Annotated in this window: 96 protein-coding genes, 1 tRNA gene and 1 pseudogene (2 of these 98 running past the window's edge); 57 read left to right on the top strand and 41 right to left on the bottom strand. The window is 72.0% G+C overall.

The window, feature by feature from the left end:
- Together C1N81_RS12300 and C1N81_RS12295 are read right to left on the bottom strand one after the other, a co-directional pair.
- Positions 1–42, bottom strand: the 5' portion of a protein-coding gene (locus C1N81_RS12300; RefSeq protein WP_394437894.1) for a class I adenylate-forming enzyme family protein. 1,443 nt of this gene lie to the left of the window's left edge; the window shows 42 of its 1,485 coding nt (coding positions 1–42); it begins with the start codon at positions 40–42; its stop codon lies off the left edge, out of view.
- A complete protein-coding gene (locus C1N81_RS12295) occupies positions 42–296 on the bottom strand; it encodes an acyl carrier protein (RefSeq protein ID WP_394428827.1) in 255 nt (84 codons plus the stop codon). Before C1N81_RS12295 ends, C1N81_RS12300 begins: the two co-directional genes overlap by 1 nt.
- Before the next feature lie 370 nt (positions 297–666).
- Between C1N81_RS12295 and paaA the strand changes: the two genes are divergently transcribed.
- From paaA to kynU, 9 genes are all read left to right on the top strand, one after another.
- A complete protein-coding gene (gene paaA, locus C1N81_RS12290; protein ID WP_394428826.1) occupies positions 667–1,743 on the top strand; it encodes a 1,2-phenylacetyl-CoA epoxidase subunit PaaA in 1,077 nt (358 codons plus the stop codon).
- A gap of 47 nt (positions 1,744–1,790) precedes the next feature.
- Positions 1,791–2,129 (top strand): 1,2-phenylacetyl-CoA epoxidase subunit PaaB, encoded by a 339-nt coding sequence (gene paaB, locus C1N81_RS12285; protein WP_394437892.1) that lies wholly within the window; start codon positions 1,791–1,793, stop codon positions 2,127–2,129.
- A complete protein-coding gene (gene paaC, locus C1N81_RS12280) occupies positions 2,113–2,916 on the top strand; it encodes a 1,2-phenylacetyl-CoA epoxidase subunit PaaC (RefSeq protein WP_394428825.1) in 804 nt (267 codons plus the stop codon). Before paaB ends, paaC begins: the two co-directional genes overlap by 17 nt.
- Positions 2,913–3,437, top strand: coding sequence for a 1,2-phenylacetyl-CoA epoxidase subunit PaaD (gene paaD / locus C1N81_RS12275; RefSeq protein WP_394428824.1), 525 nt, complete (start codon positions 2,913–2,915; stop codon positions 3,435–3,437). The genes paaC and paaD overlap by 4 nt, the downstream gene beginning before the upstream one ends.
- Before the next feature lie 128 nt (positions 3,438–3,565).
- The gene (locus C1N81_RS12270) at positions 3,566–4,618 is read left to right on the top strand and encodes a 2Fe-2S iron-sulfur cluster-binding protein (RefSeq protein ID WP_394428823.1); all 1,053 of its coding nucleotides are present in this window, start codon (positions 3,566–3,568) and stop codon (positions 4,616–4,618) included.
- Between the two features lie 56 nt (positions 4,619–4,674).
- Complete coding sequence (locus C1N81_RS12265; RefSeq protein ID WP_394437890.1) at positions 4,675–5,463, top strand: SDR family oxidoreductase; 789 nt, start codon at positions 4,675–4,677, stop codon at positions 5,461–5,463.
- A gap of 104 nt (positions 5,464–5,567) precedes the next feature.
- Positions 5,568–6,413 (top strand): tryptophan 2,3-dioxygenase, encoded by an 846-nt coding sequence (locus tag C1N81_RS12260; protein WP_394428822.1) that lies wholly within the window; start codon positions 5,568–5,570, stop codon positions 6,411–6,413.
- Positions 6,414–6,495: 82 nt separating this feature from the next.
- A complete protein-coding gene (locus C1N81_RS12255; RefSeq protein WP_394437889.1) occupies positions 6,496–7,305 on the top strand; it encodes an alpha/beta hydrolase family protein in 810 nt (269 codons plus the stop codon).
- A gap of 77 nt (positions 7,306–7,382) precedes the next feature.
- The gene (kynU, locus tag C1N81_RS12250) at positions 7,383–8,612 is read left to right on the top strand and encodes a kynureninase (RefSeq protein WP_394437887.1); all 1,230 of its coding nucleotides are present in this window, start codon (positions 7,383–7,385) and stop codon (positions 8,610–8,612) included.
- A 5-nt stretch (positions 8,613–8,617) separates the two neighbouring features.
- Here the strand turns inward: kynU and C1N81_RS12245 are convergent, their stop codons facing one another.
- Positions 8,618–9,763, bottom strand: a complete 1,146-nt coding sequence (locus C1N81_RS12245; RefSeq protein WP_394428821.1) for a LacI family DNA-binding transcriptional regulator — start codon at positions 9,761–9,763, stop codon at positions 8,618–8,620.
- Between the two features lie 430 nt (positions 9,764–10,193).
- On the opposite strand from C1N81_RS12245, the gene C1N81_RS12240 reads away from it, so the two are divergent.
- The 6 genes from C1N81_RS12240 (at position 10,194) to C1N81_RS12215 (ending at position 16,530) form a co-directional block, all read left to right on the top strand.
- Positions 10,194–11,462: an ABC transporter substrate-binding protein gene (locus tag C1N81_RS12240; RefSeq protein WP_394437885.1), complete on the top strand. Its 1,269-nt coding sequence runs from the start codon at positions 10,194–10,196 to the stop codon at positions 11,460–11,462.
- A 165-nt stretch (positions 11,463–11,627) separates the two neighbouring features.
- Positions 11,628–12,629: a carbohydrate ABC transporter permease gene (locus C1N81_RS12235; RefSeq protein WP_394428820.1), complete on the top strand. Its 1,002-nt coding sequence runs from the start codon at positions 11,628–11,630 to the stop codon at positions 12,627–12,629.
- Between the two features lie 15 nt (positions 12,630–12,644).
- The gene (locus C1N81_RS12230; RefSeq protein ID WP_394428819.1) at positions 12,645–13,565 is read left to right on the top strand and encodes a carbohydrate ABC transporter permease; all 921 of its coding nucleotides are present in this window, start codon (positions 12,645–12,647) and stop codon (positions 13,563–13,565) included.
- Positions 13,566–13,623: 58 nt separating this feature from the next.
- On the top strand, positions 13,624–15,021 hold the full coding sequence (locus C1N81_RS12225; RefSeq protein WP_394428818.1) for a GH1 family beta-glucosidase: 1,398 nt from the start codon (positions 13,624–13,626) through the stop codon (positions 15,019–15,021).
- A gap of 122 nt (positions 15,022–15,143) precedes the next feature.
- Positions 15,144–15,884 (top strand): esterase/lipase family protein, encoded by a 741-nt coding sequence (locus C1N81_RS12220; RefSeq protein ID WP_394428817.1) that lies wholly within the window; start codon positions 15,144–15,146, stop codon positions 15,882–15,884.
- Between the two features lie 34 nt (positions 15,885–15,918).
- Positions 15,919–16,530, top strand: a complete 612-nt coding sequence (locus tag C1N81_RS12215; protein ID WP_394428816.1) for a class I SAM-dependent methyltransferase — start codon at positions 15,919–15,921, stop codon at positions 16,528–16,530.
- A gap of 113 nt (positions 16,531–16,643) precedes the next feature.
- Here the strand turns inward: C1N81_RS12215 and C1N81_RS12210 are convergent, their stop codons facing one another.
- Entirely contained in the window at positions 16,644–17,345 is a 702-nt protein-coding gene (locus C1N81_RS12210; RefSeq protein ID WP_394428815.1) for a hypothetical protein, read from the bottom strand.
- Positions 17,346–17,596: 251 nt separating this feature from the next.
- Between C1N81_RS12210 and C1N81_RS12205 the strand changes: the two genes are divergently transcribed.
- Complete coding sequence (locus C1N81_RS12205; protein ID WP_394428814.1) at positions 17,597–18,160, top strand: hypothetical protein; 564 nt, start codon at positions 17,597–17,599, stop codon at positions 18,158–18,160.
- 196 nt (positions 18,161–18,356) lie between these two features.
- On the top strand, positions 18,357–18,962 hold the full coding sequence (locus C1N81_RS12200; protein WP_394428813.1) for a chorismate mutase: 606 nt from the start codon (positions 18,357–18,359) through the stop codon (positions 18,960–18,962).
- A gap of 30 nt (positions 18,963–18,992) precedes the next feature.
- On the opposite strand, the gene C1N81_RS12195 is transcribed toward C1N81_RS12200, so the two are convergent.
- The gene (locus C1N81_RS12195; RefSeq protein WP_394428812.1) at positions 18,993–19,580 is read right to left on the bottom strand and encodes a TetR/AcrR family transcriptional regulator; all 588 of its coding nucleotides are present in this window, start codon (positions 19,578–19,580) and stop codon (positions 18,993–18,995) included.
- A gap of 150 nt (positions 19,581–19,730) precedes the next feature.
- Entirely contained in the window at positions 19,731–20,618 is an 888-nt protein-coding gene (locus C1N81_RS12190) for a sigma-70 family RNA polymerase sigma factor (protein WP_394428811.1), read from the bottom strand.
- 84 nt (positions 20,619–20,702) lie between these two features.
- On the opposite strand from C1N81_RS12190, the gene C1N81_RS12185 reads away from it, so the two are divergent.
- Complete coding sequence (locus C1N81_RS12185; RefSeq protein ID WP_394428810.1) at positions 20,703–21,473, top strand: SDR family oxidoreductase; 771 nt, start codon at positions 20,703–20,705, stop codon at positions 21,471–21,473.
- An 84-nt stretch (positions 21,474–21,557) separates the two neighbouring features.
- On the opposite strand, the gene C1N81_RS12180 is transcribed toward C1N81_RS12185, so the two are convergent.
- The gene (locus C1N81_RS12180; protein ID WP_394428809.1) at positions 21,558–22,115 is read right to left on the bottom strand and encodes an SUKH-4 family immunity protein; all 558 of its coding nucleotides are present in this window, start codon (positions 22,113–22,115) and stop codon (positions 21,558–21,560) included.
- A gap of 52 nt (positions 22,116–22,167) precedes the next feature.
- On the bottom strand, positions 22,168–23,763 hold the full coding sequence (locus C1N81_RS12175; protein ID WP_394428808.1) for a nucleic acid/nucleotide deaminase domain-containing protein: 1,596 nt from the start codon (positions 23,761–23,763) through the stop codon (positions 22,168–22,170).
- Positions 23,764–24,020: 257 nt separating this feature from the next.
- Here C1N81_RS12175 and C1N81_RS12170 point away from each other — a divergent pair, with 257 nt between their 5' ends.
- From C1N81_RS12170 to C1N81_RS12145, 6 genes are all read left to right on the top strand, one after another.
- The gene (locus C1N81_RS12170) at positions 24,021–24,896 is read left to right on the top strand and encodes a helix-turn-helix domain-containing protein (RefSeq protein WP_394428807.1); all 876 of its coding nucleotides are present in this window, start codon (positions 24,021–24,023) and stop codon (positions 24,894–24,896) included.
- Positions 24,897–24,997: 101 nt separating this feature from the next.
- A complete protein-coding gene (locus C1N81_RS12165) occupies positions 24,998–25,822 on the top strand; it encodes an ABC transporter ATP-binding protein (protein WP_394428806.1) in 825 nt (274 codons plus the stop codon).
- Between the two features lie 51 nt (positions 25,823–25,873).
- Positions 25,874–26,962, top strand: coding sequence for an iron-siderophore ABC transporter substrate-binding protein (locus C1N81_RS12160; protein WP_394428805.1), 1,089 nt, complete (start codon positions 25,874–25,876; stop codon positions 26,960–26,962).
- Between the two features lie 80 nt (positions 26,963–27,042).
- Entirely contained in the window at positions 27,043–29,157 is a 2,115-nt protein-coding gene (locus C1N81_RS12155; protein WP_394428804.1) for an iron ABC transporter permease, read from the top strand.
- Positions 29,154–30,209 (top strand): peptidase C39 family protein, encoded by a 1,056-nt coding sequence (locus C1N81_RS12150; RefSeq protein WP_394428803.1) that lies wholly within the window; start codon positions 29,154–29,156, stop codon positions 30,207–30,209. Before C1N81_RS12155 ends, C1N81_RS12150 begins: the two co-directional genes overlap by 4 nt.
- 165 nt (positions 30,210–30,374) lie before the next feature.
- On the top strand, positions 30,375–31,592 hold the full coding sequence (locus C1N81_RS12145) for a GNAT family N-acetyltransferase (RefSeq protein WP_394428802.1): 1,218 nt from the start codon (positions 30,375–30,377) through the stop codon (positions 31,590–31,592).
- A gap of 57 nt (positions 31,593–31,649) precedes the next feature.
- Here C1N81_RS12145 and C1N81_RS12140 read toward each other — a convergent pair whose 3' ends face one another.
- From C1N81_RS12140 to C1N81_RS12115, 6 genes are all read right to left on the bottom strand, one after another.
- Positions 31,650–33,722 (bottom strand): GxGYxYP domain-containing protein, encoded by a 2,073-nt coding sequence (locus C1N81_RS12140; RefSeq protein WP_394428801.1) that lies wholly within the window; start codon positions 33,720–33,722, stop codon positions 31,650–31,652.
- Between the two features lie 204 nt (positions 33,723–33,926).
- Positions 33,927–34,577 (bottom strand): mycothiol-dependent nitroreductase Rv2466c family protein, encoded by a 651-nt coding sequence (locus C1N81_RS12135; RefSeq protein ID WP_394437883.1) that lies wholly within the window; start codon positions 34,575–34,577, stop codon positions 33,927–33,929.
- Positions 34,578–34,629: 52 nt separating this feature from the next.
- Positions 34,630–35,397, bottom strand: coding sequence for an ABC transporter ATP-binding protein (locus tag C1N81_RS12130; protein ID WP_394428800.1), 768 nt, complete (start codon positions 35,395–35,397; stop codon positions 34,630–34,632).
- Positions 35,398–35,406: 9 nt separating this feature from the next.
- Entirely contained in the window at positions 35,407–37,050 is a 1,644-nt protein-coding gene (gene mdlC, locus C1N81_RS12125; protein WP_394428799.1) for a benzoylformate decarboxylase, read from the bottom strand.
- Positions 37,047–39,029, bottom strand: coding sequence for an ABC transporter permease (locus C1N81_RS12120; protein ID WP_394428798.1), 1,983 nt, complete (start codon positions 39,027–39,029; stop codon positions 37,047–37,049). The genes mdlC and C1N81_RS12120 overlap by 4 nt, the downstream gene beginning before the upstream one ends.
- A gap of 19 nt (positions 39,030–39,048) precedes the next feature.
- Positions 39,049–40,023: an ABC transporter substrate-binding protein gene (locus C1N81_RS12115; RefSeq protein WP_394428797.1), complete on the bottom strand. Its 975-nt coding sequence runs from the start codon at positions 40,021–40,023 to the stop codon at positions 39,049–39,051.
- A gap of 123 nt (positions 40,024–40,146) precedes the next feature.
- Between C1N81_RS12115 and C1N81_RS12110 the strand changes: the two genes are divergently transcribed.
- The 3 genes from C1N81_RS12110 (at position 40,147) to C1N81_RS12100 (ending at position 49,644) form a co-directional block, all read left to right on the top strand.
- The gene (locus C1N81_RS12110; RefSeq protein ID WP_394428796.1) at positions 40,147–40,989 is read left to right on the top strand and encodes a cyclase family protein; all 843 of its coding nucleotides are present in this window, start codon (positions 40,147–40,149) and stop codon (positions 40,987–40,989) included.
- A 2-nt stretch (positions 40,990–40,991) separates the two neighbouring features.
- Entirely contained in the window at positions 40,992–42,641 is a 1,650-nt protein-coding gene (locus C1N81_RS12105; protein ID WP_394428795.1) for a thiamine pyrophosphate-binding protein, read from the top strand.
- A gap of 247 nt (positions 42,642–42,888) precedes the next feature.
- Positions 42,889–49,644 carry a glycoside hydrolase domain-containing protein gene (locus C1N81_RS12100; RefSeq protein ID WP_394428794.1) on the top strand — a complete coding sequence of 2,252 codons (6,756 nt, stop codon included), beginning with the start codon at positions 42,889–42,891 and terminating at the stop codon, positions 49,642–49,644.
- 20 nt (positions 49,645–49,664) lie between these two features.
- Here the strand turns inward: C1N81_RS12100 and C1N81_RS12095 are convergent, their stop codons facing one another.
- Positions 49,665–49,871 (bottom strand): DUF397 domain-containing protein, encoded by a 207-nt coding sequence (locus tag C1N81_RS12095; RefSeq protein WP_394428793.1) that lies wholly within the window; start codon positions 49,869–49,871, stop codon positions 49,665–49,667.
- Positions 49,868–50,713 carry a helix-turn-helix domain-containing protein gene (locus tag C1N81_RS12090; RefSeq protein WP_394428792.1) on the bottom strand — a complete coding sequence of 282 codons (846 nt, stop codon included), beginning with the start codon at positions 50,711–50,713 and terminating at the stop codon, positions 49,868–49,870. Before C1N81_RS12090 ends, C1N81_RS12095 begins: the two co-directional genes overlap by 4 nt.
- 181 nt (positions 50,714–50,894) lie before the next feature.
- Between C1N81_RS12090 and C1N81_RS12085 the strand changes: the two genes are divergently transcribed.
- Entirely contained in the window at positions 50,895–51,338 is a 444-nt protein-coding gene (locus C1N81_RS12085; RefSeq protein WP_394428791.1) for an ATP-binding protein, read from the top strand.
- Here the strand turns inward: C1N81_RS12085 and C1N81_RS12080 are convergent.
- Together C1N81_RS12080 and otnK are read right to left on the bottom strand one after the other, a co-directional pair.
- On the bottom strand, positions 51,335–51,967 hold the full coding sequence (locus C1N81_RS12080) for a class II aldolase/adducin family protein (RefSeq protein ID WP_394437880.1): 633 nt from the start codon (positions 51,965–51,967) through the stop codon (positions 51,335–51,337). The genes C1N81_RS12085 and C1N81_RS12080 overlap by 4 nt on opposite strands.
- A 5-nt stretch (positions 51,968–51,972) precedes the next feature.
- On the bottom strand, positions 51,973–53,259 hold the full coding sequence (gene otnK, locus C1N81_RS12075) for a 3-oxo-tetronate kinase (protein WP_394428790.1): 1,287 nt from the start codon (positions 53,257–53,259) through the stop codon (positions 51,973–51,975).
- Positions 53,260–53,404: 145 nt separating this feature from the next.
- Here otnK and C1N81_RS12070 point away from each other — a divergent pair, with 145 nt between their 5' ends.
- From C1N81_RS12070 to C1N81_RS12060, 3 genes are all read left to right on the top strand, one after another.
- Complete coding sequence (locus C1N81_RS12070; protein ID WP_394428789.1) at positions 53,405–54,796, top strand: homoserine dehydrogenase; 1,392 nt, start codon at positions 53,405–53,407, stop codon at positions 54,794–54,796.
- On the top strand, positions 54,793–56,151 hold the full coding sequence (locus C1N81_RS12065) for a GntT/GntP/DsdX family permease (protein WP_394428788.1): 1,359 nt from the start codon (positions 54,793–54,795) through the stop codon (positions 56,149–56,151). Before C1N81_RS12070 ends, C1N81_RS12065 begins: the two co-directional genes overlap by 4 nt.
- Before the next feature lie 103 nt (positions 56,152–56,254).
- A complete protein-coding gene (locus C1N81_RS12060; RefSeq protein ID WP_394428787.1) occupies positions 56,255–57,046 on the top strand; it encodes a DeoR/GlpR family DNA-binding transcription regulator in 792 nt (263 codons plus the stop codon).
- A gap of 16 nt (positions 57,047–57,062) precedes the next feature.
- Here C1N81_RS12060 and C1N81_RS12055 read toward each other — a convergent pair.
- A pseudogene (locus tag C1N81_RS12055) lies at positions 57,063–58,178 on the bottom strand (polysaccharide lyase family 1 protein); the annotation flags it as partial.
- Positions 58,179–58,274: 96 nt separating this feature from the next.
- Positions 58,275–58,766, bottom strand: a complete 492-nt coding sequence (locus C1N81_RS12050; RefSeq protein WP_394428786.1) for an FBP domain-containing protein — start codon at positions 58,764–58,766, stop codon at positions 58,275–58,277.
- 90 nt (positions 58,767–58,856) lie between these two features.
- On the opposite strand from C1N81_RS12050, the gene C1N81_RS12045 reads away from it, so the two are divergent.
- From C1N81_RS12045 to C1N81_RS12030, 4 genes are all read left to right on the top strand, one after another.
- Entirely contained in the window at positions 58,857–59,432 is a 576-nt protein-coding gene (locus tag C1N81_RS12045) for a TetR/AcrR family transcriptional regulator (protein WP_394428785.1), read from the top strand.
- 54 nt (positions 59,433–59,486) lie between these two features.
- Positions 59,487–60,680, top strand: coding sequence for a GDSL-type esterase/lipase family protein (locus C1N81_RS12040; RefSeq protein WP_394428784.1), 1,194 nt, complete (start codon positions 59,487–59,489; stop codon positions 60,678–60,680).
- 47 nt (positions 60,681–60,727) lie between these two features.
- Positions 60,728–62,188, top strand: a complete 1,461-nt coding sequence (locus C1N81_RS12035; RefSeq protein ID WP_394428783.1) for a glyceraldehyde-3-phosphate dehydrogenase — start codon at positions 60,728–60,730, stop codon at positions 62,186–62,188.
- A gap of 309 nt (positions 62,189–62,497) precedes the next feature.
- Positions 62,498–63,448 carry a TauD/TfdA dioxygenase family protein gene (locus C1N81_RS12030; RefSeq protein WP_394428782.1) on the top strand — a complete coding sequence of 317 codons (951 nt, stop codon included), beginning with the start codon at positions 62,498–62,500 and terminating at the stop codon, positions 63,446–63,448.
- Between the two features lie 120 nt (positions 63,449–63,568).
- On the opposite strand, the gene C1N81_RS12025 is transcribed toward C1N81_RS12030, so the two are convergent.
- From C1N81_RS12025 to C1N81_RS12010, 4 genes are all read right to left on the bottom strand, one after another.
- The gene (locus tag C1N81_RS12025; RefSeq protein WP_394428781.1) at positions 63,569–64,042 is read right to left on the bottom strand and encodes a thioesterase family protein; all 474 of its coding nucleotides are present in this window, start codon (positions 64,040–64,042) and stop codon (positions 63,569–63,571) included.
- On the bottom strand, positions 64,039–65,001 hold the full coding sequence (locus tag C1N81_RS12020; RefSeq protein ID WP_394428780.1) for a 3-hydroxyacyl-CoA dehydrogenase NAD-binding domain-containing protein: 963 nt from the start codon (positions 64,999–65,001) through the stop codon (positions 64,039–64,041). Before C1N81_RS12020 ends, C1N81_RS12025 begins: the two co-directional genes overlap by 4 nt.
- Positions 65,001–65,903, bottom strand: coding sequence for a BKACE family enzyme (locus C1N81_RS12015; protein ID WP_394428779.1), 903 nt, complete (start codon positions 65,901–65,903; stop codon positions 65,001–65,003). The genes C1N81_RS12020 and C1N81_RS12015 overlap by 1 nt, the downstream gene beginning before the upstream one ends.
- A gap of 94 nt (positions 65,904–65,997) precedes the next feature.
- Positions 65,998–66,828, bottom strand: coding sequence for a TetR family transcriptional regulator C-terminal domain-containing protein (locus C1N81_RS12010; protein WP_394428778.1), 831 nt, complete (start codon positions 66,826–66,828; stop codon positions 65,998–66,000).
- Between the two features lie 213 nt (positions 66,829–67,041).
- On the opposite strand from C1N81_RS12010, the gene C1N81_RS12005 reads away from it, so the two are divergent.
- Genes C1N81_RS12005 through C1N81_RS11990 form a run of 4 tightly spaced genes read left to right on the top strand, consistent with a single transcriptional unit; the run spans position 67,042 to position 70,388 of the window.
- The gene (locus C1N81_RS12005) at positions 67,042–68,028 is read left to right on the top strand and encodes an ABC transporter substrate-binding protein (RefSeq protein WP_394428777.1); all 987 of its coding nucleotides are present in this window, start codon (positions 67,042–67,044) and stop codon (positions 68,026–68,028) included.
- Positions 68,028–68,783, top strand: a complete 756-nt coding sequence (locus C1N81_RS12000; RefSeq protein WP_394437877.1) for an ABC transporter permease — start codon at positions 68,028–68,030, stop codon at positions 68,781–68,783. Before C1N81_RS12005 ends, C1N81_RS12000 begins: the two co-directional genes overlap by 1 nt.
- On the top strand, positions 68,780–69,574 hold the full coding sequence (locus C1N81_RS11995; protein WP_394428776.1) for an ABC transporter permease: 795 nt from the start codon (positions 68,780–68,782) through the stop codon (positions 69,572–69,574). Before C1N81_RS12000 ends, C1N81_RS11995 begins: the two co-directional genes overlap by 4 nt.
- Positions 69,567–70,388: an ABC transporter ATP-binding protein gene (locus C1N81_RS11990; protein WP_394428775.1), complete on the top strand. Its 822-nt coding sequence runs from the start codon at positions 69,567–69,569 to the stop codon at positions 70,386–70,388. The genes C1N81_RS11995 and C1N81_RS11990 overlap by 8 nt, the downstream gene beginning before the upstream one ends.
- Here the strand turns inward: C1N81_RS11990 and C1N81_RS11985 are convergent.
- Positions 70,348–73,302, bottom strand: coding sequence for an NACHT domain-containing protein (locus tag C1N81_RS11985; RefSeq protein WP_394437875.1), 2,955 nt, complete (start codon positions 73,300–73,302; stop codon positions 70,348–70,350). The two genes, C1N81_RS11990 and C1N81_RS11985, sit on opposite strands and share 41 nt — an antisense overlap.
- Before the next feature lie 141 nt (positions 73,303–73,443).
- Here C1N81_RS11985 and C1N81_RS11980 point away from each other — a divergent pair, with 141 nt between their 5' ends.
- The 5 genes from C1N81_RS11980 (at position 73,444) to C1N81_RS11960 (ending at position 79,808) form a co-directional block, all read left to right on the top strand.
- Positions 73,444–75,198, top strand: a complete 1,755-nt coding sequence (locus tag C1N81_RS11980; RefSeq protein WP_394428774.1) for a sensor histidine kinase — start codon at positions 73,444–73,446, stop codon at positions 75,196–75,198.
- Positions 75,195–75,833, top strand: coding sequence for a LuxR C-terminal-related transcriptional regulator (locus C1N81_RS11975; RefSeq protein ID WP_394437873.1), 639 nt, complete (start codon positions 75,195–75,197; stop codon positions 75,831–75,833). The genes C1N81_RS11980 and C1N81_RS11975 overlap by 4 nt, the downstream gene beginning before the upstream one ends.
- A 360-nt stretch (positions 75,834–76,193) precedes the next feature.
- Positions 76,194–77,381 carry a thiolase family protein gene (locus C1N81_RS11970; RefSeq protein ID WP_394428773.1) on the top strand — a complete coding sequence of 396 codons (1,188 nt, stop codon included), beginning with the start codon at positions 76,194–76,196 and terminating at the stop codon, positions 77,379–77,381.
- Positions 77,382–77,470: 89 nt separating this feature from the next.
- Positions 77,471–78,988 carry a long-chain-fatty-acid--CoA ligase gene (locus C1N81_RS11965; protein ID WP_394428772.1) on the top strand — a complete coding sequence of 506 codons (1,518 nt, stop codon included), beginning with the start codon at positions 77,471–77,473 and terminating at the stop codon, positions 78,986–78,988.
- 46 nt (positions 78,989–79,034) lie between these two features.
- Entirely contained in the window at positions 79,035–79,808 is a 774-nt protein-coding gene (locus C1N81_RS11960; RefSeq protein WP_394428771.1) for a sulfite exporter TauE/SafE family protein, read from the top strand.
- Positions 79,809–79,833: 25 nt separating this feature from the next.
- On the opposite strand, the gene C1N81_RS11955 is transcribed toward C1N81_RS11960, so the two are convergent.
- Positions 79,834–81,900 (bottom strand): MDR family MFS transporter, encoded by a 2,067-nt coding sequence (locus tag C1N81_RS11955; RefSeq protein WP_394428770.1) that lies wholly within the window; start codon positions 81,898–81,900, stop codon positions 79,834–79,836.
- A gap of 135 nt (positions 81,901–82,035) precedes the next feature.
- The gene (locus C1N81_RS11950) at positions 82,036–82,530 is read right to left on the bottom strand and encodes a DUF309 domain-containing protein (protein ID WP_394428769.1); all 495 of its coding nucleotides are present in this window, start codon (positions 82,528–82,530) and stop codon (positions 82,036–82,038) included.
- Positions 82,531–82,650: 120 nt separating this feature from the next.
- On the opposite strand from C1N81_RS11950, the gene C1N81_RS11945 reads away from it, so the two are divergent.
- Positions 82,651–82,724, top strand: a tRNA-Pro gene (locus C1N81_RS11945).
- A gap of 223 nt (positions 82,725–82,947) precedes the next feature.
- Here the strand turns inward: C1N81_RS11945 and C1N81_RS11940 are convergent.
- From C1N81_RS11940 to C1N81_RS11910, 7 genes are all read right to left on the bottom strand, one after another.
- On the bottom strand, positions 82,948–84,030 hold the full coding sequence (locus tag C1N81_RS11940; protein ID WP_394428768.1) for a mechanosensitive ion channel family protein: 1,083 nt from the start codon (positions 84,028–84,030) through the stop codon (positions 82,948–82,950).
- Between the two features lie 237 nt (positions 84,031–84,267).
- Positions 84,268–85,296 (bottom strand): Gfo/Idh/MocA family protein, encoded by a 1,029-nt coding sequence (locus C1N81_RS11935; RefSeq protein ID WP_394428767.1) that lies wholly within the window; start codon positions 85,294–85,296, stop codon positions 84,268–84,270.
- Positions 85,293–86,309: a Gfo/Idh/MocA family protein gene (locus C1N81_RS11930; protein ID WP_394428766.1), complete on the bottom strand. Its 1,017-nt coding sequence runs from the start codon at positions 86,307–86,309 to the stop codon at positions 85,293–85,295. The genes C1N81_RS11935 and C1N81_RS11930 overlap by 4 nt, the downstream gene beginning before the upstream one ends.
- Before the next feature lie 35 nt (positions 86,310–86,344).
- Positions 86,345–87,181: a carbohydrate ABC transporter permease gene (locus C1N81_RS11925; protein ID WP_394428765.1), complete on the bottom strand. Its 837-nt coding sequence runs from the start codon at positions 87,179–87,181 to the stop codon at positions 86,345–86,347.
- Positions 87,174–88,142 (bottom strand): carbohydrate ABC transporter permease, encoded by a 969-nt coding sequence (locus C1N81_RS11920; RefSeq protein WP_394428764.1) that lies wholly within the window; start codon positions 88,140–88,142, stop codon positions 87,174–87,176. Before C1N81_RS11920 ends, C1N81_RS11925 begins: the two co-directional genes overlap by 8 nt.
- The gene (locus C1N81_RS11915; RefSeq protein ID WP_394428763.1) at positions 88,142–89,407 is read right to left on the bottom strand and encodes a sugar ABC transporter substrate-binding protein; all 1,266 of its coding nucleotides are present in this window, start codon (positions 89,405–89,407) and stop codon (positions 88,142–88,144) included. Before C1N81_RS11915 ends, C1N81_RS11920 begins: the two co-directional genes overlap by 1 nt.
- A 105-nt stretch (positions 89,408–89,512) precedes the next feature.
- On the bottom strand, positions 89,513–90,679 hold the full coding sequence (locus C1N81_RS11910) for an ROK family transcriptional regulator (protein ID WP_394428762.1): 1,167 nt from the start codon (positions 90,677–90,679) through the stop codon (positions 89,513–89,515).
- A gap of 323 nt (positions 90,680–91,002) precedes the next feature.
- Here C1N81_RS11910 and C1N81_RS11905 point away from each other — a divergent pair, with 323 nt between their 5' ends.
- A complete protein-coding gene (locus tag C1N81_RS11905; protein ID WP_394428761.1) occupies positions 91,003–91,914 on the top strand; it encodes a YceI family protein in 912 nt (303 codons plus the stop codon).
- A gap of 77 nt (positions 91,915–91,991) precedes the next feature.
- Positions 91,992–92,696 carry a VWA domain-containing protein gene (locus tag C1N81_RS11900; RefSeq protein ID WP_394428760.1) on the top strand — a complete coding sequence of 235 codons (705 nt, stop codon included), beginning with the start codon at positions 91,992–91,994 and terminating at the stop codon, positions 92,694–92,696.
- A 221-nt stretch (positions 92,697–92,917) separates the two neighbouring features.
- On the opposite strand, the gene C1N81_RS11895 is transcribed toward C1N81_RS11900, so the two are convergent.
- The 3 genes from C1N81_RS11895 to C1N81_RS11885 all read right to left on the bottom strand — a co-directional run bounded on the left by C1N81_RS11895 (position 92,918) and on the right by C1N81_RS11885 (position 95,069).
- Positions 92,918–93,094: a hypothetical protein gene (locus tag C1N81_RS11895; RefSeq protein WP_394428759.1), complete on the bottom strand. Its 177-nt coding sequence runs from the start codon at positions 93,092–93,094 to the stop codon at positions 92,918–92,920.
- 115 nt (positions 93,095–93,209) lie between these two features.
- Positions 93,210–94,019, bottom strand: coding sequence for an SAM-dependent methyltransferase (locus C1N81_RS11890; RefSeq protein ID WP_394428758.1), 810 nt, complete (start codon positions 94,017–94,019; stop codon positions 93,210–93,212).
- 222 nt (positions 94,020–94,241) lie between these two features.
- Positions 94,242–95,069, bottom strand: a complete 828-nt coding sequence (locus C1N81_RS11885; RefSeq protein WP_394428757.1) for a crotonase/enoyl-CoA hydratase family protein — start codon at positions 95,067–95,069, stop codon at positions 94,242–94,244.
- Between the two features lie 98 nt (positions 95,070–95,167).
- Here C1N81_RS11885 and C1N81_RS11880 point away from each other — a divergent pair, with 98 nt between their 5' ends.
- The 5 genes from C1N81_RS11880 (at position 95,168) to C1N81_RS11860 (ending at position 101,904) form a co-directional block, all read left to right on the top strand.
- Entirely contained in the window at positions 95,168–97,060 is a 1,893-nt protein-coding gene (locus C1N81_RS11880) for an ABC transporter ATP-binding protein (protein ID WP_394428756.1), read from the top strand.
- A 65-nt stretch (positions 97,061–97,125) separates the two neighbouring features.
- Positions 97,126–99,879, top strand: coding sequence for an AAA family ATPase (locus C1N81_RS11875; protein ID WP_394428755.1), 2,754 nt, complete (start codon positions 97,126–97,128; stop codon positions 99,877–99,879).
- Between the two features lie 349 nt (positions 99,880–100,228).
- The gene (locus C1N81_RS11870) at positions 100,229–100,654 is read left to right on the top strand and encodes an STAS domain-containing protein (protein WP_394428754.1); all 426 of its coding nucleotides are present in this window, start codon (positions 100,229–100,231) and stop codon (positions 100,652–100,654) included.
- Positions 100,638–101,309 (top strand): hypothetical protein, encoded by a 672-nt coding sequence (locus C1N81_RS11865; protein WP_394428753.1) that lies wholly within the window; start codon positions 100,638–100,640, stop codon positions 101,307–101,309. Before C1N81_RS11870 ends, C1N81_RS11865 begins: the two co-directional genes overlap by 17 nt.
- Before the next feature lie 127 nt (positions 101,310–101,436).
- On the top strand, positions 101,437–101,904 hold the full coding sequence (locus tag C1N81_RS11860) for an RDD family protein (RefSeq protein WP_394428752.1): 468 nt from the start codon (positions 101,437–101,439) through the stop codon (positions 101,902–101,904).
- Here the strand turns inward: C1N81_RS11860 and C1N81_RS11855 are convergent.
- Entirely contained in the window at positions 101,889–103,307 is a 1,419-nt protein-coding gene (locus C1N81_RS11855; protein ID WP_394437871.1) for an MFS transporter, read from the bottom strand. The genes C1N81_RS11860 and C1N81_RS11855 overlap by 16 nt on opposite strands.
- A gap of 162 nt (positions 103,308–103,469) precedes the next feature.
- Between C1N81_RS11855 and C1N81_RS11850 the strand changes: the two genes are divergently transcribed.
- The 4 genes from C1N81_RS11850 to C1N81_RS11835 are packed head-to-tail and all read left to right on the top strand — an operon-like array spanning position 103,470 to position 109,264.
- Positions 103,470–103,889, top strand: a complete 420-nt coding sequence (locus C1N81_RS11850; RefSeq protein ID WP_394428751.1) for a DUF7144 family membrane protein — start codon at positions 103,470–103,472, stop codon at positions 103,887–103,889.
- 58 nt (positions 103,890–103,947) lie between these two features.
- Entirely contained in the window at positions 103,948–104,874 is a 927-nt protein-coding gene (locus tag C1N81_RS11845; protein ID WP_394428750.1) for a polyphosphate kinase 2 family protein, read from the top strand.
- Positions 104,871–107,564: a cation-translocating P-type ATPase gene (locus tag C1N81_RS11840; protein WP_394428749.1), complete on the top strand. Its 2,694-nt coding sequence runs from the start codon at positions 104,871–104,873 to the stop codon at positions 107,562–107,564. Before C1N81_RS11845 ends, C1N81_RS11840 begins: the two co-directional genes overlap by 4 nt.
- Positions 107,565–107,569: 5 nt before the next feature.
- Positions 107,570–109,264 carry a SulP family inorganic anion transporter gene (locus C1N81_RS11835; RefSeq protein WP_394428748.1) on the top strand — a complete coding sequence of 565 codons (1,695 nt, stop codon included), beginning with the start codon at positions 107,570–107,572 and terminating at the stop codon, positions 109,262–109,264.
- On the opposite strand, the gene C1N81_RS11830 is transcribed toward C1N81_RS11835, so the two are convergent.
- From C1N81_RS11830 to C1N81_RS11820, 3 genes are read right to left on the bottom strand one after another with little or no spacing between them, the layout of a single operon-like run.
- Complete coding sequence (locus tag C1N81_RS11830; RefSeq protein ID WP_394428747.1) at positions 109,261–110,748, bottom strand: alpha-amylase family protein; 1,488 nt, start codon at positions 110,746–110,748, stop codon at positions 109,261–109,263. The genes C1N81_RS11835 and C1N81_RS11830 overlap by 4 nt on opposite strands.
- Complete coding sequence (locus tag C1N81_RS11825; protein ID WP_394428746.1) at positions 110,745–113,444, bottom strand: MGH1-like glycoside hydrolase domain-containing protein; 2,700 nt, start codon at positions 113,442–113,444, stop codon at positions 110,745–110,747. The genes C1N81_RS11830 and C1N81_RS11825 overlap by 4 nt, the downstream gene beginning before the upstream one ends.
- 20 nt (positions 113,445–113,464) lie before the next feature.
- Entirely contained in the window at positions 113,465–114,925 is a 1,461-nt protein-coding gene (locus tag C1N81_RS11820) for a hypothetical protein (protein WP_394428745.1), read from the bottom strand.
- Positions 114,926–115,060: 135 nt separating this feature from the next.
- Between C1N81_RS11820 and C1N81_RS11815 the strand changes: the two genes are divergently transcribed.
- Positions 115,061–115,343 carry the 5' portion of a DUF1269 domain-containing protein gene (locus C1N81_RS11815; protein ID WP_394428744.1) on the top strand. Its footprint extends 272 nt past the window's final position, so the window shows 283 of its 555 coding nt (coding positions 1–283); the start codon lies at positions 115,061–115,063; the stop codon falls past the right edge of the window.

The following is a 115,343-nucleotide window of genomic DNA, read 5'->3' as shown; positions in this document are numbered from 1 at the left end:
GAAGCACTGGCGGTTGCGTTCGAGCAGCTGGGTCAGCCACATCACGCACCGCCGGTGGCACCGGCGACGGACCGCCCGGCCACGAACCGCTCGTAGTCGGCGATCGAACGCAGCTCCTCCATGTCCTCGGCGCTGATCTCGACCCCGAGCCGCTGCTCGACGAGCAGGACGAGACGCACCAGGTCACCGGAGTCGATACCGCTCGCGGCGAGGTCGACGTCGTCACCGATGGCGCCGGGGTCGGCGTACTCGGCGGTACCGGTGAGTTCGACCAGCAACTCCCTGATGGTGCTCATGAGATCCCCTTTCGCTGCGGCACGCCTGCCGCCCTGCGGGCCTGATGTGTCACCCGAAGCAGAGGGGCGCGGGGCGCGTCACATTCCCTCGGGTGGGGCGTGACCTTTGTCACGCGGCCGTTGTGCGCGGGTGGGGATAGCGGGGCCCGCCCCCGTCCTCTTTCCGGACGGAGGTTCCGCCACGCGGCTCGCTCGTGGTCCGTGGCGGCGTGGCCGCCCGTGCGGGCGGCGTCGACGCCGAGGCTGAGGGAGTGATGCGAGTGCCCAGGCAGTGCGTACGGGGTCCGGCCGGCCGGTGGCCCGGGCCGGCCGCGGGGGTTGTGGGCGGCCCGGGTGCCATGGGCGGCCACGGTCTCGCAAGTGGTGCGGCATGAGCGCGCCGGAGACCTCGACGGTCGTCGCACCGCCGCGCGCTGCCCAGCGGGACGAGCCCACCGCCCGCCAGGACGGGTCATCCGCCTCCCAGGACGAGTTGCTCGCCCACTTCGACGCCCTCATCGCCGCCGGTGAGACGATCGAGCCGCGTGACTGGACGCCCGACGGCTACCGCCGGATGCTGCTCCGCCAGATCGCCCAGCACGCGCACTCCGAGATCATCGGCATGCAGCCGGAGGGCGCCTGGCTGACCCGGGCGCCGTCCCTGCACCGCAAGTCGGTGCTGATCGCCAAGGTGCAGGACGAGGCGGGCCACGGCCTGTACCTGTACTCCGCGGCCGAGACCCTCGGCGTGGACCGCGCCGAACTCCTCGACGCCCTCCACCGGGGCCAGCAGCGTTTCGCGGCGACCTTCAACCACCCCGCCCTGACCTGGGCGGACACCGGTGCCATCGCCTGGCTGACGGACGGCGCCGCCGTCATCAACCAGGCCCCGCTGTGCCGCACTTCCTACGGCCCGTACGCCCGCGCGATGCGCCGCGTCTGCCAGGAGGAGGCCTTCCACGTACGGCAGGGCTACGACCTGATGCGCGCGCTGTGCGAGGGGACACCGGAGCAGAAGCGGATGGCGCAGGACGCGGTGGACCGCTGGTGGCTGCCGGCCGTGGCGCTGATGTTCGGCCCGCCGGACACCGAGGCCGGCGGCGCCGACGCCCGCACCGCCGCGCTCGGCGCCGCCGTCTCCCGCCGCGCCATCGCCTGGGGCATCAAGCGCCACACCAACGACGAGCTGCGCGGACGCTTCGTCGACAGCGTCGTCCCGCAGGCCGAACGGCTCGGACTGACCCTGCCGGACCCGGCGATCCGCTGGAACGAGGAGCGCGGCCACTACGACTTCACCCCGGTCGACTGGGAGACCTACCGCGACGCGCTCGGCGACGACACGCACTGGGCCCGGCAGCGGATCACGCACCGGCGCGCCGCGCACGAGGACGGCGCGTGGGTGCGGGAGGCGTCGGCCGCGTACGCCGCCCGGGAGGACGCCGACGGCTGCACGGAGGAGCCCGCATGAGCAGCACACGTAGAGGCACAGGTACGAGTACCGGCACGACCACGGGCATGACTACGGGCACGAGTACGGGCGCGGAGCGAGAGGGCGCGCCCGCGTCCTGGGAGGTCTTCCTGCGGCCCCGCCGGGGCCTGTCGCACCAGCACATGGGATCGGTCCGGGCCGACGACGCGGACATGGCGCTCGGCCGCGCCCGCGACCTCTACGTCCGCCGGGGCGACCCGCTGTCCCTGTGGGTGGTCCGCTCGGACGCCGTGCACGCGGTGTCCCCGGACGAGCGCGACCCCTACTTCGGCAACGCCCGCCACAAGCCGTACCGGTACCCGGAGCAGTACGCCCCGCTGACCGGACCGAACGAGAAGGGGCCCGACGGTGACCACGACCAGTGACACGGCGACGGCCGCGGAGACCGTCCGCACCGGCCCGGACCCCGACCTCGCGGCGCATCTGCTGCGCCTCGGCGACGACGCGCTCGTCCTCGGCCAGCGGCTGTGCCAGTGGATCACGCGGGCGCCGACGATCGAGGAGGATCTGGCGCTGTCCAACATCGCCCTCGACCTGGTCGGCCACGCCCGGACCCTGTACACCCGGGCCGGCGGGCTCGACGGGACCGGCCGCACCGAGGACGACTACGCCTTCACCCGCGCGGACCGCGAGTTCACCAACGCCCTTCTGACGGAGCTGCCGAACGGGGACTTCGCGGCGACCGTCGCCCGTCAGCTCGCCTACACGCACTACGCGGTCCTGCACTACGAGGCGCTGGCCGCCTGCGCGGACCCCGACCTCGCCGGGTTCGGCGCGCGGGCGGCGAAGGAGGTCGCCTTCCACCGCCGGCACGCCGACGACTGGACGCGGCGCCTCGGCCTCGGCACCCCGGAGAGCGCCCGGCGCATGCAGGCGGGCCTGGACCGGGTATGGCCCTACACCGCCGAACTGTTCGACGAGGACGACCTGGTGCGCCGCCTCGTCACGGCCGGAACGGTGCCCTCGCCGGCCCCGTCGCGCCCGGTGTGGGAGCGACGGGTCGGCGAGGTCGTCGCCCGCGCCGGACTCACCGTCCCGGCGCCCCGCTGGGAGGCCCGCGGCGGGCGCACCGGCCTGCACACCGAGGAGTTCGGCCCGCTCGTCGCCGAACTGCAGTCGGTACGGCGCCAGTTTCCGGGAGGTACGTGGTGAGCGCCCGTCGCCGCTCCACCGAGGAGGTCCGGGCGCGGGTCGAGGCCCTGCCCGACCCGGAGCTGCCGATGATCGGCCTCGGCGACCTCGGCGTCGTCCACTCCGTGGCGCCGGACGCCGACGGAGTGCTGGAGGTGCAGATCACCCCGACGTTCCTGGGCTGCCCCGCCCTGCCCGCCATCACCTCCGCCGTCGAGGACGCCCTCGCCGCCTGCGGCCACCCCGACGGGCGCGTACGGCAGGTGCTGTCACCGCCGTGGACGACGGAGCGCATCACCCCGGCCGGGCGGGAGAAGCTGGCGGCGCACGGCATCGCACCGCCCGTCTCGGCCCCCGCCCGCGCCGATGCCGACGCCACCGGGCCGGGCGGTCCCGTCCTGGTCGAACTCGGCGGCGTGCCGTGCCCGCACTGCGGATCGCGGGCCACCCGACCGCACAGCCCCTTCGGCGCGACCCGCTGCCAGTCGGTGCTGCGCTGCACGGCGTGCCGGGAGACGTTCCCGCACATGAGCACGGTGTGAGGCCCCCCATGGACACCTTGGACACCTTTGCCACTTCGGATGCCACGCCGGACACAGGCGCGAGTGCTTCCGAAGCCGGGACACTCCGGGTCCGGCGCACGGGCTGGCACCGGCTGACCGTCACCGACGTGCGCCGGCTGACCGAGGAGGCGGTCGCGGTGACTCTGCACGTCCCTGACGACCTGCGGGACATCTTCGCCCACCGGCCCGGCGACCATGTCGTGGTCCGGCACCGCCGCGCCGGGCACGAACTGCGCCGCAGCTACTCGGTGTGCCCGCCGCCCGGCGACCCGGACGCCTTCCGCCTGGTCATCAAACGGGGCACCGCCGACGGTTACGGCGCCTACGCCACGACCACCCTGGCACCCGGCGACACCCTCGAACTCGCCCCGCCGGGCGGCACGTTCGCCCTGCCGGACCTGCCCGGCGCGCACCACGTGCTCGTCGCGGGCGGCTCCGGCATCACCCCGCTGATCACGATGGCGGCGGCCGTGCTGCGCGAGGACCCCGCCTGCCGGGTCTCCCTGGTCCACGCGGTGCCCACGACCGCGACCGCCCTGCTGGCGGACGAACTCGCCGAGCTGAAGGACGCGTTCGTCGACCGGTTCACCGCGCTGCACGTCCTCACCCGCGAGGACCGCGGCAGCGAACTGGTCAGCGGGCGCGTCGACACCGCGAAACTGCCACGGCTGCTCGCCGCGCTGGACGCCCGTCCCGGCCCCGGCACGACGTTCGCGCTGTGCGGTCCGGACGGGCTGGTCACCGAGGTGCGGCAGGCGCTGATCGCGTGGGGCGCCGACCCGGCGGCGGTCCGCTCGGAGACGTTCACCACCGCTCCCGGGACTCGGCAGGACACGGAGCGGGAGACGCCCCCCGGCACCCCGCCGCCCGGCGCGCAGCCCACCCGCATCACCGCCCTGTTCGGTGGACGCCGCGCCGCCGTCACCGCGGAGCCGCGCGAGGACGTGCTCCTCGACGCGCTGCTGCGGGCGCACCCCGACGTGCCGTACGCCTGCCGCGAGGGCGTGTGCGGCACATGTCGCGCCAAAGTCCTGACCGGTGAAGTGGCCCTCGACGGCGGGCAGTACGCCCTCGACGCCGAGGAGCTGGCGGCGGGCTACACGCTCGTCTGCCGCGCCAGGCCACGCACCGCCGAGGTCACGCTCGACTTCGACGCGTGACCGTCCCCCGTAGCCACACCCCCGAACCCGACATCCGTACTCACTAGGAGATGAAGTTGACCACCGACATGCGGCACGAGGGCAAGACCGCGCTGGTCACCGGCGGCAGCCGCGGCATCGGCCGGGCCATCAGCCGGCGCCTGGCCCGCGAGGGCGCCTTGGTCGCGGTCCACTACGGACACGATCAGGCGGCGGCCGAGCGGACGGTCAAGGAGATCGACGCCGAGGGCGGCCGCGCGTTCGCCGTCCGGGCCGAGCTGGGCGTGGACGGCGACGCCGCCACCCTGTGGGAGGCCTTCGACCGGGCCCTGGCCGCGCAGGACCCCGGACCCGGCCTGGAGACCGGTCTGGACATCCTCGTCAACAACGCGGGGATCACGGTCCCGCGCACCATCGCGCACGTGACCGAGGAGGACTACGACCGGGTCTTCGCGATCAACACGAAGGCGCCCTTCTTCATCGTCCAGCGCGGTCTCGACCGGCTGCGCGACGGCGGCCGGATCGTGAACATCTCCTCGGTGGCCACCCGGGTCGGCTTCCCCGCGATCGTCGCCTACACCATGACCAAGGCCGCCCTGGACTACCTCACCCTCAGCCTCGCCACCGAGCTGGGCCCGCGCGGCATCACGGTGAACAGCGTCGCGCCCGGCTTCACCGAGACGGAGATCAACCCCACCCTCAGCATCCCGGAGATCCGGCAGCGCTACTCGGACGCCTCCGTCTTCGGCCGCCTCGGCCAGCCCGCGGACATCGCCGACGTCGTGTCGTTCGTGGCGAGCGACGACGCCCGCTGGGTGACCGGCCAGTGGATGGACGCCTCGGGCGGCGTCCACATCGGCGTCTGAGAACGCGGTCCGCACACCGGAACACCGGAACACCGGAACACCGGAACACCGGAACACCGCACCCACGCACCGCCGTTCCGCCGCTCCGCCGCACAAGGAGAGCCATGACCGACAGCACGTCCGCCCTCGCCGAGCCGGCCGCGGACTCGACCTTGACCCGGCCCTTCCAGGGCCCGAGCCCCTACGACGAATACGTGCACGCGTCCGTGCTGAACTCGCTCCAGCAGCCGCTGACCGAGGCGGCGGACGAGATGGGTTTCCTCGTCACCACGCAGGTGATGGAGTTGTGGTTCACGCTCGTCGTGCACGAGTGGCAGGCGGCCCGGGAGGCGTTCGCCAAGGACGACCTCGACGCCGCGACGGACGCGCTCATCCGCAGCGGCCGCGCCCTGACCGCGCTCAACGCCTCCTGGAAGCCCATCGCCGCGCTGACCCCCGCGCAGTTCAACGGATTCCGGGAGGCGTTCGGCAGGGCGTCGGGCTTCCAGTCGGCCATGTACCGGCACATGGAGTTCCTCCTCGGCCAGAAGAACGCCGGGCTCCTGCACGGCCACCGCGGCGACTCCTCGGTCCACGAGGCGCTGGCCGAGACCTATCGCGCGACCTCCCTCTACGACGAGGTGCTGCGCTTCCTGCACCGGCGGGGACTGCCCGTCCCGGAGCACGTCGTGGAGCGGGACGTGACCGCCCCGTACGCGTCGGACCCCGGGGTCGTCGAGGCGTGGCGCGAGATCTACGCCGCACCCCGCCACGAGCTGCTGGCCCTGGGCGAGCACCTCACCGACATCGCCGAACTGGTGGCGCGCTGGCGCTTCGACCACGTCATGGTCGTACGCCGTGCCATGGGCGCCAAGCCCGGCAGCGCCGGCTCCTCCGGCCTGGCCTGGCTGGAGCGGCGCGCCTCCCGCCCGGTCTTCCCCGAGCTGTGGGAGGTGCGCAGTGAGCTCTGAGACGACGAGGACCGATACGAGGGCTGATACGAGGACCGAGACGGGGGCTGATACGCGGACCGATACGGGGACCGAGAGGACGATCTCCGCGTTCGCGGCCGAGGAGGAGCGGCGGGTCCTGAGCCTGAAGCCGGTCCTGGCACCGTCGCACGGCCGCTACGGGGACCATCCCCACCAGGTCTACGACGCCTGGCCGTCCGACGACCCCGACGCCCCGCTGGTGATCCTCCTGCACGGCGGATACTGGCGCTACGACCGGATGCACCTCACCCCGTTCGCGGCCTACCTCTCCCAGCAGGGCTTCGACGTCCTGCTCCCCGGATTCCGCAGGTCGGGCGGCGCGGGCGGCTACCCGGAGACGTTCGACGACATCGCGCGGATCGTGGACACCCTGCCGCAAGGACGTCCGTACGTCCTCGCCGGCCACTGCTCCGGCGGCCACCTCGCCCTGTGGTGCGCGGCCCGGGGACTGCTGCCCGCCGACTCGCCCTGGCACACCACCAGCGACCTGCCGACGAGCGTCCTCGCGCTCGCCCCGCTGACCGACCTCGCGGCGACCCGGCGCGACGATCTGAGCAAGGGCGCCGCCGTCCAACTCCTGGGCGGCGAGGACGTGTTCGCGGAGCGCATGAACGCGGTCGACCCGCTCACGCTGCTGCGCGGCGCGGGCACCACCGGGGTGCCCACCGTGCTCCTGCACGGCGCCGTCGACGAGGAGGTGCCGCTCACCCAGTTCAGCGACTACGCGGCCGTGCACCACGACCTGCGGACGATCGTGCTGCCCGGCACCGGCCACTACACGCTCATCGAGCCGGGAGCGCCCGGCGCCCGCGCGGTCGCCGACACCCTCCGGGAGATGGCGGCGGCCCACAGGAAAGAGGTGCGACGGTGACGACCGGAGCCGCCACGATCGGCGACGAGACCGCGAAGTCCGAGACCGCGAAGTCCGAGGCCGCGCAGTTCGGGACGGTGAAGTCCGAGGCCGCGAAGCTCGACGCCGACGACCCGCTGGCCCCTCTCCGGGACCGCTTCCTCCTCCCCGAGGGAGTGGTCTACCTCGACGGCAACTCGCTGGGCCCGCTGCCCGCCGCGGTGCCGCCGGTCCTCACCGACGTCGTCCACCGCCAGTGGGGGACCGGCCTGATCAGGTCCTGGAACGAGCACGGCTGGTGGGACGCGCCCCTCAGGGTGGGCGACGCCATCGGCCGCCTCATCGGCGCCGACGCCGGACAGACGGTCGCGGGCGACTCGACGAGCGTGCAGCTGTTCAGCGCGCTCGGCGCCGCCGCCGCGCTGCGCCCGGACCGCCCGCTCCTCGTCACCGACCCGGGCCACTTCCCGACGGACCGCTACCTGGCCGACGCGGTCGCCCGCCGCGAGAACCTGGAGGTCAGGCACGTAGCCCCGGCCGACCTCGACCGATTCCTCGCGTCCGAGGGCCACCGGGTCGCCGTCGTCAGCTACTCGCCCGTCGACTTCCGCACCGGCGAGCTGTACGACATGCGGGCCGTGACCGACGCCGCGCACCGCGCGGGCGCGCTCGTCCTGTGGGACCTGTGCCATGCCGCCGGCGCGTTCCCGGTGGGCGTCGACGACCTCGGCGTGGACCTGGCCGTCGGCTGCGGCTACAAGTTCCTGTCCGGAGGGCCGGGCGCCCCCGCGTTCCTGTACGCGGCCCGCCGCCACCACGAGGCGCTCAGGACGCCACTGACCGGCTGGACCGGCCACGCCGACCCGTTCGCGATGAGCCCCGACTACGCCCCGGCGCCGGGCATCGCCCGGGCCCGCATCGGCACCCCGCCGATCCTGTCCCTGCTCGCGCTCGAAGCGGCCCTCACCGCGTTCGACGGCGTGGACCTCACCGAGGTCCGGGCCAAGAGCCTCTCCCTGACGAGCTTCTTCCTGCGCTGCGCCGACGCGCTGCTGGCTCCTCTGGGCTTCGAGCCGGTGACACCGTCCGACCCGGCGCGCCGGGGCAGCCAGGTCTCCCTCCGCCACCCGCACGCCTACGGCCTGGTGCAGGCCCTCGCGGCTCAGGGCGTGATCGCCGACATGCGCGCCCCCGACCTGCTGCGCTTCGGCGTCAACGCCCTCTACACCACCCACCAGGACATGCTCACGGCCGCGGTACGCCTGAGGAACGTCGTACGCGACACCGCCTATGACCCGGCGCCCCAACCGTCGGACCGGGTCGTCTGATGCGGTCACGACGATTCGCGCACCACCAGCTCCGTGTCGAGGACGAGGCGGGTGCGCGGCAGAGCCGGGTTCTGGATCTCGGACAGGAGGGTGCGCGCGATCGTGCGGCCGATCTCCTCCGTGGGCTGGCGGACCGTGGTGAGCGGCGGGTTCGTGTGGCGGGCGAGGGAGGAGTCCTCGAAGCCGACGACCGCGATGTCCTCCGGTACCCGTCGGCCCTGCGCGCGCAGTTCGAGCAGGATGCCCGCGGCCATCAGGTCGGAGGCGGCGAACACCGCGTCCAGGTCGGGGGCGCGTTCAAGTAGCGAACGCATGGCCGCGCGGGCTCCTTCCTCGGTGAAGTCCCCGATCTCGACCAGGTGGTCCCGGGCGGGTATCCCGGCCTCGGCGAGTGCTTCGCGGCAGCCGAGCAGGCGGCTGCGGCCCACTTCCATGTCCTGCGGGCCCGCGACGGTCGCGATGCGGCGCCGGCCGCGTTCCAGGAGGTGGCGTACGGCGGTGGCGGCCCCGCCGCGGTTGTCGGCGCAGACGTAGCTGAGCGGGTCGTCCTCGCGGCGTCGGCCCGCGAGGACGGTCGGCAGCCCCGCGGACTCCAACAGGCCCGGCAGGGCGTCGTGTTCGTGGATGGAGACCAGCAGGACGCCGTCGACCCGGCGTTCGGCGACGGACTGGCTGAGCTGGTCGCGTTCGCCCTGGTCGCGGACGAGCATGAGCTGGAGTTGGGTGCGGGTGTCGGCGAGCGCGGCGCTCACTCCGCGGATCACCGCCGAGAAGTAGGGCTCCGAGCCGAGCCGGCTCTCCGACTCGGGGATGACCAGGGCGACGGCGTTGGTGCGGCTGGTGACCAGGCCGCGGGCGACCGAGTTGGGGACGTAGCCCAGTTCCGCGATGGCGTTGAGCACGGCCTCCCGTGCCTTCGCGCTGACCAGCTCCGATCCGTTCACCACGCGGGAGACGGTGGTGCGGCCGACCCCGGCCCGCGCCGCCACGGTCTTGATGGTCGGCCGGGCGCCGGGCACCTTGCCCGGATCGCGTTCCTGGCGTGTGCCCTGCCGTCGGCCGTCGCCGCGCGGCTCACGGCTTTTCGCCCGTTGGTCCCGGTTCCCGGCCCGCTCCCGGCCCGGACCCTCTCGTGTGCTGTCGCCGCTCATCGTCCCGGATCCTTCCCTTCGCCCCCCAGGGCCGCCCCGTCGGGCGTCCGGCCCTCTTGGCCTGCGCATTCTGCCAGTCGCTCCGTCGGCTCCGCTCTCCGAGCGCCTTCCGCGCGGAGTCTTCGAAAGTTTTCGGCGCCGGCGAGCCGTGCAACGACCTCGTTTCGACTTCTTGACACGGGAGTTGAGGCGCCTACAGTCTTCCCTCATCTAGTGGGCACGTTCCCACCAACTCATCGGCAGGTCCACCGGAGACCGTGAACTCTGTTCGCGCGCCTTCACAACACCCGCTGCGAGCTGGGGACTTGACCTCTTTTTTCGCGGGCGGCCGGATGCCGGGCCGACTCGCGCCACCGGGTGCGTCGGCGCCGTCTCAGGAGGGACGTTCATGCTCAAGGTCGAGCGGAAATTGCGTACAAGAGTGACAGCCATGCTGGCCTGTACGGCGGCGGCAGCCCTGCTCGCCGGCTGCGGTGGCGAGGGGTCGAGCGCCACCGGGGGCGGCGTCAAGGACGGCAAGGTCACCATCACCATGGGCCTGTACGGCGTGATGGGCTTCAAGGAGACCGGCCTGATCGAGAAGTACGAGAAGGAGAACCCGGACGTCACCGTCAAGGTCGAGGCGGCCGGTGACGAGCAGACGTACTACACCGCCCTGCAGACCCACCTCGCCAGCGGCTCCGGTCTCAAGGACGTCCAGGGCATCGAGATCGGCCGGGCGAAGGAGATAACCGAGACGCAGGCCGACAAGTTCGCCGACTTCAAGGGCGTGCAGGGCACCGACCACTTCCAGCCGTGGAAGCAGGCCCAGATCACCACGAAGGACGGCAAGGTCCTCGGCCTCGGCACGGACATCGGCCCGATGGCGGTCTGCTACCGCAGGGACCTGTTCGAGAAGGCCGGGCTGCCCACCGATCGCGAGGAGGTCGGCAAGCTGTGGGCGGGGGACTGGGCCAAGTACGTGGAGACCGGCGAGAAGTTCGCCAAGGGCAACAAGGACAAGAAGGTCTCGTTCCTGGACTCGGCCTCCGGCCTGTTCAACGCCATGGTCTACGGCAACTCCGAGCAGTACTACGACAAGTCCGGCGAGCTGATCTACCAGACCAACCCGGCCGTCAAGGACGCCTGGAACCTGGCCTCCGAGGCCGCCCAGAAGCACCTGACCGCCAGGCTGCCGCAGTTCCAGCCGGGCTGGGACCCGGGCCTCGCCAACGGCACCTTCGCCTCCACGGTCTGCCCGGCCTGGATGCTCGCGCACATCAGCGACAAGGCCGGTGACGCCAACAAGGGCAAGTGGGACGTCGCGAAGGCCCCCAAGGGCGCCAACTGGGGCGGCTCCTTCCTCGGGGTCACCGAGAAGAGCCCGGTGAAGGACGAGGCCAAGAAGCTCGTGGCCTGGCTGACCGCCCCCGAGCAGCAGGCCTACCTCTTCGAGAAGCTGGGCAATTTCCCGTCCTCCAAGACCGCGCTCGATGACCCGAAGGTGAAGCAGGCCGAGGCGGAGTACTTCTCCGGCGCCCCGACGGGCCAGATCTTCGGGGCCGCGGCCAACGAGATCCCCGCCGAGCAGGTGCTCGGCCGCAAGGACGGCACCATCAAGGACGCCTTCTCGCAGGGGCTGCAGCTGGTCGAGAACGGCACGGCTCCGGACAAGGCGTGGAAGACCACCGACGAGCGCGTCAAGAAGGCCGTCAACTAGCCGCGTACGGCACCGGGCGGGTGCGGGCGGGTGCGGGCGGGGTCCCCGCCGCCCGGACCCGCGCGCCCCGCCCGCGCCGCTCACCCCGCCCGCGCCGCTCACCCCGCCCGCGCCGCTCACCCCGCCCGCCCCGCTCACCCCGCACGTCCGACGGAAGGACCCCCGGTGGCCGCCTCCACCACGCTCGGCTCGCCGGCCGAGCCGCCCCCGACGCCCGGCTCGCCCGTGAGGCCCGACGGTCTCGGCAAGGCCCGTTCGAAGGTTCCGCTGCTGCACCGCCTCGACGTGAAGGGTGCGCCGTACGCGTTCATCGCGCCGTTCTTCGTCATCTTCGCGGCGTTCAGTTTCTACCCGCTGATCTACACCGCCTGGATCTCCCTGCACCAGGTCGAACTGTCCACGTTCGACGTCATGCACTGGGAGGGCCTCGGCAACTACACGGCGCTCTTCGGCGACGGGCGGTTCTGGAACGCGGTCCGCAACACCATCACCATCGGCGTGATCTCCACGGTTCCGCAGCTGCTCATGGCGCTCGGCCTGGCGCATCTGCTCAACTACCGGATGCGGGGCTCGACCTTCTTCCGGGTCGCCGCCATCACCCCGTACGCCACCTCGGTCGGTGCCGCGGCACTCGTCTTCACGATGCTGTTCGAGCGCGACTTCGGCATGATCAACTGGGTGCTCGGCCTCGTGGGCCTCGACCCGGTCGACTGGGAGAACTCCACCGGCGCCTCCCAGACCGCGATCTCCGCCATCGTGATCTGGCGCTGGACCGGCTACAACGCCCTGCTCTACCTGGCCGCCATGCAGGCCGTGCCACTGGAGCGGTACGAGGCCGCCGCCATCGACGGGGCCAGCCGCTGGCAGCAGTTCCGCACCGTCACGGTCCCCGGCATCAAGGCGACGATCGTCTTCACCATCGTCCTGTCGACGATCGGCGCCACGCAGCTCTTCGGTGAACCGCTCATCTTCGGCCAGGGCCCCAACGGCGTCACCGGCGGCATCGACAACCAGTACCAGACGCTCGGCCTGCTGCTCTACGAAGAGGGCTGGAAGAACTACCAGATGGGCCGGGCGGCCACCGTGGCGTGGGCGATGTTCCTGATGCTCGTCCTCGTCTTCGTCCTGCAGCGCGTCATCACGCGCCTGCGCAACCGCACGCACTGACCGGGGAGTTACGCCATGACCACCGACACCGCTCCGGTCCGCTCCGGCACGCGGGGGCGCACCAAGGTCGCGGGTTCCGCCCCGGCCCGCCCCAGGCGGCTGAGGCAGGGCGCGGGCCGCCAGCACCACGCGGGGCCGCTCGCCTACATCCTGCTCGGGTTCACCGCCCTGGTCTCCATCTTCCCGCTCTACTGGACGCTGGTCGCGGCGTCCACGGACAGCAACCGGATCTCGCAGTCCCCGCCGCCGTTCCTGCCGGGGCCGAACCTCTTCAAGAACCTTTCGCGCGCCTGGACCGAGGCCGCGATGGGCAAGGCGATGATGAACTCGCTCATCGTCGCCGGCACCATCGCGCTGTCCACCGTGCTGTTCGCGACCCTGGCCGGGTTCGCCTTCGCCAAGCTCCGCTTCAAGGGCCGCAACGCCCTCCTCATGATCGTCATCGGCACGATGATGGTGCCGCCGCAGCTCGGCGTGGTCCCGCTGTTCATGATGATGAGCGACCTCGGCTGGGGGCAGCAGCTGCCGTCGGTCATCTTCCCGACGCTGGTCAGCGCGGTCGGCGTGTTCTTCATGCGGCAGTACTTCGCCGAGGCGCTGCCCGACGAGCTGGTGGAGGCGGGCCGTGTCGACGGCGCGCACTCGCTGCGCATCTTCTGGTCCATCGTGATGCCGATCGCCCGTGCGCCCATGGCCGTCATCTTCATGATCACGTTCGTGCACGCCTGGAACGACTTCTTCTGGCCGTTCATCGCCCTGGACATGACCAACCCGACCGTGCCGGTCGCGCTCACCCAGCTGAGCGCCGGTTACGTCCGCGACCAGTCCCTGATCATGGCGGGCGCCCTGCTCGGCACCCTGCCGCTGCTTGCCATGTTCGTGGTCTTCGGCCGCCAGATCGTCGGCGGCATCATGCAGGGCGCCGTCAAGGGCTGACCCCGACACCGGGCATCAACGTCCCTACTCCCACCGCCAGTTCTCCTGAGGAGCCTTCATGTCATCCGCGCTCACGTTCCCCGCCGACTTCCTGTGGGGCACGGCGACCGCCTCGTACCAGATCGAGGGCGCCGCACGGGAGGACGGCCGCACCCCGTCCATCTGGGACACCTACGCGCACACCCCCGGCAAGGTCCTCAACGGCGACACCGGCGACATCGCCTGCGACCACTACCACCGCTGGGCCGAGGACGTCGACATCATGGCCGGCCTGGGCGTCAAGGCGTACCGCTTCTCGCTCGCCTGGCCCCGGATCCAGCCGACCGGCCGCGGCCCGGCCCTGCAGAAGGGCCTCGACTTCTACCGGCGCCTGGCCGACGCGCTGCGCGAGAAGGGCATCAAGCCGGTCGCCACGCTCTACCACTGGGACCTTCCGCAGGAGCTGGAGGACCTGGGCGGCTGGCCCGCCCGCGAGACCGCCCGGCGGTTCGCCGACTACGCGGCCCTCGCCGCCGAGGGCCTGCGCGACCACATCGACACCTGGACCACCCTCAACGAGCCATGGTGCAGCGCCTTCCTCGGCTACGCGTCCGGTGTGCACGCGCCGGGCCGCACCGAGCCGGTCGCCGCCCTGCGCGCCGCCCACCACCTCAACCTCGGCCACGGCCTCGCCGTCCAGGCGCTCCGCTCGGGGCTGCGCCCGTCCGCCGAGGTGTCGGTGACGCTCAACGTGCACCACGTGCGCCCGCTCACCGGCGCGCCCGGGGACACGGACGCCGCCCGGCGCATCGACGCGCTGGCCAACCGGGTCTTCACCGGCCCGATGCTGCGCGGCGAGTACCCCGAGGGCCTGCTGAAGGACACCGCGCCGCTGACCGACTGGTCCTTCGTCCACGACGGCGACCTGACCGAGATCCACCAGCCCCTTGACTTCCTCGGCGTCAACTACTACTCGCCGACCCTGGTCTCCGAGGGCGACCGGGCCCACGGCAACGACGGCCACGGCGCCAGCGCCCACAGCCCCTGGGTGGGCGCGGACCGCGTCGCCTTCCACCCCACACCCGGCGACCGGACCGCGATGGGCTGGACCATCGACGCCACGGGCCTGGAGGAACTGCTGCTCCGCCTCGACCGCGACCACCCCGGCCTGCCGCTGATGGTCACCGAGAACGGCGCCGCCTTCCACGACTACGCGAACCCCGAGGGCGACGTCGAGGACCCGCGGCGCATCGCCTACGTCCGCGACCACCTGGCCGCCGTGCACCGTGCCGTCTCCGCCGGCGCGGACGTCCGCGGCTACTTCCTGTGGTCCCTCCTGGACAACTTCGAGTGGGGCTACGGGTACAGCAAGCGGTTCGGCATGGTCCACGTCGACTACCCGACCGGCACCCGCACCCCGAAGGCCAGCGCCCGCTGGTACGCGGAGGTGGCCGCGACGGGGATACTGCAAGCCTGAACGTGCGAGCGGCCCCGCATGCCTCAACTCGCCGTCGACACCGGTGATTTCGCCGATGGCGTGCGGGCTCCGCGCCACGAACCTGGCCGGGACAGGTACCCCCACCCCGACAGGAGGGCTCCATGAGCTCCGCATCCCGTCGTTCCCCCCGCCGGCTGCTCGGCGTACTGGCGGCCGCGGCCGTCGCGTTCGGTCTCTTCTCCCCGGCCACCACGGCCGGTGCCGCCGAGGCCGACAGGGCGCCCGCGCGCACCGTCGCCGCGCAGCCGCTGTCCACCAGCACGCCGGTCGTCTTCGTGCACGGCTACACCGGCAGCGCCGCCAACTGGGTCACCGCCATGAGCGTCTTCCGCGCCAACGGCTGGTCCAGCGCCAACCTCTTCGCCTACGAGTACAACTCGTACGGCAACAACATCACCAACGCCCAGGGCCTCGCCACCTACGTCGACAACGTCAAGGCACGGACGGGCGCGAGCAAGGTCGCCATCGTCAACCACTCGATGGGCGGCCTGGTCAGCCAGTACTACCTGAAGGTCCTCGGCGGCGACACCAGCGTCAGCCACCTCGCCTCGATCGCGGGCGCCAACCACGGCACCACCTACGCGGGCGCCTGTCTGATCTACACGACCTGCCAGCAGATGTACCCCGGGTCGTCGTTCATCGCCCGGATCTCCGCGGGGGACGAGACGCCCGGCTCGACCAAGTACGCCACCTGGTACTCGGCGTGCGACGGCATCATCCTCCCGTACACGAGCACCCGGCTCAGCGGCGCGACCAACAACAACGTGCTCTGCCAGACCCACATCGGGTACCTCGCGGACACCGTCGTGCTCGGACAGATCGCCCGCTTCGTCGCCTCCTGATCGTCTCCGCCCCGGCGACCTATAGTCGATCACCATGAGTCGTTGGCAGGAATTGACCGGTGGGACATCCGGGGCGGAGTACGCCGCCCGTTTCGACGCGCTGCGCACAAGCGGGAAGGACGTGCACGGCGAAGCCGCGTTCTGCGCGGCCCTGGTACCCGAGGGGGCGCGGATCCTCGACGCCGGCTGCGGCACCGGGCGGGTCATGATCCGGCTGGCGGAGCTCGGGTACGACTGCGTGGGGATCGACCTGGACGCCTCGATGCTGGACGTGGCGCGGGAACGGGCGCCGCACCTGCCCTTCTTCCAGGTCGATCTCGCCGCGTTCGGCCCAGCGGCACTCGGCACCGCCCCGGACTTCGACCTCGTCGTCGCCGCGGGCAACGTCATGCCGCTGCTCGCGCCCGGCACGGAGGCCACGGTGGTCGCACGCCTCGCCGCGGCCCTCCGCCCTGGCGGCCTGCTGGTCGCGGGGTTCGGCCTGGACGCGGCGCATCTGCCGGTGCCGCCGAGCATCACGCTGAGCGAGTACGACGCCCACTGCGCGGCGGCCGGCCTCACCCCCGTGGACCGGTTCGCCACCTGGGACGCGGCTCCGTACGACGGCGGCGGTTACGCGGTCAGCGTGCACCGCGCGAGGCCCTGACAGCCACTGCGCTGCCGCGGTGCCTGAGCCAGGCGACCAGCACAGGTATTGCCGCGCACGCACCGTCCGGCCCGCTACTCCGGCCCGCTACTCCGGCCCGCTACTCCGGCCCGCTACTCCGGCACGAGCACCGTGAGCCACTCCGCCGCGCGCGCCCGGTAGCCGTAGCGCTGCTGCAACCCCGATACCAGCGCCGGGACATGACCCGCCCCGTACACGACGGCCACCCGGAACGGCTCGTCGGCGTGGTCGGCGAGGATTCCGCCCAGTGCGTCGAGCAGCCGCTCGTCGCGCCGGGCGGTGATCGCGCGTTCCACGGGGCTGTCGGCCAGCATCTCCGCGCGCAGCGTCGACGGCAGGTCGTCGACGGCCAGGTCCTCGTCGAGGAACGCGCGCGGGCCGCGTAGCGCGAACACCAGGCCGAGGACCGGGGCCGAGGCCATGAGCAGCAGGTACGTCGACCGGGGCAGCGCCCGTAGGTCCGCCATCGCCTCCTGCGCGGTCACGTCCGGGCGCACGACCGGTACGGACTTCGGCAGTATCAGCGCGTCAGTCTGCTCCTGGAGGCCGTTGCGCCGGAGCCGCGGGGCGAAGCGGTAGGCGAGCGTCAGGGTGCTCACTCCGGCCGACTTGCCGCGGATCCCCTCCATGACGATGAGGTCGCACCGCGCGAGTCGGCCGCGCACCTGCGCGTAGAACGTCGGCGATGCCACGTGCAGCATCGGGAAGATCACGAATTCGAGCGGCGTCCCCGTCCTCTTCATCGTGAGCACGGCGGATCGGACGGCGTACCCGGTGACTTCGATGATCTGCATCTTCCCCCCGGATGCCTCATCGCTCGACGGCCCTGCGCTCAATGGCCTTATTTCCGGGCATTTTCGGTGCTGGGTGTGGGGGAGTCCAGGGGTGTGTCGTGCGCGTTCTCGGAGTGGATAGAACGATCGGTCTTGACAGGCGCCGGCCGGCTTGCCAATCTGAGGGTACAGAACGTTCGTTCTTGCGGGGTTGTGGTCCACGCCGTCCCGCCGTCCTCCTCTCCTCCGAAAGCCCTCCGAAAGGGGTCGTCATGACCACCCTCACCGCTTCGCCCGGCGTCACCAACCCGGCCGCCGCCCTGCGCCGGCTGTACTTCGTCCGGTTCGGCTTCGCCATCGTGTGGGCGCTGGTGATGTTCACCATGGCCGAGAGGATCAGCCCCGTCGCGGCCGTACTGCTCGTGCTGTACCCGCTGTTCGACGTGGGCGCCGCCATCGTCGACGCGAGGTCGTCGCGCGCCACCGGATCACCCACGGTGCTCTACGTGAACATGGCGGTCAGCCTCGCCGCGGCGGTCGGCGTCGCGATCGCGGCCGCGTCCGGTATCCCGGCGGTCCTGCGCGTGTGGGGTGCCTGGGCCATCCTGTCCGGCCTCGTCCAGCTGATCGTCGCCGTGCCGCGCCGCGCGATGGGCGGACAGTGGCCGATGATTCTCAGCGGCGGCATCTCGGTCCTGGCCGGAGCCTCGTTCGTCGCGTCGGCCGGCGCGGCCGAGCCCACCCTCTCCAGCGCGGTCGGCTACGCGGTTCCGGGCGGCATCTTCTTCCTCATCTCGGCGCTGCGGCTGGGGCGGGCGGCCAAGGAGAACCGGTGATCTCCACCTCCGGCACCACGCCCCGAACGCAGGCACCACGCCCCGAACGCCGGCACCACGCCCCGAACGCCGGCACCACGCCCCGAACGCAGGCATTACGCCCTGGACTCCGCACCCCGCTCCGGACTCCGCACCCCGCTCGTACCGAAAGTGAGGCAGACCGTTGAACCTGCGCCGAGGAACCCACCGTTGTGCCGTGATCGCCGGATCGCTCGTCGCCGTCGGAGTGCTGACGGCCTCTCAGGCGGCCGCTGCCGACAGCCACCTGAGCGCTGATTCCGGCCCGCAGCCGCGTACGGCGGCGACGACGACGGCCGGGGCCGCCGGGTCGCTCGGCCCGCTGGCCGGCCTGGTCATCGAGCGGCTCCTCGTGAGCGACGACGTGGCGGCGTCCAAGTACGGCACCGATTCCCCCATCGAGGACCCGGTACGGGAAGAGCAAGTCCTGGCGCAGGTCCGGCAGGAGGCGGCCGAGGCCGGGGTGGACCCCGACGCGGCGACCGACTTCTTCCGCGACCAGATCACCGCGAGCAAGGTCGTGCAGCGGGGCCTGTACGACCGCTGGGCCGCGCACCCCGACGAGGCCCCCACCACGCGCCCCGACCTCGCCCGGATCCGGGAACGGCTGGACCGGCTGACCACCGCCCTGCTCCACGAGCTCAAGGAGACGGAGCGGGTGCGCGAGCAGCCCGTCGCCTGCACGGTGCGGCTCGCCCTGGCCGGTGCGACGGGCGCCGCGCGGGAACACCTCGACGGGCTGCACCGCCGGGCGCTGCGCACCGCGACGGAATCCGTCTGCTGACGGGTATGACCTGCGGTGGCCGGGCGGGGATCAGGCGGCGGCGCGCGCCCGCAGGATCCCTTCCACCCCGTCCAGGAAGGTCTCCGACACCAGTACGGGGTCGGACAGGCAGCCGGAGGCCATCGCACCGTCCCGGAGCATGACCAGGTGGCGGCCCGCCGGTTCGGCCGGTGTCGTGCCGGTGTGGGACAGCAGTTCCGTGACGGTGTCCAGGAACCACTGGCGGTGCGCCAGGACGGCCCGGTGCACCGGGTGGTCCCGGTCGGGGTACTCCGCCGCCGCGTTGAGGAACGCGCAGCCCCGGAAGCCGGGCGACTGGATGCCCGCGGTGATGGTCCGGCAGACGGCCCGGACCTTGTCGGCCGCCGACTCCGCGCCCGCCTGAGCGGCCTCGGCCTGTGCCCGCAGCTCCCGGTCCGCGAGGTCGAGGTAGGCCAGGACGAGGTCTTCCTTGCCCTTGAAGTGGCGGTAGAGCGTGGCCCGCGTGACCTGCGCCTCCGCGATGATCCGGTCGACGCCGACGGAGTGGATCCCCTCCGTGTAGAAGATCCTGGTGGCCGTGGTGAGCAGCCGCGTCCGCGCTTCGGAGGTGCCGGTCCCTTTTGTGCTCTGGGTCATGGGGTCAGGTTAGCGAAGGGTGAGGAGAACGGTCTGTATCGGAGCCCCGCCCCGAGGCATCCTGGCTCCGTCGGACCGCCGCCGCGCCCGCGCCCGGGGCAGCCTGACTCCCTCGGGCCGCCCCCCGCCCCCGGTGCCTTCCGTACTCCCTCAGGCCACCGCCACCTCCACCGCCCCCAGCCGCTCCGCCTCCGCGATCACGTCGACCGCGGTGATCAGGCCGCTGTCGGGGTGGAGGGTGAAGGTGAGGACGAGACGCAGCCGGCCGTGCGGGGCCATGGCCAGGCCGTACGCGCCGTCCAGCAAAGCCGTGCCGGTGAACCGGGCGCGTCCGGTGGCGGCCATCGCGCCCTTGGCGACCGTGTGCGCGCCGAGGACGACGACCGGTTCCGGCGTCGGGATCACGGCCGGGTCGGCGGTGAGGACGACGTCCGGGTGGAGCAGGGCGACGAGCGCCTCGAAGTCGCCGGTGCGGGTCGCCGCCAGGAACGCGGTGACGGCCTGCTTCTGGCGGGAGGAGTCCGGGGCGGCCGGGGCGGTGCCACGGACCCGGCGCCGCGCACGGCTGGCGAGCTGGCGGGCGGCGGCGGGGGTGCGCTCCAGGGTCGCGGCGATCTCGTCGAAGGGGAGGGCGAAGAGGTCGTGCAGGACGAAGGCGAGCCGTTCGTCGGGCGTGAGCGTGTCGAGTACGACGAGGAGCGCGATGCCCACCGCGTCGGCGGCCTCCACCTCCTGCTCGGGGGTGGGGCCGCCGTCCGGGCGGTCGCTCCCGTGCGCGGTGGGCAGGTCCTCCTCGCGGCGCGCGGCCCGGGAGCGGAGGGCGTTCAGGCAGGTCCGGGTGGTGATGGTGGTCAGCCAGCCGCCGATGTTCCGCACCTCGCCGACCTCGGCGGCACTGGCGCGCAGCCAGGTCTCCTGCACCGCGTCGTCGGCCTCCGCGAGGGAGCCGAGCATCCGGTGGGCGACGGCGCGCAGGTGCGGGCGGTGGGCCTCGAAGACCTCGGCCCGAAGATTCGCTCCAAGATTTTTTTCGTGCATCGGTCACATCCCCCCACGGCGGCGTGTCAGAGCAGCGGAACCGAAGCCCGCACGCCACACGAACGATCAACTAAGGGGTACATCATGACTGTTGACGCGACGATCCTGATCACCGGCGGCACCGGAACGCTCGGCCGCCATGTGCTGCCGCTGCTGCGTGCGGCGGCGCCCGGCCGCCCCCTGCGGGTGCTCAGCCGCGGCGCACACGCGGACACCGAGGGGATCACCCACGTCACCGGCGACCTCGCGACCGGTGAAGGCGTCGCCGCCGCGCTGGACGGGGTGGACACGGTGCTGCACCTTGCCGGTGGCGCCAAGGGCGACGACAAGGTGGCCGCGCACCTGGTCGCCGCGGCCCGGGAGGCGGGGGTGCGGCACCTCGTGCACATCTCGGTGATCGGCGCCGACCGGATGCCGATGGCCTGGTTCGCGACGCAGCGCGCGGCGGAGGAGGCGATCACCGGCTCGGGCATCGCGTGGACGATGCTGCGGGCCGCCCAGTTCCACGACCTGGTGCACGAGATGGTCGCCAAGATGGCCAAGCTGCCCTTCGTCCCGGCGCCCGGGATGCGTCTTGAGCCGGTCGACGTCCGCGACGTCGCGCAGCGCCTGGTCGAGCTGGCCCTCGGCGAACCGGCCGGTCTCGTCGCCGAGTTGGCCGGGCCGAAGGTGTACACGATGGACGACGTGGTGCGCTCCTACTTGACCGCCGCCGGGCGCAGGCGCCCGGTCCTCGGGATGCGGATGCCGGGCAAGGCCGGTCGCGCCTACCGCGACGGCGTGAACCTGGCGTCGGCGCGGGCCGTCCACGGCGACCGGACCTGGGAGTCGTTCCTGTCGGAGCGGGCCGCCTGAACACGCGGCCCGACGCGGCTTCAGCGGAGTGGCCCGGTGGCCGGGAGCGGCTTCAGCGGATGGTGACCCGCGCGTGGGTGCGGGTCACCACATCCCGTCCTCCAGCTCCTGCAGCGACAGGTTCCACTGGGAGTCCTCGTCGGCGAACGGCGTGGGGTCGAACTCTCCGACGACGCGCTTGAACCGCTCGCTCAGCTCCTCGGGCTCCAGCGTCTCCTCGTCGTGGTCGACCTCGAGCCTGCGGAACTCGATCAACGCGAAGAGCAGGGACTCGACGTCCCGGTGCAGCAGGATGTAGCCCTCTTCGCCTTCGGGGAACGCGTACACCTTCCCGGACTGCGGGTCGAACGCGATGAGCGACGTGAACAGATTCCCCAGCATCCACCACGAGCGGCTCTCCGCCGGGCACGGGAATCCGTAATGGTCGAAGCGGCTGCCGAGGGCCACCGGGTCGAGTCCGGGATCGTACGGGTCCTCCGGGTCGATACGTGAAGAGAAGACGTCGGAATGCGGCAGCCCCACCAGACTCAGCAGGCTGCCGGATTTCGGCTCCACGGCCGCGTCCGCGTATTGCGGAAAGAAGACCACGTTTTCCAGGCCGTAGGCTTCGACCATTGCTGTCGGCGTCACGGAGAAGTTCACTGGCACATCCTACAACACGGTGATTTCAGGTAGGTGAGGGGAATTGGCACGGTCAGAGGTGAAGAATCTTCTTCAGGTTGTTGACGTAAGCGATGTGTTCCTTGTTCGTCGTCTTCCCCTTCTCGTCGTAGTAGTCGGCCGCGTGCGTCACCTGGAGGTTGTCGCCGAAGTGGTAGCTCAGCCATCGCGCGCACACGGGGTTCTTCTGACAGGGCTCGCGTGAACTGAACACTTCGGTGAGGCCGTCCTGCAGCCCCGCGTGGATCAGCGGGCGGCCGATCATCCGCTCGGAGTGCCCGAGCTTGTTGCTGTAGCCGACCAGCACGGATTCCCGGCCCTCCTGGTCGAAGTACCGGCCGGCGGCGTAGTTGGTGCCCTTGTCGTCGCCCCGGGACTTGCGCGCCGCGTGGGTGGCCTCCGCGAGGTCGTACCCGTAGGGGGAGACCTTCTGGGAGACGACCCGCTTCTTGTGCTCGCTGTCGGCGTGGAAGTCCGCCTTCTCCTTGTCCGTCTTCGGGATGTAGAAGGTGTCGTCCGGCCGGGCGATCCCGTCGAGCCGCATCCGGTCGTGATCGTCGAGCTTTCCTGTGGTGCCGTCCGCGTGGAGGCGCTGTATCGACCCGTCGGAATGCAGGAGATATGTCCGCTGTTCCGCGTCGGCGCCGCTTTTGGACTCGATCTTATTGACCTTGTCCTTAACGTCGTGATCCTTGTCCTTGTGGACCTTGGACGCCGCCTTGACGTGGTCGGGAAGGGTTTCGGTGATGTGTTTCGATATTTTGACGAGCGCTTTTTCCGAGCCGTTCAGCGCACCGTGGAGAACGCTGTCGAAAGCCTGGGTGAACGGGTCCTTTCCCTTGCTTTTCCCGAAGGCGTTCTTGGCCTTCGTCAGATGCGTCGTGGCATTGAGGTGCAGTTCCTTGCCGTGCGTCGAGACCTTTCCGGCGCCGTCCTCGAACTCGACATGGTCGATGTGCGTGACCTTGGCCCCGGAGCCGCTGACGCCGCTGGCCGATGCGAGATTCATCCCGCCGTGCCCGCCGCCCTTGCCGTCGCCCCCGCCGCCCTGTGTGCTGAACGCGCCCTCGGCGAGGTCGAGCACCATGTCCTCGACCATCGCCTCCAGCTTGGCGTTGATCGGTTCAGTGATCTTGGCGAGCACCTCGTCGACGATCCGGTCCACGGCCTCGTCGATGATCCGCTTGACGAGCTGCCGCATCGCGGCGACCTCGGCGGCGCCGATCAGTGCGGAGAGCCCACCGGTGACCACCGCCAGGCCGGCCGAGATGCCCACCGAGGCGGCCATCACGCCCAGTTCGATCTCGGCCTTGGTCTTCATCCCGAAGACGATGTCGGCGAGCACGTCGCACGCGTCGGCGAACAGCCTTGCCAGTTCCGGGAGTTTCTCCAGATGGCTCGCCTTGATCTGGCCCCAGTGCTTCTCCATCGAGTCGACGGCCCAGCCCTCGGACGACGACAGGATGCGCGAGAACGCCTTGTGCGCGTCGCCGCCGTGCCCTTCGAACTTGTCGGCGAACTCCCGCATCGCCGTGGCCATTTCGCGGTAGTCGTCCTCGTCGACGTTCGGGAAGTTGATCCCGATGAAGTCCAGGACGTCGTCGAGCCAGCCCGGAATCGTGTAGCCCATCCCCCGTGCATCCCTTCGCCGTCGTGCTCGTGATGCCCAGAAGAAACCGTAGCGAGCGGCACTGACAGTGGACAGGAGGCGTGCGAGAGCTATGGCATGACTGTGACAACCCGGGACGGAGTGATGACAGCGGCGGCGGTCCCCGCGTGCGGGGGGCTGGGCCGCGCGCGAGGGCTGTGCCGGGCGCGCTCACCACCCCGGACGATGCGCTCACCACCTCGGACGATGCGCTCACCACCCCGGATAAACTACGCACCATGGTGCGAACGTCCCGAGGTGACGCGACCCCCGGGATGTGGCGTCGGGAGACCGGCACCGTCGTGCGGCGGGCCGAGGCGGTTCCCGAGCGGGGGGCCGGGTCCGCCGGTGCCATCCTCGCGGGGTTCCGTGTCGTGCGGGACCCCACGGAGTGGTCGCCGCACTCGCACCCCCTGCACGAGCTGGTCTGGGTGCGTGGCGGCACGCTGACGTCCCGCGTCGGCGACCGCGTGCTCACCGTGGTCGAGGGGCACGGCCTGTGGATGCCCGCCGGAGTGGTGCACGCGGGGCGGGCGACGGCGGGGGCGGAGTTCTCGGACGCCTTCTTCGCCCCGGAGCGGACACCGGTCGCCTTCGAGGAACCCAAGTCGATCGCGATGACGCCGCTCCTGGAGTCACTGCTGACCCATCTGTCCCGTACGGACCTGGACGCGGACGCCAGGGCCCGCGCGGAGGCGGTCGTCTTCGACGTCATCGAGCCGTCGGAGCGGCAGTTCGCGCTCCAGTTGCCGGGCGACCCCCGGATAGACGCGATCGCCGAAGCGCTGCTCGACGACCCCGCCGACAGCCGGTCCCTGGAGGAGTGGGCGCGGCACCTCGGCACCAGCGACCGGACGATCACCCGCGCCTTCCGGCAGGCGACCGGGCTCTCCTTCGCGCAGTGGCGGCAACTGCTCCGGGTGCACCGGGCGCTGCTGCTCCTCTCCGAGGGGTTCGAGGTGACGACCATCTCCGAGGTGCTCGGCTATGCGCAGCCCAGCTCCTTCATCGCCGCGTTCCGGCGGGTCACCGGGGTGACGCCGGGCGCGTTCTTCGCCGCGACCGGCGTACCCGGGGATGTCCGGAATTCCGTATCGCGTGGCGAGAACTCCTGATTGTCGACGTGGCAAGCGGAATATAGCCTTCTTCGAGTTAGGTAACCCTTAGTTGTTGCGGGGTGCCGCTTCCCCGACCCTGCGATCGTCCGGACCCCCTCATGCTCACAAGCCCCTCGCGGCAGGCGCTCCACGGGCACGACCTCGTGCTCCGCCACGGCGGCAGCCCGGTCGTGCACGGCGTCTCGCTCGCCCTGGAACCCGGGCGCGCCACCGCCCTCGTAGGACCGAACGGCAGCGGGAAGTCCACGCTCCTGCGCGCGCTGTCCCGGCTGCACCGGGTGGACGGTGGCCGGGTCACCCTCGGCGCGCCCGGCGACGCGTCCGCCCAGGACGCGGCGCTGCTGAGCCCCCGCCGGTTCGCCCGCGAGGTGACCCTCTTCTCCCAGTCGCGGCCCGCGCCGCAGGGGCTGACGGTCGCGGAGGTCGTCGCGTTCGGCCGCCATCCCTACCGGCGCGGCTTCGCCGGGCCCACCGCCGAGGACCGGGCCGCCGTCGAGCGCGCCATGGGCGTCACCGGCGTACGGGACATGGCGGGGCGGCAGGTGGGGGAGTTGTCCGGCGGCGAGATGCAGCGGGTCTGGCTCGCGGCCTGCCTCGCCCAGGAGACCGGCGTCGTCCTCCTCGACGAGCCCACCAACCACCTCGACCTGCGCTACCAGTTCGAGACGCTCGATCTCGTACGCGATCTCGTCGGGACGCACGGCCTCGCGGTCGGGATCGTGCTGCACGACCTCGACCAGGCGTCCCGCGTCGCCGACACGCTCGTCCTCATGCGGGCAGGCCGGGTCCACGCGGCGGGCCCGCCCGCCGAGGTCCTCACCGCCGAGAACATCGGCGAGGTCTACGACATCCGGGTCGAGGTGAGCGCCGACCCGCGGACGGGCCGCGTCCGCATCGACCCGGTCGGCCGCCACCTCTCCTGAACCCCACCCTCCCCTCCCGGCACGTTCTTGCCCTTGAGAAAGAAGACCCCGATGAACCGTGCGCGTACGCGTACCCGCGCCCGTCGCCTGACGGCCTCCGCCGCCACCGGTATCGCCCTGCTCACCGCGGCTGCCTGCGGCACGACCGATGTCGACAAAGCGACCTCAGGCGGCGGCGCCGACGCGAGCGCGTCACCCGCGTCGAAGGACTGTGCCTCGGACACCACGGCCACCTCGACGCAGCCGGTCTCCTTCAAGGACGGCGTCGGCCGCACCGTGAAGCTCGACAAGCCCGCCAAGCGCATCGCCGTCCTCGAATGGCAGCAGGTCGAGGACGCGCTGACGTTGTGCGTCACCCCCACCGCCGTCTCCGACGCCAAGGGGTACCGCACCTGGGTCAGCGCGGAGAAGCTGCCCCAGGGCGTCACCGACATCGGCACCCGCGAGGAGCCCGACCTCGACACCCTCTACGCGGCCGAGCCGGACCTCATCGTCGTCGAGGCGTTCGACGCCAAGGACGACATGATCAAGAAGCTGGAGAAGCGCGGCGTCCCCGTCATGGCCACCAAGGGCGCCGATCCGAAGGACCCGATCGGCAACATGCGGAACGTCTTCAGCATGATCGGCAAGGCGACGGGCCGCACCGAACGGGCCGACCAAGTGCTCAAGGAGTTCGACGACCACCTCGCCACCGCCAAGCAGCAGGTCACCGACGCCGACCTGCCCACCAAGGACTTCCTCTTCTTCGACGGCTGGCTCGAAGGCGGCAACCTCACCGTCCGCCCCTACAGCGACGGCGCCCTGTTCACCGAGATAGGCAAGGAACTCGGCATGAACCCGGCCTGGACCAACGACGTCAACAAGAAGCACGGCGACGGCGGCGTCGACCCCTCCTACGGCCTCGCGCAGACCGACGTCGAGGGCCTCACCGCCGTCGGCGACGCCAACCTCTTCTACGCGAACGACGAAGGCGCGGGCGGGTACGTCGCCGCGCTCGCCAAGAACCCCATCTGGAAGAAGCTCCCGGCCGTCGAGGAAGGCCGCGCCCACGCGTTCCCCGCGCGCGTGTGGGGCGCGGGCGGCCCGCGCTCGTGCGCGCAGGCGATCGACGCGTACGTCGACGTGCTCGACAAGAAGTGACCGACAAGAAGTAAGCGACAAGAAGTAAGCGACAAGAAGTGAGTGAAGAAAAGTGAGTGAAGAGAAGTGAGCGCCAAGCAGTGAGCACCGTACGCACAGCGGCGGTGACCGACGGCGGGCCGCTGCCACGCGCCGCGCGCGCGGGCGGCGGCCTCGCCGGGGCGGCCGTCCTCGGCGCCCTCGTCCTCGCGACCGTCCTGGTCGGCCTGTGGCACCTGACGCAAGGCACGTCGGGCGTCGGCGTCGGCGTCGGCGACCTGATCCGTCACCTCGCCGGAGGACACGGGGAGGCGGACGGGGCGCCGGTCGGCGAGATCCTGACGGGCTCCCGCCTGCCGCGCCTGTTCGCGGGCGTCGCGGTCGGCTTCGCCCTCGGCTGCGCCGGCACGCTGCTCCAGTCCGTCACGCACAACACGCTCGCCTCGCCCGACACCCTCGCGGTCACGGCGGGCGCCTACTTCACGCTCACCCTCGTCGCCGCGTTCGGCCTCTCCGTCCCGTTGTGGGCGTCGGGCGCCGTCGCCTTCGCGGGCGGCCTCGTCGCCGCGGCGCTCGTCCTGCTCCTCGCCGGACGGGCCGCCGGGACGGCGGGCACCCGCCTCATCCTCGCCGGATCGGCGACGGCGATGGCGCTCGACGCGGCCACCGGGATGCTCCTCATCCTCTTCAGCAAGAACACCACCGGCCTCTACGCCTGGGGCAGCGGCTCGCTCGCGCAGCTGAACATCGACGCGTCGATGCGTGCCGTCCCGCTCGTCATCGTGATCCTCGGCGTGGCCCTCGCGCTGTCCCGCCGCCTCGACGTGATGAACCTCGGCGACGACACCGCCGCGACCCTGGGCGTGCCCATCCGGTCCACCCGTGTGACCGCCGTCCTCTGCGCGGTGCTCCTGACCAGCACGGCGGTGACCCTCGCGGGCCCGATCGGCTTCGTCGGCCTCGGCGCGCCCGTCCTGGCCCGCCTCCTCGCGGGCCGCGTCGGCGCACTCCGCCGCCACCTGTACCTGGTGCCGGTGGCCGGACTCCTCGGCGCGCTCCTCGTCCTCCTCGCGGACGCGACCCTGCGCGCGATCCAGGGCGCCGACGGAGCGGCGTCGATTCCCACCGGCGTCCCGACCGCACTGCTCGGCGCCGTCGTCATCGTCGTCCTCGCCCTGCGGCTGCGCGACACGGGCCGGCTGCGACAGCCCCCACGCGCGCGGGTCGCCGTCCGCTCCCGCCGTGCCTTCCTCCTCGTCACGTCCGGCGCGACGGTCCTGCTCGCGGTCGCCGCCGTCGTCGGCGTCCTCGCCGGAAGCCTGTGGCTGCGCTCGGGGGACGTCGTGCTGTGGGCCCAGGGGGCGGCCCCCGACCTGATCGGCCAGGCGCTCGACGACCGCGTCCCGCGCGTGACCGCCGCGGTCCTCGCGGGCGCGGCGCTCGGCCTCGCCGGGTGCGTCGTCCAGGGCTCGGTGCGCAACCCGCTGGCCGAACCGGGTGTCCTCGGCATCACGGCGGGCGCGGGGCTCGGGGCGGCGGCCGTCGCCACGTCGGGTCTCGGCGGCGGACAGCCCGTGCTCGTCATGGTCGCCATCGCCGCCGGTCTCGCCTCGTTCGCCGTCATCGCCCTGCTGTCCTGGCGCGGCGGGTTCCTGCCGGATCGCTTCGTCCTCATCGGCATCGGCATGGGCTACGGCCTCAGCGCGGTCACCACCTTCCTGCTCCTGCGCGCCGACCCGTACGACACGCCCCGCATCTTCACGTGGCTCTCCGGCACGACGTACGGGCGCACCTTCCCCGACGTCGTCCCGGTCGCCGTCGCCCTGGCGCTCGCCCTGCCCGTCCTGCTGTTCCTGCGCGACCGGCTCGACCTGCTCGCCGTCGACGAGGACACCCCGCGCATCGTCGGCGTCCGCGTGGGACGCACCCGCTTCGCGGCCCTCGCGATCGCCGCCGTCCTCGCCGCGTTCAGCGTCATCGCCGTGGGCGTCGTCGGCTTCGTGGGCCTCGTCGCCCCGCACCTCGCCCGCTCCCTGGTCGGAACGCGCCACGCCCGCGCGATCCCGGTCTCGGTGCTGCTCGGCGGAGTCCTCGTGTGCGTGGCGGACGCGCTGGGCCGCACGGTCGTGGCGCCCGCGCAGGTACCGGCGGGGCTGATGATCGCGCTGGTGGGGGCGCCGTACTTCGTGTGGGTGATGAGGAGGTCCGGAACATGATCAGGCACGTTGTCCGCTACGAGGCCGACGCCCTGCCGCGCCGACTGGCGCGGCTCGCGGACGCCGCGGTACTCGACCGCTGGCGCGCGGTCGACCGCTCCGCCCACGCCCCGCACCTGGTGGCGGTGGCCGACGGGACGGACGAGGACTGGTCGGCCGCCGCGCTCGTGACGGCGCGGCCGGGCACGGCGTATCTGAAGATCGTCGACGCCGTCGGTGACGTACCGGCGGCAGTGCGGGCCGTGGAGGCCGAGGCCCGTCGGCGCGGCCTTGCGCAGCTCAAGTGGGAGGGCTGGACGGCGAGTCACGAGGAGGCCACCACCGCCGGCTTCACACCCCTGGAAACCCCGCTGTCGCAGTCGCAGGCGGCGAAGGGCCCGGCGGCGGCGTACGTGCGCTGGCTGCACGACGCCACGACCCCGGCCCCCACCGAGCCCCCGTACTACGGGCAGACCACCCACTTCACCTGCGGCGCCGTCACCGCCCTCGTCGCCCAGGCGCACGCCGGGACGCTGCCGCCGGAGGCGCTCGACCGGCAGGCCGAGCTGACCCTGTGGCGCGACGCCACCAACTTCAACGCCTGCGAGCCCGTCGGCCTCGGCGTCGCCCTGCGCCGCGCCTGGCCCGCGACCCCCGTCACGGTCCACCTCGACACGGACCGCCCGGTCATGCTCGACCACCTCCAGGAGGCGGACCGGGAATGGCGCGCCGTACTGCAACGCGCCTCCCGTACGGAGGCGGAACACGCCGGGATCCCGGTCGATCCGGACCGCCTCGCCCTGAGCACGGTCCGGGAGACGCTCGACGGCGGGCGCGCACATGTGCTGCTCCTCCTCTCCCTCGCCGAGATGCAGGGCTTCGACGTACCGCACTGGGTGCTCTGCCATGGCGTCGTACCCGGAGCCGTCGTCATCGAGGACCCCTGGGTGAACGCGGCGACGGGGGACACCTGGGTCGACGCGCATCTGCTGCCGGTCCCCGACGCGGCGCTCGACGCGATGGCGACGGTCGGACCGGAAGGCTTCCGTGGAGCGGTGACGCTGGGGCCTTGACGACGGGGTCCCGCGACGACCTGGACGCGCCATGCGCCGGGCGTCATGAGTCATGCCTCGGGCGTCATGAGTCATGCGTTGTGCGTTGTGCATCACGCGTCAATGCGTCCACACGCGCGTCAATACTTGATGCCTCGCAGAGGCGGAGAAGGAGCTGAAGCAACGATGGACATACGCTCCACCACCGACGACGACCTTGACGTCTTCGTCAATACGCTCCACACGGCATTCGGGAAGTTCCCGGAGACCCCGGTCGCGGACGGCGGACGCTGGTGGTCGGCGCTGGAGATGGAGCGCGGGCTACTGGCCCTCGGGGCGGACGGGCGGCCCGTCGGCACAGCGGCCGCGTACTCCTTCGACCTGACGCTGCCTGGCGGGGCGCTCACTCCCGTCGCCGGTGTCACCGGGGTCGGCGTCGTGCCCTCGCACCGGCGGCGCGGTGTGCTCAGCGCGCTGATGCGGCGTCAGCTCGCCGACGTACGAGCTCGGGGCGAGTTCCTCTCGGTGCTGCTGGCCTCCGAGGCGCGGATCTACGGCAGGTTCGGGTACGGCCCCGCGACGTTCACCGCTCCCGTGACGGTGTCGCGCCACCGCGCGGAGTTCGCGGCGCCACGCGCGCGTGCGGCGACGGACGACACCGGGTCGGTCGAGGTGCTGCCGCGTTCCGACTGCGAGGAACTGCTCGAAGAGGTCTACGACCGGTACCGCCGAGCCCAGCCCGGCGCGCTGTCCCGGCCGCACCGCTGGTGGGACCTGGGCGCGGGACAGCCGCCGGTGGCGCGGACGCCGCGCTATGTCGCCGTGCACCGGGACGCGGACGGGGTGGCGGACGGCTACGCCGCCTACTCCATCGGCGGCGACCCCACGACGCTGACGGTCGACGAGACCGTCACCACCGACGACGCGGCCTTCACGGCCCTGGCCCGTTTCGCGCTCGGACACGACCTGGTCTCCCAGGTCGTCTTCCGCCACGTCCCGCCCGACCACCCGCTGCGCTGGCAACTCGCCGACCTGCGTGCGGGTGAGGTCGGCGGCCCCCACGACTGGCTCTGGGTACGCCTCCTCGACATCCCGCGCGCCATGGCGGCCCGCGGCTGGACCACGGACGGCGAACTCGTCCTGGACGTCCGGGACCCGTTCCTCGCGGAGCACACCCGGTACTGCCTGACCGTGCGCGACGGCGAGGCGATCTGCGTCCCCACGGCCGAGCGGCCCGATCTGTCCCTGCACGTAGGCGACTTGGGCTCCCTCTACCTGGGAGGCGTGACACCGACCACGCTGGTCCGCGCGGGCCACGTCGAGGCCCACCACGCGGAGGCCGCCGGGCGCGCGGACGCCTTGTTCCGCACGGAGCGGGCTCCGCATTGCCTGCATTGGTTCTGATGGACGGAGTCGGGCCCGGCCCGTGACACCCCGGCAGGATCATTCACCGGCCCCGCGTCACGACCTCCGCAGCAGGTCGAAGAACACGTCGCCGCGCACCACCTCGAACGGGTCCGCAAGGAGGCCCGCCACCGTAGCGATGTCGGTCGGCGTCCAGTCCCACGCGTTGATCGCCGCCGCGATGAAGAGAGGGGCGGACGGGTCCCGGCCCTCGACATGGCGCAGGAGCGCGTCGCGGAACTCCGTGCCCTTGCCCTGCGGGTAGAAGTTGCCGATCACCGGGATGCCGCCGGTGCGGGTCAGGAGGTCGCCGGTCTCCCAGGACTGGATGATGCCGCGCAGGGGCGTGTGACGCGCGTACGAGGTGACGACGCGTTCGTCGAAGGGGAGCCAGCCGTCGCCCGCCGTGTTGCGCGGGTTGTAGGCGTAGACGAGGTCCATGCCGGTGCGGCGCAGGTAGCGGCCGGTGAGTTCGGTGTAGGCGGCCAGGTGCTCCGCGGGCCAGGACGCGGGGTAGGCGTAACCGGCGCCGGACGGGCCGCAGACGAGGAGGTCGTTCGCGGTGGCGGTGCGCTGGTAGTGGGCGAGGAGCGCGGGGCCGAGGTCGGCGAGGAGAGGGCTGACGGTCCAGTTGACGGGGACGGAGCCGCGCGCCGGGTCGTCCCAGATGTCCCGCATACGGCGCTGGCAGTACTGCGCGTTGTCGCCCTCGCCGACGGTGAACGTGACGTAGACGCCGTTGCGGAGTCTCGCCTTCGGCCGCGTACGCACACGGCCGGAGATCCGGGCGGGGGCGCCCGCGTGGACCGTCGCGTTCATGTAGAAGTCCGTGGCGACGACCTCGATGCCGTGCCGTGAGGCGCGGTCGACGCCGCCCCACTCCCCGGCCACGTCGTTGGGGAACCAGCCGGTGTACGGGGTGGTCGGCGCGTAACGGCTCAGCGTCTCGTCGAGCAGGTCACCCGTGTCGCCCGCGGGCGGCAGCCACACCACCATGGCCTTGCTCGCGACCACGTAGTCGCGGAAGTGGGGGAACGGTTCGACGCGGGTGGGGGCCGTGGTGGTGGCGGTGACGAGGAACTGGTTCCACAGATCGATCTCGGCGACAAGGCGTCTCGTGCCGGCGGGGACCGGGAAGCGGTAGACGAAGTAGCCGCCGCTGCCGTCGCCGAACCGGTTGGAGTCGCCGCCGATCGACGAGTTCAGGCCGTCGAAGAGGAACGGGGACTCGGCCTCGGTGCCCGGCGTGAAACGGGCGATCTCCGCCCCGTCGTCGGCCTTGACGACCACGGAGCCCACGGACGCGCCCCAGCCGTCGTCGCCGAAGGAGTCCTGGAACCGCAGGTAGACCGCGTCCACCGGGTCGTCGCCGGTCAGCTCCGGGCTCAGGTCCAGGGCACGCACCCGGCGGTTGGAGCTGTCGCGCACGCGCGTCGTCTCCCGCGCGACCTCGCGCCACTTCACTCCCGGGACGCGCACGGTGCGCACGGGCGGCAGACCGGCCACCAGCGTGCGGGCGCAGCGCGGGAACAGGTGCTCCAGCTGCCAGCGGTACGTGGCCGGGACGTCGTCGGGGTCGAAGCGGCCGCGCAGGTCCGACACCGTGCGCAGCCCGTACGCGGCTGCCTGCTCCGCGGTGGCAGCCACCGCGTCCGTGAGACCGGCCAGGGTCGTCGCGACGTTGACGGAGTCGGGCACGTCCGGGTCGATCAACACAGCACCGCGCACCTCGTCGCGGTAGCGGTCGAGGAGGGCGAGCGCGCGGTCGTGGTGGGTGACGGCCGCGCCGGTGCCGGGCAGCCAGCGCAGGTCGGTGTCGCCGGTGTCGAAGCTGAAGTAGAGGCGGGGCGCACGGCGGTTGACGACGCCCTGGAGGGTCGTCAGCAGCAACTGGTCATGGCCGTTCAGCGCGCTGACGTCGGCCACGTCGAGCTTCTTGGGGCGGCCGAAGGAGGGGAGGAGACGGCCGGTCCCGCTCGGTGCCCCGGCCCGGTTCGGAGCCCCGGTCCCGTTCGGTGCCCCGGCCGTGAGAGGCGCGCCGGCCGCTTGGTGGGGCGGCAGGGACAGTCCGAGCCCGCCCGCCGCGAGCACCGCGCCGCCCGTCCGCAGCAGACCTCGCCGTGTCACCATCGATGATCTCCGTTCCCCCGCGCGCGGCCGGCGCGCTCGGATCTCGACCTCGTTGCTCGACCTCGTCGCTCGTCCTCGTCGCTCGACCTCGTGCTGGACGGCGATACTCGACATCGTTGTCAGCCGCCGCTGAACGTAACGACGGGACACGGCAGTTGTCCATGGTGTGGTCAGGGTTGATCAGGACTGTCCTGATCGCGCTCCTCAGTCGAAGCGGAGGTTTCCGGTCCGTTCCCGCTTGAGCTCGAAGAAGTCCGGGTGCTTCGCGAGCGTGCGTACGGCGTCGAAGAGCCGGGCCGCTTCCTCGCCGCGCGGGATGCTGTTGAGCACCGGGCCGAAGAAGGCCGTGCCGTCGATGCGCAGGGTGGGTGTGCCGACGTAGCTGTCCGAGGCCGGATCCTTGCCCGCGTCGTGGCTGCGGCGCAGGGCGTCATCGAGGTCGGTCGTGCGGGCCGCGTCCGCGAGGGACGCCGGGAGGCCGAGTTCGGCGAGGGCATCGGCGGCGACGGCGTCGAAGTCCTGCTCGCCCTGGGTGTGGATACGTGTGCCGAGGGCGGTGTAGAGGCCGCGCAGCACGTCGGGTGAGGTGTGGTGCGCGGCGGCCACGGCGATGCGGACGAGGCCCAGGGAGCGGTCGACGAGGTCGCGGTACCAGGCGGGCAGATCGTTGCCCTCGTTGTGGAGGTAGAGGCTCATGACGTGGAAGCGGACGTCGAGGTCGCGCAGCGGTTCGACCTCGAGGAGCCAGCGCGAGGTGATCCAGGCGAAGGGGCAGGCAGGATCGAAGTAGAAGTCGACGCGGGTCTTGGTGGTGGTCGTGGGCTGTGGCGTGGGCATGGGCGAGGGCGAGGGCATGGGCATGGGTGCAGCGTAGGAGGGGAATGGCCCGGCACGTGGGGCCAATCGGCTATGGCATGGCTGGGCCATTTCGGGTCCGTACCGCCTGTCCCACCTCCGCCCGCAACGCCACGAACTCGGGCAGGCCGCGCGTCACGATCTGGTCGCGTTCCAGGGGGAGTTCGACGGGCAGATCGAGGGCGACGCGGGAGCCCGGGCCGGGGGAGAGGACGACGACGCGGTCACCGACGTAGACGCTCTCGTCGATGTCGTGCGTGACGAAGACGATCGTCGTGCCCTCGCCGCGGTGGACGTCGAGGAGGAGGTCCTCCAGGTCCTCGCGCGCCTGCGCGTCGAGCGATCCGAACGGTTCGTCCATGAGCAGCAGCGACGGGCGGACGACCAGCGCGCGGGCGATGGCGACCCGCTGCTGCATGCCGCCGGAGAGCTGCCAGGGGTGGCGGCGGGCGGCGGCGCCCAGGCCGACCCGGTCCAGGATGCGCTCCGCCTCCTCGCGTCGTTCGGCGCGGCGCAGGCCCTGGCGGCGCAGCGGCAGCGCCACGTTGTCGCGGACGGTCAGCCACGGGAGGAGGGAGCGGCCGTAATCCTGGAAGACGACGGCGAGCCGCGCCGGGACGCCGGTGACGGGCGTGCCGTCGACGGTGACCGTGCCCGCGCGCGCGGGCAGCAGCCCGGCGATGGTGCGCAGCAGGGTGGACTTGCCGCAGCCGGACGGCCCGACGACGCACAGGAGTTGGCCGTCCGGGACGGTCAGGGACACGTCGTGGAGCACGTGGTGATCGCCGTAGTACTGGCTCACGGAGTCGAGGCTGAGCATGGGGCGACCTCACTCGGCCCAGGGCTCGTACAGCACGCCGTCGGCGCCGGTGACGCGCAGGTGGAGCAGGTGCGGGCCGTCGTCGTCCCCGAGCCGCGTCACCGCGCGGTCCAGGGCCCCGGCGAGGTCCTCCGGCCGGTCGGCGTGGTCGGAGGCGCAGCCGAACGCCTCCGCGAGCCGCGCGAACTCGATGCCGCCGATGTCCGTGCCCGGGACCGGTGCGACGCCGATGCGGCGGCCCAGGGCGCTGACCGCGCCGTAGCCGCCGTTGTCGAGGATCACGAAGGTGACGGGGGCGCGGTGGCGGGCCGCCGTCCACAGCGCCTGCACCGAGTAGAGCGCCGATCCGTCGCCGAGGACGCACACCACGCGCCGCATGTCGGCGAGCGCCCGGCCGACCGCGAGCGGCAGCCCCCAGCCGAGAGCGCCACTGCCCGTGGTGAGAAAGCCGCCGGGCTGATCGATGGGCACGCGCGCGTGGAGCGCGTCGCGGTGGCTCGGTGCCTCCTCGACAAGGACACGGCCGCGGGGGAGACGGCGGCGCAGCTCGTCGAGGACCAGTTCGGGCGTGAGGCGGTCCCCGGAGAGCGGGGCGGTGGTGGGCGGTGTGCGGGGTTTCGGCGGTTCGCGGTCCGAGGCGCCGACCGTCGCCAGGAGCCGGGTGAGGGCCGGCCGCAGGGTCGTGACCAGGCTCGTACCGATCGGCAGCCATGCCGCCTGGGCCGGGTCGCAGTCGAGGTGGAAGAGTTCCGTGCCCGGCGCCAGGGGCGGGCTGTCGTCCGGCACGTGGTACGTGAACACGGGCGTCCCGAGCGCCACCACCACGTCGTACGGGGCCAGCCGCGCGGCAAGGCGGCCCGCCACCGGGGGCAGGAACCCCTGGAACAGCGGGTGCGACTCGGGAAAGCCCGAACGGCCGGACAACGGGCTGATCCACACCCCGGCACGGATCCGCTCGGCCAGCGCCAGCGCCTCGGGCAGCGCCCCCTCGTCCTCCACGCCCGGCCCGACGACCAGGGCGGGGCGTGCGCAGGCGTCGAGGCGGGCGGCGAGTGCGGCCAGCGCGTCCGGGTCGGCGGTGAACCGGGTGTGCACGGCCCGGGGCGCGACCGGTTCGGCCGGCCGGTCCCAGTCGTCCTCCGGTACGGAGACGAACACCGGCCCGCGCGGATGCGTCATCGCCACCCGGTGCGCCTCGGCGAGAACGGCCGGGACGTCGGCGGCGCGGTCGGGCTGCCGGGCGAACTTGACGTACGGGCGCGGGAACTGTGCCGGTTCGTCGGCGCCGAGGAATGGGCGCAACCGCAGGAGTGAGCGGGCCTGTTGCCCGGCGACGATCACCAGCGGCACGCGGTCCCGGTAGGCGTTGAAGACGGCGCCCAGGGCGTGCCCGACACCGCCCGCGGAGTGCAGGCTGACGAAGGCGGCGCGGCCCGTGCCCAGGGAGTGCCCCGCGGCCATGGCCACGGCCGTGGACTCCTGGAGACCGAGGACGTAGCGGAAGTCGTCGGGCCAGTCGCGGAACATACGGAGTTCCGTGGAGCCGGGGTTGCCGAAGACGGTGGTCATGCCGGTGTCGCGGAGCCAGGAGACGAAGGCTTCGCGGACGGTGGTGCTGCCGTGGTCGGTGTCGCTGATCTCGTGGTGCGTCATGCCGTCCTTCCTGGGGCCAACAGGCGTCGCTCGATCGCCAGCAGCCCGGTGTTGAGCAGGTAGCCGAGGACGCCGAGCAGGGCCAGCGCCGCCCATACCGTGGGCAGGTCCGAGCGGGACTGGGCGTCGGTGAGGGTGAAGCCGATGCCGTTCTCCGTGCCGGGCAGCAGCTCCGAGAAGACCATCAGGATCAACGCGAGCGAGAGGCTCAGCCGCAGCCCCGCGAAGATCTTGGGCAGGGCCGAGGGCACGATCACGTACCGGAGCCGTTCGGCCCGGGTGAGCCGCAGGACGTCGGCGACCTCCAGGCGGAGGGGATCAATGGTGCGGGCACCTTCCGCCGTGTTGATCAACACGGGCCATACGGCGCTGAACACGATCGACGCGACCTGCATCGGCGTACCGAAGTCCAGGACCACGACGAAGACGGGGACTAGCGCGGGTGGTGGCACGGCCCGCGCGAACTGCAACACCGGGTCGCACAGCGCGTACGCCCGGCGGGAGCGCCCGACGGCGACCCCGAGCGCGACCCCGACGACAGCGGCGATCAGGAACCCGGCCGCCATCCGCCCGAGACTCGGCCCGATGGCGTCGAGCGCGGCGCCGGTGAGGAACAGGTGCTCCACGGGCCCGGAGAACCACAACGCATGGGCGTGCCGCCCGATCGCCGACGGGGCAGGAAAGAACACGGATCCACGCGCGCGTGCAGCGAGTTCCCAGGCGCCCAGGGCGAGGAGGAGCACGGGCCAGCGGAGGAGGGCGGTGGGTGTGGTGGGGGACTTGGGCGCCGTTGCGGGGTTCTTGGGGGTGTCTGTTGTGCGGGGTGCTGATGCGGGGTTCTTGGGGGTGCCTGTTGTGCGGGGTGCTGATGCGGGGCTCGCGGGGGTGTCTGTTGTGCGGGGTGCCGATGCGGGGCTCGCGGGGGTGCCTGCTGTGCGGGGCGCCGTTGCTTGGGTGGGTCGGATGTCGACCGCAGCAAACTTCGCCGCACAAGGCGCGGGCCGACTCTCCTCTGCGGCAGCCTTCGCAGTGGCCCGTCCGGGGCCGTCATCGACCGGAGCGATCGCCGCGTCCCGTCCCGCGCTGCCTTCGGCCGGAGCGATCGCCGCGGCCCCTCCCGCGCCGGCGCCCGCCGGAACCGCCGCCGTTCCCCGGGCCACGGGAACCCGCGCGGAACCGTGCGCCGCCTCCCGCCCCCGCCGCTGACCCCGCCGCTCAGCCGTCCAAGGGAACAGCGCCCCCTCCGCCCCCACCAGCACCCCGTTGATGACCAGGCCGAGGGTGCCGGCCCAGACCACTCCCGCCAGTACGTCCCGCGTGCCGTCCGTGGCGAGTTGGGACTGGGCGATGAAGATGCCGAGGCCCTGGCCGAAGCCGGAGAGGAGTTCCGTGGCGACGGCCACGATGAGGGCGACAGCGGCCGAGATGCGGATACCGGCAGCGATGAACGGGGCCGCGCCCGCCAGCTCCACGCGCAGGAGCACGGAGAGCCGGCCGAAGCCGAAGGCGCGCAGCGTCTCCTTGGCGAGGGGGTCGCTCTCGCCGAGCCCGTACATGGTGTTGAAGAGGATGGGCCACACCGAGGCGTACGTGACCAGCGCGACCTCCGTCTCCGCGCCCGAGCCGAGGAGCAGCGACACCAGCGGGATCAACGCCACGGACGGCATGGGCCGCAGGAACTCGACGATCGCCCGCACCGCCGCGTCGACGACCCGCACGCTGCCGAGCAGCAGCCCCGCCGGGACGGCGATCGCGCAGGCCAGGGCCAGCCCCAGCGCCCAGCAGCGCACCGTCTGGGCGACCCCGTCGAGGAACGCCGGGTCCCCGGCCAACTCGGCGGCCCGCGCCACGACCTCGGACGCGGGCGGGAGGTAGCTGCGCCGCACGAGTCCGGCCCGCGGCACCGCCTCGCACACGGCGAGGGCGAGCAGCACGCCGAGGAGGCCGAGCCCGATGTCCCGGCGGCCGCGTCGACTCACGGACGGCGGCCTTCCCCGCTCACTTCACCAGCAACGTGGACGGGGCGATGTTCTTCTCCAGCAGCTTCTGCTCCCGCATCAGGTCGACGAGGCGTCGCAGCTGCGCCGGGTCCGCCGTCGCCGGGTACGCGGGCAGCCCCATCGTCCTGGCCTGCGCCGCCGTGACCTTCGTGTACTTCGGCAGCTCCCCGCGCACGGCCGCCGGGTCCCGGGCCGCGATCCTGGACGCGGCCTCGATCGCGCGCCGGAACTTGGCGGCGGTGTCCGCGTGCTGCTTCACGTACTGCGCCGTGGTGACGTAGCCGCTGATGGGCAGCGCCTCGACGGGAGCGGATCCGCCGTCCACCAGGACCCGCGCCCCGAGGTCGTCCTGGATCGCGCTGTCGAACGGTTCGACCGCGTGCACGGCGTCCACCTGACCCCGTTCAAGAGCGGGCCCCATCTGGGGAAAGGCGATCTGCCGGTAATCGGGCCGCCCTGCACCTTTCTTGTCAAGAATTGCGTTGAGCGTCAATGTCTGGATGTTGTTGAGGATGTTGACCGCGACTTTCTTGCCCTCCAGATCGGCCGCGGTCTTGATGCCGGAGTCCTTGGGCACCAGTACATCCATCATGTGGGGAGCAGTCCGTACACCCTCCGCCAGGATGCGTACGTCGAGGGTGCCTTTCTCGTGTGCCTGGAGGAAGGTCACGTAGTTCGCGCTGGCGATGACATCGACCTGCCCTTTTGTGAGCGCGGGCAGCGCCTGGAGGCTCTGCTGGACGGGCTGGATGGTGACGTCGAGCCCCTCCTTCTCGAAGAGGCCGCGGTCGCGGGCGATGTAGAGCGCCGCGGAGTCCGTCAACGGCAGTGCGGCGACGGTGACATGGTCGGTGCCGCCCGACCCGGCCGCGCTGTCCGAGTCGGAGTCGCCGCACGCCGTCAGCAGCACCGCGAGCACGGCTGTGGCGACGGCAACCTCACGCGTTCTGGTCCTTACCTGGCGTAACGTCACGTCAACCTGCCTACCAGGTTGACCACATTGATCGCCATAGGGCGCTTCGTATATGGCGGGTCCTTGCAACAAGGTGAGCGCCCGCGGTGGCGTGAACCGCACCCCCGCCGTCAAGATGCGCACATGCCCGAGCCGCCGACACCGCCTGCCAAGCCCGCCGCATCCGCCGAGCCCTCCGCACCCTCCCTCCTCACCGCCCTAGTGGCCGCGCTGCACAACGGCGCGATCGAGATCGTCGATCTCACCGCCCCCTTGTCCTCCGGCACACCAGTCCTCGAACTGCCCCCCGAGTTCGGGCAGACCGCCCGGTTCGAGCTGGAGGAGATCAGCCGGTACGACGAGCGCGGGCCCGCCTGGTACTGGAACAACTTCCGCACCGGCGAGCACACCGGCACCCACTTCGACGCGCCCAACCACTGGGTCACCGGCAAGGAGGGCGCGGACATCGCATCGGTCCCGGCCGGCCGGCTCGTCGCCCCTGTCGTGGTCGCCGACTTCTCCGACGAGGCCGCCAAGGACCCCGACTTCCTCGTCGAGGTGGCGGATCTCCAGGCGTGGGAGCGGCGGCACGGCGCGCTGCCCGACGGAGGCTGGCTGCTGCTGCGGACGGGTTGGAGCAGCAGGTCGCACGCGCAGGAGCCGTTCCTCAACGCCGACGAGAACGGCCCCCACACGCCCGGCCTGTCCGCCGAGTGCGCCCGCTGGGTGGCGGAACGCACCCCGGTCATCGGGCTCGGCGTGGAGACGGTGGGCACCGACGCGGGCCGGGCGCACGGCTTCGAGCCGCCGTTCCCCTGCCACTCGTACCTGATGGGCAGCGGCAAGTACGGGCTCACGCAGTTGCGGAACCTCCACCGGCTGCCGCCGACCGGTGCCGTTCTCCTCACCGGGCCCCTGCCCATCGTCAGCGGTTCCGGGGCTCCCGCGCGCGTGCTCGCCCTTGTCGAGCGGACCGGGAGGCAGTAGCCGTGAAGGTGGCGGAGGCGGTCGGACGGGCCCTGGTCGCGTCGGGCGTCGGGCAGGTCTTCGGCGTCGTCGGGTCGGGCAACTTCCATGTCACCAACGCGATGGTGGCGGCCGGCGCGCGCTTCGTCGCGACCCGGCACGAGGGCGGCGCCGCGACCATGGCCGACGCCTACAGCAGGGTGCGGGGCGAGGTCGCGGCCGTCAGCGTGCACCAGGGGTGCGGGTACACCAACGCCCTCACCGGCATCGGCGAGGCGGCCAAGAGCCGCACCCCGCTCGTCGTGGTCGCGGCGGAGGCGTCACGGCCGCGCTCCAACTTCGCCGTCGACCAAGCCGCGTTGGCGCGGGCGCTCGGTGCCGAGGTGGCCCGTGTGACGTCCGCGCGGGACGCCGTCGCGCAGGCGTGCGCCGCCGTGCGCACCGCTGTCCGGGAGCGCCGTACGGTCGTACTCAACCTGCCGCTCGACGTGCAGGCCGAGGACGCGCCGGACGCCGACCGGGCCCTGGCGGCCGTGAAACCGCCCTCGCCGCGCCCCGCCGTCCGGCCCGCCGACGCCGACGTGGAGGCGCTGGCCGCCCTCCTCGCGCGCGCGGAGCGCCCGGTCTTCCTCGCGGGGCGCGGCGCACGTGGCGCGGGCTGTCGTGCCGCCATGGAGGCGCTCGCCGAGCGGTGCGGCGCGCTGCTCGCCACGTCGGCCGTGGCCCGCGGCCTGTTCGAGGGCAACCCGTGGTCGCTCGACGTGGCGGGCGGCTTCGCGTCGCCGCTCGCCGCCGAACTGCTGCAAGGAGCCGACGTGCTGGTCGGCTGGGGCTGCTCGCTGACCATGTGGACCACCCGGCACGGGCGGCTCGTCGGCGCCGACACGACGCTCGTCCAGGTCGACGACGATCCGGAGGCGCTCGGCGTCAACCGGCCCGTCGCCCTCGGAGTCACCGGCGACGTGCTCACGACGGCGGAGCGGACGCTTGCCGCGCTCGGGGACCACGATGCCCTCGGCCACCGGACACCCACCACCGCCTTCGCCCTCACGTCACGCCTTCGCTGGCGCGACCTCCCGTACGAGGACACCGGCACCCGCGACCGCATCGACCCGCGCACGCTCAGCATCGCCCTCGACGCCCTCCTCCCGGCCGAGCGCGTGATCGGTGTCGACTCGGGCAACTTCATGGGCTACCCGACCATGTACCTGTCCGTCCCCGACGAACAGGGCCTCTGCTTCACGCAGGCGTTCCAGTCCGTCGGCCTCGGCCTCGCCACCGCCGTCGGCGCCGCGCTCGCCCGCCCGGACCGGCTCGCGGTGGCCGCGCTCGGGGACGGCGGGGCCCTGATGAGCGCCGTCGAACTCGACACGGTGCGACGGCTCGGCCTCCCCATGGTCGTCATCGTCTACAACGACGACGCGTACGGCGCGGAGGTGCACCACTTCGGACCGGACGGATTCCCGCTCGGCATTGTCGAGTTCGGGGACACCGACATCGCGGCCGTGGCCCGGGGCTACGGCTTCGAGGCCGTCACCGTACGGACACCGGCCGACCTCAAGGCCGTCGAGGACTGGGTGGCGGGCCCGCGCACCACGCCGCTCCTCGTGGACGCGAAGGTGGTGCGGGAGCGCGGCGCATGGTGGCTGGAGGAGGCGTTCCGGGGACACTAGGGCGAGTTTCGGGCGGACGACGGGACTTTCGAAACACGCCCAAGCCGCCTTGCGCCCCCGATCCTTTTGCTGCGCACCCTCTGTACGGATGCCGTTCGCGCGTTGTACGAATTCCCCGTATCTGATGATCCCGAGTGCGCACACCCGGCCGCCGTCCGACAACGTTGTCACGGCGGTTCATGTGGGCGCGTGTACCGCGACGCTGGAGAAGTCCGTGCCCATGAGACCCGCAGGACCCGCTGGACGCATGCACCGCAGAAGGCCGCGCGCCGCCCTCGCCGCGCTGCTCGCCGGGGCGCTCGGCCTTGCCGCGCTGACGGCCGGTGGCGGTACGGCCGTCGCGTCGCCCGCCGCGTCGCCCGTCGCGGCCGAGTCCGCCGGCTCGACCGCCGGTCCGTCGGGTGGCACGGACTACACGAGGCTCGTCGACCCCTTCGTGTCGACCGCCGGTGACGACGGCAACGACCTGCCGGGCGCCCAGGCCCCGCACGGCCTCGCCAAGGTCAACCCGATGACGACGCCGAACCGCAACCACAGCGGCTACGACCACGACGAGGACCACATCGCCGGGTTCACGGCCACGAACCTCGACGGGGTCGGCGGCTCGGGCGGCGGCGGCGACCTCCTCGTCGTGCCGACCTCCACGACGTACGACAGCCGCCCCGCGACCAGCGGCTACGCGCATGCGTACAGCCACGACGACGAGACGGCCACGCCCGGCCACTACCGGGTGGGGCTCGGTTCGCCCGCCGGGACCATCGACGCCGAGATGACGGCGACGACGCGGACGGCGCTTGAGCGGTACCGCTTCCCCGCCGGGTCCGAGCCGAAGCTCGTGCTCGACCTGGCCAACAACTTCACCAGCCGCACCCGCGCCACCCTGGACGCGAAGAAGCGGGCGGACGGGACGACCGCGATCAGCGGCATCATCGCCGGTTCGTTCAACGGCGCCGCGTACCGGATGTACTACTACGCCACCACGAACGTCCCGGTGACCTCGCTGCGCACCTGGGGCGACAAGGGGCAGTTGAGCGGGGCGACCGTGCAGGACGGCACCGACACCGGCGCCGTCCTCGCCTTCGACGCGGCCGACCGGGACGACATCGAGCTGCGCGTCACCTTGTCGCCGATCAGCGCCGAGCAGGCCGCGACCGACCAGGCGAACGAGGTCGGCGACCTCACCTTCGACCAGGCACGCGCGCGTACCAAGGCCGAATGGAACCGCACCCTCGGCGCCGTCGCCGTACAGGCCTCCAGGAAGGCCGACCCGGACGCGACGTTGACCAAGCTCTTCTACACGCACCTGTACCGCATGTACGCGCTGCCGGTGAACGCCACGAGCACCAGCGGGACCTACCGCGGCGCCGACGGGGCGGTGCACAAGGCCAACGGTTACACGTACTACGACGGTTGGTCCTCCTGGGACGACTTCCGCAAGTTCTCGGTCGAGGCGTACATCGACCCGGCCGCCTACCGCGACATGGTGCAGTCGGCGATCATCCTCTTCGCCGACACCCGCACCGCGGGCAAGAGTCTCGGCAGCCTCACGCACTCGGTGCCGACCGTCCGCTGGGAGCGGCTGCCCGTCGTCATCGCGGACGCGCTCTCGAAGGGGTACGACGGCTTCGACCGGCTCGACGAGGCGTACCCCGCGCTGAAGTCCTACGCCGGGTACTACACGGGCGAGCAGCTGCGGCAGGGGTACATCGCGGGCGACCCGGGCACGACCGTGCAGCGCGGCTACGACCAGTGGGCCCTCGCGATCGTCGCCGACGCGCTCGGCAAGGACGCGGACGCCAAGGAGCTGCGCGAGCAGGCGACCATGGCGATCGACCACCTCGTGAAGGACGGCGCCTGGACGGCGAAGGACGGCACGGAGGTCGGACTGCTCACCCCGCGCGACGGCGACGGGAACTGGACGGGCGTCGACTACGAGAAGTTCGAGGAGGCCAAGCTCTACCAGGGCACCCTGTGGCAGTACCACTGGTACGACGCCTACGACATGGGCGGCCTCATCGAGGCGATGGGCGGCGACAAGGCGGGCAGGGCCGCGGTCCTGCACATGTTCGGCGAGGACGCAGGCGCCGACGACGGCTCGGCCATGCTGCACTCCAACGCCAACGAGATCGACCTCCAGGCCCCCTACCTCTTCAACTACGTCGGCGAGCCGAGCCTGACGCAGAAGTGGGTCCGCTCCATCTACACCGGCGAGACCTGGAACCGGTACATCGCGACCGGCTCCACGGGCGAGGCCCCCAGCTCGGGCGGTGAGTTCCGGCCGCCGGTGAAGACCAAGGTCTACAAGCCGGCCCCGGACGGCTTCCTGCCGACCATGGACAATGACGCGGGCACCATGTCGACCATGTTCGTCGCCGCCGCCCTCGGGCTGTTCCCGGTGACGGCCGGATCGAGCCAGTTCCAGATCGGCAGCCCGTTCTTCGACTCCACGACGATCACCTACGCCAACGGCAAGAAGTTCACGGTGCGGGCGGACGGTGTCTCGGCGGACAACTACTACGTCCAGCGTGCTGCGTACAACGGCAAGCGTTTCGGCAACACCTGGCTCGACTACGCGCAGATCATCGGCGGCGGCACCCTCGACTTCACCATGGGGCCCAAGCCGTCCGCCTGGGGCAAGGACACCGCGCCCGCGTACTCGCTGAACACCGACACGGGCGCCCCCGGCAACGGTGGCGGTGACATGGACAAGGGCACGACCGTGCTCTCCGCCCGCCCGGACACCGTCGCCACCGCCGCGAGCGGCAAGGTGGACGGCCGTATTGAACTGACGTTGAGCGGCAAGGCCGCGTTCTCCGCGCGCAAGGGCACCAGCCTGACCCGCGAAGGGGCGGCCACCGTCACCGGCCTTCCGGCCGGGGTCACGGCGGACCTCCGCGTCGCCGGGTCGCGCAAGGCGACGCTCACGCTGGAGGGCTGGACGCGGACCGACGTACGGTTCGGCCTGACCTTCCGCGACGCCGCCTTCGCCCACAAGGTCCCGGCGTCCACCGTGACCGGCGCGGGCATATCCGTGACCGACCCGCTCGTCATCTCCGCCGCGGCGGTGCAGCGGGCGGCCCTCACGTCCCTCGTCGACGACGCCCTCCTGGTGCGTCCCGGCAACTACTCCGACGGCTCGTACGGCCTGTTCCGCGCCGCGCTCGAACGCGCCCGCACCGTCCTCGCCGACCCCGCCTCCACCACCGGCACGCTCATGGGCGCGCTCGACGCCCTGCGGTCCGCCGCCGACGCGCTCACCCTCGACGAGGGCGGCTACGCCGTCCTCCAGGCCGAGGACCCGGACGCGATGGAGGGGCCGAGCCTGGTCAAGGAGGCGTACTACTCGGACGGCGACCTCGGAGGTGTCACCGAAGGGTCCTGGGAGCAGTTCAGCGGCCTCGACTTCGGCGGTGTCACCCCGCGCAGCGTCTCCGTCCGTTACGCCAACTCGCAGGACGCGGGAGCCGCGCCGAGCGGTGTCACCGTCCACGCGGGCGACAAGGACGGGCCCGTCGTCGCCACGGTCGAGCTCCCCGGCACCGGCGCCTGGTCGAACTACACGACCGTCCAGGCGGCTCTCGGCAATGCGCAGGCCTTGCTCGACGCGGGCCGCGCGACGATGGTCTTCCACGCCCCGTCGGGCCGGCAGTGGGTGTCGAACTTCGACTGGTTCCAGTTCTCGCCGTACGACGCCCCGTCGGCCGGCGGGACCACCACGCTCGCCACGCTGACCGCGCCCACCACGACCGGTACCGGCGGCGGTTCGTCCGCCCTGAAGCTGTCCGGCGGCATCTTCGAGAACGTGACGAACGGCGCCTGGGCCGAGTGGCAGAACACGGCCCTCGGCGACGGGGCCGACACCGTGACCGTCAGCTACGACAAGCCCCGCTCCCGCGCGGCATCGGACTCGCACATCGAACTGCGCCTCGGCAGGAAGGACGGCCCCGCCGTCGCCGACATCCCGCTCGACTACACCGGTTCGGGCTGGGGGACCGTGGCCAGTACGAGCGTCACGCTCGACCCGGGCGTCTTCTCCGGCGGCCAGGACGTGTACGCGGCCTTCGTCTCCAGCACGCAGACCGACGCCCAGCCCTACGTCGCCAACGTCTACTCGCTGACCCTGACGCGGAGCGCCGACACCCCGGTCGCCTTCGACGCCACGGCCTGGAAGGCGAACAGCGGCGGCGGCCTCAAGAGCGAGGCGGCCACCTGGAGCGGCGCCGGGTCCACCACTTCCCTGGGTGGTACGTATAACGGGGCCTGGCTCGACTACGGCGACATCGACTTCGGCAGCCAGGCGAAGAACACCGTCACCTTCACCTATGTCAACAACTCGGCGCGCTGCGGCACCGGTTCGGCCGTCGAGATCTACCTCGACGGCTTCGACAAGGACGCGCCGGGAACCCCGTACGCGACCGTCCCCCTCCCTGTCACCGGCTCCTCGTGGTCGGCGGGCGGGACGACCGGCCTGACCCTGCCGAAGTCGGTCACCGGCAAGCACTCCGTGCATCTGCGGCTGACGACGCGGGCGGACGCCTCGCACCCCTACGTCGCGAACCTGGGGCGGATCACCTTCAGCCGGGTCCAGGCACCGGCGGTGACGGACCTGACCGCCCTGCGCAAGGCCGTCGAGAGCTACGAGGGACTGTCCGGCGACGCGGACCGCTACGGTGCCATCGACTTCGCGGTGTTCCAGCGCGAACTCGACGCCGCACGAGCCGTGTTGACTGCCGATGATGTGACGCAGCTCGAAGCGGACACGCGGACCCGGAGCCTCACGCTGGCCGCCAAGCAACTGAGCCCGCTGCCCAGGCTGCACCTGGAGAACCTGGTCACCACCGCCTCGGCGCTCGACAAGGGCCGATACACGGACGCGTCCTGGACGAAGTTCACCGCCGCGCTCACCCAGGCGAAGACCGCCCTCGCGGACGACAAGGCGACGGACAAGACGCTCACCGCACGGTACGAAACCCTCGACCGCGCCCTTGCCACGCTCAAGCTGAAGCGCACGACAGTACCTACTGCGCCCGACGCGGTCTCGGCGACCGCCTCCGGCACAACGGCCGTGAAGGTCGCGTGGTCCGCCCCGAAGGACGACGGCGGCTCACCCGTCACCGGCTACGAGATCTCTCTCAGCGGCGGCCACCAGCTGACGGTCCACGACCCCGACAGCAGAAGCGTGACGTTCACCGCGCTGAAGTCCCGTACGTCGTACACGGCGCGGGTCCGCGCGGTGAACGCCCGCGGCGCCTCGGCCGCGAGCACCGCCACACGGCCCGTCGTCGTCGGCGACAGCCGCCCGCAGACGCCGCATGTGACGGGTGTCGTCACCGAGGGCAAGCGGGTCCGGGTGGACTGGCGTCCCGCCGGTGACGGCGGGTTCCCCGTCCTCGGCTACACGGTGACGCTCGACGACGGCACGACGGCGCACGTACCCGGCGGCACCCGCACGGCGCTGCTCACGGTCGGCGGCCGGAGCACGGCGAAGGCGCACGCGGCGACGGTGGAGGCGGTGACGCTGGCAGGCACGTCATCGATAACACCGGCGGCATCCAAGGCCGCTGCGACGGCGTACGAACCGTCCCCCTTCCCCGACGACGTTCTGAACGCGACGTACCCCTCGGACGCCTGGCCCGAGACCGACGACGGGAGCGACTACTTCACCGACCTGCTCAGCGGCTTCGGCGACCTCAAGGCCGACACCCTGGCCGCCAACGCCAAGCTGCCCGAGGGCGCCTCGCCGACCGCCGAGAACGACAAGATCGTCGTCGGCGTCAACAACGCGGCGACACAGAAGGAGGTCGACCGCGCGGAGGTCGACGCCACCAACAGCGCGACGCAGACCATGGCCGACGGCCTGGGCTCCCGCCTCGGCGGGCTCTACCTCGACGCCCTCAAGGGCGGCGACCTGCCCAAGACCAGCGCCCTGTTCTCCCGCGTCACCAAGAACCTCGACACCCACGACGCGGCCAAGGAGCACTACAACTACCTGCGCCCGTACGTGCGGCTCGGGTTCGTCGGGGACGGCGGCCGGATCTACGAGTCGCAGGACGGCTCGTACGCCGGGCTCGCCACCAGCGGTTCCTACCCCAGCGGCCACACCTACAGCGGCTACGAGGCGGGCACCGTCCTAGCCACGCTCCTCCCTGAGCTGGCCCCGTCGATCCTCGCTCGGACCTCTGAGTACGGGAACAACCGGCTGATCCTCGGCTTCCACTACCCGCTGGACGTCATGGGCGGCCGCATCGGCGCCCAGGCCACGGTGGCGCACCGCTGGGCCGACCCGGACTTCGCGAAGCTCCTGACACAGGCCCACACGGAGATGGAGAACGTGCTGCTCGCGCGGTGCGAGAAGCAGAGCTACGGCGCCACGCTCACCGCCTGCGCGGGCGACCCGTACGCGGGGCAGAGCACGGCCCAGCACCTCGACACGTACACCCGGCGCCTCAGCTACGGCTTCTCCCGGGTCAGCAAGGCCGGGCAGCCCCTCAAGACCCCGTCCGACGCGGCGGCGCTGCTCATCACGGCCTTCCCGGACCTCACCACCGCCCAGCGCACCCAGATCCTGGAACAGACCGCGACGGACTCCGGCTCCCCGCTCGACCTCACTGCCGACGGCAAGGCGAGCTGGCAGCGGATCAACCTCGCGGCGGCCATGGCGGCGGACATCACCGTCGCCGCCGACGGGACGGTCAGGGTCACCAACGTCGCCGACGCGACAAAGGCGAGCGTCGCCGACGCCTCCGCCATCACCCTCGGCGGCGCCGCGCTCGACGGCTTCGACCCGGACGTCTCGACGTACGTCGTGGACCGGCCCGAGAACGGACGTCTCCCAGTGGTCGGCGCGGTGGCGGCGGCGCCCGGGGCGCGGGTAAAGGTCCGCGAGGGCAGCGCCATCGTGTCGTCGAAGGGGACCCGCCTCACGGCCCGCACCCTCACGAACACCTCGGCGAACGGCGCGACCACCCGCACCTACACGGTCGCCTTCCACCGCACCCGCTGATCACCAGCGCTGCCGCGCCCTCAAGGGCGCGGCAGCGCCACGAATGCGGCCCACTGGAGGCGGCCGACTCGTAGTACGGGGCCGTTGCCCGCGGCCTTGGAGTCCCGTACGTAGACGGCGTCGGGTCCGGCGGCGACCTCGACGCAGTCGCCGCCGCCCGACCCGCTGTAGCTGCTCTTGAACCAGCGCAGCGCGTGCATGTCCTCGGATACTTGCTCGACGCTCATGTCTCTCCTACCAGTCGTTCGATGAGCCGCGCAGACTGGTCGCTGTTCAAAGCCTGCGAGCGCAGCTTGCCATAGCGCAATCCGAAGGCGCTGACATCCGCCGGATCTTGAACTACGCATCCGACTTCCTGAGACTCGATATACCCGAGGTGTTGGTGCTCCCTGGTCTCCAGTGTCACGAACGGGCCGTCCAGACCACAGTGGAAGCCGGTGGCAGCTGGCATGACCTGCACCTCGATGTTGCGCAACGCGCCCATGGCCAGGAGATGTTGCCACTGCTCGCGCATCACGCCGGAGTTACCCAGGGGGTTGCGCAGAGCTTCCTCGCTGATGGTGAACGACAACTCCGCGTACGGCACGCGGCTCAGCAACTTCTGCCGAAAGAGCCGCGCCTCCGTGTGCTGGTCGATGATCTCCGCGCTCAACGGCGGACAGTGCTCGGCGAAAATCGCCCGCGCATACCCCTCCGTCTGCAACAACCCAGGCACCAGCAGCGGATCGTACGAGAAGCGGCTCACCACCTCCGCCTCGATCAGCGCGAAGTTGCGGAAGAACCGCGGCAGCTTCCCCCGGTCCACCTCGTCCTGGAGGGCCTCAAGCGAACCCCGCGCCTCCAGCGCCCGGTCCGCCGCCCTCGTGAACGCGGCCTTCGCCGGACGGCGCCCCTGTTCGACGGAGGCGACCTGTTCCGGCGAGTAGCCGATGATGTCGCCGAGCTCCTGCTGCCTCATTCCGGCGCGCTTGCGCAGGTGTTGAAGCAGCGCGCCGTACGCCGACCACGCGCCCGGCAGGTCACTCTCCTCCCGCGTCCTCACCGCACGGTCCTTCTGCGTGTCCCGCATCGCCTTCACACCCTTCCGTCGGGCATGGTCCAACGCGGGTCCGTCGTGCGTGGACACGGGGCCGGGCCCGTACAGAAGCCGTACAACACCCGTACAGGCAAGGGCGCAAGCGCCGTACGCGGCCCACCGGTACGGGCGTCGTACCTGGCCGGTGCCGCTCGCGGCCGCTCACTCTGGGCCCGTGAAACAACAGGCCACCACCTCAGCCCCCGCCGCCCCCGCCGAGTTCAGGCTGCTGCTCAGCAGTACCCGACGCGGCGCCCGACTGGCCCGTACGCTCGCCGTGCAGCAACTGAACGACTGGTGCGATGTACCGCACGGCTCGGAGACCGCGCACGCGGTGGCCGTCGTCACGGCCGAGCTGGCGTCCAACGCCGTCGCCCACGGCTGTCTCCCGGGGCGCAACTTCCGTCTGACGCTCCGTCTGCTGCCCCACGTGTTCCGCGTCGAGGTGGCCGACACCCGACCCGATGCGGCGCCGTCGCTGACTGTGCCCCCGTCAGCCGACGGCACATCGGGCCGAGGGCTCCTGTTGGTCGCGGCCCATGCGGGCCGCTGGGGCTGCACCGTTCATGACGCGTACGCCAAGACCGTCTGGGCCGAAGTGCGGCTCCCTTCCGTCTAGCCCGACCACGGCATCCCGTACTTCTCCGCCATCGCCCGTGCCTCCTCCCGCGTGAGCACCCGCGCCGGCAGGTCTCCGAGCGTGAGGAGGAGCGCCGATGTCTCCTCCAGTTCGACCGCCGCCGCGATGGCCGCCTCCAGGGACGGGCCCGCCGTCACCGGGCCGTGGTTCTGGAGGAGCGCGGCGCGGAAGGGGAACGGCAGTTGCTCCAGGTCCGCCGCCTGTTGCGCGTCGCCGGGCGGGGCGTAGGGGAGGAGCGGGGTCTGGCCCACCCGCATCACGAAGTACGGGGTCAGCGGGGGGAGGGCGCTGCGTTCCGACCAGGCGGGGCGGCAGGACTGCGCGGCCGCGTGGCGGGAGTGGAGGTGGATCACGGCGCGGGTCGACGGGTCGCGCCGGTAGAACGCGGTGTGCAGGGGGAACTCCTTGGACGGGCGGGGGCCGTCCAGGTGGGTGCCGTCGAGGGCGAGGACCGTCAAGGCGTCCGCGTCTATCGCGGCCAGGTCCGCGCCGGTCGGGGTGATCAGGATGCGGTCCCGCTCGCGGATGCTCAGGTTTCCGGAGGAGCCGGGGCTGAGTCCGAGGGAGGCCAGGTGGGCGCCGGCCGCAGCGAGATCGTGAGGGGTCATGGTGCTCATGCGAGTGCGTCCCAGGCCGTCGTGAAGATGGTCGTGTCGCCGAAGTTGCCGGACTTGAGGGCCAGGTCGACGGCCTCGGTCGCGCCGTCCACGGTGAGGTGCGTGCGGGCCCAGGCGACGCCGGGGGCGATCTGCGCGCCGATGCTCAGCGTGCGGGCGCCGAGGGCGGTGGTGACGGCGCCGGAGGTCTCCCCGCCCGCGATCAGGAGGCGGCGCGCTCCCGCTCGTACGAGGCCGACGGCGCACGCGGCCAGGGCCTGTTCGATCAGTTCTGCGGCGGGGGTCGCGCCCTCGGGCGTGTCGTGCTCCAGGTCGTCCAGGGAGCCGACGGCGTAGAGGAGGGGCGGGCGCGCGGGGTCCTGCCGCCAGCAGGCGCGGGCGAAGTCCACCAGGTCGGCGACGGTCGCCGCCGGATCCGACCGGAGCGCCGCCACGTCGAGCTTGCGGTGGGGGAGGCGCTCGCGTCCATGGGCGACCTGCGCGCGGGTCGCCGACGACGCGCTTCCCGCGAGGACCGCCCCGAAAGCGCCGGGCGCGGAGGCCGCGGCGGCGCGCGCGGTGCCCTCGTGCGGCCCGGTCAGGCCCAGGGCGAGCCCCGCCGCGCCCGTCACCAGGCGCATCGACGAGGTCGCGGCGGAGATGGTGCGCAGGTCCCGGTCCTCGGTGGCGTCGACGACGGTGAGGGCGTCGGCGTGCTCCGGTGCGGCGAGCGCCGTGCGGAGGGCCTCCGCGCCCGCTCGCACCGTGTCCAGGCCGATCGCCCGCACCGGACGGCGGGTCTGCGGCTCCAGGAGGCGTACGACGTGGGAGTCGCGCATCGGGGTCAGCGGGTGGTGACGCATGGGGGACTCGGCGAGCAGTTCGTCGTGGACGAAGAGGCGGGCCTTGTAGACCGTGCGGCCCGTGGCGGGAAACGACGGGACGACGACCGTCGCCGTCTCGCCGAGCGCGTCCAGGAGCGCGTCCGTGACCGGGCCGATGTTCCCGCGCGGCGTCGAGTCGAACGTCGAGCAGTACTTGAAGTAGAAGCTCCGGCAGTCGGCGTCCCGTAGCGCGCGGAGCGCGGCCAGGGACGTCCCGACGGCCTCCTCGACCGGCGCGGTGCGGGACTTCAGCGCGACGACCACGGCGTCGGCCTCGCCGACCTCCCGCGCCGCGGCAGCGTCGGACGTCAGGCCCTCGGCGCCGACGGCCACCACCGTCCGGAAGCCGCGCGCGACGAGCGCCGTGGCGAGATCGGTGGCACCGGTGAAGTCGTCGGCGATGGCTCCGAGCAGTGGCATCGGACCTCCCTTGAGTCGTGGTGTGTTCCGTCGCCCACGGCAACGTGTGAAGTTATGTTAACAAGCTTTACTCAGATGAGAACGCCTGGTACATGTTGTTAACCGGCGGAGTGTTTCCAGCCACCGCGCTCAATGAGGAGAGCCCATGAACCTGCACCATCTGTTCGCCAGCGCCGACGCCGGACCGGTGCGCTACGCACTGTCCGGCGCCGGCGGCGGCTTCGCCCGGACTCTTCTTGCCCAGACGCTCCGCATCCCGGCGCTCCGCCCGGCCGTGCTGTGCGACCGGGACCTGCCGAGGCTGCGCGCGATGCTGGGTGACCTCGGCTACGAGGACGCCCAGGTGAGAGAGTGCGCGGACGCCGCCGAGGTGGAGCGCGCCGCACGGGACGGGCACCTCGCGCTCGTGGCCGACGGCGCCCTGCTCACCGCCGCGCCCTGGGACATCCTCGTCGAGGCGACGGGCAGCCCCGTGCACGGTTACGCCATGGCGAAGGACGCGCTGCTCGCCGGGCGGCACGTCGCCATGGTCAGCAAGGAGGTCGACTCCGTCGCCGGACTGCACCTCGCCGAGCTGGCCGAGCGGTCGGGGCTCGTCTACACGACCGCCGACGGCGACCAGCCCGCCAACCTCATCGGCCTGGTGACCTGGGCCGAACTGCTCGGCCTCGACATCGTCGCGATCGGCAAGTCCAGCGAGTACGACCTCGTGCTCGACCCGGAGAAGGGGACGGTCACGCAGCTCGACACCACCGTCGACGCGCCGGGCCTCGGCGACCTGCTCGACCTCGGTGACGACGTGGCCGAAACCCTCGCGGCACGCGCGCGTAGCGTCTCCGCGCTGCCCGTCGGCGCGACCGCCGACTACTGCGAGATGGCCGTCGTCGCCACCAACACCGGCTTCAAGCCCGACACCGAGCGGCTGCACTACCCGGTCGCGCGCATCGCCGAGCTGGCCGACATCTACCGCCCGCGCGAGGACGGCGGCGTGCTGCACCGGCCCGGTGCCGTGGACGTGTTCAGCGCGCTGCGCCTGCCCGGCGAGGCGTCGTTCGCGGGCGGCGTCTTCGTCGTCGTCCGCACCGGCGACCCGGAGACCTGGGAGACCCTGCGCGGCAAGGGCCACGTCGTCAGCCGCGACGGCAAGTACGCCGCCGTCTACCTCCCGTACCACCTGATGGGCGTCGAGACGCCGGTCTCGCTGCTCTCCGCCGTCCGCCACCACCGCCCCTCCGGCGGCACCGACCCGCGCGGCCACGCGGTCCTCGCGGGCCGGGCCCGCCAGGACCTGCCCGCCGGAACCGTCCTCGACATGGGCGGCCACCACCACGACGTCACCGGCGTGCAGGCCGTCCTGCTCCGCGACGAGGACGCGCCGGGCGACGTCGCCCCGCTCTACCTCGCCGCCCACACGACACTGGCCCGCCCCGTGGCGGCCGGTGAACTCATCCGGCTCGGCGACCTCGCCGACGCCGACGCCGGCCTCGCCCAGGCGTGGGCGGCCGGCCGCGCGGCCCGTCCGGTGGTGACCAAGTGAGTACCGACGTCCAGCACCTGCTTCTCGGCGCGGCGGCCGTCGTCGTCCTCGTCGTACTGATCACGAAGTTCAAGCTGCACCCGTTCCTCGCCCTGACGCTCTCCGCGCTCGGCCTCGGCCTCGCCGCCGGGATCGCGCCGGGCGCCACCGTCGAGCACTTCCAGGACGGCTTCGGCAGCGCCCTCGCCAGCAGTGGCCCGACCATCGGTCTCGGCACACTCCTCGGCGGCATCCTGCTCGGATCGGGCGGCGCCGACCGCATCGCGACGGTCTTCATCGGCTCACGGCCCGTCGTCTGGATCCCGACCGCGATCACCGCGGCGGCGCTCCTCATCGGCATGCCGCACCTGTTCGACGTCAGCTTCGTCATGCTCGTCCCGCTGGTGTACGCCGTCGCCAAGCGCACCGGCACCCACCTGCTCTACGTCGGTCTGCCGATGGCCGCGGGCCTGTACGTCTCGCACGGCCTGCTGCCCCCGCACCCCTCGCCGACGCTCGCCGTCTCCGCGTACGACGCCAACACCGGCCTGACGATCCTGTACGGGCTCCTCATCGGCATCCCGCTGGCGATCATCACCGGGCCGCTGCTCACGAAGGTCGCCTCGCGGTGGTTCGGCCCCGCGCCCGACCTGGACCGCGGCCCCGTGCCACAGGCCGACCCGGCCCCGGACAACCAGCGGCGCCCCGTCTCCTTCACGCTCGCCCTCATCACCGTGCTGCTGCCGCCGGTCCTCATGCTCATCGGCACGGTCGGCACGTCCAACACCGCCAAGGGCACGCTGCCGTACTACTTCTTCGAGGCGTGCGACTCCTCGGTCCTGTCCCTGCTCGCAGCCGTCGTGTTCGCCTTCTTCGCGCTCGGCGTCCGCTCCGGGTTCGGCCTCGGGCAGCTCCAGAAGATGGCGGGCAAGGGGCTCGGCCCGGTCGGCGCGATCGTGCTGATCCTGGGCGCGGGCGGCGGCCTCAAGGCCATGCTGACCGCGACCGGCATAGACAAGATCATCTCGGATTACGCGGTGGACTGGTCGGTGCCGCCGCTGCTCCTGGCCTGGGTCGTCGCCGCACTGCTGCGCATCTGCCTCGGCTCCGCCACCGTCGCCACCGCCGCGGCCACCGGCATCGTCGCCCCGCTGCTCACCGCCTACCCGGGTGTCTCCCCGGAGCTGATGGTGCTCGCCACCGCGTCCGGCGCCGTGATGCTGTCGCACGTGAACGACTCCGGGTTCTGGCTCTTCAAGGAGTACTTCCAGCTGTCCGTCTCCCAGACGTTCCGCACCTGGACGCTGATGCTGTCCCTCCAGTCGCTGCTCAGCCTCGGCGGAGTCCTGCTGCTCAGCACGTTCGTGGGCGGCTGAGGGCGCGGCCCGCAAAGAAGATCATCGGCTACCGTCGCGTACGACAGTACGAACGAGACGTCGGACGCCGCGCGCGACGGACACGGAAGAGAGGAGAGCGGCGATGACCGCTCAGGAGCCCCTGCCGCTCATCCCCGACCAGCGGCGCGAGCAACTCCTGCGGCACCTGCGCAGGGAAGGGGTGCTGAGCGTCCAGCAGATCACCCAGCTCTTCGGCGTCTCCCACATGACGGTCCGCCGGGACATCGCCGAACTGGAGCGCCAGGGCCTGGTCTTCTCCGTCCCCGGCGGTGTCCGGATCGCCAGCCATGTCAGCAGCGAGCCGAGCTTCCAGGACAAGACCCTGGTCCACAAGGCCGAGAAGGAGGCCATGGCGGCGCGGGCCGCCGAACTCGTCCAGGAGGGCATGACCGTCTACCTGGACGCGGGCACGACCCTGCTCGCCATGGTCCCCGCGCTCGCCCGCGTGAACTCCCTGACGGTGGTGACCAACGACTTCACCACCGTCGACCGCCTGATGGCCGCCCCGCACCTGGAGCTGGTGCACATCGGCGGCCAGGTCGACGTCGACAACCGCTCCAGCGTGGGCCGGCTCGCCGCCGCCACACTGCGCCAGCTCGCCCTCGACTTCGCCTTCATCAGCACCAGCTCCTGGGACCTGCTGCGCGGGGTCACCACCCCCTCCGAGCCCAAGGTCGAGGTCAAGCAGGCGGCCATGGAGGCGGCGGCCGCGTCGGTCCTCGTCGCGGGCTCGGCGAAGTTCGGCACGTTCGGCAAGTACCGGGTCGCGCCGCTGTCGGCGTTCGACACGGTGATCACGGACGCGTCGCTGACCGAGGCCGCCGCGGAGGGGGTCCGGGCGGGCGGGGCCGAGCTGTGCGTGGCGCGTCCGTGATCGGCGGACCGTACTAGCAGCTGCCGTCGGACACCTTCAGGCCGGTGTTCGCGCCCGCCGTGCGGCTGACGATCGACGGCACACAGCTCGCCTTGTCGAGCGTGTAGGAGTACGGGACCGAGACGGTGGTGGTCGACTGCATGGCGGGGCCCGCCGGGTTGTTCTCGTCCCCGGGCGCCGACCATGTCACGTTGTCCAGGACATTGCCGCTGGTCTGCCAGTAGCCCTTGGCGTCGGTGTAGAAGGTGCCCAGGACGTCCTTGGAGTTCTTGAAGTAGTTGTTCTCCACCTTGGCCTTCGCGCCCGCCCGCGAGTTGATGCCGGACTCGTTCAGGCTCGTGTACGAGTTGTTGTAGATGTGCGCCGTGCCGCCGCGCAGCAAGGGCGCGCGCGAGTCCAGGTTCTCGTACAGGTTGTGGTGGAACGTGACGTTGCCGTTGGACAGGTCGCTCTCGCTGGAGCCGATCAGGCCGCCGCGGCCGGAGTTGCGCAGCGTGCTGTAGGACAGCGTCACGTACTGCGTGTTGTTCTTCATGTCGAAGAGGCCGTCGAAGCCCTCGTCCTCGCCGCCGGACGCGGCGAGGGAGACATGGTCCACCCAGACGTTGCGGACGTCCTTCTCCATGCCGATGGCGTCGCCGCCGTTGGACGTGGGGGAGCCCGACTTCTTGACGTTCCTGACCGTCACGTTCTGGATGATGATGTTGCTCGACTCCCTGATGTGGATGCCGAGTTGATCGAAGACGGCGCCGCCGCCGACCCCGACGATCGTGACGTTCTTGATCTGCTTCAGCTCGATCACCCCGGCGGCGGTGTTGCAGCTGTCGCCGGACACCTTGCTCGTGTTGCCGTGGTTGATCGTGCCCTCGACCTGGATCGTGATCGGGGTGTCGTCGGCGGCGCGCCCGCACAGCGCCTGGTGGATCTGGGTGCCCGTGGTGGCCCGCACGGTGGCGCCGCCCGCGCCACCGGTCGTCCCGCCGTTCTGGGCCGCGTAGCCGGTGGCGCCGGCCGCCGCGGCGGCGGCCTCCGGCATGGACAGGGCCACCCCGGCGCCGGCGGCGAGGGCCGCGGCGGTCAGTGTGGCGGACAGGCGCAGTGCGAGGGGGCGCGGAGCTGTGGGTCGGCTCATCCCTGGTCTCCCGGATCGTCTCGGCTCGTCGCGGACCGGCCGGTGCCGGTCCCGCCCCTAGTGGTCGCGAGGGAGCCCAGGGTTGCCGGGTCGGCCCTACGCGGTGACCTTCGCGACGAACGTCGCCAGGTTCGCCATGGTGCGCTCGGCCTTCTCCTCCACCGTCAGCGTCTCGTGCAGCCGCGAACCCATGCCCGCGTCCTTCTTGCCGCGCACGTACAGCGAGCAGGCGAGGTCGCTGCAGATGTACGCGCCCACCGAGTTGCCCTGCTTCCCGGCCTTCCCCGCCTTGGGCGCGACCATCAGCGAGACGCCCCCGGTGTGCGTGGTCACGCAGAACGAGCACATGCTGCGCCGCGTCTGCGACGCCCCCGCGTGCGAGGCGCGCAGCGCGACCCCTCGCAGGCGGCCGTCGATCTCGGCGACGAGGTAGGCGCGGTCGGGGGCCTGCGGGTCCCGCCAGCCGAAGTAGTCCAGGTCGTCCCAGGGGCGCTCGGCCAGATCGCGCGGGATGTTCATCCGGGTCGCCTCGCCCTTGGTGCAGTTCACGAAGGCGGAACGGATCTCCCGGTCAGTCAGTGGCTTCATAACAGCGAGGCTAATTTGCCTAAAGGTTTTAGGCAAATGCATAATGCTCATGGGTCGATGCTTAAGGGCCGAGACGGAGGACATACGGGCATGGTGCGCGCGGGGCTGAATACGGAGCGGCTGGCGCGAGCCGGAGCCGAGCTGGCCGACGAGGTGGGGTTCGAGCACGTCACCGTCTCGGCGCTGGCCCGCCGGTTCGACGTCAAGGTCGCGAGCCTGTACTCGCATGTGAAGAATTCACATGACCTCAAGACCCGGATCGCCATGATCGCCCTGGCGGAGATGGCCGACCGCGCCGCCGACGCGCTGGCCGGCCGGGCGGGCAAGGACGCGCTCAGCGCCCTCGGCAACGTCTACCGGGACTACGCCCGCGACCACCCCGGCCGCTACGCCGCCTCCCAGTTCCGCCTCGACCCCGAATCGGCCGCGGCCAGCGCAGGGCCCCGGCACTCGCAGATGACCCGCGCCCTGCTGCGCGGCTACGACCTGACCGAGCCCGACCAGACCCACGCCGTCCGCCTCCTCGGCAGCGTCTTCCACGGCTACGTGAGCCTGGAGATGGGCGGCAGCTTCAGCCACAGCGCACCGGACACGGACGTGACATGGCAGCGGACGCTGGACGCGCTCGACGCGCTGTTGCGGAACTGGCCGGCACAAGAGTCCTGAGCAGGGCCCGGAGCACGTAGAGCACGCAGAGCACGGAAAGAAGGCATCGACGTCTTGAGTACCGACACCCCCTGGGTCACCACCCCGCTCACCCCCGCCCTCGTCCACGGTGCGATCGACCTCGAGCGCACCGAGCGCGGCCTCCTCCCGCACCGGCTGCCCGCCTGGGCCCGCGCCCAGAACAGCGACGGCCAGCTGGCCATGGTCGAGGCCCAGCCGTCCGGCGTCCGGATCGCCTTCCGCAGCCGCGCCACCGTCATCGAGCTGGACACCCTGCCCACCAAGCGCGCCTACACCGGCCTGCCGGGCAGGCCCGACGGGATCTACGATCTCCTGGTCGACGGGCGGCTCGCCCGGCAGGGCAGCGTCTCCGGCGGCGACACCATGACCATCGACATGGCCGCCGGGACCTTCGAGAGCACCCCGGGCCCGCCCGGCACCCTGCGCTTCGACGACCTCCCCGACACCGACAAGGACGTCGAGATCTGGCTCCCGCACGACGAGACCACCGAACTCCTCGCCCTGCGCACCGACGCCCCCGTCGAGCCCGCGGAGGACCGCGGCCGCCCGGTGTGGCTGCACCACGGCAGCTCCATCAGCCACGGCTCCAACGCCGCGAGCCCCACCACGATCTGGCCCGCCCGCGCGGCGGCGCTCGCCGACGCCCACCTGATCAACCTCGGGTTCGGCGGCAGTGCCATGCTGGACCCGTTCACCGCCCGCACCATCCGGGACACCCCCGCCGACCTGATCAGCGTCAAGGTCGGGATCAACATCGTCAACTACGACGGCATGAGGCTGCGCATCTTCGGCCCGGCCGTGCACGGCTTCCTCGACACCATCAGGGAAGGCCACCCGACGACGCCGCTGCTCGTCGTCTCGCCCATCCTGTGCCCCATCCACGAGGACACCCCGGGCCCCGCCGCCCCGGACATGCAGTTGCTCGCCGACAGCGGACAGCTCAAGTTCCGGGCCATGGGTGACCCCGCCGAACGCGCCCAGGGCAAGCTCACCCTGAACATCATCCGCGCGGAGCTGGCCCGCATCGTCGAGCAGCGCGCGGCCGACGACCCGCACCTGCACTACCTCGACGGCCGCGCCCTGTACGGCGAGGACGACCACGCCGAGCTGCCGCTGCCCGACGACATCCACCCCGACGCCGCCGCCCACCGCCGCATGGGCGAGCGGTTCGCGGAGCGGGCGTTCGGCGCCGGCGGACCGTTCAAGGGGGCGCCGGAGCGCCGCTGAGCGGGCGGGTTAGCATATGAGCGCCGCCTAGCTCGAAAGAGACGCACGTGACTGTCAATGACGACTCGTTCACCAATTGGAAGCACCGCGAGGAGACCGCGGAGTCGATGATCCCGATCATCGGGAAGCTGCACAGGGAGCGGGACGTGAACGTCCTGCTGCACAGCCGCTCCTTGGTGAACAAGTCGGTGGTGAGCATTCTCAAGACCCACCGATTCGCCCGGCAGATAGCCGGCGCCGAGCTCTCGGTCACCGAGACGATGCCGTTCCTGCACGCCCTGGCCGGCCTCGACCTGGGCCCGTCGCAGATCGACATCGGCATGCTCGCGACGACGTACCGGGGTGACGAACGCGGGCTCTCCGTCGAGGAGTTCACCGCCGAGGCCGTCGCCGGTGCCATGGGCGCGAACAAGGCGGAGCGCGGCGCCGGACGCGACGTCGTCCTCTACGGCTTCGGCCGGATCGGCCGCCTCGTCGCCCGCCTCCTCATCGAGAAGGCGGGCTCGGGCAACGGCCTGCGGCTGCGCGCCATCGTCGTGCGCGGCGGTGGCGACCGGGCCGGCGAGGACCTCGTGAAGCGCGCCTCGCTGCTGCGCCGCGACTCCATCCACGGCCAGTTCCAGGGCACGATCACCGTTGACGAGGCGAACAGCACGATCAACGCCAACGGCAATGCCATCAAGGTGATCCACGCGAACGACCCGTCGGAGATCGACTACACCGCCTACGGCATCCGCGACGCGATCCTCATCGACAACACCGGCAAGTGGCGCGACCGCGAGGGCCTCTCGCAGCACCTGCGCCCCGGTATCGACAAGGTCGTCCTGACCGCCCCCGGCAAGGGCGACGTGCCCAACATCGTGCACGGCGTCAACCACGACATGATCAAGCCGGACGAGCAGATCCTGTCCTGCGCCTCCTGCACCACCAACGCGATCGTGCCGCCGCTCAAGGCGATGGCCGACGAGTACGGGGTCCTGCGCGGCCACGTCGAGACGGTCCACTCGTTCACCAACGACCAGAACCTGCTCGACAACTACCACAAGGCCGACCGCCGGGGCCGCTCCGCGCCGCTCAACATGGTCATCACCGAGACCGGCGCCGCCTCCGCCGTCGCCAAGGCGCTGCCCGACCTCGAAGCGCCGATCACCGGCAGCTCGATCCGCGTGCCCGTGCCCGACGTCTCGATCGCCATCCTCAGCCTGCGCCTCGGCCGCGAGGCCACCCGCGAGGAGGTCCTCGACTACCTGCGCCAGGTCTCGCTGACCTCACCGCTCAAGCGGCAGATCGACTTCACCACCGCCCCCGACGCCGTCTCCAGCGACTTCATCGGCTCGCGCCACGCCTCGATCGTCGACGCGGGCGCGACCAAGGTCGACGGCGACAACGCGATCCTCTACCTCTGGTACGACAACGAGTTCGGCTACTCGTGCCAGGTGATCCGCGTCGTCCAGCACGTCTCGGGCGTGGAGTACCCGACCTTCCCGGTCCCCGTCCCGGTGGCCTGAACCGCACGCCGGACGCCGCCCCCGCCGAACGCGGGGGCGGCGCGCTATTGACGCGAAGATCATTCACGGCGCAGGATAAGGGTATGTTCACCTATCGCGCCCACGCTTTCGGAACGGCCACCGCGCCGGACCGATGTGGTTGCGCGCGCAGCGGCTTGTAGCGGACGCAGGTCCCTCGCCGCTTTCCTCTCCGTACGTTCCGCAGGCCCCTCTGCCTTCCTCCACGGGCCGCGCCCGTACGGCTCACCCTCGCGATCCTTGCCACGCCGCGCGAGGACGCGATCACCGCGCGCCCACCGGAGAGTGCCCATGTCCGTGACGGAAATTTCCCCAGAAACCCCCGCAACCGCCCAGCTGCGCCCCGCGCTCATCCCCGCCGACGGCCTCTACGAGGGCCGCCGCCTGCTGCGCCGCACGCCCGACGGATGGCGCGAGCGCCCGTACGAGCTGTTCGAGGTCGTCCCGCAGGCGGCCACGATCGGCGCCGAGATCCGCGGCCTCGACCTCTCGCGCCCGCTCACCGACGCGCTGCGCGAGGACCTGAACCGGGCCCTGCTCGAATGGAAGGTGCTGTTCTTCCGCGGCCAGCACCTCAGCAGCGACAGCCAGCGCCAATTCGCTCGCAACTGGGGGGAGTTGGAGACCAATCCGCTCCTCGAACGCGGCGACAGCGACGACGTCGTACGGTTCGACAAGAGCGCCGGGGGCACGCCGTCGTTCGAGAACGTGTGGCACACCGACGTCACCTTCCGCGCACGGCCCGCCATGGGCGCGGTGCTGCAACTGCGCGAGGTCCCGCCGTCCGGCGGCGACACCATATGGGCCGACATGGCGGCCGCCTACGACAACATCCCCGACGACGTGAAGACCCGCATCGACGGAGCCGTCGCCGAACACGACTTCCTGCCCGGCTTCCGCCGCTTCTACGGGCCCGAGCGTCTCGCCCGCTGGCAGGACGCGTTCCCGCCCGTGCACCACCCGGTCGTCCGGCGCCACCCCGAGACCGGCCGGCGGATGCTCTTCGTCAACACCTCCTTCACCACCCGCATCGTCGGCCTCGAACGCGCCGAGAGCGACCGGCTGCTGCGGCTCCTCTTCCAGCAGGCGCACGTCCCCGAGTTCCAGGTCCGCTTCCGCTGGCAGGCGGGCGACATCGCGTTCTGGGACAACCGGGCCACGCAGCACTACGCCGTCGCGGACTACGGCGAAGCGCGCCGGGTCGCGGAGCGCGTCGCCATCGCGGGGGACCGGCCGTATTAGGGCACGCCGGTTCCGGGGCGCGTTAGAGCACGCCGGTTCCCGGGGCGCGGCGACGGCCAGCCGCGCCCCGGACACACTCGGCGCGCCGCGCACACTCCGCGCCCGGCGCACACGCCGCGCTCAGCCCACCGCCGCGATCGACCGGCCCGCCCACTCGGGCGCCGGTTCCGTCAGTTCGGCGAACCGTTCGCGGATCGCGTCCGGGAACGGGGCCGCCCGGCCCGCCTGCTGGTCGACGTGGACCGCGAGCAGCTCCGTCGTCGCCACCGGCGCCGCGTCCGGGCCCGGCGCGCCGGACGCGTCATCGACCACGTACATCTCGTGCGTGAAGCGCGCCTTCTTCGCGGCGGCGCCCAACACCCTTGTGCGGAGGGCGAGATGGGCGCCCTCGGGTACGTCGCGCAGGAAGCGGATGTGGGACTCGACCGTGTAGAGGGAGCAGCCGGTCGACTCGCGGTACGCGGAGTGCAGGCCCGTCTCGATCATCATCGCGTCCGTGGCGTGGCCGAAGGCGAGGACGTAGAACGCCTCGCTCATGTGGCCGTTGTAGTCGATCCACTCGGGGCGGACCGTCCGGTGCAGGAGGGGGATCACCGGGGCCCCTCCTTCCCGCCCAGGCGGCCTGTCGCGCGCAGGACGTCGATGACGCCCCGGTCGCGTTCGGCCACGAGGTCGGCGATGGTGCGGCCGTCCGCGGCGTCGTCGCAGCCGGCGACCACCGCGTCGTAGAGCGCCTTGTCGAGTTCGGGCGCGTCGAGGCGGGTCCACGGTGCCTTCAGGGAGGGGCCGAAGTGGTCCAGCATGTGCGCCATGCCGCCCTCACCGCCCGCGAGCGCGAACGTCAGCATCGGGCCCATGACGGCCCACCGCAGGCCAGGGCCCTCGGTGATGGAGGCGTCGATGTCGCGGACCGTCGCCTCGCCGTTGGCGACCATGTGCAACGCCTCGCGCCACAAGGCTTCTTGCAGCCGGTTCGCGATGAAGCCGGGCACCTCGCGGTCCATGGTGATGACCGACTTGCCCGCCGCCTCGTAGAACCGGGAGGCCCAGGCGACGGCCGCCGCGTCGGTGCGCTCGCCGCCGACGACCTCGACGAGCGGGATCAGATAGGGCGGGTTGAAAGGGTGCCCGACGACCAGGCGTGACGCGTCCGCGGCCGTGGTCTGCATGTCTGTCATCGGGTAGCCCGACGTGGAGGAGGCGATGACGACGCCGGGCGGGGTCGCCGCGTCCAGACGGGCCAGGAGGTCGCGCTTGAGGTCGAGCTTCTCGGGCGCGCTCTCCTGAATGAACTGGGCGTCGGCGACGGCCAGTTCGAGCGTCGGGGCCACCGTCAGGCGGTCGCGGGACGCGCCCTGCGCGAGCCCGAGCTGGATGAGCGCGGGCCAGGCCGCGTCCACCAGGCGGCGCAGCCTCGCCTCGGCGTCGGGCGCCGGGTCCCACGCCGTGACGTCGTAGCCGCGGGCCAGGAAGTGGGCGACCCAGCCGCCGCCGATGACACCGGCGCCGACACAGGCGACACGGCGCACCTCTTCGGGAGCTACCAGGCTCATCAGCGGTTCTCCTTCCGGGGGCGCAGGCCGAGGAGTTCACGGGCCTCGTCCGGGGTCGCGACGCGCGCGCCCAGCGACTCGGTGATCGTCACCGCCCGCTCCACGAGCTGGGCGTTGGTCGCCTTGTTGCCCTTGCCGAGGTACAGGTTGTCCTCCAGGCCCACGCGGACGTGGCCGCCGAGCAGGATCGACTGCGCCACCCACGGCATCTGCATCCGCCCGAGCGCGAAACTCGCCCAACGGGCGCCCTCCGGGAGCATGGTGACCATCGACTGGAGCACGCCCGGGTCGGCCGGGGCGCCCCACGGGACGCCCATGCACAGCTGGAAGACGGTCGGATCGTCGAGCAGCCCCTCCGCGAGAAGCTGCTTGGCGAACCACAGCTGGCCCGTGTCGAAGATCTCCAGCTCGGGGCGGACGCCCAGCTCCTGGATGCGGCGGGCGCCGGTGCGGAGCATGTCGGGCGTGGAGACGTAGAGGTTCGAGCCGTCGCCGAAGTTGAGGGAGCCGCAGTCGAGCGTGCAGATGTCGGGGAGCAGGTCCTCGACGTGCGGCAGCCGTTCGAGCCCGCCGACGAGGTCGGTGCCGGGCAGGTGGGTCAGCGGGTTCTCGGGGTCGATGACCAGGTCGCCGCCCATGCCCGCGGTGAGGTTGATGACGACGTCGGTGCCGGTCTCCTTGACGCGTTCGACGACCTCCCGGTACAGCTTCGGATCGCGGGACGGGGCGCCCGTCTCCGGGTCGCGTACGTGGATGTGGACGACGGCGGCGCCGGCCTCGGCGGCCTGCACCGCGTTCTGGGCTATCTGTTCCGGGGTGACCGGGACGTGGGGGCTTTTGCGGACGGTGTCGCCCGCGCCGGTCAGGGCGCAGGTGATGATGACGTTCTCGGTGATGGGCATGGTGGGGCCTCCCATGTGGCCTGGTCGCCGTCGGGCATGTGTGTGGTGCGCGGGTGCGGGATCACGTGGTTGCTCGCGCCGTTCCCCGCGCCCCTTACGGTGCTTTCAGCAGCGCCGTTCCTACGTGTGTCTCCAGTGCTGTCTGCATGGCGTCGGGGGAGATGTGGGGGGTGCCCGATGCCAGGACCTGGGTCGCCAGGCCGTCGATGAGCGCGGTCAGGGTCAGTGCCGCCGCCTCCGGGTCGGCCGCCGCGCGGAACACGCCCTGCGCGACCCCTCTCCGTACGACGTCGGCGACGGTCTCGCGCCACTGCCGGTAGTACTCGGCGTGCAGCCGGCCCACCGCCGTGGAGCGCGCCGCCTCCGCCCACAGGTCGAGCCAGACCGCCCACTGGCGGCGCTGCTGCGCGGTGCGCGGCGTCTGGAGCTCGATCAGCTGGGCCAGCTCCGCGACCGCGTCGTCCGCCGAGGCGAGCCGGGCGGCGCGGCGTGCGGTGTCCTCGTCCATGCACCAGCGCACGGCGGCCTCGAGGAGGTCGGCGCGGCCGGGGAAGTGGTAGTGGATCGCGGCGGTGCTGGTGGCGCAGGCGCGGGCGATGTCCGCGACCCGCACCGCGTGGAAACCGTGCTCGGCGATCAGCCGGACCGTCTCGCGGACGATCTGCAACGGCCGTCCGCCCTCGACGGGGACGGCGGCCGTCGGCTCCGGCTCCGGCAGCGGCCGGGTGCCGAGCAGCCGCCCGACGTCGACGCGCCCCTCGTCGGCGATCCGCGCCAGCTCGGCGGCGGTGAAGCGGCGGGAGCCGCTCAGCGAGCGGGACAGCTTCGACGGATCCATGACGATGCGGCGCGCGAACTCGCGCTGACTGACGCCCGCGGCGGCGATGACCTCGCGGACCTGGGCAGCGGTGTCGGTGGTTTCCACGGTGCCCGACCCTAACCACGTATTGAGAAGAACTCAACACCAGGCCCCATAAAACCCGTGCTGAGGCGTGTATTGCGATACTGACCGGCGCATCAGTCAGCTCGGCGGCTCTCTGCGGGTACGCTGCGCGAACTGTCAACTCCTGTGCCGGTCAACGGGATTGACCCCTTGGGGCGCGGGCTCTATGTTCCCGCTGAGTCCCAGGGGGGATCCATGTCTCGCACCCGTCGCACGTGCACCGCGCTCGCCACCGTGGCCCTGCTCACGACCGCGGCGGCCTGCGGATCCGGCTCCGACTCCGGCACCAGCGGCTCGCGCTCGCCCACGAACGCGGCGGGGGAGACGACGGTGAAGCTCGGCGTCATCCCGATCCTCGACGTCGCGCCGGTCTACCTCGGCCAGCAGAAGGGCTTCTACAAGAAGCGGAAGCTCCGGCTCGCCCTGTCCACGGCGCAGGGCGGCGCGGCGATCGTGCCCTCGGTCGTCAGCGGGCAGACCCAGTTCGGCTTCTCCAACGTGATGTCGCTGATGATCGCCCAGTCGAACGGCGTCCCCGTCGAGGCCGTCGTCAACGGCGTGAACTCCACCGGCAAGCCGGGTGCCGACTTCGGCGCCGTCGTCGTCAAGAAGGGCAGCCCCCTCAAGACGGCGAAGGACCTCGAGGGCAGGACGGTCGCCGTCAATACGCTCAAGAACATCAACGACACCACGGTCCGCGAGTCCGTCCGCAAGGCGGGCGGCGACCCGTCGAAGGTGAAGTTCGTCGAGATGGCGTTCGACCAGATGCCCGCCGCCCTGGCCGGCGACCAGATCGACGCGGCCCAGGTCGTCGAGCCCGCCCTCGCCACCGTCAAGGCGGAGGGCGGCCGCGTCATCGCCTCCAACTTCACCGACACCGCGCCCGACCTCACCGTCGCGATGTACTTCACCTCGACCACGTACGCCAAGAACCACCCCGACATCGTCGAACGGTTCACGGCCGCGACCAAGGAGTCCCTCGCCTACGCTGACACGCACCCCGACGAGGTCCGCGCCATCCTCACCACCTACACCAAGATCCCCGCCTCGCTCCGCGGCGAACTGATCCTGCCGCGCTGGCCAGGGACCGCCAACCGCGCGTCGATCGAGAAACTGGCCGAACTGGGCGAGCAGGACGGCCAGTTCAGAAAGGCCCCGGACCTGAACGCGCTCCTTCCGTGATCCTCGGCGCCCTGGGACTGCTCGCGTGCGCGGCACTGTGGGAAACGGTGGCGCGCACCGGTGTCGTCGACAACGCCTACTTCCCGCCCTTCACCACCACCATGAAGGCTCTCGGCGACGAACTCACCGATCCCGCCTTCTGGACGGCCCTCGGCGACACCCTCACCGGCTGGGCGGCCGGCCTCGCCCTGGCGAGCGTCGCCGGAATCATCGCCGGAGTGGTCATCGCGACGGTCCCGCACCTGCGCGCGTTCACGGCCTCCACCATCGAGTTCCTGCGCCCGATCCCCTCCGTCGCGCTCATCCCGCTGGCCGTCCTGCTCTACGGCACGGAGCTGCGCTCGGTGCTGCTCCTCGTCGTCTACGCCTCGTTCTGGCCGGTCCTCGTGCAGGTCCTGTACGGCGTCCGCGACGTCGACCCCGTCGCCGACGACACCGCCCGCGCCTTCGGCCTCGGCACCTGGGCCCGCGTCCGGCACGTCGTGTGGCCCACGGCCCTGCCGTACGTGATGACGGGCATACGGCTCGCCGCCGCCGTCGCCCTGATCCTCGCCATCACGGCCGAACTCGTCATCGGAGCGCCCGGCCTCGGCACCCGTATCGCCGTCGCGCAGACCTCGCAGGCGGTACCGGAGATGTACGCGTCGATCGTGGTCACCGGCTGCCTCGGCGTATTGATCAACACGGGGGCGCGGCTGGTGGAGCGGCGTGCGCTGGCCTGGCACCCGTCGGTACGCGCGGAGGTCCCCGCATGATCGTACGAACCCTGCGCACTGTCCTCCTCACCCTCGCCCTGCCCTGCCTCCTCGTCGCCGTCTGGTGGCTGGCCTCCGCCTCCAGCACGAGCGTCTACGCGCCGCCGCTGCGCACGATCCTCTCCCGCTTCGGCGACGTGTGGACGGCGGACCGCATCCGCGCCGACGTCGTCCCCAGCCTGCTGCGGCTCGCGGCCGGCTACGCGTCGGCGGCGCTCGCGGGCGTCGTCCTCGGCATCGGCATCGGCCTCTCCCGCACGGCACGCGCCGTCTGCGAACCCGCCCTGGAGTTCCTGCGCGCCGTGCCGCCGCCCGTCCTCGTCCCCGTCATCATGCTCTTCGCGGGCATCGGCGACACGATGAAGATCGCCGTCATCGCGTCCGGCTGCGTCTGGCCGGTCCTGCTCAACACGGTGGCGGGGGTGCGGGCGGTCGACCCGGTCGCGGCGGAGACGGCTCGCGCGTACGGCGTGCGGGGCGCGGCCCGCCTGCGCTCCCTCGTCCTCCCCTCGGCGAGCCCGCAGATCTTCACCGGCCTGCGCCAGGCCCTCTCCATCGGCGTCATCCTCATGGTCATCAGCGAGATGTTCGCCGCCAGCAACGGCCTGGGCTACGCCGTCGTCCAGTTCCAGCGCGGCTTCGCCATCCCGGAGATGTGGACCGGCATCCTCGTCCTCGGCCTGCTCGGCGTCGCCCTCGCGCTCCTGTTCACCCTCGTGGAGCGGCGGGCGCTCGCCTGGTATTACGGCTCACGCGGCGCACGACGGAGGACGGGGAGCGGCGGTGCTTGAGGTCAAAGGGTTGCGGAAGGTCTACGAGGGGTCCGGTCACCGGAGTGCGGAGGCGCTGCGGGACCTGACGTTCCGGGTGCCGGAGGGCGAGCTGGTGTGCGTCGTCGGCCCGTCCGGGTGTGGCAAGACGACCCTGTTGAAATGCGTGGCGGGCCTGCTCCGCCCGACGGACGGCACGGTGACCCTGGACGGCTCCCCGGTGACGGGACCGCGCCCCGGGCTCGCCGTCGTCTTCCAGGAGTACGGGCGGAGCCTGTTCCCGTGGATGCGGGTCGCGGCCAACGTGGAGCTGCCACTGCGACAGCGCCGGACGCTGTCGCGCACGGCCCGGCGCGCACGGGTCGCCGACGCCCTGGCCGCGGTCGGCCTCGGTGACGTCGGCCGCGCCTACCCCTGGGAACTCTCCGGCGGCATGCAGCAACGCGTCGCCATCGCACGGGCGTTGGCCTACGAGCCCGAGATCCTGCTGATGGACGAGCCGTTCGCGGCGGTGGACGCGCAGACGCGGGCGGAGCTCGAGGATCTGGTGCGGGGGTTGTGGCGGGGGCGGGGGATGACGGTGCTGTTCGTCACGCACGACATCGACGAGGCGGTGTATCTGGGGGAGCGGGTGCTGGTGCTGAGCGGGTCGCCGACGGTGGTGCGGGCGGAAGTGGACGTCGATCTGCCGGTGGAGCGTGATCAGTTGGCGACGCGGGCGGACGAGAGGTTCGTGGGGTTGCGCAGCCGGGTGCTTGCGCTGATCCGGGAGGGGACGGTGCGGGACGACCCGCTCAGGAAAACCGATCGACGCGGCCGAGGATCTGGTTCCTGAGCATGGTCCGCACACTGTCGCCGAGCCGGTACTTGTCCCGTTCGTGGGCGGTGAGCAGCGCCTGCACGACGCGGCCGAAGTTGTCCCACCCGTGCGGCATCAGACCGAGGCCCCGCACGGCCCGTTCGTAGAGCGCCGTCAGTTCGTCGTCGGTCAGCTTCGTCGTGTCGTCGAGCAGGAGCACCAGCAGGTCGTGCGCCAGGGAGGAGGCGCGCTCGCCCTCGACGGGGACGAACGTCGTCAGGGCCGGGCCCAGATTGCCGATCACCGGTTCCAGCGCGAGCCGCAGGATCGAGTCCGGCGTCGCCCCCGTGATCGCGGCCTTGTGCCACAGCTCGTCCCAGTACGACCGCTGCCACACCTCACCGCCGTGTCCGCGCGGATAGCCGAACATCCAGTTCGCGTCGACCGGCTGGGGCGGGCGCAGCACCCCCTCGCGCAGCGTGACCGTCAGCGCCCGCCCGCCGTTCTCGTCCCAGCCGCGCAGAGGGGTGAAGGTGAGGGCGAAGTCGGTCCACTGCTCCTCGTCCATCGACGAACGCCACAACATGCCGTGCCGGTGCCAGATGTGGACGGGGTCACCGACGTGGGGGAACAGCTCGGCCACGGAGATCCGTCCGCGCAGGACGACCGTCAGCAACACCAGGTTGGCACCGTAGAGACCGTGCCGTGCCGCCGTGCGCAGCGCGGCCGGACGGTAGGACGGATACTGGTCGGTCGTACGGGCCTCGTGGACCCGCAGAACCTCGACGAGACGGGCGGCCAGCCGCTCCCGTTCCGCGACCGGCATCCGCCCCACCAACTCCTTGGCGAAGCGCATCATCTGCCGGGACGACAACGGCGCGTACGACAGCAGCGCGTAGGCCAGGTCGTCGTCGATCCGGCCGTCGGCGAGCGAGAACGCCGAGGGCCGGGCCGGCAGCAGATCGGCAAGGAGCCGCAGCGCCAGACGGACGGTCAGGTACTCGCCGAACGTGGCGTGCAGGAACTCGTACGTCGCGAGGACGCGCCCGTCCCGCAGCGACTGCGCCCGCTGCACGAAGAAGAACCGGCCGAGGGCGACCTCCGCCGCGTCCAGCGGCGTGCGGAACCCGGTGTCCTGCGTCGCCCGCCGGCCGAGCAGGGACACGAGGTCCGCGTCGAGCTCGTCCGACGACACCCACTGGCGCCCGCAGTTGAGCTGGGCGAAGGCGACGAGGGACAGGCGCTGCAACTCCTGCTCCACCCGCGTGTCCAGCACGGCGTCGGGCACGGCCCCCGGGCTCGTCTTCGTCACCTCACGCCGCGCGAACGTCGACAGGAGCTCCTCGTACAGCTCGGTGACGGCGAGCGGCTCGCCGCTCTCGCCGCGGAGCCTCCCGTCGGTGGCGTCGTGCAGCGCGAGCATCGTCAGCAGCAGCGGCTGCTCGGCCAGCTCGCGGTGGCGGTCGACCGTCTCCCACGAGAGCGGGCGCCCGCCGGAGGCGTTGGCCGCGTTCCAGATGGCCAGCCACCGCTCGATCTGCTCCGGCCGGAACGGTTCCAGGCGCAGGGCCACCATGCCCTCCGGGTGCCGGGCCCGGTCGGCGACCGCGGTCCGGCTGGTCACCAACGCGAGGACAGTGCGGCCCTGCTCGGCCTCGCGCTGCTGGAAACGGGCGACGCGCACCAGGAAGTCGGTGTGGTGGACGCCGGTCGTCTGGAGCAACTCGTCGAAGCCGTCCAGGAGCAGTACGGGCGTGGCGCCGCCCGCCGCGCGCACCAGGTCGGGCCACGTCGTGCGCTCTCCCGTGACCGCGCGGATCGCCTGCTCGATCTGGTCCTGCAACTCGTCCTCGGCGCGAACGTCGCGCAGCGGGACCCGGACGGGCAGGAACCCGGCGGCGGGCAGCCGCGCGGCCAGCACCCTGGTCAGCACGGACTTGCCCGCCCCCGGCTGGCCGAGGACGAGGAGCGGGGCCTCGGTGAGCGCCGGGCCGGTCAGCGCCCCGGCGAGGTAGTGCGTCAGGTCCTGGCGGACGTCGAGCTGCTCCCACCAGTACTCGTCCGCCGGATTCCCCTGCCGTCCGGGCGCCGCGACCCGGAAATCCGGGTCCAGGTACATGTCCGCGAGCGCGGGGACCCTGAACCCCTCCGGTGCGCTCGTCGCGTCCAGGACGGGGTGGCCGAGGTCGGCGAGGTGGGCGCGGTCGAGGGCGGCGGCGATGTCGACGGGAGGCGTGAGCGTGTGGGCGGTGCGCGCGAGAAGGGTGTCGATGCCGGAGAGCGCGAGGCGCACCTGGTTGCGGGTGGCTTGGTGCTCGATCTGGGTCGTCCAGAGCGCGAACTCCGGCGCCTGCAAGACAAGTTGGGCGTACATCTCCTCGTACCGGGTGATCGCCGCTTCGGGCAGCTGCAGCAGCTGCGCCACGGCTTCAGCACGCTGCCGGTGCGGAAGGCGGTCGATCCCGGCCAGTCCTTGCAGGAAGTCGTTGAAGGTGTCCGCCATGGCGGTGTAGTAGGCGCCCAGAAGGCCACGGGTCTCCTCGGGCGGAACGTCCGGCCTGGGGATCGGCGCTACGACGGTGAGCAGCGTGTGCCCCTGGCCGGCGAGGTGAGAACCGTCCCCCGACGCCACCCGCGCGATCCGCACCTGCTCCTCCCGCGTCAGCTCCACCTCGTCCAGCGAGAACGGCAGCCGCGCCTCCCCGAGCACCTCGAACCACGCCACCACCACGATCACCGTGTGCGCCGCCCGCAACACATCCGTCCGCTCGGCCCGCGCCGTCGCACGCCCGAGACGCTCGCCGAGCCCGCGCACCGCGTCCCGGCCCGCCCCGACGATCCGGCCGCGCCCGGAGACCATGCCGAGCACGGTCCCGCTCACCCCACCCGTGGCAACGTTCAACACCCCGCCCAACGCCCGATCCAGCGCAGCGACCCGCGCAGAATCCACCCCCAGCAACTCCAGCGCGTCCGCGAACGACAGCAACCTTCGTGACCCCACCGGCCCAGCCCCCTGTCCCGCACTCCCTCGCCCGCTCCACCCTACGAACGCGTTGCACCAGGCGCACCCGAATGGCTTACGGTGTGGCGCGTGGACAGTCAGGGGAAGCGGGCGGTTCGGCTGCGCCTGACCGGGGCCGCCGGGGTCGCTGTCGTGTCGGGGGCGGCGGGGTCGTGGGCGTACGCGCGCGCGGGCGCGTCCGCGGGGGATCTGGTGCGGGACCTCGCGGTGGGCTGGGCGTATGTGGTCGCCGGGATGATGGCGTGGCGGCGCAGGCCCGCGAACAACACCGGGCGGCTCATGGTGGTGGAGGGCATCACCTGGTTCTTCGGGAACCTTCAGGGGACCGCGGTGCCCGTGCTCTTCACGTTCGGCGCGTGGTGGGAAGCGCTGAACATGGCGGTGCTGCTGCACCTGGTTCTCTCGTTTCCGGAGGGACGGCTCACGACCGTTCTGACCCGGCGTCTGGTGCGGTCCGCGTACGCGCTGGTCGCCGTCGGCGGTCTGCTGCGCACGCTGATGTTCGACCCGGCGGTCGACACCGGGGCGACCTATCTGGACTGCCGTTCCTGCGGGCCGAACCTCATCTTCGTACCGTCGTGGCACGGCGCGTTCGACGCCTTTGACGCCGTCTACCACGCGGCGGGGTGGGCGATCTCGGTGGTGGCGGCCGTCGCCATCGTCCTGCGCTGGCGTCATGCGTCGGCCGCGCGCAGGCGGGCGCTGCTGCCCGCGTGGATCGGCATCGGCATCGCCGTCGTGTTCCTGATGTGGGACATGCTGTTCTATGTCGTGCCGTGGTTCGGCGAGGTCGGTTCCGTCGCCGAGCAGGCCGTCTATCTGCTCTCCGACCTGGCTCAGGTCGCCGTCCCGTTCGCCTTCCTCGCCGGTCTGCTGCGCATGCATCTGCAGCGGGCGGAGGTCAGCGGGCTCGTCATCGACGTCGGCACCGACCCCGATCCGTCCAAGGTGCGCGAGGCGCTCGTCCGCGTCCTCGGCGATCCGACGCTGCGGCTCGGGCTGTGGCGCGAGGAGCGGCGGGCGTACGTGGACGGGGTCGGCGGGGAGATCGGCCCGGAGGGGCCGGGGCGCACCCTGGTGCGGGCCGCCGACGGGCGGCCGCTCGCGCTGCTGCACCATGATCCGGCCCTGCAGGAGGATCCGGAGCTGCTCGAATCCGTCGCCGCCGCGCTGCGGCTCGCTCTGGAGAACGTGTGGCTGCGGACCCGCGCCAAGGACGTCGCCAGCCGTATCGTCCAGGCCGCCGACGCCGAGCGCGGCCGCCTCGAACGCAACCTGCACGACGGGGCGCAGGCCCGGCTCGTCTTCGCCCTGATGTCGGTGCGGCGCGTGCGGCGCGGCCTCGCGGACCATCCGGACGAGGCGCTGCGGGCCGCCGCCGATGAGGCCGAGTCGAGTCTGCGGCTCGCCATCGAGGAGTTGCGCGGTATCGCCCAGGGCATCCATCCGGCCGTCCTCACCCGCGAGGGGCTCGGGCCCGCGCTCTCCGCGCTCGCGAAGGAGGCGACGCTGCCGGTGGTGGTCGCGGCCGAGCCGCGCCGGTACGACTCCCTCGTCGAGACCACCGCCTACTTCACCGTCTGCGAGGCGCTGTCGAACGCGGCCAAGCACGCGGGGGCCCGCGCCGTCAGCGTCTCGGCCCGGCATCAGGACGGGCGGCTCGTCGTGGAGACCGTCGACGACGGGGTCGGCGGGGTCGACACCACACGCGGCACGGGCCTTCGGGGCCTCGCCGACCGGCTCGCCGCCGTCGACGGCGTGCTGCACATAGACAGTCCCGCGGGCGGCGGGACCCGGATCAGGGCGGAGCTTCCGTGCGGGTGATCGTGGCCGAGGACTCGGCGCTCCTCCGGCAGGGGATCGTGCGGCTCCTCACCGACGAGGGGATCGAGGTCGCCGCCGCGTGCGCGGACACCGGGCCGCTGCTCGCGCTCGTCGCCGTGCACGCGCCGGACGCCGTGCTGCTCGACATCCGGATGCCGCCGACCCACACCGACGAGGGTCTGGTCGCGGCCGCCGCGATCCGTGCCGCCCATCCGGGCACCGGGGTGCTGCTCCTCTCCCAGTACGTGGAGACCACGTCGACCGTGCGGGCGCTGGCCGAGCGGCCCGAGGGGTTCGGCTATCTGCTCAAGGAGCGGGTAGCCGACGTCGACGAGCTGCACAGCGCGCTGAAGCGGGTGGCCGCGGGCGAGACCGTGCTCGACCCGCTGGTGGTGGCCCGGCTGATGAACGCGCCGCGGACGGCGGGCCCGCTGGAGGAGCTGACCGGGCGTGAGCGCGATGTCCTGACGCTGATGGCCGAGGGCCGTTCGAACGAGGCCATCGCGCAGCGCCTTGTCATCGGCGGCAAGACCGTCGAGACGCACGTCCGCAACATCTTCGGCAAGCTGGGCCTGGAGCCCGACCTCCTCGAACACCGCCGCGTCATGGCGGTCCTCACGTATCTGCGCGGCTGATCTCCGCGCGTTCCCTGCCCGTATCTGCGCGGCTGAGCCCCCCAGCTCAGCCGCGTACAGACACGTGCGAGGTTCCGGCTGTCCGCTCCGGAGACGACGTCGTCCCCCGATTTTCCCCCGTGGTCCCCCGTCGTCGTCCGCGGAGCGGTGCCGGACCACCAATGTAGGCGGGGCCCGTGGCCCGTACATCAGGGTCAGCCCTGAGATCCGGAACCGGACCCATCTTTTTGATCACGGCATGTCCCTGTTTGATCACCGGATGATCGCCGGGGGTCGCTCTTCCCAGTCGCCCCGCGCCGGGTCTATAGTCCAAAACTAGCAGTGCTAATTAACCGCTGGCCCTGGCCCTGGGAGCTGACCGTGCGTTCCGTCCACTTCGCCGCCGCCCGCCGCACCCCCATCGGGAAACTGCGCGGGGCGCTCTCCACGATCCGGCCCGACGACCTCGCGGCCGCCGTGGTGCGCGGCGTGCTCGCGGACGTGCCCGCGCTCGACCCGGCCCGCATCGACGACATCTACTGGGGCGCCGCCAACCAGGCCGGCGAGGACAACCGGAACGTCGCCCGCATGGCCGCCCTCCTCGCCGGCCTGCCCGAGTCCGTGCCCGGCGCCACCGTCAACCGGCTCTGCGCCTCCGGCATGGAGGCCGTCACCACGGCGGCCCGCACCATCGCCGCCGGTGAGGCCGACATCGTCCTCGCGGGCGGCTCCGAGTCCATGAGCCGCGCCCCCTTCGTGCTGCCCCGCCCCGACGAGGCGCTGCCGCACCAGATGCAGACGTACGACACGCGTCTCGGCTGGCGCCTGGTCAACCCCGCGATGAAGGACCTGCACGGCGTCCTCGCGATGGGCGAGACGGCGGAAGAGGTCGCCGGCCGGTACGGCATCACGCGCGAGCGGCAGGACGCCTTCGCGCTCCGCAGCCATCAGCGGGCCGCCGCCGCCCGCGAGGACGGCCTCTTCGACGCCGAGATCCTGCCCGTGACCCGGCCCGACGGCGTGGTCGTCGACGCCGACGAGTGCATCCGCCCCGACACCTCCCTGGAGAAGCTCGGCGGCCTCAAGCCCGTCTTCCGCAAGGGCGGCTCGGTCACCGCCGGCAACGCCTCGCCGATGAACGACGGCGCCGCGGGCCTCCTCCTCGTCAGCGAGGAAGCCCTGAACGACCTGGGCCTCGACTCCCTCGGTCGCTACGTCGCGGGCGCCTCCGCCGGCGTCCACCCCGACGTCATGGGCATCGGCCCGGTCCCCGCCACCCAGAAGGCGCTCGGCCGCGTCGGCTGGTCCCTCGGTGACATCGAGGAGGCCGAGTTCAACGAGGCGTTCGCCGCGCAGGCCCTCGCCTGCGTCGACGGCCTCGGCATCGACCCCGACCTGGTCAACCCCACCGGCGGCGCCATCGCCCTCGGGCACCCCCTCGGCTGCTCGGGCGCTCGCATCCTCACCACCCTGCTGCACCGCCTGCGCCGCACCGGCGCCGCCCGCGGCCTCGCCACCATGTGCGTCGGCGTCGGCCAGGGCAGCGCGGTCCTCGTCGAGCGCGGCTGAACGTGAAACGGCGGCGCCGCCGGAAGGCGCCGCAGCGACCTGGTCCAGAGCCGCACCAGAAGTCAGCACCGAACGGAGCACCACCCGCCATGGCAACCCTCTCCCTCGCCGCGATCCTCGCCGAGTCCGCCCGCCGCCGCCCCGACAAGATCGGCCTCGTGGAGGGCGAACAGCGCTTCACCTTCGCGCAGTTGTGGCTCCAGGCCCGCAAGCAGGCCGCCGCACTGGTCGGCCTCGGCGTCCGGCCGGGGGACCGGGTCGCCCTGATGGCGCCGAACACGGCCGAGTTCCCGCGCGCCTACTACGCGGCGCTCGCGGCGGGCGCGGTCGTCGTCCCCGTACATCTGCTCCTGTCGGCGGAGGAGGTGCGGCACGTCCTGGACGACAGCGGGGCGACGCTGCTCCTGTGCCACCCGGCGCAGGCCGCCGTCGGCGCGGCCGCCGCGGAGGCGACGGGCGTACGGATGGTGCAGCTCACCGCGGTCGGCGAACTGGAGCAACTGACCGACGCGGCCGAGCCGTTGGCGTCCTACGTCACCCGTGAGGCCGACGACCCGGCCGTCATCTTCTACACCAGCGGCACCACGGGCGTCCCCAAGGGCGCCGAGCTGAGCCACCTCAACCTCGTGATGAACGCGACGGTCAGCGCCTTCGACGCCAACGACGTGCGCGCCGACGACATCGCCCTCGGAGCGCTGCCGCTCTTCCACGCCTTCGGCCAGACCGTCTCCCTGAACGCGACCTGGCGCGCGGGCGCCACCCTCGTCCTCCTGCCGCGCTTCCACGCGGACCGCGCGATCGAGCTGATGGCCGCCGAGAACGTCAACACCTTCCACGGCGTCCCGACGATGTACGTGAACCTCCTCGCGGCGGCGCCGGACGCGGAGGAGCTGCCGCGGCTCAAGATCTGCATATCGGGCGGCGCCTCACTGCCCGTCGCGGTCCTGGAGGGCTTCGAGAAGGCGTTCGGCGCGACCGTCCACGAGGGCTACGGCCTCTCGGAGACGTCCCCGGCCGCCGCCGCGAACCAGCCGATCTTCGGCGCACGGCCCGGCACCATCGGACAGCCCCTGTGGGGCGTCGACGTCGAGATCGCGCGGGCCGAGGTCGAGGACCGGATCGAGCTGCTCCCGACGGACGAGCTGGGCGAGGTCGTCGTCCGCGGCCACTGCGTCTTCACCGGCTACCTGGGCCGCCCCGAGGCGACCGCCGAGGCCCTCGTCGACGGCTGGTTCCGCACCGGCGACCTCGGCACCAAGGACGCCGACGGCTACCTGCGCATCGTCGACCGCAAGAAGGACATCATCATCCGCGGCGGCTACAACGTGTACCCGCGCGAGGTCGAGGAGGTCCTGATGCGCCACCCGGGCGTCGGCCACGCCGCCGTCATCGGCCTCCCCGACGCCGTGCACGGCGAGGAGATCTGCGCCGTCATCGTCCCGAAGCCCGGCGCCGCCCTCGACGCGGCCGAGGTCACCGCCTGGTCCAAGGAGCACCTCGGCAAACACAAGTACCCGCGCCGCGTCGAGTTCACGGACCAGCTGCCGCTCGGCCCCAGCATGAAGATCCTCAAGCGCGAGCTGCGGACGGCGTACGCGGGCCGGTAGAGCGATCTGGCCGGTCCATGATCAATGGGTCTAGCATCGACCCGCTATGCACGACATTTTCGGGGTCACCGCCTGGGGGTTCACCGCCCTGGCCGCCGCGGCGCTGCTCGTCGGCTTCTCCAAGACCGCCGTCAGCGGCGCCAACACGGTCAGCCTCGCCGTCTTCGCGGCGATCCTGCCCGCCCGCGCCTCCACCGGCGTCCTCCTGCCGATCCTGATCTTCGGCGACGTGCTCGCCGTGCTCACCTACCGGCGCCACGCCCACTGGCCGACACTGTGGCGGCTCTTCCCGGCCGTCGCCGGGGGAGTGGTGCTCGGCACGGCGTTCCTCGCCCTCGCCGACGACGGGGCCGTGCGCACCTCCATCGGGGCGATCCTGCTCCTGATGGCCGGCGTCACGCTGTGGCGGCGCCGCAAGGCCGAGGCGCCCGAGCCGCCCGGGGCCGAGGAGACGGCCACCCGCGCGGCCCGCGTCAAAGCGGGCTCGTACGGCGTCCTCGGCGGCTTCACGACGATGGTCGCCAACGCGGGCGGCCCCGTCATGTCGATGTACCTGCTCTCGGCGGGCTTCCGGAAGCTGGGCTTCCTCGGCACGTCCGCGTGGTTCTTCCTCATCGTGAACTCCGCGAAGGTGCCCTTCAGCGTCGGCCTGGGACTCATCGACGGACGCTCGCTGCTGCTCGACGCGGCTCTCGTGGCGTTCGTCGTGCCCGGCGCCCTGCTCGGCAAGTGGGCCGTGAACCGCATCAACCAACTTCTCTTCGAGCGGTTGGTGATCGCGGCGACGGTCGTGGGCGGCCTGCAGCTCCTGCTGCGTTGATCGCGTTGATCGGTGTTGATCAGGTCTACGTCGGGCTGAGCGTGCGGTCCGAGCCCGGCTGGTTCGGGAGCCCCTGTTGCAGGTCCTCCGCGAGCAGCCGCTTCGCGATCGTGTCGACCGCCGCGCGCAGGTCCTCGTCGGCGGGCCGGCCCAGGTCCGCCTCGACCTTGTCGGCCAGCCACTCGCCCCACGCCTGATTGATCACTCCGGCCTCGCGGCGCCCCGCCGCCGTGTGCGAGAAGTACACGCCCGTACGGGACAGATAGCCCTCGTCGACCATGCGCTGGAAGACCGGCACCAGGACCTCGGGCGGCAACATGCGGCGCGCCGCGATCATCCCGAGGCTGGCGTGCCCCACCATCCGCGTGAAGAACTCCACCTGCATGACCGCCCAGGCGCCCGCGACGTCGAGCCGGGTGTCGGACGCATTGAGGATCCGCCGGGCGGTCTCCAGGTCGGTCGTCTTCACGATGGTGCCGACGGTCCGCTCCAGCAGGTGCGACTTGTCCCCGGTGGTCGGCTGCGCGAAGCCCTCGCCCATGTCGGAGGAGCCCATCCGCGCGCTGTCGCGCAGCTGCACCTGCTTGAGGAACAGCGCCACCAGGAACCCGATCAGCGCCACCGGCACCGTCCACAGGAACACCGTGTGCAGCGAGTCCGCGTACGCGTCGACGATCGGGGTCCGCGCCGCGTCCGGCAGCGCGTGTACGCCGCCCGGACTCTGTGCGGCCTTCGCGAGCGTCGCCGGATCGACCCCGGACCCGGCGCGGGCCGCCTCCGCCACCCCGTCCGACAGGTTGGGCTTGAGCGTGTTGGCGTAGATCGTCCCGAAGACGGCCGTCCCGAAGGAGCTGCCGAGCGTACGGAAGAAGGTGACGCCGGAGGTCGCCGTGCCCAGGTCCGCGTAGTCCACGGTGTTCTGTACGGCGATCGTCAGGACCTGCATGCACAGGCCGATGCCGACACCGAGCACGAACATGTAGAGCGACTCCAGCCAGACGCCCGAGGAGCGGCCCATCAGCGACAGGAGGTACAGGCCGAGCGCCATGACGAGCGAGCCGACGATCGGGAAGAGCCGGTACTTGCCGGTCTTGCTGACGACGTTGCCGGAGAAGATCGACGCGATCAGCAGGCCGATCACCATGGGCAGCGTCCGCACCCCGGAGATCGTCGCCGAGTCCCCGTCCACGTACTGCAGGTAGGTCGGCAGGAACGTCATCGCGCCCAGCATCGCGAAGCCCACGACGAAGCTGAGGATCGAGCAGACCGTGAAGACCGGGTTGGCGAACAGGCGCATCGGCAGCATCGGCTCCGCCGCCCGCGTCTCCACCCAGCAGAACAGGGCGAGCGCGACGATGCCGCCCGCGAACAGGCCGATGATCGTCGGCGAGCCCCACGCGTACTCGTTGCCGCCCCAGCTCGTCGCGAGGATGAGCGCGCTCGCGCCGATCGCGACGAGGGCGATGCCCAGATAGTCGATGACCGGCCGCGTCGCCGACTTCACCACCGGGATCGTGCGGGCCGCCGCGATCACCACGACGATCGCGATCGGTACGTTGACGTAGAACGCCCAGCGCCAGGTCAGATGGTCCGTGAACAGGCCGCCGAGGAGCGGGCCGATCACCGTGGCCACCCCGAAGACGGCCCCGATCGCGCCCTGGTACTTGCCGCGCTCCCGCAGCGGGATGACGTCCGCGATCAGCGCCATCGCGGTCACCATGAGGCCGCCGGCGCCGATCCCCTGCATCGCCCGCCATGCGATCAGCAGCGTCATGTTGCCCGCGAGGCCGCACAGGAACGAGCCCGTGATGAAGACGATCGCCGAGACCTGGAAGACCACCTTGCGCCCGAACAGGTCACCGAACTTGCCGACGAGCACCGTGGCGACCGTCTCCGCGAGCAGGTACGCCGTCACCACCCACGACATGTGCGCCGCGCCGCCCAGATCCGCGACGATCGTGGGCAGGGCGGTGCCGACGATCGTCTGGTCCAGGGCGGCGAGGAGCATGCCGAGGACGATCGTGGCGAAGACGATGTTGCGGCGGCGCTTGTCCAGGTAGGGCGGGGCCTGGGTCTCTGGGGTGGTCGTCACCTTTGCAGGGTCCGTCGGGGCGGGGCCGGGCGCATGTCCGTTGCGGCCGGATCGGTGACGGCCTGGCGCCGAGGGGGTGATTCTCCGGTGGCGGGTGCCGCTTGTCTGTGGTTGCCCGCGCCGTTCCCCGCGCCCCTAGGCGGCTCCCCGCAGCCGGGGTGCGGAGGCGGACGCCTCCACCGGGGTGCCCCCGTCCACCTGGGTCGCCAGGTGGCGCGCCCAGTCGACCACCGCCGCCGTGTCCAGGTCCCCCGGGGCCTCGCCGTCCCAGGTCTCCAGGCCCTCCGCGCCCCTGCGGAGCAGGCGGGCGCCGCCCTTCGCGTTGCCTCGGGCCGCGTGGGTGAGGCCGACCGCCAGCTGGGCCATCGCCCGCCACAGGGCGCGTTCGGCGGGCGGGCCGGACTTCCAGGCGTCCTCGAAGACCTCGTGGGCGTGGAACGGGCGGCCCGCGTCGAGCAGGGCCTGCGCCTCCGTGACGGTCTCGGCGGGCGTGCGCACGACCCCCTCCGGCTGGCGGTCGACGCCGGGGGAGCCGTAGGGGAGGGGGCGGCCGAGGCCGTCGCGGGGGCGGGCGTTGCGCGCCCGGCCCTCGTCGTCCCGGTCCCGGTCACCGCTCTGCGAAGTGCTCATGGGCCGATTCTCGCGCACGTCGCGCGGCGCCCGCGGAATCGGTTTCAAACCACCCGTGGCCTTGGGGTATTGTTCTGTCTGTCGCCGCCGGACGGGACTGAACCGGACAGCAGCCGACATCGGGACGTGGCGCAGCTTGGTAGCGCACTTGACTGGGGGTCAAGGGGTCGCAGGTTCAAATCCTGTCGTCCCGACTTTGAGAAGTCGCAGGTTGTGGGGCCGGAGCGGAGAGATCCGCACCGGCCCCACAGTCGTTCCCGAAGACCCGCGCGGGGTCCGCTCACCCCGGGTGGGCCGCCCGCCAGGCCGCCGTCGACGCGTCCCACTCGTCCCCGGCAAGGCGGTCAGCGGTGCCGGGGACAAGCCGTTCTCCTCCTTGAACAGAGCGTCGCACATGGGTCAGTGATACGACACGCCCTAGTGCAGGGGCAGCTCCGACGCGTCCCGCTGGTGCGGGATGACCACCGGCGGGCTGCCCTGGGCCAGGGCCACCGTCCGGGTCGGTGCCGGGATGCGGATGCCCTCGTCGCGGAAGCGGCGGTGCAGGCGCTTGATGAACTCGTGCTTGATCCGGTACTGGTCGCTGAACTCGCCGACGCCGAGGATCACCGTGAAGCTGATCCGCGAGTCGCCGAACGTGTGGAAGCGGACGGCCGGTTCGTGCTCCGGCAGCGCGCCCTCGACGTCCTTCATGACCTCGGCGACGACCTCGATCGTCACCTGCTCGACGTGCTCCAGGTCGCTGTCGTAGCCGACGCCCGCCTGCACCAGCAGCGTCATGTCCTGCTCGGGACGGCTGAAGTTGGTCATGTTCGTGCCCGACAGCTTCGTGTTCGGGATGATCACGAGGTTGTTGGAGAGCTCGCGGACCACGGTGTTGCGCCAGTTGATGTCGACGACGTAGCCCTCCTCACCGCTGCTCAGCTTGATGTAGTCGCCGGGCTGGACCGTCTTCGAGGCGAGGATGTGCACGCCCGCGAAGAGGTTGGCGAGGGTGTCCTGGAGGGCCAGCGCCACCGCGAGACCGCCGACGCCGAGGGCGGTGAGCAGCGGGGCGATGGAGATCCCGAGCGTCTGCAGGACGACCAGGAAGCCCATCGCGAGGACCACGACCCGCGTGATGTTCACGAAGATCGTCGCCGATCCGGCGACCGCCGCGCGGGACTGCGCCACCGCACGGACGAGCCCGGTGACGATCCGCGCGGCGGTGAGCGTCGCCGCGACGATGAGGAACGCCGTCAGCGTCATGTTCACGGTGCGGCCGGTGCGCGTGGTCAGCGGCAGCGCCGCGGCGGCCACCGCACCGCCCGCGGCGACGGCGGCCCACGGGACGAGGGTGCGCAGCGCGTCGACGAGCACGTCGTCGCCGCTCCAGCGCGTCCGCTTCGCCCGCTCGCCGAGCCAGCGCAGCAGGATCTTGAGGAGCAGTCCTGCCAGGAGGCCGGCGACGAGGGCGACCCCGGCGATGATCAGGTCGTGGAGTTCGAGTCCGCGGGTCACCGGGCACCTCCCGGGCACAACGCGGGGGAGACGGCGGCTATGTGATGTCTGGTCACGTGTTCTCGCTCGGTAGGGGGTGGGGCGGGTGCGGCGCGCGCGGCACCGCACGCCGGGACATCCTGCCGCACTCGGGACCCGCCCGGCGCCACCCGCCCGATCCGCCCCCCGTCCGCACTCCCGTGAGCCCCCGTCCGCCCTCCGTCTGCTCCCTGTCCGCCGGCTCGGGGGACGCCTCCGCTACCCCACGGTCACCGTGCGCCCCTCCCGTGCCGACTCGTACGCGGCGGTCACGGTCCGCAGCGCGCGCAGCCCGGCCTCGCCGTCCGTGACCCCGATCGGGCCGGTGTCGTCGCCGTACAGGAAGGCGCGGAGCATCAGCGCGTCCAGATCGACGCCGTAAGGGAGTTCGATGCCGGAGCGCGACGCCTCGCTGAAGCCGTGCAGTTTCTGGTCGAAGGCGTCCATCTCCAGGGTCGCCCGGTCGCCGATCACCTGCATCGCGAGGCCGCCCCACGCCGGGTGGTGCTGCGGCTGGCTCCAGGAGCAGTCGATGGTGGCGACGGCGCCGTTCGCGTACGTGAGGGTGAGCAGGCCCGCCGTCTCGACCGGGACGTCCTCGTCGTCCGCGTACAGGACGTTGTTGGTCTGGGCGTAGACAGAGGTGACGGGGGAGGCGTCGAACAGGTCGTCCAGGAGGTCCGCGATGTGGACCGTGTGGTCCATCAGGGCGCCGCCGCCCGCGAGTACCGGGTCGGCGAACCAGCGGCGGCGCGCGCCCGGCATGTAGCCGTTGTTGGCGCCGGACACCGCGAGCACCTCGCCCGCCGTCCCGTTCCGCACCGCCTCCCGTACGGCGAGGTAGGCGGGGCTGAACCGCACCGGGTGCGCCACCGCGAGCCGCACCCCGGCAGCCCGGCACGCCTCGACCATGGCCGCGCCGTCCTCCACCGTGGTGGCGAGGGGTTTCTCGCACAGCACGTCCACGCCGTGCGCGGCGGCGAGTTCGACCAGCGGGCGGTGCCGGACGTTCTCGGAGCAGACCACCACCTTGTCCGGGCCCCAGGCGAACACCTCCTCGTACGTGTCGACGTAGTCCACGCCGAGCTGGGCCGCGAAGTCCTTGCCGCGGACCTCGCCCGGCGCCGCCAGGTCCGTCTCGGGGTCGGCCGCCAGGACCTGTACCCCGTCCATCGCGGCGAGCAGGCGCGCGAAGCCGCCCGCGTGGACATGGGCGAACGACAGCACGCCGACTTTCAGGTCCTTCACAGTGCGGCTCCCTCGATGGCGTGGGGTGCGACGGGCTTTCCGGTGCGGGCGGACTCGGCCGCCGCGGCCGCGATGCGGACCGCCTCGACGCCGTCGCGCGCCGACACCCGGGGCGGGGGCCCGCCCGCGACGGCGGCCGCGAACTCGCGCAGCTCCGTCAGGTAGGGGCTCTCCGTCATCGGGCTGCCGGGGATGCCCTCGCCGAGCGCCCGCGCGCCCTGGGCGAGGACCCGGAAACCGGTGTGGGCCGTCGAGTCGTGCTCCAGGACGCCGCCGGGACCTGCCACCCGGAACGTCGTACGGAAGGGCAGGTCCGGCAGCCCCCACACGCCGAGTACGTGGCTGATCGCGCCGGACGCGTGCGTGAGGACGGCGGTGCCGGTCGCCACGTCCCCGTCGACCGCGCCGGGCTCCTGGCGGCCGCGGACCCGCGCGTGGACGCGGACGACCTCGCCCGCGAGCAGCCGGGCGAAGTCGAGGTCGTGGATCATCTGGTCGACGAGGATGCCGCCGGAGAGCGCCGGGTCGCTGAACCACGGCGCCCACACCGGGTAGCGGCCCGAGCGGCTGAACCGCAGGACGGCGGGCGGGCCGACGCGCCCCGCCGCCACGGACTGCGCGAGCGCCTCGTAGGCGGGGAAGTACCGCACGACGTGCGCCGGGAACAGCATTACTCCGGCGGCCTCGGCGGCGTCCGTCATCTCCCGCGCCTCGGCGACGGTCAGCGCGAGCGGCTTCTCGCACACGACGTGCTTGCCCGCCGCGATCGCTTCGAGGGTCAGGTGCCGGTGGGTGAAGGTCGGGGTGCAGACGTCCACGACGGTGCTGCGCTCGAGGAGTTCGGCCAGGCTGTGCACGGCCGTCACGTCGAACGCGGCGTACTGTGCCGCCAGTTTCTCCGCGTGGCCGTCGGTGGACAGGATCGTGACGCGTGCGCCCAGCTCCGTCCAGGCGGGCAGATGGGCGCGGGCGATACCGCCCGCGCCGATCAGGCCCACGTCGAGGCGTGCCATGGAGGTCCTTTCCAGGAGGGGATTCTTCGGTGTGCTCAGCCCTTCGTGCCGCTCTGGGCGATGCCCTGCACGAAGTGGCGCTGGAGGAAGAGGTAGAGCAGGATCATCGGCAGGCTCGCGATCAGCGAACCGGCCATCATGACCGGGTAGTTGGTCTCGAACTGGCCCTCCAGGGAGGTCAGTCCCGCGCTGATCGGCATCTTCGCCGGGTCGGTGTTCACGACCAGCGGCCACAGCAGGTCGTTCCAGGACCACATCGCCGTGATGACGGCGAGCGCGGCGAGCGCAGGCCGGATCAGCGGCAGCATGATCGACCAGAAGATCCGGAACGGGCCCGCGCCGTCGATCCGTGCCGCCTCCTCCAGTTCGCGCGGCAGGGAGAGGAAGAACTGGCGGAGCATGAACGTGCCGAACGCGCTGAACATGCCCGGCAGGAACAGTGCGGGCGGCGAGTTCAGCAGGCCGAGCCGCTGGATGATGTCGTACTGCGGAAGGATGAGCAGCGACGACGGGACGAGAAGGACCGACAGGAACAGCGCGAACAGTACGTTCCTGCCGCGGAACCGCATCCGGGCGAAGGCGTACGCGGCCAGCGAGCAGAACACCAGCTGGCCCACGGTCCGCCCGACCGTGTTGATGAGGCTGTTGCCGAGCATCTCCCCGTACGGCATCGCGGTGAACACGTCGTGGAACGCCGCCCAGTTCCACCGCTCCGGGAAGAACGTCGTCGGTACGTGCACGGCCTCCGGCAGCGTCTTGAGCGCGGTCAGGAGCTGCCACAGGAACGGGAAGACCATGACGAGCGCGCCGAGGGAGAGCAGGGCGTGCGTGGCGATCGAGCCGCCGTTCGGTCCGCGCAGGCGGTCACGCATAGTGCACCCACTTCTTCTGGAGGCGGAACTGGAGCAGGGTCAGCGCCGCCGTGAGCAGCATCAGGAGGAACGCGAGCGCGGCCGCCGCGCCCTGGTTGTTCTGCTGGAACGCCCACTGGTAGAAGAGGCTGACCACCGACTGGGTGGAGCCGAGCGCCGGGTTCGTCGGGGACATCATCACGTAGATGAGGTCGAACATCTGGAGCGAGTTGATCACACAGATGACCGCGGCGAAGAAGATGCTCGGGCTGAGCAGCGGCAGCGTGATGGTGAGGAAGCGGCGCACGGGCCCCGCCCCGTCCAGCTCGGCCGCCTCGTAGTAGTCCTGCGGAATCCCCTTGATCCCCGCGATGAAGATGATCAGGTAGTAGCCGACGCTCTGCCACACCGAGACCAGGCCGATGGCCCACAGCGCGGTCGACGGGTCCGAGGCCCAGAAGTGCCGGGAGACGCCGAACCAGGACAGGATCTCGTTCAGGAGGCCGAAGTTGCCGTTGTAGAGCCAGTTCCAGACGAGGCCGACGGCGACCGGGAGCGTGACGAACGGGATGAAGTACAGGGCCCGGTAGACGCCGACGCCGCGCAGCCCGCGCCGGTTCAGGAGCGCCGCCACCACGATCGAGAGCGGCAGCGTGATCAGGCCGATCGCCCCGTACAGGAGCGTGTTGCCGAGGGCGCGCCACACCGTGACGTCGCCGACGACGCGCGCGTAGTTGTCGCCGCCGGTCCACGTGTTGCCGCCGAACGGGCCGAAGTGCGTGAAGCTGAAGCCGAACGTCTGGATCAGCGGCCAGATGTAGAACACCAGGAAGCCGATGCCTATCGGCGCTATGAAGAGGTACGCGGCTTTCTGCGTACGGGAGTTGGGGCCTCTCGTTGACCCTTCGGGGCCGGCCTTGGTGCGGGGTTTCCTGATCCGGCCGTCCGCCTCGGCGGCGGCCGTCGACGGGAACACGGCCATCACTTGTCCTCCTCGTCGAGGGCCCGGTCCATCTGTTTCGCGAGCGTGCGCGCCGCCTCTTCGACGCCGCCCTTGCCGCTGAACGGGGCGCCGAGGAGCAGATACTCCTGGTCCTCCCAGACGGCCGTGTTGCGGGAACTCGGGTACGGCACCGCGTAGTCGAGCATGTCGATGAAGCACTTGAGGCCGAACTCCGGCATCGACTTCAGCCAGGCGTCCTGCGTCCCCTCGTACGAGGAGATCGTGATGCCGCCCTTGGCCTGGATCTCCGCCGCCTCGCGCCGCGCCATGAAGTCGACGAACTTCCACGCCGCCTCCTTCTTGGCGGACTTGGCGCTGATGACATTGGCGAGGCCGTGGATCACCGTGGCCCGCTCGCGGCCCTTGGGCAGCACGGTGACGCCGCCGTGGTCCTTGATGGCGGGCGCCGCGTACATGAACGACGCCATCGCGGACAGGTCGTAGTTCATCGCGACCTGCTCGGAGAGGTACAGGTTGCGGGCCCGCACCTCCGACATGGCGCTCTGCGGCGGCGACCAGCCCCGGTCCACCAGGTCCGTCCAGAACCGCAGCCCTTCGAGGGAGCGCGCGTCGGCGAACCCGGAGCGTCCGTCGCGCAGCACATAGCCGCCCGCGCCGAACATCGTCGGGTAGAACTTGGCCTGCCGGTCCATCTCGGCGGCGATCCCGTACACCCGCGTCTTCGGATCGGTCAGCTCTCGCGCCGCGTCCCGTACGTCGTCCCAGGTCCAGCTCTCGTCCGGGTACGCCACACCCGCCTTGTCGAAGAGCGCCTTGTTGTACCAGAGGCCGACGGTGTCGAAGTCCTTCGGGAGCCCGTACTGCGTGCCCTCGTAGGCGTAGATGTCGACGAGCGCCTTCGGGTGTTTGCCGACGGGTGTGCCGTCCCTCGATATGTGTGCGCTCAGTGGTTCCAGGACGCCGTTGGACGCGTAGAGCTGGATGTTCACCGCGTTCATCCAGAACACGTCCGGGGCGGTGCCGCCGCGCATCGAGGTGCGCAGCGTCGTCCAGTACGAGGACCAGGGCGTGAGCTGGATCTCCACGGTGATCCCGGGATTGGCCCGCTCGAACTCCTTGATGATCGCTTCCATGCCCGGCGCCTGCGCGGGGTCCCAGATGCCGTACGAGAGAGCCGTGCGGCCTCCTGCCGCGGTGCTGTCGGGCGTCGTGCCGCCGCCGCTGCAGCCCGCGACGATCGGGGTCGCCGCGAGCGCACCGGCGATCAGCGTTCTCCTGCGCATACGCGTCTCCGGTCGGGTCGATGGAGTCGTTTCGATGGAGTCCGGTCGATGGAGTTCGGTCGATGGAGTTCGGTCGGTGGAGCCGTTCCGCTGAGCTGTCTGGGTTCAGGGCCTGGCGGCCGGTGATGGTCGCAGCGGGGCCGCCGTGTGGGGGAGTTGTGCCTCGACCGCGTCCAGTGCGCGGCGCACCGCGCCCAGGGCCACGCCCTCGCGGCCGAGCGTGCTGACCGCGATCCGCGGCACGTGCAGGGTCAGCGGGCGCAGATGCCCGGTGAGCAGCGGGCCGAGCGGGGGCCCGACGGGGGCGAGCGCGCCGGAGAGGACAAGCAGCTCGGGGTCGAGGGCGAGGACCAGCGCCGCGATCCCGGGGGCGACCCCGGCGAGGTAGCGGTCGAGGACGTCGACCGCTCCGGGGTCGCCGGCGCGCACGGCCCGCGCGAGGGCGTCCGAGCCGGACTCGCCGTCGCGCCGCGCACCGTCCCAGGCGAGGACCTTCCCGGCTTCCTCCAGGCCGAGTTGGGGCAGGATGCCCAGCTCGCCCGCGCCGCCGCGGCGGCCCCGGTGCAGCTTGCCGTCGATCATCACGCCGCAGGAGATCCGCCGCCCGACGAGGACACAGGCCACGTCGTCGGCGAGCATCGCGGCGCCCCGCCAGTGCTCGGCGAGGACGGCGAGGTTCACGTCGTTCTCCACGAAGACGCGGCACGGGACGTCGTCCGCGAGGCGCCGCGCGAGGTCCAGGTCGGTCCAGTCGGGGACGACCACCGACAGGATCCGCCCGGTGTCGTCGACCATGCCGGGCACGCCGACGCCCACCGACCACACGTCGTCCGGGCCGAGCCCCTGGTCGGTGAGGAACCGCCGCAGCCTGGTGCGCAGCAGCTCGATGCGGTCGGCGCCCGGCAGGTCGGCGGGGAACTCCTCGCGGTGCCGGGCGACGACCTCGCCGTCGAGCCGCGCGAGCAGCAGCACCAGCTTGCGCAGACCGATGTCGACGCCGATGACGTGCCCGGCCTCGGCGCGGAACCGGAACCGGCGCGCGGGCCGCCCCGGTGCCCGCCCGGCCGCCGGAACGTCCGTCTCGGCGATCCAGCCCTGCCCGGCCAGCTCCTCCACGAGCGCCTCGACGGTCGGCCGGGAGAGTCCGGTGCTGGTGGCGAGGGTGCTGACGGTCTGCGGGCTCTCGCGCCGCAACGCCCGCAGCACCACGGCGGTGTTGAGACCGCGCAGCGCCGCGAGGTCGTGCCCGCGGGCCCTGTCGTGCACCGTCATGGCGTGTCTTCCTTCCGGGCCGGCCCAGCGACCTCAATGCGCAGGACTGTTGCATAACCCCGTGGCCTTGGGAAGTCCGCCCGCACGAAAATTACGCAGAGCTGTTGCGCAATAGGTCCGCGCAGTACGGGAGGTGACGGAAGGTGCGGTTGAGCGGGATCGCTCCCGGGCCCGGCCGCGCCGGTGCTGAAGCCCCGTTTGAGGAGATGTTGTGAAACGGCGGGCACAGGCGAGCGGAATACGGGATTCCGCCTCATTTGCGCCGGTCAGGGTCATGGCAAGGTGACGACGAAAGATCACGTACCGCCCCGGAAGGCCCTCTCATGCCCCTCGCCCTGTTCCGCCGCAAACGGGCCCGTACCGCGGCGCGGGGAGCCGGTCTCGCGCACCCCGTACCGGCGGGCGCGGGCGCCTTCCACTGCGAGGTCGCGGACCCGCTCGGGCAGCCGATGCCGGGCGCCGAGGTCACCGTCACGAACACCAGCACCGGGCAGGTCGCGGCAAAGGCCACGACGGACCCGTACGGCCTGGTCTTCCTCACGCTGCGGCCGGGCCGCTACGGCGTCCTGCTCGCGGCGGAGGGGCTGCAGCCGCACCAGCAGACCATCGACGTCGTCGCCGGCACGACCGCCCCCCTCACCTCGGTCCAGCTCCACCCCGGCCGCGCCCCGGAGCTCCCCGGCACCGGGACCTGGCTCTTCGACCCGCCGCACACCGCGATCCGGTTCATCGCCAAGCACGTCGGCATGGCCCATGTCCACGGCCGTTTCACCCGGTTCGAGGGCGGCATCCACGTCGCACCCGACATGGCGGACTCCCGGGTGGAGGTCCGCATCGACGCGGCGTCGATCGACACGGGCAACAACACCCGCGACAACCACCTGCGCTCCGCCGACTTCCTGGACGTCGAGAACTACCCCTACATCCACTTCTCCTCCGACCGCTTCCTGTACCGGGGCGGCTCCAAGTGGACCCTCCAGGGCGCCCTCACCATGCACGGCGTCAGCCGCACGGTCGACCTCGACACCAACTACCTCGGCGTCGTCAACGGCGGCTACGCCGAGGAACTCCGCTGCGCGGCCCTCGCCACGGCGGAACTCCACCGCGAGGACTACACCCTGAACTGGCGCACCATGCTGGCCCGGGGCATCGCCGTGGTCGGCCCCACGGTCAAGCTGGAACTGGACGTCCAGGCGATGTACCGCAGCCACGACACGCCTACGCCGCCGGAGTAGGAAACCGCGGCGGCCCTGCAACCCTGCGCCCCCGTCGATCGTCATCGATCACATCACCGCGCAGGGAGGGAACCCGTATGCCGATCAACGTCGAGCACGTACCCGCCGGACTCGTCAGCCTGGCCAAGACCGCCGCCGTCTCCCTGGGCAAGCACGGGCTCGCGGGGCAGGAGGCGGCTGTCTACCTCGTGCTCGACCGGTCCGGGAGCATGAGGCGGTACTACAAGGACGGCAGCATGCAGCACCTCGCCGAGCAGGCGCTGGCGCTGTCCGTGCACCTGGACGACGACGGCATCGTCCCCACCGTCTTCTTCGACACGGACGCCTATCCTGCCGTCGACCTCGGCCTCGACGACTACGCGGGGCGCATCGCGGCGCTGCACGAGAGCCATGGGCACATGGGCACCACGAACTATGCCGCCGCGATGGACGCCGTCATCGATCACTACCTCGACGCCGAGGTCGACGCCCCCGCCTTCGTGATCTTCCAGACCGACGGCTCGCCGGACTCGCGGCGGGCCGCCGAGCAGACCCTGTGCAAGGCGTCCGGGCTGCCGCTCTTCTGGCAGTTCATCGGCTACGGCAACGACGAGTTCCGGTTCCTGCGCAAGCTCGACGAGCTGCCGGTGCCGCACAAGCGGGTGGTCGACAACGCCGGTTTCTTCCCCGCGGGCAAAGATCCCAGGCTGATCCCCGACGGTGTGCTCTACGACCGGCTGATGGGGGAGTTCCCGGAGTGGTTGCGGGCGGCGAGGGCGGCCGGGGTCGTGCGGGACCGCTAGGCGATCCGTCGGCGTCGCGGTCCGGCCTCACCTGTGGAAAGGTGTTACACGGGCGTTATGTCCTGTACGCCCTGTATGTCCACCCAGGAAGTCGCGACCTCAACCACGGGAGGCGTCCATGTCCTCGAAGCGTCGCCGTAAGAAGAAGGCCCGCCGCAAGCACGCCGCGAATCACGGCAGCAGGCCGCAGTCCTGAACCTCGGTCCGGATCCGCGCCGGGGTCACGCCCTCTGCACGAGTCCTTCACCGGCCACCGTCGCCCACTCCGTGACGAGCGCCTCGTATTCCGCCCTGTCCTCGGCGGTCAACTGGCCGCCCGTGCGGGCCCACAGGTCGCGGATCTGCTGATTGACCACATCGGCGGAACGGGCGGAACGCGGGGTGGGAGTGGAGGACATGTGAACGAGGGTAGGCGATCCTTGCGTCTACGCGCTCCGTTCCGTCACGTGGGCATCGCCATGTGTGATGTTCGCCATGTCGGGCAACCCTTACCGGATCCGTGCACGTCCCGCCTCACGGCTTGCGCGCCACCCCCGCGTACAGCGGTACGGGTGTGCCGTCCCGCTCCTCGTCGACGGCCAGCTCAGGGTGCCAGTCCGGGAGCCAGACGACGCCCGGGTCGAGCAGTTCCAGGCCCGTGAAGAACTTCTCCATCTCCTCGCGCGAGCGGGGCACGAGCGTCACCCCGCCCGCCGCGTACATCGCCACGGCGTCCTTCGTGCGCTCGGGGTCGTAATCCGACGCCAGTTGCGACAGCACCAGGTAACTGCCCGACGGCAGCGCGTCCACCAGCGTACGGGTGATGTCGTACGCCCCCTGTTCGTCGGGGATGAAGTGCAGGAGCGCGATGAGCGAGAGCGCGACCGGGCGGTCCAGGTCCAGGATCTCGCCGGCCAGGCGCAAAATCTCGCCGGGGTCGCGGGCGTCGGCCTGGAGGTAGCGCGTCACGCCCTCCGGAGTGCCGCGCAGCAGCGCCGCCGCGTGGGCGAGGACGATCGGGTCGTTGTCCACGTAGACGACGGACGCCTCGGGCGCCGCGGTCTGCGCGACGCGGTGCAGGTTCGGCTCGGTCGGTATGCCCGTCCCGATGTCGAGGAACTGGCGCACCCCGAGCCGCGCCGCCAGCATCCGCGTCGCCCGTTGCATGAACCAGCGGTTGTGCCGTGCCCCGTACTTGGCCGTCGGCTCCATCGCCGTGATCTGCCGCCCGAGCTCCTCGTCGACCGGGTAGTTGTCCTTGCCGCCGAGGAACCAGTCGTACACCCGGGCGGGGTGCGCCTTGCTGGTGTCGATGGTGGGCGTGGCGGGGGACGTGTCGGTCATGGGGCGACTCCCGGGTCGGGTCGGCGAGGTCCGTTCGAGCGTGCGTCCGGTCATCCTGCCAGGCGGGCGTGGGGCGCGGGGTGTGATCGGGGAAGGATGCCGCCGCGCCCGGGGCGGCGCCCGGCCCGTCCGTGCTGCCGGTCGGGCCCGACGGGGTCGTCGCCCGGCAGCACCGGCCACGGACAGCGGCGCCGTCGCGCCGTTGGAGTCGCGCGGCCCTGGTCAGCGGTCCGGTCCGCCGCCCGTCCCGCGCGGGCTCGCGCTCGGCCGGGACTCCTGGGGCCCGGCCCCGCCGAAAGCGCCGTGCCGTCCTTCGCCCGCCGCGAAACGCCCCGCGCCCTCGATGCCCTCCGCCAGGACACCCGCCCCGTGCGCGAGTTCCGCCCGCATCGCGGTCTCCTCGTCCGTCCCGCCCTGTTCGCGCACGGACGCCCGGTCGCTGCGCAGGCACGCCTGCGGGAACGCGGCCAGTTGGGCGGCGAGCGCCTCGGCCGCGGCGCGGGCGCGGCCCGGCGGGACCAGGCGGTTGGCGAGGCCGATCTCGTACGCCTCCTGCGCGGGGACGGGGCGGCCGGTGAGGATCAGGTCCATGGCGCGGCTCTCGCCGATCAGGCGGGGCAGCCGCACCGTGCCGCCGTCGATCAGGGGGACGCCCCAGCGGCGGCAGAACACGCCGAACACGGCGTCCTCCTCGACGACCCGCAGGTCGCACCAGAGCGCGAGTTCGAGGCCGCCCGCGACGGCGTGGCCGCTGACGGCGGCGATCACCGGTTTCGTCAGGCGCAGCCGTGTCGGGCCCATCGGTCCGTCACCTTCCCGGGTGACTTTGTTGCCGTGTTCCGTGCCGACGGCCTTGAGGTCGGCGCCCGCGCAGAACGTGCCGCCCGCACCCCACAGCACCGCCACCCGGGCCGTGTCGTCGGCCTCGAACCCCCGGAAAGCGTCGGCCAGTTGCGCGGCGGTCGGCCCGTCGACCGCGTTCCGCGCCTCCGGGCGGTCCAGGACGACGGTGGTGACGTGACCTCGGCGTTCCACGCGGACGGACGACATGCGCGCATCCTGCCACGGCCCGCCTCCCGGGCCCCACCCCCCGGCACCGTCCCCGATTCCTTGACCTCAAGATTGGTTGAGGTCCTACTGTCGTCCGCATGAGCATGGAAACCACAGCCTGGACGCAGCTCCACAGCGTCATGAACGCCCAGAACGGCGGCCCGGACAAACGGCCCTTCGCCCGCGAGACCCTACGCAGGATCGCCGGGTTCGCCCGGCCGCACCGGCGCCGCATCCTCCAGTTCGTGCTGCTCAGCGTGGTCGGGGCGCTGCTCGCCGTGGCGACGCCCGTGCTCGCCGGGCACGTCGTCGACGCGATCGTGGGCGGCAAGGAGCAGGGCGAGGTGATCCGGCTCGCCGTACTCATCGCCGTCATCGCGCTCGCCGAGGCGGGCATCGGCCTGCTCGCCCGCTGGCTCTCCGCCAACCTCGGCGAGGGGCTCATCCTGGATCTGCGGACCGCTGTCTTCGACCATGTGCAGCGGATGCCGGTCGCGTTCTTCACACGTACCCGTACGGGCGCGCTCGTCAGCCGTCTCAACAACGACGTGATCGGCGCCCAGCGCGCCTTCAGCAACACCCTGTCAGGGGTCGTCGGCAACATTGTCACCTTGCTCCTGACCCTGGCCGTCATGCTCACCCTGTCCTGGCAGATCACCCTTCTCGCCCTGCTCCTGCTCCCCGTCTTCGTGCTGCCCGCGCGCCGCATGGGCAGCCGCATGGCCCGCCTCCAGCGCGAGGCCGCCGCCCACAATGCGGCCATGGGCACACGGATGACCGAGCGGTTCTCCGCGCCCGGCGCCACCCTGGTGAAGCTCTTCGGCCGGCCCGAGGAGGAGTCCGCCGAGTTCGCCGCCAGGGCCCGCCGGGTGCGCGACATCGGGGTGCGGACGGCCATGGCGCAGTCCGCGTTCATCACCGCGCTGACCCTGGTCTCGGCCCTGGCCCTCGCGCTCGTCTACGGGCTCGGCGGCTACTACGCCCTCGACGGCACCCTCGAAGCGGGCGCCGTCGTCTCCCTCGCCCTGCTCCTCACCCGCCTGTACGCGCCGCTGACCTCGCTCGCCGGGGCCCGCGTCGAGGTCATGAGCGCCCTCGTCAGCTTCGAGCGGGTCTTCGAGGTGCTCGACCTCAAGCCGCTGATCGACGAGAAACCCGACGCCCGCGACGTGCCGGAAGGCCCCGTGGCCGTCGAGTTCGACGACGTCCGCTTCGGCTACCCCTCCGCCGACAAGGTCTCCCTCGCCTCGCTCGAAGAGGTCGCCACGCTCGACACCCGCGGCGGCGCCGAGGTCCTGCACGGCGTCAGCTTCCGCGCCGAACCGGGCCAGACGATCGCCCTCGTCGGCTCCTCCGGCGCGGGCAAGTCGACCATCGCGCAACTCCTGCCCCGCCTCTACGACACCGACGCGGGCGCCGTACGCATCGGCGGCGTCGACGTACGCGACCTGAGCGCCCCCGCCTTGCGCGGAGCGCTCGGCATGGTCACCCAGGACGGCCACCTCTTCCACGACACGGTCCGCGCCAACCTGCTCCTCGCCCGGCCGGGCGCCGACGAGGACGAACTGTGGGACGTCCTGCGCCGCGCCCGCCTCGACGCCCTCGTACAGGACCTGCCGGACGGGCTCGACACGGTCGTCGGCGAGCGCGGCTACCGGCTCTCCGGCGGCGAACGCCAGCGCATGACCATCGCCCGCCTCCTCCTCGCCCGCCAGCGCGTCGTCATCCTCGACGAGGCCACCGCCCACCTCGACAACACCTCGGAGGCAGCCGTCCAGGAGGCCCTGACCGAGGCTCTCACCGACCGCACCGCCATCGTCATCGCCCACCGCCTCTCCACGATCCGCTCCGCCGACCAGATCCTCGTCGTGGAGGACGGCCACATCGTGGAACGCGGCACCCACACCGCCCTGCTCGCCGCCGGAGGCCGTTACGCGGAGCTGTACCGCACCCAGTTCGCGGCGGACGAGACGACCCCGGAGGCAGCCTGAACTCCCGCGCAGTTCGGCCGAGTTGGCCTATGGGACCCGGCCGGTACCGCGGTTACCCTGAGTCCATGCTGCTGGGCCGTACAGCGGAGTGCGCACGGATCGCCGACCTGATCGACGACGCCCGTACGGGCCGGAGCACTGCCCTTGTCATCCGCGGCGAGGCCGGTATCGGCAAGAGCAGCCTGCTCCGCTACGCCGAGTCGGTCGCCGGTGACCTGACCGTGCTGCGCACCCACGGCATCGAGAGCGAGTCCCAACTGCCCTACGTGGGCCTCGCCGATCTGTTCCGGCCGGTCACCGACCATCTGAAGCGCATCCCGGGCCGGCAGGCGGCGGCCCTCACCGGCGCCCTCGCACTCGGCCCGGCGGTCGCCCAGGACCGGTTCGCCGTCGCCGCGGGCACGCTCAGCCTGCTCGGCGCGGTCAGCGAGTCCGGGCCCGTCCTCGTCGTCGTCGACGACGCGCAATGGCTCGACCCCTACTCCCTGGACTCGCTCGCCTTCGCCACGCGCAGGCTCGGCCGCGAAGGGGTCGTCGCCCTCTTCGCGACCCGCGACACCGACGAGGCCGCCTCCCGGCTCGCCCCCGTCGAGACCCTCACCCTGCGCGGACTCGACCCCGACGCGGCGCGCGCCCTGGTCGCCGACGAACCGCTCTCCCCGCACGACATCACCTGGCTCCTGTCCGAAGCGCGCGGCAACCCCCTCGCCCTCGTCGAGCTGCCCGCGCTGCTCGCGCGCGGCGGCCACCGGCCCGACCCCGGGGAGCCGCTGCCCATCGGCGAGATGCTCGCCCGCACCTTCCACAGCGCCATCGCCCGGCTGCCCGTCAGGACCCAGGACGCCATGCTGCTGCTCGCCGTCCTCGGCCCGCGCCCCCTCGCCGGCACCGAGCGCGTCCTGCGCGACCAGGGGCTGACGTACGCCGCGCTCGAACCCGCCGAGCGCGCGGGCCTCGTGACCGTCGAAGAAGGCGCGTACGTCTTCCGCCACCCGCTCGTCCGCTCCGGCGTCTACCACGGGGCGAGCGCCGTCCGCCGCTGGCGCGCCCACCGCGCCGTCGCCCGCGCCCTCCAGGACGCCCAGGCCCCCACCGCCCTGGAGCGGTACGCCTGGCACCTCGCCGAGTCCGGCGCCGACCCCGACGAACAGGTCGCCGCCACCCTCGAACGCGCCGCCTCCGCCGGACCCGCGGGCCTCACCTTCCCGCTCGCCGCCCGCCTCTACGCGCACGCCGCCCGCTTCACCCCGGAGGGCGAGCGCAAGGCGGGCCGCCTGCTGTCCGCCGCACGGGCCGCCCAGGCCGCCGGTTCGCTCGACGAGGCCGCCGGGCTCCTCGACCGCGCCCTCGGCCACGCCACCCGGCCGCGCACCCGCCTCGACGCGCGCCAACTGCTCTGCTACGTCGACATCCAACGGGGCCGGCCCGCCCGCGCGAGCGAGGAGCTGCGGGCCGCCGTCGACGAGGCGCGCGGCGTCGACCCGGGGCTCGCCGCCGTCATGCTCGGCGGTGTCACCCTCACCGAACTCGCCATCGGCGACCTCACCGCGGCCCGCGCCGCCTCCGACGCGTCCATGCGCATCGTCGAAGCCTTCACCGACGCCCCCGCCGCCCTGCCCGTACGCCTGCTGCACGCCCTCGTCCAGCTCCTCGGCGGCGACGCGGAGGACGGCCGCGCCCTGCTCCACGAACTAGAGAAACCGCTCGCCGAACCGGACCTGGCCTTCCCGTACCCGGTCTCCGGCGTCGGCGGCCTCTGCTACCTCGCGGCCGAGGAACTGGACGAGGGGCAGGCACTGCTCGACCGGGCCGTGCACGCCGCGCGCGCCGCCAGCACCGTCGGACTCCTCGCGCACCTCCTCGGCACCCTGTCGGTCGTCGAGTTCTGGCGCGGGCAGTGGACCTCCGCGCTCGCCCACGCCGACGAGTCCGCGCGGCTCGGCGAGGACACCGGACGCGTCATCGAGGTGTGCCGCGCCCTCGCCGCGCAGGCCAAGGCCGAGGCCGCCCTCCACCGCGAGACCGACTGCCGCCGCCACGGCGCCCAGGCCGCCGCGCTCGCCGCCGCCGCCGACCTGCCCATGGACGCGGCCCGCGCGCACGGCGCCCTCGGCCTCCTCGAACTCGGCCTCGGCCGCCACGAGGAAGCCGCCCGCCACCTGGAGAACGTCCGGGACTTCTCCGTCGCCAACGGCCGCGGCGACGGCCTCTACCTCTCCTGGGCCGCCGACCTCGCCGACGCCTACGCCCACCTCCACCGCACCGACGAGGCGTACGACGTGCTGCGCGTCCTGGAGCACGAGGCCGGGCGCGGGCACCGCCCCATCGCCGCGGCGGCCGCCGCCCGCTGCCGGGCCATGCTCGAACCCGGCGACGCCGAGCGCCACCTGGACCGGGCGCTGCTCCATCTCGGGGAGGTGGGGGCCCCGTTCGAGCGCGGGCGCACCGAGTTCACGCGGGGAGAGCTGCTGCGGCGCCAGGGGCGGGGCGGTGAGGCGCGGCGCTGGCTGCGGCGCGGGCTCGCCACGTTCGAGCGGCTCGGGGCGGCCGGGTGGGCGGCGCGGGCGGCGGCCGAACTGCACGCGGCCGGCGGCGACCAGGTCCGTACGGGCCCCGCCCCGCTCGACGGCCTCACCCCGCAGGAGCTGCGCGTCGCTCTCGCGGTCGGCCGGGGTGTCACCAACCACGAGGCGGCCGAACAGCTCTTCCTCAGCGTCAAGACGGTCGAGTTCCACCTGGGCAACATCTACCGGAAGCTGGACGGGGTGCACCGCAGGGCGCAACTGGTGCGGCTGCTCAGCCAGTTCAACGAGGTGTGAGACCGCGGTCCTGTCCCCGCACAGAACAGCGGGGGTGCCCTGATGGGCACCCCCGTCCCCCGATTGTCCCCCGTTGAGACCCCCGTAGATCCCCCCGCGGTCGAAAGCCCCGTGCGCTTCCGTGTCTCCAAGATGGACCCGGGCGGCCTCGCGGGCCACGGTGAAAACCCTGGGATCGCCGACCAGGGCGGTACGGCGGTTGCTGTACGCGCCGCACCCCGGGGGAGCGGGGCCGACCGGCCCCGCGGGTGAGGGCCGAACGGCCCCTGCCCGCCCTCCGGCCAGGGCGCCACTGTGTGCGTCCGCCGCTCGGTTCGTGTTCGACGACAGGCTCTCGAGGGGGGCCACCATGGCATGGACGCCCGCGCCGCGCCTGCGCCGCCTGCGGACCGCACGGCCCCCGGACCGCCCGTCACCGGTCGCCGTCCGGTACGTCGCCGGATGCCTGGTGATCGAATTGCGGGCGGAGTTCGGCCCCGGCGCCGAGGCGTCCCTCGGACGCCTGCTGCACGGGGTCATCCGCCCCGGCGGCACGGCCGTCCTCCTCGACCTGCGGCGCGTGGGGAGCCTCGGCCCCGGCGGTCTCAGCGCGCTCAGCCTGGCCCGCGTCCTGGCGCACCGCCACGGGCTGGCGTTCGCCGTGCTCCGGGAGAGCCGCGTGCCCGAACTCGGCCGCCGCGCACCGGAGTTGCCGCCTCCGCACCGGCTCACCCGCGACGGAGGATGCCCCGCGCCCGAACGGCTGCTGCGGTCTGGTGATGAGGCTGGGACATGACGCGGACGGGTACGGGTGGACGGCCCTCATGACGTGGCCGGCGCGGTGCGCGCTGAGCGCCGCCGACCGGGTCGCGAGCGCGGCCGTACGGGTGGTGGTCGGCTCGGTGCTCGACCGGATCGACCTCGACGCGGTCGTGGCCCGCGTGGACGTGAACCGGGTCGCCGCGCGCGTGGACGTGAACCGGATCGCCGACCGGGTGGACGTGAACCGGGTCGCCGATCGTGTGCAGGTGAACCGGGTCGCGGACCGGGTGGACGTGGAGCGGGTCGCCGACCGGGTGGATGTGGACCGCGTCGCCGACCGGGTCGATGTGGCGCGGGTCGTGGCCCGCGTGGACGTGGACCGGATCGCCGATCAAGTCGATGTCGACCGGGTCGCGGCCCGGATCGACGTGGCGGGCGTCGCCGACCGCGTCGACGTGGACCGGGTCGCCGACCGCGTGGACGTCGCCCGGGTCATCGCCCGGATCGACCTCGTCGGCCTCACCCGTGACGTGCTGCGGGAGATCGATCTCGGCCGGATCGTGCGGGAGACCGGTGGCGGGATGGCCGCCGACACGGGGGCGGCCATCCGCGTCCTGGGCAGACGCGGCGACCGCGCCGTGAACCGCCTGGCGGACCGCGCGTTCGGGCGCGACGGCGGACCGGCGTGAGGGCGGGGCCGACGGGGCCCCGGGCGGTGCGGGCCGGGCCGCCGGTGGGGCGGGCGCGCGGCGGGGCCCCGGCCGGTCACCTCGGCGGGCCCGGCGGACGCGTCCCGCGGCGGAACGGGGGACCCCCGTGAGCGTCGGCAGGCCGCGCCGGGCCCGGCCACCCGCGCCCGTCCCCGGGACGGATCTCGCCGGGATCGTGTCGCGCGGGGTCGCCGGGATCGTCGACACGCTCGTGGTCGCCCTGACCGCCGTCACCGTGCAACTGGGCGTCGGCTGCGCGCTGTTGCTCGTCACCGGGCCGCCGTTCAGGGTGCCACAGGCCTCCGGGTGGCTGGCGGGGGTGCTCGGGTGGGTGTTCTCCGTGTGCTATCTCGGCGGGGCGTGGACCACCACCGGGCAGACGGTCGGCGGCCGGCTGATGGGGGTGCGGGTGGGGGACCGTGCGGGGCGGCGGCTCGGGGCGGCGCGCTGCCTGGTGCGGGCCGCGCTGAGCGTCTCGTTCCCGCTCGGGCTGCTCTGGGCGCCGTTCAGCGGGCGACGCGCTTCGGTGCCCGACCTGATCGTCCGCAGCGGCGTGCGTTACGACGGGCGCTGAGGCGCCGCCGCGTCCCGGGGCCCGCCGCGCGGCAGCATCGCCCCCGCCGTGAGACCGCCCAGGCCGATCACGCCGAGGACGACCAGCGCCGTCATGTACGGGCCCACCGCCGGATCGGCGACCAGGATCGTGCCGGCCACCGCGGTGCCGAGCGAGGAGCCGAGGTTGGAGACCGAGCGGGAGAGGCCGGAGATCTCGCCCTGGAGGTCGTCGGGGAAGGCGGACTGGACGACGTTCACGGACGGCGTCAGCATCACGCCGAGGCCCAGGCCGATCAGGAGCAGGCCCGGGGTGAACGCCCACGCCTTGTTGGTGACGTCGGCCAGGGCGAGCAGGACGCCGATGCCGCCGACGGTCGTGATGAAGCCCGCCATGACGAGCGTGCGCTGCGCCCGCCGCTTCGCGAAGCGTTCCGCGCCGAGCGAGGAGGCGAGGAGGCCCACGGTGGACGCGGTGAAGATGACCCCGGTGCTGATCGCGTCGTAGCCCCGTACGACCTGCAGGTACGTGGCCGCCACGAACGAGACGCCCATCAGCACCAGCCACTGCACGTGCTGGGTGATGAGGCCGAGGTTCGAGGTGCGGTTGCGGAACAGGGACGTCGGCAGGAGCGCCGTGCGGCCCTTGCGCTCCCGCGAGCGGACCCACCCGAAGAACGCCACCAGGATCAGGACGCCGACGGCCAGCAGACCGAGCGCCAGCCAGCCGTTGTCGTCCGTGGCCAGGATGCCGGTGACGACCAGGACCAGGCCGGTCGCCGAGAGCACCGCGCCGACCGTGTCGAAGGGGCAGCCCGGGTCGGCGGGCAGCGGGTCCTCCAGGTTGCGGGTCAGCACGATGATGACGACGATGACCGCCGCCTGGAAGACGAACGACGCCCGCCAGCTGATCGCCGAGGTGATGAGGCCGCCGATCAGCGGTCCCGCCGCCGCCCCGATCCCGCCCATCGCCATGATCGCGCCGAACGCGCGGGCCCGGTCGGAGACTTCGGTGAACAGCAGGGTGGTGAGGATGTAGACGGGTGGGATGAGCAGCGCCGTGCCGACACCTTCGAGGATCGAGTTGCCCAGGATGAGGACGCCGAGTCCGGGGGCGGCCGCGCTGAGCAGGGCGCCGACCCCGTAGATCAGGAGGCCGGCGACGAGGCAGCGCTTGCGGCCGTAGCGCTCGGTGAGGATGCCGCCGGGGATCATCAGCGCGGCCATGACCAGCAGGAACAAGGTGATCGCGGTTTGTACACCCTGGACCGTGGTGTCCAGGTCCTCGCTGATGTCCTTGATCATCACGTTCATGTTCGACCCGGCGAAGCTGCAGATGAACTGCGCGAGGGCCAGCGGCGCGAGGATGCGGCGCGGCCACGCGCGCGGGGCACCGGCTCCGCTCTGACGGGACGGCAGGGTCATCGGCTTGCCTCCGGGGTCGGGGGGCCGGGCGACCGCCAGGGTCGTGGCGGCCCCGCGTCCGGTCGTCACCCTCGGAGGGTGACGACCGCGGGGGCCCGCCGGGAGCAACACTCGTTCCGCAGCGGTGCATCGGGCACCCTCCACAAGCACGGAGGTCCTGTCATGGCCACCTCGACGACCCCGCACCACCGCACCAGCGCCAAGGAGGCCGCGGCGGGCGGGCTGACCGTCTTCGCGGCGGTGATGCTGTTCATCTCCGGGGTCCTGGGCTTCTGCCGCGGTCTCATGGGCGTCCTGAAGGACAACGTCTTCCTGACGACGCGTGACTACGTCTTCCAGTTCGACCTGACGGCGTGGGGCTGGATCCACATGCTGATCGGCGCGGTCGCCATCGCCGTGAGCCTCGGCCTCTTCGCCGCCGTCAAGTGGGCCCGCGTCCTCGGGGTCACCCTCGCGGGGCTGCTGATCATCGCCAACTTCCTCTCCGTCCCGTACTACCCGTTCTGGTCCCTGACCCTGATCGCCCTGAACGGGTTCATCATCTGGGCGCTCTGCGTCGTACGGCGGGACACGCTCTACTGACCCGCCCGCCCGAACCCCACCCCCCACTCCTTGACCAGGCGATCAGGCGAGGTGACACATGCGCGAGGGACCGGCACGGACGACGGACGAGAGGGCCGGGCGGATAGCCGAGTTCATCGCGCCGCTACGGGTGGAGCCCGGCACCCGGGTGCGCCTGGCCAAGGACTTCGACCCCGCGTACAGAGCGGGCGTCAAGAACAAGAAGGCCGGCGAGGAGCTGCTGCGCGCCGGGGTCACGCTGCTCGCCGAGTACCAGCGGCGCCTCGCGGCCGACGGCAGCCACGGCGTCCTGCTGTGCCTCCAGGCCCTGGACGCGGGCGGCAAGGACGGCACCATCCGGCACGTGATGAGCGGCGTCAACCCGCAAGGCGTGCGGGTGGCCGGGTTCAAGGTGCCCTCCACCGACGAGCTGAGCCACGACTACCTCTGGCGCTACGTCGGCCGCCTCCCGCGCCGCGGCGAGATCGGCATCTTCAACCGCTCCCACTACGAGGAGGTCCTCGTCGTCCGGGTGCACCCCGAACACCTGACCAGGCAGGGGCTGCCGGGTGAGACGTCGGACAAGAAGATCTGGCAGCGCCGTTACCGCCAGATCAACGACTGGGAGCGCTACCTCACCGAGAACGGCTTCCACGTCGTCAAACTCTTCCTGAACCTCTCCAAGGAGGAGCAGCGCGTCCGCTTCCTCAAGCGCATCGACGTCCCCGACCGCAACTGGAAGTTCTCCGCCGCCGACGTCCGCGAACGCGGGTTCTGGGACGCCTACCAGGACGCGTTCGCCGAGATGCTCTCCGCGACCAGCACGCCCTGGGCACCCTGGTATGTCGTGCCCGCCGACCGCAAGTGGTTCGCGCGCATCTGCGCCGCGGCCGTCCTCGCCCACACCCTCATCACCATCGACCCGCGGTACCCGGAGATCGACGACAAGAGCCGCGCCGCCCTCGCCCGCGAGAGGAAGAGGCTGGAGCAGGAGGCGCCGCGATGACCGCACAAGCCGAGGCCCGCGTCTGGTACGCGCGGCCCGCCGAGACCGTGGCCGGGGAGCTCGGGGTCGACCCGGCCACGGGTCTCAGCTCCGCCGCGGCGGCCACGCGGCTGCGCGAGGACGGGCCCAACGCGCTGCCCCGGGAACGCACCAGGTCCGCCCTGTCCCGCTTCCTCGGCCAGTACACCTCGTACATGCAGCTGATCCTGCTCGCCTCCGCCGTGGTGTCGCTCGCCGTCCAGGAATGGGGGACGGCGGTCGTGCTGCTCGTCCTGACCGTCGTCAACGCGGTCATCGGGCTCCGCCAGGAGGGCAAGGCGGAGAGCGCCATGAACGCCCTCAAGGAGATGACGAAGGCCACCGCTCGCGTGCGCCGCGACGGCACCGAGGCCGAGATCCCGGCCGAGGAGGTCGTCGTCGGCGACATCGTGCTCCTCGCGGCGGGTGACGAAGTACCCGCCGACGGGCGCCTGTTGAGCGCCAGCGCCCTGCAGATCGACGAGTCCGCGCTCACCGGGGAGAGCGTGCCCGCCGCGAAGGACGCCGAGCCCGTACCGGGGGACGGGCTCGGGCCCGCCGACCAGACGGACATGGCGTTCATGACGACGCCGGTCACGCACGGCAGCGCCGTCCTCGTCGTCACCGCCACCGGCTCCGCCACCGAACTCGGCCGTATCTCCGGCATGTTGACCACGACCAGGCCCGAGCCGTCGCCGCTGACCACCGAGCTGAACCGGCTGACCCTGTGGATCGTCGGCGCCGCCGGACTGACCATGGTCGTGATGTTCGCCCTGGGGCGCTCGCGCGACGAGGCGTGGGACGCGCTCTTCGTCAGCGCCGTCTCGCTCGCCATCGCGGCCGTGCCCGAGGCGCTGCCCACCGTCACGCAGACCATCCTCTCCCTCGGCGGCCTCGACCTCGCCCGCAGGCACGCCATCGTCAAGGACCTCCCGTCGGTGGAGACGCTCGGCTTCACCTCGGCGATCAACTCCGACAAGACCGGCACGCTCACCATGAACCAGATGACCGTCGTCGAGGTCGTCGACCCCTACGACCGGTACACGGTCTCCGGCACCGGCTACTCCCTGGAGGGCCGCGTCCACCACGCCGCCGGGTCCACGGCGAGCATCGAGGACGCGATCCTGCCCTACCTCGTCGCCAGCGACGCGGCGCTCGTCGACGGGCGCGTCGTCGGCGACCCCACCGAAGGGGCCCTGCTCGTCCTCGGCCACAAGGCGGGTCTCGACGTCGCCGCCACCCGGGAGCGGCTGCCGCGCCTGGCCACCCTGCCGTTCGACCCGGCGTACAAGCTGATGGCGACCTTCCACACGGCCCGTGACGCCCGGGGCGGTACCGTCGTGCGCTGCTTCGTGAAAGGCGCGGCGCCGGCCGTCCTGGCGCGCACCACGACCGCCCTGTCCGCGGGCGAGACCGTCCCCTTCGACGACGCGCTGCGCGCCCGCACCCAGGACGAGATCGAGCGCATCAGCCGTGCGGGCCGCCGGGTGATGGCCGCCGCCACCCGCGACATCGACCCGGCGCTCTTCGCCCCGGACGGCGATCTGCTCGCCCTGGTGAGGGACCTGAGCGTCACCAGCCTCGTCGGCATGGTCGACCCGCCCCGCGAGGAGTCCCGGGCCGCCGTGGCCGCCGCGCAGGCCGCCCACATCCGCGTCCGCATGGTGACCGGCGACGACGTGGTGACCGGCGCGGCCGTCGCCGAGCAGGTCGGGATCGAGGGCGAGGCGATCCTCGGCGCCGACTTCGCCGCCCTCTCCGCCGAGGAGCGGCTCGCCCGCATCGACCGGATCGGTGTCGTCGGCCGCGTCGCGCCCGAGCACAAGGTGCTGCTCGCCGAGGTGCTCAAGGAGAAGGGCGACGTGGTCGCCATGACCGGCGACGGCGTCAACGACGCGCCCGCCATCAAGGCCGCCGACATCGGCATCGCCATGGGCTCGGGCACCGAGGTCGCCAAGAACGCCGGACGCATGATCCTCTCCGACGACAACTTCGCCACGATCGTGCACGCCGTCGAGCAGGGCCGGAAGATCTACGACAACCTCACCAAGTACATCCGGTTCGTCCTGGTCCTCCTCGTCGTCTTCGTGCTCACCTTCCTCGGCGCCACCCTCTTCGACATCGCGGACGGCGAACCGTTCACACCCGCCCAGGTGCTCTGGATCCACTTCTTCGTCAACGCCGCCTTCGGGTTCTCGCTCGGCTTCGACCGGATCAGCGCCGGGCTCATGGACCGCCGCCCGCGCCCGCGCGGCGAACCCGTCATGACCGGCGGCCTCATGCTCACCGTCGGCCTCGTCGGCGTCGTGATCGCCGCCTCGCTGCTCGCCCTGCTCGAACTCGGCAAGGCCCGCTACGACAGCGCGCAGATCGGCAACTCCATCGCCTTCACCGCGTTCGCGCTCTGCCTGATCGTGGCCGCGCTGGAGTGCCGCAACCAGACGGCGACCGCCCTGACCGTCGACACCTTCGACAGCAAGCAGCTCAACTGGACCGTCTTCGGCGAGTTCCTGCTCGCCGTCCTCGTCATCCAGACCGACGTCTTCAACCGGCTCCTCGACACGACACCCCTGCACCTCGGCCAGTTCGGCTGGGCCCTGCTGCCCCCGCTCGCCCTGCTCGGCCTGTGGGAGCTGGGCAAGCTGCTCGCCCGCCGCCGGCTCGCCGGGTGAGGCCTATGGCGTGGACACCGCCCGGCGTACGCGCCCTGCGGGAGTACCGGCGGGCGTGGCTGGTCAAGGACGTGGTCGCGGGCATCGTCCTGAGCACCCTGCTCGTGCCGCAGGGCATGGCGTACGCGGAGCTGGCCGGGCTTCCGCCGATCACCGGGCTCTACACCTCCGTGCTCTGCCTCCTCGCGTACGCGGTCGTCGGCCCGTCCCGCATCCTCGTCCTCGGCCCGGACTCCTCGCTCGGGCCGATGATCGCCGCCACGGTGGTCCCGCTGGTCGCGGCCGGCGGCGACCCGGACCGGGCCGTCGCGCTCGCCTCCGTCCTGGCCCTGATGGTCGGCGGCATCACGCTTCTCGCGGGCGTCGCGCGGCTCGGGTTCGTCGCCGACCTGATCTCCAAACCGACCATGATCGGCTACATGAACGGGCTCGCCCTGACCATCCTCATCGGGCAACTGCCCAAGCTGTTCGGCTTCTCGACCGACGCGGACGGGCTCGTCGACGAGATCGGCGCCTTCGCCGACGCGCTCGGCGACGGGGAGACCGTCCCGGCCGCGGTCACGGTGGGCCTCGGCTGCATCGCCCTGATCCTGTTGTTGCAGCGATGGCTGCCCAAGGTGCCCGCCGTGCTCGTCATGGTCGTCCTCGCCGTCACCGCGTCCCTCGCCTTCGACCTCGACGAGCACGGTGTCCGTACCGTCGGCCGGCTCCCCGAGGGGCTGCCGCCGTTCACGGTCCCGCACATCGGGTGGGACGACGTCGGCCCGCTGTGCGCCGGCGCGCTCGGCATCGCCCTCGTCTCCCTGGCCGACACCATCTCCAACGCCTCCGCGTTCGCCGCCCGCACCGGCCAGGAGGTCCGCGGCAACGACGAGATGATCGCCATCGGTACCGCCAACGCCGCCGCCGGACTCTTCCAGGGCTTCCCCGTCAGCACCAGCGGCTCGCGCACCGCCGTCGCCGAACGGGCGGGCGCCAAGAGCCAGGTGACCGGCGTCGTCGGCGCCGCCCTCATCCTCCTCATGCTGGTCCTGCTGCCCGGCCTCTTCCGCGACCTGCCGCAGCCCGCGCTCGCCGCCGTCGTCATCACCGCCTCCCTGTCCCTCGCCGACCTGCCGGGTACGAGGAGGCTGTGGCGCCAGCGCAAGGCGGAGTGCTGCCTGTCCATCGCCGCGTTCCTCGGCGTCGCCCTGCTCGGCGTGTTGCAGGGCATCGCCGTCGCCGTCGGCCTGTCCATCCTGAACGTGTTCCGGCGCGCCTGGTGGCCCTACAGCACCGAGCTGGGCCGGGTGCCGGGCCTGGAGGGCTTCCACGACGTGCGCTCCCACCCGAGCGCCGAACACCTGCCGGGCCTGGTGATCCTCCGCTTCGATGCGCCCCTGTTCTTCGCCAACGCCAAGACGTTCCGAGACAGGGTGCTGCACGCCGCGCGGGCGACCCCGCCGCCGCGCTGGGTGGTCCTCGCGGCCGAGCCGGTCACCGACGTGGACACGACGGCCGCGGACATCCTGGAGGAGCTGGACGCCGCGCTCCAGGAGCGCGGCGTCACCCTCGTCTTCGCCGAGCTGAAGGACCCGGCCCGCCGCAAGATCGAGCGCTACGGCCTGACCCGCACCTTCGCCCCGGGCCGCTTCCACCCGACGCTGGAGGCGGCGGTCGCCGCCTACCGGGCCTCCAGCGGCGCCCGGTGGGAGACCTAGCGACCGCTGGGCTCCACCGAGAACATGTGCGTGCCCCATGGCGGCAGGTCGACGTAGAGGCCGCTGGAGAGCAGCTCCGCGCCGGAGCGTCCGTAGTGGTCGGCGGCGGAGAGCAGCTCCGTCAACTCCCAGGTGTCGGGGCCGAGTTCCTGCCACGGCAGCGGGATGCGGGCCTGCGCCGGATGCCCGGAGAGGTTCACCACGGTCAGGAAGTGGCCCGCGTCGCCCGTCCAGCAGGAGGCGATCAGGTCGTCGGCGGAGCGGTTGTCGGGCCAGCCCGCGCACTCCAGGAGCCGCCAGCCGCCGGTCCGCATCCCGCTGCGGTGCACCCGCGCGAGCAGCTGCTCGTGGAAGGAGCGCAGCGCGTTGTCCGGCGTTTCGTCGGGGCGGCGGTCGAGGAACACCGGCAGGTGCACCCGGCGCCCCGTGAACTGCCCCTCGTGCCAGAGCGTCGCGCCGGGCAGCGTCGCGATGAGCACGGCCGCCGCGCGCTCCTTGTCCGGCGGGAGGGTCTGCGCGGCGCGCGGCTCGTCGTGGTTCTCCAGGAAGCGGACGAGCCGGCGCTGGTAGCGCTCGTCGGCCTGCAGGTGCCCGAGCACGGACGCGGCGCTCTCGTGCAGCAGCCGGTCGTAGAGCCGCTTGTCGTAGCAGAAGTCGAAGCCCTGCTCCTGGAGGGCGTACTCCAGGTCCCAGTAGGCCTCCGCCGCGAAGACCATCGCGGGATGCCGCTGGCGCACCTCGCCGATGACCCGCGTCCAGAAGTCCCGGTCGGGCACGGCGCCCGCGCGCTCGCCCCAGGTCCGGGCGAAGACGTCGTTGAGCAGGAGCATCGCCATGTCGCAGCGGACGCCGTCGCAGGCGTCGCCGATCTCCTTGAGGGTGTCCGCCGTCGCCTGCCGCAGCTCCGGGGCGAACGCGTTGAGCTGGACGACGTCGGGCCATGGCGCGAAGAACGGGTCGCGCCCCCGGGCCAGCACGGAGCGGCCCGTGTCGAGGAAGGCCGCCGGATCGCGCCGCACGTCCGCCGCGTCGCCGCGCACGAAGTACTCGGGGTGCTCGGCGACCCACGGGCTGTCCGGGGCGACATGGTTCGGCACGTAGTCGAGCAGCAGGCCGACGCCCCGGTCGTGCAGGGCGGAGCGGGCGGCGGCGATCCCGGCCGGGCCGCCGAGCGCCTCGTCGGCCACGTACCGCCGGATGCAGTACGGCGATCCGGCGATGTCCTCCTCGCCGATGCCGGGGACGGCCGAGGCGAACGCCGTGCGCAGCGCCGGGTCGGCCAGGGCGATGGAGCGGCCGAGCGGGCTGCGCTCCCACACGCCCATCAGCCACACGGCGTCGACGCCGGCCGGGGTGATCTCGTCCCACACGTTCTTCGGCACGTCGGCCAGGGTCGCGGGGCGGCCGGTCCTGAGCCCGGTCTCGCGCAGCCACACGCGGGTGTTGATCTCGTGGATGACGGGTTGCGCGGGCAGTGCGGTCATCGGCTCTGCCTCCTCGCCGTGCCGGAGCGGAAGTCTTCGGGACCCAGCCTGCCGAAGAGCTGCATGAGCGGGGCGATCAGGCCCGTCCAGCCGGTCTGGTGGGAGGCGCCGAGACCGGCGCCGTTGTCCCCGTGGAAATACTCGTAGAAGCTGATCAGGTCGCGCCAGTGCGGGTCGTCGCGGAACTTCGCCTGGCCGCCGTAGACCGGCCGGTGCCCGTCCTCGTCGCGCAGGAAGATGCGGGTGAGGCGGGTGCTGATCTCCTTCGCGACCTCGTAGAGGTTCATGTGCACGCCCGACCCGGTGGGGCATTCGACGGTGAGGTCGTCGCCGTAGAAGCTGTAGAGGTTGAGCAGCGCCCGGACGAGCAGCGTGTTCATCGGCAGCCAGACCGGGCCGCGCCAGTTGGAGTTGCCGCCGAACATGCCCGAGTCGGACTCCGCAGGCAGATAACCGACCCCGAACTCCTGGCCCTGCACCCAGAACCTGTACGGGTGCTCGGCGTGATGGCGCGAGAGCGCCCTGATGCCGTAGGGGGAGAGGAACTCGTCCTGCGACAGGACGTGGCCGAGGACCCGGACGAGCTTCTTCTCGTCCAGGACGGAGAGCAGCCGGGGCCCGCCCGCCTTGCCGGCCGTCGCCGCGGTCAGCGTCACGGACAGCGAGGGGTGGCGGGTGGCGAACCGCTGGAGGCGTTCGCCGAGGCCGGAGAGGCGGGCGAGCTGGTCGGGCTGGAAGACGGTCGAGGCGCAGAGCGGGAGCAGGCCCACCATGGAGCGGATCTTCAGGCGCACGGCCTGGCCGTCGGGGAGGCGGAGGACGTCGTAGAAGAAGCCGTCCTCCTCGTCCCACAGCTCGTCGCCGAGGTCGCCGATGCGGTCCATCGACGCGGCGATCCACAGATAGTGCTCGACGAACTTCAGGACCAGTTCCTCGTACGCCTCGTTGTGCGGCACCAGTTCCAGGGCGATCTGGAGCATGGACTGGCAGTAGAGCGCCATCCAGGCGGTGCCGTCGGCCTGCTCCAGGGTGCCGCCGGTCGGCAGGGGAGCGCTGCGGTCGAAGACGCCGATGTTGTCCAGGCCGAGGAAGCCGCCCTGGAAGACGTTGCGGCCCGAGGGGTCCTTGCGGTTGACCCACCAGGTGAAGTTGGTGAGCAGCTTCTGGAAGGTGCGCTCCAGGAACGCGTGGTCGCCGTGGCCGGTGTTCCGCTCCTCCATCATGTAGACGAAGTAGGCGGCCCAGGCGTGCACCGGCGGGTTCACGTCGCCGAAGTTCCACTCGTAGGCCGGGATCTGGCCGTTGGGGTGCAAGTAGGAGTCGCGCAGCAGGAGTTCGAGCTGCTGCTTGGCGAAGTCCAGGTCGACGACCGAGAACGCCACCGTGTGGAACGCGAGGTCCCAGGCGGCGTACCACGGGTACTCCCACTTGTCCGGCATCGAGACGATGTCGTCGTTGACCATGTGGAACCACTCGCGGTTGCGGATGCCGGGACGCGGCAGGCTCCAGGGCGAGAGATCGTGCTCGGCGAGCCACGTCTCCAGGTCGAAGGCGTAGTACTGCTTGGACCACAGCAGCCCCGCCACGGCCTGGCGAAGGACCCGCGCCTCGTCCTCGCTCGCCCGGGGCGGCGTCAGCTCCCGGTAGAACGCGTCGGCCTCGGCGACGCGCTGCTTGAACACCGACTCGAAACCGCGGCCCACGGACAGCTTGCCGCCGGCCGGCCCGAGCCGCAGCCGCACCGTCTCGGACCCTCCCGGGGCGACCACGAGGGAGTAGTGGGCCGCCGCCTTGGTGCCCTCGCGGGCCGGGTTCACGGCCGTGCCGTCGCCCTCGACGATGTAGCGGCCGATGCCGTCCTTCACGTACGGGGAGGCGCTCGGTGTGCCGAACAGGCGCTCGTTGTGCGTCTCGTTCTCGGTGAACAGGACCCGGGGCGCGCCCGCGCACCGCAGGTCGTAGGAGCCGAGCTCGGGGTGGTCGACGCGGACGCCGCTCGTGCGGCTCGGACTCTCGACCGCCCACAGGCGCGGCTTGGCGTCGTCGGCGTGGTGGTCCCCCCAGGACCAGGTGTTGCGGAACCACAGCGTCGGCAGGACGTGCAGCGCCGCCTCGCGCGGGCCCCGGTTCTCGACGGTGATCCGCATCAGGATGTCGTCGTGGTCGGCCTTGGCGTACTCGACCGTCACGTCGAAGTACGCGTCGTCGTCGAAGATGCCGGTGTCGAGCAGCTCGTACTCGAACTCCTGCCGCCCGCGCGAGCGGTTGACGGCGAGCAGGTCGTCGTAGGGGTAGGCGGCCTGCGGGTACTTGTACAGGTAGCGCAGGTAGGAGTGGCTGGGGGTGCTGTCGAGGTAGAAGTAGTACTCCTTGACGTCCTCGCCGTGGTTGCCCTCGCCGTTGGTCAGGCCGAACGCGCGCTCCTTGAGGATCGGGTCGTGGCCGTTCCACAGGGCGAGCGCCAGGCACAGTCGCTGCTTCTCGTCGCAGATGCCGCCGAGCCCGTCCTCGCCCCACCGGTACGCGCGCGAGCGCGCGTGGTCGTGCGGGAAGTACGACCACGCGTCGCCGCCCGGACTGTAGTCCTCACGGACCGTGCCCCACTGGCGCTCGCTCAGGTACGGGCCCCACAGACGTGCCCGCGCGTTCCCGTCGGCCGTCGGCCCGATCTTCGCGCCCTGCGCCTGCGTGTTCATCCGCGCTCTCCCTGCCTCGGTCAGCCGGATGCGCCAGTCTTCGCGGGGGCCCCGGGGGCCGCCTCACCTCCCGGGGGTGAGCCGCCCGTCCGGTCGTCCGTACGGGTCCTCGCGCCCTCGTCCGTGCGGGCCAGGAGCGTGACCGCGATCTCGTACGCGGCGAGCAGCGCACCCACCACGAACAGGGCCGTCCACGAGGACAGCGCGAGCGCCACGACGACGGCGACGACGGCGCCGCCCACCCGCAGCACGTCGGCGTGGCGGGCCGTCCACGGGCGCAGCGCCTTGTCCTTGCCGATCCGCTCGCCGGCCTTCGCCGCGTACTGCCCGGCGGCGCGCGCCCCCTGGGCCGTCTGCCGGCGCAGCCAGACCGGCAGCCGTCCGGGACCGACGAGGTAGGCGACGACGGCGAGGACGACGCCGAGCCAGAGCAGTTGGTCGCCCCGGTCGCGCAGGGTCGTGAAGATCGTCCAGAGTGCGGCGCGGAGCCCGTCGCGGTAGACGCCCTCCGGCATCTGGTCGAGCAGCTGCTCGCGGACGGCGCGCAGCACGGTCGACAGGACCGTCACCGACACCACCATCCAGAGGCCGAGCTGGAGGACGGTGCGGCGGCGGTTGGGCGAGGCCCACAGCGCGAGCGCGAGAAGCACCGGCACCGCGATCAGCAGGCCGATCAGGCCCTTCTTGAAGACGAGGACGGCTTGCTGGAGCTGGCCCAGTTCGTGGCGGTCGTAGAGGCGGATCTGGGCGAAGTTCTCGGGGAGCTGGACGCCGAGCGCGTTCTCGATGCGCTCGTGCAGGCCGGGCGGGATCTCGCCGGAGGTCAGGGTGGGCAGGTCGATCTTCTTGTCGAAGATCGAGGGGAGTTCCCGTTCCAGGGAGTTGAGGAGGTTGTTGACCATCGGGAGCAGGTTCAGGGTGACGGTGTCGCCCTTCACCTGCACGTTCTTGTTGCTCTTGTCGAGGATCGAGACGATCCGCTCGTGCGCGAACCGGTTGGTGGCCCGCCACACCGTCTGGAACTGGTCCGTCGCGATGAGCTTGGAGATCGACTCCCGCATGTAGTCGTGGACGGCACCGGTCACCGGACCGGCGAGGAACGTCGCGCGGGGCGGCAGCGCCTCGGCCAGCTTCCGTTGCACATCCAGTTGGTCGAAGATCTCGTCGGCGAGATACGTGGAGACCGCCTTGTTGACGTCGGGGTCCTCGGGGAGCGGGCCCACGGCGGCGATCCAGCGGTCCGTGTTCAGCGTCGTCCGCGCGCCCCACACCCCGACCACCGAGGTGACCGACACGACGGCGACCAGGGCGATGAGGACCGCCGCGACCATGCGGCGCACCGCGAGCGTCCGCGCCCCGCGCCGCTTCTCGCTGCCGGCGCGGGCGCGCAACTCGGCGACCTCGGCGCGCAGCCGCTCCAGCTCGGCGCGGTCCTGCGGATCCGGTGTCCGCCCGGGGTCCGGAGTCTGCTCTGGGGACATGGCGCCACCTCCGGCCCCCACCGTCGCCGCGTCCGGGCGGCCCTCCCTCACCTGCGGCGGGTGACGCGGCAGGGCGGGCGCGGGCGCTGTGATGACAGCCGTGACGGAGGCGGTTTTCCGTGGAAGGGAGGCACGATGGCTGCGATCGGACCGGTGCAGCTCCTGACGGTCGAGTTCGGGCCCGACGCCAAGTTCGAGGGCCGGATCATCGAAGAGCTGGCGATCCTCGAGGCGAACGCGCAGATCCGCGTCCTCGACATGCTCTTCGTCCGCCGCGAGCCGGGCGGCGGCCTGTTCACCCTGGACTACCAGGCCGAGGGCATGGGGGAGACGGTGGCCGCGCTGCTCGGCATCTCCCGCGAGGCGGTGCGCGAGGCGCAGGAGGCGTACCCGAGCCTCGTCGAGGGCAACGCCTTCG

Source organism: Streptomyces sp. SGAir0957 (assembly GCF_043523415.1).
The sequence above is the reverse complement of the archived record's forward strand: the minus strand, read 5'-3'. Positions and strand labels throughout refer to the sequence as shown.

Bases quoted from the DNA above. Each gene is read 5' to 3' on its own strand.
- C1N81_RS11925 (WP_394428765.1), bottom strand. From the start codon at position 87,181: ATGCGTGACCGCCTGCGCGGACCGAACGGCGGCTCGATCGCCACGCAC.
- C1N81_RS12210 (WP_394428815.1), bottom strand. From the start codon at position 17,345: ATGCAGATCATCGAAGTCACCGGGTACGCCGTCCGATCCGCCGTGCTC.
- C1N81_RS11855 (WP_394437871.1), bottom strand. From the start codon at position 103,307: ATGACCCTGCCGTCCCGTCAGAGCGGAGCCGGTGCCCCGCGCGCGTGG.
- C1N81_RS11895 (WP_394428759.1), bottom strand. From the start codon at position 93,094: ATGTCCTCCACTCCCACCCCGCGTTCCGCCCGTTCCGCCGATGTGGTC.
- C1N81_RS12090 (WP_394428792.1), bottom strand. From the start codon at position 50,713: ATGCGGGACACGCAGAAGGACCGTGCGGTGAGGACGCGGGAGGAGAGT.
- C1N81_RS12160 (WP_394428805.1), top strand. From the start codon at position 25,874: ATGAACCGTGCGCGTACGCGTACCCGCGCCCGTCGCCTGACGGCCTCC.
- C1N81_RS11900 (WP_394428760.1), top strand. From the start codon at position 91,992: ATGCCGATCAACGTCGAGCACGTACCCGCCGGACTCGTCAGCCTGGCC.
- C1N81_RS12225 (WP_394428818.1), top strand. From the start codon at position 13,624: ATGTCATCCGCGCTCACGTTCCCCGCCGACTTCCTGTGGGGCACGGCG.
- C1N81_RS12245 (WP_394428821.1), bottom strand. From the start codon at position 9,763: ATGAGCGGCGACAGCACACGAGAGGGTCCGGGCCGGGAGCGGGCCGGG.
- C1N81_RS12005 (WP_394428777.1), top strand. From the start codon at position 67,042: ATGTCTCGCACCCGTCGCACGTGCACCGCGCTCGCCACCGTGGCCCTG.
- C1N81_RS12190 (WP_394428811.1), bottom strand. From the start codon at position 20,618: ATGCACGAAAAAAATCTTGGAGCGAATCTTCGGGCCGAGGTCTTCGAG.
- C1N81_RS11840 (WP_394428749.1), top strand. From the start codon at position 104,871: ATGACCGCACAAGCCGAGGCCCGCGTCTGGTACGCGCGGCCCGCCGAG.
- C1N81_RS11850 (WP_394428751.1), top strand. From the start codon at position 103,470: ATGGCCACCTCGACGACCCCGCACCACCGCACCAGCGCCAAGGAGGCC.
- C1N81_RS12095 (WP_394428793.1), bottom strand. From the start codon at position 49,871: ATGAGCGTCGAGCAAGTATCCGAGGACATGCACGCGCTGCGCTGGTTC.
- C1N81_RS12140 (WP_394428801.1), bottom strand. From the start codon at position 33,722: ATGGTGACACGGCGAGGTCTGCTGCGGACGGGCGGCGCGGTGCTCGCG.
- C1N81_RS12205 (WP_394428814.1), top strand. From the start codon at position 17,597: ATGACCACCCTCACCGCTTCGCCCGGCGTCACCAACCCGGCCGCCGCC.
- C1N81_RS12135 (WP_394437883.1), bottom strand. From the start codon at position 34,577: ATGCCCTCGCCCTCGCCCATGCCCACGCCACAGCCCACGACCACCACC.
- C1N81_RS11885 (WP_394428757.1), bottom strand. From the start codon at position 95,069: ATGTCGTCCGTCCGCGTGGAACGCCGAGGTCACGTCACCACCGTCGTC.
- C1N81_RS12150 (WP_394428803.1), top strand. From the start codon at position 29,154: ATGATCAGGCACGTTGTCCGCTACGAGGCCGACGCCCTGCCGCGCCGA.
- C1N81_RS11875 (WP_394428755.1), top strand. From the start codon at position 97,126: ATGCTGCTGGGCCGTACAGCGGAGTGCGCACGGATCGCCGACCTGATC.
- C1N81_RS11890 (WP_394428758.1), bottom strand. From the start codon at position 94,019: ATGACCGACACGTCCCCCGCCACGCCCACCATCGACACCAGCAAGGCG.
- C1N81_RS11880 (WP_394428756.1), top strand. From the start codon at position 95,168: ATGAGCATGGAAACCACAGCCTGGACGCAGCTCCACAGCGTCATGAAC.
- C1N81_RS12100 (WP_394428794.1), top strand. From the start codon at position 42,889: ATGCACCGCAGAAGGCCGCGCGCCGCCCTCGCCGCGCTGCTCGCCGGG.
- C1N81_RS12240 (WP_394437885.1), top strand. From the start codon at position 10,194: ATGCTGGCCTGTACGGCGGCGGCAGCCCTGCTCGCCGGCTGCGGTGGC.
- C1N81_RS11835 (WP_394428748.1), top strand. From the start codon at position 107,570: ATGGCGTGGACACCGCCCGGCGTACGCGCCCTGCGGGAGTACCGGCGG.
- paaB (WP_394437892.1), top strand. From the start codon at position 1,791: ATGACTACGGGCACGAGTACGGGCGCGGAGCGAGAGGGCGCGCCCGCG.
- C1N81_RS11960 (WP_394428771.1), top strand. From the start codon at position 79,035: ATGCACGACATTTTCGGGGTCACCGCCTGGGGGTTCACCGCCCTGGCC.
- C1N81_RS12080 (WP_394437880.1), bottom strand. From the start codon at position 51,967: ATGACCCCTCACGATCTCGCTGCGGCCGGCGCCCACCTGGCCTCCCTC.
- C1N81_RS12260 (WP_394428822.1), top strand. From the start codon at position 5,568: ATGACCGACAGCACGTCCGCCCTCGCCGAGCCGGCCGCGGACTCGACC.
- C1N81_RS11995 (WP_394428776.1), top strand. From the start codon at position 68,780: ATGATCGTACGAACCCTGCGCACTGTCCTCCTCACCCTCGCCCTGCCC.
- C1N81_RS12215 (WP_394428816.1), top strand. From the start codon at position 15,919: ATGAGTCGTTGGCAGGAATTGACCGGTGGGACATCCGGGGCGGAGTAC.
- C1N81_RS11865 (WP_394428753.1), top strand. From the start codon at position 100,638: ATGAGGCTGGGACATGACGCGGACGGGTACGGGTGGACGGCCCTCATG.
- C1N81_RS11920 (WP_394428764.1), bottom strand. From the start codon at position 88,142: ATGGCCGTGTTCCCGTCGACGGCCGCCGCCGAGGCGGACGGCCGGATC.
- C1N81_RS11965 (WP_394428772.1), top strand. From the start codon at position 77,471: ATGGCAACCCTCTCCCTCGCCGCGATCCTCGCCGAGTCCGCCCGCCGC.
- C1N81_RS12060 (WP_394428787.1), top strand. From the start codon at position 56,255: ATGACCGCTCAGGAGCCCCTGCCGCTCATCCCCGACCAGCGGCGCGAG.
- C1N81_RS11930 (WP_394428766.1), bottom strand. From the start codon at position 86,309: ATGGCACGCCTCGACGTGGGCCTGATCGGCGCGGGCGGTATCGCCCGC.
- C1N81_RS12175 (WP_394428808.1), bottom strand. From the start codon at position 23,763: ATGGGCTACACGATTCCGGGCTGGCTCGACGACGTCCTGGACTTCATC.
- C1N81_RS11950 (WP_394428769.1), bottom strand. From the start codon at position 82,530: ATGAGCACTTCGCAGAGCGGTGACCGGGACCGGGACGACGAGGGCCGG.
- C1N81_RS11820 (WP_394428745.1), bottom strand. From the start codon at position 114,925: ATGTCCCCAGAGCAGACTCCGGACCCCGGGCGGACACCGGATCCGCAG.
- C1N81_RS12020 (WP_394428780.1), bottom strand. From the start codon at position 65,001: ATGAGCCTGGTAGCTCCCGAAGAGGTGCGCCGTGTCGCCTGTGTCGGC.
- C1N81_RS11845 (WP_394428750.1), top strand. From the start codon at position 103,948: ATGCGCGAGGGACCGGCACGGACGACGGACGAGAGGGCCGGGCGGATA.
- C1N81_RS11870 (WP_394428754.1), top strand. From the start codon at position 100,229: ATGGCATGGACGCCCGCGCCGCGCCTGCGCCGCCTGCGGACCGCACGG.
- C1N81_RS12045 (WP_394428785.1), top strand. From the start codon at position 58,857: ATGGTGCGCGCGGGGCTGAATACGGAGCGGCTGGCGCGAGCCGGAGCC.
- C1N81_RS12110 (WP_394428796.1), top strand. From the start codon at position 40,147: ATGCCCGAGCCGCCGACACCGCCTGCCAAGCCCGCCGCATCCGCCGAG.
- C1N81_RS11910 (WP_394428762.1), bottom strand. From the start codon at position 90,679: ATGACGGTGCACGACAGGGCCCGCGGGCACGACCTCGCGGCGCTGCGC.
- C1N81_RS11825 (WP_394428746.1), bottom strand. From the start codon at position 113,444: ATGAACACGCAGGCGCAGGGCGCGAAGATCGGGCCGACGGCCGACGGG.
- C1N81_RS11905 (WP_394428761.1), top strand. From the start codon at position 91,003: ATGCCCCTCGCCCTGTTCCGCCGCAAACGGGCCCGTACCGCGGCGCGG.
- C1N81_RS12230 (WP_394428819.1), top strand. From the start codon at position 12,645: ATGACCACCGACACCGCTCCGGTCCGCTCCGGCACGCGGGGGCGCACC.
- mdlC (WP_394428799.1), bottom strand. From the start codon at position 37,050: ATGACGCACCACGAGATCAGCGACACCGACCACGGCAGCACCACCGTC.
- C1N81_RS12070 (WP_394428789.1), top strand. From the start codon at position 53,405: ATGAACCTGCACCATCTGTTCGCCAGCGCCGACGCCGGACCGGTGCGC.
- C1N81_RS12130 (WP_394428800.1), bottom strand. From the start codon at position 35,397: ATGCTCAGCCTCGACTCCGTGAGCCAGTACTACGGCGATCACCACGTG.
- otnK (WP_394428790.1), bottom strand. From the start codon at position 53,259: ATGCCACTGCTCGGAGCCATCGCCGACGACTTCACCGGTGCCACCGAT.
- C1N81_RS12015 (WP_394428779.1), bottom strand. From the start codon at position 65,903: ATGCCCATCACCGAGAACGTCATCATCACCTGCGCCCTGACCGGCGCG.
- C1N81_RS12165 (WP_394428806.1), top strand. From the start codon at position 24,998: ATGCTCACAAGCCCCTCGCGGCAGGCGCTCCACGGGCACGACCTCGTG.
- paaA (WP_394428826.1), top strand. From the start codon at position 667: ATGAGCGCGCCGGAGACCTCGACGGTCGTCGCACCGCCGCGCGCTGCC.
- C1N81_RS12145 (WP_394428802.1), top strand. From the start codon at position 30,375: ATGGACATACGCTCCACCACCGACGACGACCTTGACGTCTTCGTCAAT.
- C1N81_RS12295 (WP_394428827.1), bottom strand. From the start codon at position 296: ATGAGCACCATCAGGGAGTTGCTGGTCGAACTCACCGGTACCGCCGAG.
- C1N81_RS12185 (WP_394428810.1), top strand. From the start codon at position 20,703: ATGACTGTTGACGCGACGATCCTGATCACCGGCGGCACCGGAACGCTC.
- C1N81_RS12030 (WP_394428782.1), top strand. From the start codon at position 62,498: ATGTCCGTGACGGAAATTTCCCCAGAAACCCCCGCAACCGCCCAGCTG.
- C1N81_RS12195 (WP_394428812.1), bottom strand. From the start codon at position 19,580: ATGACCCAGAGCACAAAAGGGACCGGCACCTCCGAAGCGCGGACGCGG.
- C1N81_RS12170 (WP_394428807.1), top strand. From the start codon at position 24,021: ATGGTGCGAACGTCCCGAGGTGACGCGACCCCCGGGATGTGGCGTCGG.
- C1N81_RS12050 (WP_394428786.1), bottom strand. From the start codon at position 58,766: ATGAAGCCACTGACTGACCGGGAGATCCGTTCCGCCTTCGTGAACTGC.
- C1N81_RS12220 (WP_394428817.1), top strand. From the start codon at position 15,144: ATGAGCTCCGCATCCCGTCGTTCCCCCCGCCGGCTGCTCGGCGTACTG.
- C1N81_RS11830 (WP_394428747.1), bottom strand. From the start codon at position 110,748: ATGACCGCACTGCCCGCGCAACCCGTCATCCACGAGATCAACACCCGC.
- C1N81_RS11915 (WP_394428763.1), bottom strand. From the start codon at position 89,407: ATGCGCAGGAGAACGCTGATCGCCGGTGCGCTCGCGGCGACCCCGATC.